Source organism: Arthrobacter sp. NPDC093139 (genome assembly GCF_044754165.1).
Classification (GTDB): Bacteria; Actinomycetota; Actinomycetes; order Actinomycetales; family Micrococcaceae; genus Arthrobacter.
The window spans coordinates 224,075-336,744 of sequence record NZ_JBIVOO010000002.1; the positions used below are offsets into that span (position 1 = coordinate 224,075).

Annotated in this window: 106 protein-coding genes, 1 pseudogene and 1 riboswitch (2 of these 108 running past the window's edge); of the genes and pseudogenes, 63 read left to right on the forward strand and 44 right to left on the reverse strand. The window is 66.3% G+C overall.

The features are described 5' to 3' along the window. Positions 1 to 723: the 3' portion of an SDR family NAD(P)-dependent oxidoreductase gene (locus ACIP90_RS04155; protein ID WP_400577209.1), read on the forward strand. 33 nt of this gene lie to the left of the window's left edge; 723 of the gene's 756 nt are visible here — the last part of the coding sequence; its start codon lies beyond the left edge, outside the window; its stop codon occupies positions 721 to 723. A 96-nt stretch (positions 724 to 819) separates the two neighbouring features. On the opposite strand, the gene ACIP90_RS04160 is transcribed toward ACIP90_RS04155, so the two are convergent. Together ACIP90_RS04160 and ACIP90_RS04165 are read right to left on the reverse strand one after the other, a co-directional pair. Further along, positions 820 to 1,824: a hypothetical protein gene (locus ACIP90_RS04160; RefSeq protein ID WP_400577211.1), complete on the reverse strand. Its 1,005-nt coding sequence runs from the start codon at positions 1,822 to 1,824 to the stop codon at positions 820 to 822. After that, positions 1,821 to 2,432, reverse strand: coding sequence for an RNA polymerase sigma factor (locus ACIP90_RS04165; protein ID WP_400577212.1), 612 nt, complete (start codon positions 2,430 to 2,432; stop codon positions 1,821 to 1,823). The genes ACIP90_RS04160 and ACIP90_RS04165 overlap by 4 nt, the downstream gene beginning before the upstream one ends. A 270-nt stretch (positions 2,433 to 2,702) precedes the next feature. On the opposite strand from ACIP90_RS04165, the gene ACIP90_RS04170 reads away from it, so the two are divergent. The 3 genes from ACIP90_RS04170 to ACIP90_RS04180 all read left to right on the forward strand — a co-directional run bounded on the left by ACIP90_RS04170 (position 2,703) and on the right by ACIP90_RS04180 (position 5,037). Continuing rightward, positions 2,703 to 3,470, forward strand: a complete 768-nt coding sequence (locus ACIP90_RS04170) for a hypothetical protein (RefSeq protein ID WP_400577213.1) — start codon at positions 2,703 to 2,705, stop codon at positions 3,468 to 3,470. Between the two features lie 187 nt (positions 3,471 to 3,657). Continuing rightward, the gene (locus ACIP90_RS04175; RefSeq protein WP_400577214.1) at positions 3,658 to 3,933 is read left to right on the forward strand and encodes a VOC family protein; all 276 of its coding nucleotides are present in this window, start codon (positions 3,658 to 3,660) and stop codon (positions 3,931 to 3,933) included. A 150-nt stretch (positions 3,934 to 4,083) separates the two neighbouring features. Further along, complete coding sequence (locus ACIP90_RS04180) at positions 4,084 to 5,037, forward strand: GGDEF domain-containing protein (protein ID WP_400577215.1); 954 nt, start codon at positions 4,084 to 4,086, stop codon at positions 5,035 to 5,037. A 73-nt stretch (positions 5,038 to 5,110) separates the two neighbouring features. Here ACIP90_RS04180 and ACIP90_RS04185 read toward each other — a convergent pair whose 3' ends face one another. Beyond that, a complete protein-coding gene (locus ACIP90_RS04185; protein WP_400577216.1) occupies positions 5,111 to 5,908 on the reverse strand; it encodes an NlpC/P60 family protein in 798 nt (265 codons plus the stop codon). A gap of 3 nt (positions 5,909 to 5,911) precedes the next feature. Then, positions 5,912 to 6,109, reverse strand: a riboswitch (cyclic di-AMP (ydaO/yuaA leader). Positions 6,110 to 6,250: 141 nt separating this feature from the next. Further along, positions 6,251 to 7,357: a GTP pyrophosphokinase family protein gene (locus tag ACIP90_RS04190; protein ID WP_400577217.1), complete on the reverse strand. Its 1,107-nt coding sequence runs from the start codon at positions 7,355 to 7,357 to the stop codon at positions 6,251 to 6,253. A 222-nt stretch (positions 7,358 to 7,579) separates the two neighbouring features. Between ACIP90_RS04190 and ACIP90_RS04195 the strand changes: the two genes are divergently transcribed. Next, positions 7,580 to 8,410, forward strand: coding sequence for an alpha/beta hydrolase (locus tag ACIP90_RS04195; RefSeq protein WP_400577702.1), 831 nt, complete (start codon positions 7,580 to 7,582; stop codon positions 8,408 to 8,410). Here ACIP90_RS04195 and ACIP90_RS04200 read toward each other — a convergent pair. Next, on the reverse strand, positions 8,407 to 9,864 hold the full coding sequence (locus ACIP90_RS04200; RefSeq protein WP_400577218.1) for an insulinase family protein: 1,458 nt from the start codon (positions 9,862 to 9,864) through the stop codon (positions 8,407 to 8,409). The genes ACIP90_RS04195 and ACIP90_RS04200 overlap by 4 nt on opposite strands. Before the next feature lie 304 nt (positions 9,865 to 10,168). On the opposite strand from ACIP90_RS04200, the gene ACIP90_RS04205 reads away from it, so the two are divergent. The 5 genes from ACIP90_RS04205 (at position 10,169) to ACIP90_RS04225 (ending at position 14,544) form a co-directional block, all read left to right on the forward strand. Beyond that, entirely contained in the window at positions 10,169 to 11,257 is a 1,089-nt protein-coding gene (locus tag ACIP90_RS04205) for a ferredoxin reductase (RefSeq protein WP_400577704.1), read from the forward strand. Positions 11,258 to 11,270: 13 nt separating this feature from the next. Next, positions 11,271 to 12,452, forward strand: a complete 1,182-nt coding sequence (locus ACIP90_RS04210; RefSeq protein ID WP_400577220.1) for a fatty acid desaturase family protein — start codon at positions 11,271 to 11,273, stop codon at positions 12,450 to 12,452. A 116-nt stretch (positions 12,453 to 12,568) separates the two neighbouring features. Next, on the forward strand, positions 12,569 to 13,546 hold the full coding sequence (locus tag ACIP90_RS04215; protein WP_400577221.1) for a carbohydrate kinase: 978 nt from the start codon (positions 12,569 to 12,571) through the stop codon (positions 13,544 to 13,546). A 9-nt stretch (positions 13,547 to 13,555) separates the two neighbouring features. Then, positions 13,556 to 14,086 carry a YbhB/YbcL family Raf kinase inhibitor-like protein gene (locus ACIP90_RS04220; RefSeq protein WP_400577222.1) on the forward strand — a complete coding sequence of 177 codons (531 nt, stop codon included), beginning with the start codon at positions 13,556 to 13,558 and terminating at the stop codon, positions 14,084 to 14,086. Between the two features lie 134 nt (positions 14,087 to 14,220). Then, the gene (locus ACIP90_RS04225; protein ID WP_400577224.1) at positions 14,221 to 14,544 is read left to right on the forward strand and encodes a PepSY domain-containing protein; all 324 of its coding nucleotides are present in this window, start codon (positions 14,221 to 14,223) and stop codon (positions 14,542 to 14,544) included. Positions 14,545 to 14,554: 10 nt separating this feature from the next. On the opposite strand, the gene nagA is transcribed toward ACIP90_RS04225, so the two are convergent. The 4 genes from nagA to ACIP90_RS04245 form a co-directional block, all read right to left on the reverse strand. Then, positions 14,555 to 15,721, reverse strand: a complete 1,167-nt coding sequence (gene nagA / locus ACIP90_RS04230; RefSeq protein WP_400577225.1) for an N-acetylglucosamine-6-phosphate deacetylase — start codon at positions 15,719 to 15,721, stop codon at positions 14,555 to 14,557. After that, positions 15,718 to 16,818, reverse strand: a complete 1,101-nt coding sequence (locus tag ACIP90_RS04235; protein WP_400577227.1) for an SIS domain-containing protein — start codon at positions 16,816 to 16,818, stop codon at positions 15,718 to 15,720. The genes nagA and ACIP90_RS04235 overlap by 4 nt, the downstream gene beginning before the upstream one ends. 82 nt (positions 16,819 to 16,900) lie before the next feature. Beyond that, on the reverse strand, positions 16,901 to 17,902 hold the full coding sequence (locus tag ACIP90_RS04240) for an N-acetylglucosamine kinase (RefSeq protein ID WP_400577229.1): 1,002 nt from the start codon (positions 17,900 to 17,902) through the stop codon (positions 16,901 to 16,903). A gap of 29 nt (positions 17,903 to 17,931) precedes the next feature. Continuing rightward, positions 17,932 to 19,410 (reverse strand): sugar porter family MFS transporter, encoded by a 1,479-nt coding sequence (locus tag ACIP90_RS04245; RefSeq protein ID WP_400577230.1) that lies wholly within the window; start codon positions 19,408 to 19,410, stop codon positions 17,932 to 17,934. Between the two features lie 54 nt (positions 19,411 to 19,464). Here ACIP90_RS04245 and ACIP90_RS04250 point away from each other — a divergent pair, with 54 nt between their 5' ends. Continuing rightward, positions 19,465 to 20,178 carry a GntR family transcriptional regulator gene (locus ACIP90_RS04250; protein WP_400577232.1) on the forward strand — a complete coding sequence of 238 codons (714 nt, stop codon included), beginning with the start codon at positions 19,465 to 19,467 and terminating at the stop codon, positions 20,176 to 20,178. Positions 20,179 to 20,274: 96 nt separating this feature from the next. Here the strand turns inward: ACIP90_RS04250 and ACIP90_RS04255 are convergent. Further along, positions 20,275 to 21,586, reverse strand: a pseudogene (locus ACIP90_RS04255) (DUF222 domain-containing protein). Positions 21,587 to 22,088: 502 nt separating this feature from the next. On the opposite strand from ACIP90_RS04255, the gene ACIP90_RS04260 reads away from it, so the two are divergent. The 7 genes from ACIP90_RS04260 (at position 22,089) to ACIP90_RS04290 (ending at position 29,511) form a co-directional block, all read left to right on the forward strand. Beyond that, the gene (locus tag ACIP90_RS04260; RefSeq protein ID WP_400577234.1) at positions 22,089 to 22,763 is read left to right on the forward strand and encodes a haloacid dehalogenase type II; all 675 of its coding nucleotides are present in this window, start codon (positions 22,089 to 22,091) and stop codon (positions 22,761 to 22,763) included. A 54-nt stretch (positions 22,764 to 22,817) separates the two neighbouring features. Further along, complete coding sequence (gene solA / locus ACIP90_RS04265; RefSeq protein ID WP_400577236.1) at positions 22,818 to 23,966, forward strand: N-methyl-L-tryptophan oxidase; 1,149 nt, start codon at positions 22,818 to 22,820, stop codon at positions 23,964 to 23,966. 28 nt (positions 23,967 to 23,994) lie between these two features. Then, positions 23,995 to 25,143: a phosphotransferase gene (locus tag ACIP90_RS04270; protein ID WP_400577238.1), complete on the forward strand. Its 1,149-nt coding sequence runs from the start codon at positions 23,995 to 23,997 to the stop codon at positions 25,141 to 25,143. After that, positions 25,140 to 26,501 carry an aspartate aminotransferase family protein gene (locus ACIP90_RS04275; protein ID WP_400577240.1) on the forward strand — a complete coding sequence of 454 codons (1,362 nt, stop codon included), beginning with the start codon at positions 25,140 to 25,142 and terminating at the stop codon, positions 26,499 to 26,501. Before ACIP90_RS04270 ends, ACIP90_RS04275 begins: the two co-directional genes overlap by 4 nt. 175 nt (positions 26,502 to 26,676) lie before the next feature. Next, on the forward strand, positions 26,677 to 27,603 hold the full coding sequence (locus ACIP90_RS04280; RefSeq protein WP_400577241.1) for an ABC transporter substrate-binding protein: 927 nt from the start codon (positions 26,677 to 26,679) through the stop codon (positions 27,601 to 27,603). Positions 27,604 to 27,753: 150 nt separating this feature from the next. Further along, positions 27,754 to 28,905, forward strand: coding sequence for an ROK family protein (locus tag ACIP90_RS04285; RefSeq protein ID WP_400577243.1), 1,152 nt, complete (start codon positions 27,754 to 27,756; stop codon positions 28,903 to 28,905). A gap of 168 nt (positions 28,906 to 29,073) precedes the next feature. Continuing rightward, positions 29,074 to 29,511: a hypothetical protein gene (locus tag ACIP90_RS04290; RefSeq protein WP_400577245.1), complete on the forward strand. Its 438-nt coding sequence runs from the start codon at positions 29,074 to 29,076 to the stop codon at positions 29,509 to 29,511. 67 nt (positions 29,512 to 29,578) lie between these two features. Here ACIP90_RS04290 and ACIP90_RS04295 read toward each other — a convergent pair whose 3' ends face one another. The 6 genes from ACIP90_RS04295 to ACIP90_RS04320 form a co-directional block, all read right to left on the reverse strand. After that, complete coding sequence (locus ACIP90_RS04295; protein WP_400577247.1) at positions 29,579 to 30,742, reverse strand: ABC transporter substrate-binding protein; 1,164 nt, start codon at positions 30,740 to 30,742, stop codon at positions 29,579 to 29,581. Between the two features lie 146 nt (positions 30,743 to 30,888). Then, the gene (locus ACIP90_RS04300; protein ID WP_400577249.1) at positions 30,889 to 31,503 is read right to left on the reverse strand and encodes a DUF6919 domain-containing protein; all 615 of its coding nucleotides are present in this window, start codon (positions 31,501 to 31,503) and stop codon (positions 30,889 to 30,891) included. 308 nt (positions 31,504 to 31,811) lie between these two features. Next, the gene (locus ACIP90_RS04305; protein ID WP_400577251.1) at positions 31,812 to 33,320 is read right to left on the reverse strand and encodes an MFS transporter; all 1,509 of its coding nucleotides are present in this window, start codon (positions 33,318 to 33,320) and stop codon (positions 31,812 to 31,814) included. A gap of 75 nt (positions 33,321 to 33,395) precedes the next feature. Beyond that, on the reverse strand, positions 33,396 to 34,982 hold the full coding sequence (locus tag ACIP90_RS04310) for an FG-GAP-like repeat-containing protein (protein ID WP_400577253.1): 1,587 nt from the start codon (positions 34,980 to 34,982) through the stop codon (positions 33,396 to 33,398). Positions 34,983 to 35,187: 205 nt separating this feature from the next. Continuing rightward, entirely contained in the window at positions 35,188 to 36,258 is a 1,071-nt protein-coding gene (locus tag ACIP90_RS04315) for an LCP family protein (protein ID WP_400577255.1), read from the reverse strand. Between the two features lie 201 nt (positions 36,259 to 36,459). Next, a complete protein-coding gene (locus ACIP90_RS04320; protein ID WP_400577257.1) occupies positions 36,460 to 37,503 on the reverse strand; it encodes an NAD(P)-dependent alcohol dehydrogenase in 1,044 nt (347 codons plus the stop codon). Positions 37,504 to 37,695: 192 nt separating this feature from the next. Between ACIP90_RS04320 and ACIP90_RS04325 the strand changes: the two genes are divergently transcribed. Then, entirely contained in the window at positions 37,696 to 38,514 is an 819-nt protein-coding gene (locus ACIP90_RS04325; protein ID WP_400577259.1) for an HAD family hydrolase, read from the forward strand. A 9-nt stretch (positions 38,515 to 38,523) separates the two neighbouring features. Next, the gene (locus ACIP90_RS04330) at positions 38,524 to 39,330 is read left to right on the forward strand and encodes a glycerophosphodiester phosphodiesterase family protein (RefSeq protein ID WP_400577261.1); all 807 of its coding nucleotides are present in this window, start codon (positions 38,524 to 38,526) and stop codon (positions 39,328 to 39,330) included. Positions 39,331 to 39,368: 38 nt separating this feature from the next. Here ACIP90_RS04330 and ACIP90_RS04335 read toward each other — a convergent pair whose 3' ends face one another. Beyond that, positions 39,369 to 39,827, reverse strand: coding sequence for a hypothetical protein (locus tag ACIP90_RS04335; protein ID WP_400577263.1), 459 nt, complete (start codon positions 39,825 to 39,827; stop codon positions 39,369 to 39,371). A 179-nt stretch (positions 39,828 to 40,006) separates the two neighbouring features. Here ACIP90_RS04335 and ACIP90_RS04340 point away from each other — a divergent pair, with 179 nt between their 5' ends. Continuing rightward, positions 40,007 to 40,231: a DUF6480 family protein gene (locus ACIP90_RS04340; protein ID WP_400577265.1), complete on the forward strand. Its 225-nt coding sequence runs from the start codon at positions 40,007 to 40,009 to the stop codon at positions 40,229 to 40,231. A gap of 76 nt (positions 40,232 to 40,307) precedes the next feature. After that, the gene (locus tag ACIP90_RS04345) at positions 40,308 to 42,137 is read left to right on the forward strand and encodes a thiamine pyrophosphate-requiring protein (protein ID WP_400577267.1); all 1,830 of its coding nucleotides are present in this window, start codon (positions 40,308 to 40,310) and stop codon (positions 42,135 to 42,137) included. Between the two features lie 48 nt (positions 42,138 to 42,185). On the opposite strand, the gene ACIP90_RS04350 is transcribed toward ACIP90_RS04345, so the two are convergent. Further along, on the reverse strand, positions 42,186 to 42,776 hold the full coding sequence (locus tag ACIP90_RS04350; RefSeq protein WP_400577269.1) for a dihydrofolate reductase family protein: 591 nt from the start codon (positions 42,774 to 42,776) through the stop codon (positions 42,186 to 42,188). A gap of 124 nt (positions 42,777 to 42,900) precedes the next feature. Between ACIP90_RS04350 and ACIP90_RS04355 the strand changes: the two genes are divergently transcribed. After that, positions 42,901 to 44,025 (forward strand): glycerate kinase, encoded by a 1,125-nt coding sequence (locus ACIP90_RS04355; protein WP_400577271.1) that lies wholly within the window; start codon positions 42,901 to 42,903, stop codon positions 44,023 to 44,025. Positions 44,026 to 44,072: 47 nt separating this feature from the next. Here the strand turns inward: ACIP90_RS04355 and ACIP90_RS04360 are convergent, their stop codons facing one another. Then, complete coding sequence (locus ACIP90_RS04360; RefSeq protein ID WP_400577273.1) at positions 44,073 to 44,570, reverse strand: DUF6328 family protein; 498 nt, start codon at positions 44,568 to 44,570, stop codon at positions 44,073 to 44,075. Positions 44,571 to 44,746: 176 nt separating this feature from the next. Between ACIP90_RS04360 and ACIP90_RS04365 the strand changes: the two genes are divergently transcribed. Further along, positions 44,747 to 45,646 carry an SDR family oxidoreductase gene (locus ACIP90_RS04365; protein ID WP_400577275.1) on the forward strand — a complete coding sequence of 300 codons (900 nt, stop codon included), beginning with the start codon at positions 44,747 to 44,749 and terminating at the stop codon, positions 45,644 to 45,646. A gap of 96 nt (positions 45,647 to 45,742) precedes the next feature. After that, the gene (locus ACIP90_RS04370; RefSeq protein WP_400577276.1) at positions 45,743 to 46,282 is read left to right on the forward strand and encodes a hypothetical protein; all 540 of its coding nucleotides are present in this window, start codon (positions 45,743 to 45,745) and stop codon (positions 46,280 to 46,282) included. Positions 46,283 to 46,445: 163 nt separating this feature from the next. Here ACIP90_RS04370 and ACIP90_RS04375 read toward each other — a convergent pair whose 3' ends face one another. Continuing rightward, entirely contained in the window at positions 46,446 to 47,810 is a 1,365-nt protein-coding gene (locus ACIP90_RS04375; RefSeq protein WP_400577278.1) for a uracil-xanthine permease family protein, read from the reverse strand. Between the two features lie 255 nt (positions 47,811 to 48,065). Between ACIP90_RS04375 and ACIP90_RS04380 the strand changes: the two genes are divergently transcribed. Beyond that, a complete protein-coding gene (locus ACIP90_RS04380) occupies positions 48,066 to 48,671 on the forward strand; it encodes a malonic semialdehyde reductase (protein ID WP_400577280.1) in 606 nt (201 codons plus the stop codon). Positions 48,672 to 48,896: 225 nt separating this feature from the next. Here the strand turns inward: ACIP90_RS04380 and pgm are convergent, their stop codons facing one another. Further along, positions 48,897 to 50,546, reverse strand: coding sequence for a phosphoglucomutase (alpha-D-glucose-1,6-bisphosphate-dependent) (gene pgm, locus ACIP90_RS04385; RefSeq protein ID WP_400577282.1), 1,650 nt, complete (start codon positions 50,544 to 50,546; stop codon positions 48,897 to 48,899). 181 nt (positions 50,547 to 50,727) lie between these two features. On the opposite strand from pgm, the gene ACIP90_RS04390 reads away from it, so the two are divergent. Beyond that, positions 50,728 to 51,198: a DUF4190 domain-containing protein gene (locus tag ACIP90_RS04390; RefSeq protein WP_400577284.1), complete on the forward strand. Its 471-nt coding sequence runs from the start codon at positions 50,728 to 50,730 to the stop codon at positions 51,196 to 51,198. A 5-nt stretch (positions 51,199 to 51,203) separates the two neighbouring features. Here ACIP90_RS04390 and ACIP90_RS04395 read toward each other — a convergent pair whose 3' ends face one another. After that, positions 51,204 to 52,115 carry a glutaminase gene (locus ACIP90_RS04395; protein WP_400577286.1) on the reverse strand — a complete coding sequence of 304 codons (912 nt, stop codon included), beginning with the start codon at positions 52,113 to 52,115 and terminating at the stop codon, positions 51,204 to 51,206. A 134-nt stretch (positions 52,116 to 52,249) separates the two neighbouring features. Then, entirely contained in the window at positions 52,250 to 53,881 is a 1,632-nt protein-coding gene (locus ACIP90_RS04400) for a PucR family transcriptional regulator (RefSeq protein ID WP_400577288.1), read from the reverse strand. A gap of 554 nt (positions 53,882 to 54,435) precedes the next feature. Between ACIP90_RS04400 and ACIP90_RS04405 the strand changes: the two genes are divergently transcribed. Continuing rightward, the gene (locus tag ACIP90_RS04405) at positions 54,436 to 57,237 is read left to right on the forward strand and encodes an aminotransferase class I/II-fold pyridoxal phosphate-dependent enzyme (protein WP_400577290.1); all 2,802 of its coding nucleotides are present in this window, start codon (positions 54,436 to 54,438) and stop codon (positions 57,235 to 57,237) included. Positions 57,238 to 57,242: 5 nt separating this feature from the next. Here ACIP90_RS04405 and ACIP90_RS04410 read toward each other — a convergent pair whose 3' ends face one another. Continuing rightward, positions 57,243 to 58,097 carry an aminoglycoside phosphotransferase family protein gene (locus ACIP90_RS04410; protein ID WP_400577292.1) on the reverse strand — a complete coding sequence of 285 codons (855 nt, stop codon included), beginning with the start codon at positions 58,095 to 58,097 and terminating at the stop codon, positions 57,243 to 57,245. A gap of 43 nt (positions 58,098 to 58,140) precedes the next feature. Next, positions 58,141 to 59,580, reverse strand: coding sequence for an amidase (locus tag ACIP90_RS04415; protein WP_400577294.1), 1,440 nt, complete (start codon positions 59,578 to 59,580; stop codon positions 58,141 to 58,143). Between the two features lie 226 nt (positions 59,581 to 59,806). On the opposite strand from ACIP90_RS04415, the gene ACIP90_RS04420 reads away from it, so the two are divergent. Continuing rightward, the gene (locus tag ACIP90_RS04420) at positions 59,807 to 60,463 is read left to right on the forward strand and encodes a hypothetical protein (RefSeq protein WP_400577296.1); all 657 of its coding nucleotides are present in this window, start codon (positions 59,807 to 59,809) and stop codon (positions 60,461 to 60,463) included. Between the two features lie 76 nt (positions 60,464 to 60,539). On the opposite strand, the gene ACIP90_RS04425 is transcribed toward ACIP90_RS04420, so the two are convergent. Beyond that, a complete protein-coding gene (locus tag ACIP90_RS04425; RefSeq protein ID WP_400577297.1) occupies positions 60,540 to 60,914 on the reverse strand; it encodes a hypothetical protein in 375 nt (124 codons plus the stop codon). 598 nt (positions 60,915 to 61,512) lie between these two features. Here ACIP90_RS04425 and ACIP90_RS04430 point away from each other — a divergent pair. From ACIP90_RS04430 to ACIP90_RS04440, 3 genes are all read left to right on the forward strand, one after another. Continuing rightward, positions 61,513 to 61,839, forward strand: coding sequence for a rhodanese-like domain-containing protein (locus ACIP90_RS04430; protein WP_400577299.1), 327 nt, complete (start codon positions 61,513 to 61,515; stop codon positions 61,837 to 61,839). A gap of 91 nt (positions 61,840 to 61,930) precedes the next feature. After that, positions 61,931 to 62,911 (forward strand): prephenate dehydratase, encoded by a 981-nt coding sequence (gene pheA / locus ACIP90_RS04435; RefSeq protein WP_400577301.1) that lies wholly within the window; start codon positions 61,931 to 61,933, stop codon positions 62,909 to 62,911. A gap of 93 nt (positions 62,912 to 63,004) precedes the next feature. Then, positions 63,005 to 63,223, forward strand: a complete 219-nt coding sequence (locus tag ACIP90_RS04440) for a hypothetical protein (RefSeq protein WP_400577303.1) — start codon at positions 63,005 to 63,007, stop codon at positions 63,221 to 63,223. Here the strand turns inward: ACIP90_RS04440 and ACIP90_RS04445 are convergent. Next, positions 63,220 to 64,299, reverse strand: coding sequence for a diacylglycerol/lipid kinase family protein (locus tag ACIP90_RS04445; RefSeq protein ID WP_400577304.1), 1,080 nt, complete (start codon positions 64,297 to 64,299; stop codon positions 63,220 to 63,222). The genes ACIP90_RS04440 and ACIP90_RS04445 overlap by 4 nt on opposite strands. Before the next feature lie 66 nt (positions 64,300 to 64,365). Here ACIP90_RS04445 and serS point away from each other — a divergent pair, with 66 nt between their 5' ends. Then, positions 64,366 to 65,646, forward strand: a complete 1,281-nt coding sequence (gene serS, locus ACIP90_RS04450) for a serine--tRNA ligase (RefSeq protein ID WP_400577305.1) — start codon at positions 64,366 to 64,368, stop codon at positions 65,644 to 65,646. Between the two features lie 148 nt (positions 65,647 to 65,794). Then, positions 65,795 to 66,658 carry an HAD family hydrolase gene (locus ACIP90_RS04455; RefSeq protein WP_400577307.1) on the forward strand — a complete coding sequence of 288 codons (864 nt, stop codon included), beginning with the start codon at positions 65,795 to 65,797 and terminating at the stop codon, positions 66,656 to 66,658. A gap of 33 nt (positions 66,659 to 66,691) precedes the next feature. Here ACIP90_RS04455 and ACIP90_RS04460 read toward each other — a convergent pair whose 3' ends face one another. Both ACIP90_RS04460 and ACIP90_RS04465 read right to left on the reverse strand, forming a co-directional pair. Further along, a complete protein-coding gene (locus tag ACIP90_RS04460; RefSeq protein WP_400577309.1) occupies positions 66,692 to 67,291 on the reverse strand; it encodes a hypothetical protein in 600 nt (199 codons plus the stop codon). Positions 67,292 to 67,494: 203 nt separating this feature from the next. Next, positions 67,495 to 67,983: an inorganic diphosphatase gene (locus ACIP90_RS04465; RefSeq protein WP_076799190.1), complete on the reverse strand. Its 489-nt coding sequence runs from the start codon at positions 67,981 to 67,983 to the stop codon at positions 67,495 to 67,497. A 153-nt stretch (positions 67,984 to 68,136) separates the two neighbouring features. Between ACIP90_RS04465 and dacB the strand changes: the two genes are divergently transcribed. The 4 genes from dacB (at position 68,137) to hpt (ending at position 72,712) form a co-directional block, all read left to right on the forward strand. Then, entirely contained in the window at positions 68,137 to 69,657 is a 1,521-nt protein-coding gene (dacB, locus tag ACIP90_RS04470; protein ID WP_400577312.1) for a D-alanyl-D-alanine carboxypeptidase/D-alanyl-D-alanine-endopeptidase, read from the forward strand. Between the two features lie 106 nt (positions 69,658 to 69,763). Then, positions 69,764 to 70,909 carry a zinc-dependent metalloprotease gene (locus ACIP90_RS04475; RefSeq protein ID WP_400577314.1) on the forward strand — a complete coding sequence of 382 codons (1,146 nt, stop codon included), beginning with the start codon at positions 69,764 to 69,766 and terminating at the stop codon, positions 70,907 to 70,909. Between the two features lie 158 nt (positions 70,910 to 71,067). Continuing rightward, a complete protein-coding gene (gene tilS / locus ACIP90_RS04480) occupies positions 71,068 to 72,117 on the forward strand; it encodes a tRNA lysidine(34) synthetase TilS (RefSeq protein ID WP_400577316.1) in 1,050 nt (349 codons plus the stop codon). A gap of 43 nt (positions 72,118 to 72,160) precedes the next feature. Next, positions 72,161 to 72,712, forward strand: coding sequence for a hypoxanthine phosphoribosyltransferase (gene hpt, locus ACIP90_RS04485; RefSeq protein WP_205655128.1), 552 nt, complete (start codon positions 72,161 to 72,163; stop codon positions 72,710 to 72,712). A 184-nt stretch (positions 72,713 to 72,896) separates the two neighbouring features. On the opposite strand, the gene ACIP90_RS04490 is transcribed toward hpt, so the two are convergent. The 3 genes from ACIP90_RS04490 to ACIP90_RS04500 are packed head-to-tail and all read right to left on the reverse strand — an operon-like array spanning position 72,897 to position 73,856. Then, positions 72,897 to 73,142 carry an endonuclease domain-containing protein gene (locus ACIP90_RS04490; RefSeq protein WP_400577318.1) on the reverse strand — a complete coding sequence of 82 codons (246 nt, stop codon included), beginning with the start codon at positions 73,140 to 73,142 and terminating at the stop codon, positions 72,897 to 72,899. After that, the gene (locus ACIP90_RS04495) at positions 73,132 to 73,389 is read right to left on the reverse strand and encodes a hypothetical protein (RefSeq protein ID WP_400577320.1); all 258 of its coding nucleotides are present in this window, start codon (positions 73,387 to 73,389) and stop codon (positions 73,132 to 73,134) included. Before ACIP90_RS04495 ends, ACIP90_RS04490 begins: the two co-directional genes overlap by 11 nt. Further along, positions 73,377 to 73,856 (reverse strand): type IV toxin-antitoxin system AbiEi family antitoxin domain-containing protein, encoded by a 480-nt coding sequence (locus ACIP90_RS04500; protein WP_400577321.1) that lies wholly within the window; start codon positions 73,854 to 73,856, stop codon positions 73,377 to 73,379. Before ACIP90_RS04500 ends, ACIP90_RS04495 begins: the two co-directional genes overlap by 13 nt. 260 nt (positions 73,857 to 74,116) lie before the next feature. Here ACIP90_RS04500 and ftsH point away from each other — a divergent pair, with 260 nt between their 5' ends. From ftsH to ACIP90_RS04555, 11 genes are all read left to right on the forward strand, one after another. Then, positions 74,117 to 76,183 carry an ATP-dependent zinc metalloprotease FtsH gene (ftsH, locus tag ACIP90_RS04505; RefSeq protein WP_400577323.1) on the forward strand — a complete coding sequence of 689 codons (2,067 nt, stop codon included), beginning with the start codon at positions 74,117 to 74,119 and terminating at the stop codon, positions 76,181 to 76,183. 10 nt (positions 76,184 to 76,193) lie between these two features. Beyond that, a complete protein-coding gene (gene folE / locus ACIP90_RS04510; protein WP_400577325.1) occupies positions 76,194 to 76,835 on the forward strand; it encodes a GTP cyclohydrolase I FolE in 642 nt (213 codons plus the stop codon). A 10-nt stretch (positions 76,836 to 76,845) separates the two neighbouring features. Beyond that, positions 76,846 to 77,766, forward strand: coding sequence for a dihydropteroate synthase (gene folP, locus ACIP90_RS04515; protein WP_400577327.1), 921 nt, complete (start codon positions 76,846 to 76,848; stop codon positions 77,764 to 77,766). 51 nt (positions 77,767 to 77,817) lie between these two features. Continuing rightward, positions 77,818 to 78,177, forward strand: a complete 360-nt coding sequence (gene folB, locus ACIP90_RS04520; protein WP_400577329.1) for a dihydroneopterin aldolase — start codon at positions 77,818 to 77,820, stop codon at positions 78,175 to 78,177. Next, a complete protein-coding gene (gene folK, locus ACIP90_RS04525; RefSeq protein WP_400577330.1) occupies positions 78,174 to 78,728 on the forward strand; it encodes a 2-amino-4-hydroxy-6-hydroxymethyldihydropteridine diphosphokinase in 555 nt (184 codons plus the stop codon). The genes folB and folK overlap by 4 nt, the downstream gene beginning before the upstream one ends. Positions 78,729 to 78,730: 2 nt before the next feature. After that, the gene (locus ACIP90_RS04530; RefSeq protein ID WP_400577332.1) at positions 78,731 to 79,258 is read left to right on the forward strand and encodes a DUF3180 domain-containing protein; all 528 of its coding nucleotides are present in this window, start codon (positions 78,731 to 78,733) and stop codon (positions 79,256 to 79,258) included. After that, complete coding sequence (locus ACIP90_RS04535) at positions 79,239 to 79,751, forward strand: PH domain-containing protein (RefSeq protein ID WP_400577334.1); 513 nt, start codon at positions 79,239 to 79,241, stop codon at positions 79,749 to 79,751. The genes ACIP90_RS04530 and ACIP90_RS04535 overlap by 20 nt, the downstream gene beginning before the upstream one ends. After that, positions 79,748 to 81,328 (forward strand): PH domain-containing protein, encoded by a 1,581-nt coding sequence (locus tag ACIP90_RS04540; protein ID WP_400577336.1) that lies wholly within the window; start codon positions 79,748 to 79,750, stop codon positions 81,326 to 81,328. The genes ACIP90_RS04535 and ACIP90_RS04540 overlap by 4 nt, the downstream gene beginning before the upstream one ends. After that, a complete protein-coding gene (locus ACIP90_RS04545; RefSeq protein WP_400577338.1) occupies positions 81,321 to 82,256 on the forward strand; it encodes a Rossmann-like and DUF2520 domain-containing protein in 936 nt (311 codons plus the stop codon). Before ACIP90_RS04540 ends, ACIP90_RS04545 begins: the two co-directional genes overlap by 8 nt. A gap of 1 nt (position 82,257) precedes the next feature. Further along, complete coding sequence (locus ACIP90_RS04550; RefSeq protein WP_400577340.1) at positions 82,258 to 83,187, forward strand: 4-phosphopantoate--beta-alanine ligase; 930 nt, start codon at positions 82,258 to 82,260, stop codon at positions 83,185 to 83,187. 89 nt (positions 83,188 to 83,276) lie between these two features. Then, the gene (locus ACIP90_RS04555) at positions 83,277 to 84,824 is read left to right on the forward strand and encodes an MDR family MFS transporter (protein WP_400577342.1); all 1,548 of its coding nucleotides are present in this window, start codon (positions 83,277 to 83,279) and stop codon (positions 84,822 to 84,824) included. Positions 84,825 to 84,947: 123 nt separating this feature from the next. Here ACIP90_RS04555 and ACIP90_RS04560 read toward each other — a convergent pair whose 3' ends face one another. Together ACIP90_RS04560 and ACIP90_RS04565 are read right to left on the reverse strand one after the other, a co-directional pair. Then, entirely contained in the window at positions 84,948 to 85,784 is an 837-nt protein-coding gene (locus ACIP90_RS04560; protein WP_400577344.1) for an alpha/beta fold hydrolase, read from the reverse strand. 85 nt (positions 85,785 to 85,869) lie between these two features. After that, positions 85,870 to 86,808, reverse strand: coding sequence for an alpha/beta fold hydrolase (locus ACIP90_RS04565; protein ID WP_400577345.1), 939 nt, complete (start codon positions 86,806 to 86,808; stop codon positions 85,870 to 85,872). 78 nt (positions 86,809 to 86,886) lie between these two features. On the opposite strand from ACIP90_RS04565, the gene lysS reads away from it, so the two are divergent. From lysS to dhaM, 11 genes are all read left to right on the forward strand, one after another. After that, positions 86,887 to 88,425, forward strand: coding sequence for a lysine--tRNA ligase (gene lysS, locus ACIP90_RS04570; protein ID WP_400577347.1), 1,539 nt, complete (start codon positions 86,887 to 86,889; stop codon positions 88,423 to 88,425). Between the two features lie 2 nt (positions 88,426 to 88,427). Further along, on the forward strand, positions 88,428 to 88,715 hold the full coding sequence (locus tag ACIP90_RS04575) for a hypothetical protein (protein ID WP_400577717.1): 288 nt from the start codon (positions 88,428 to 88,430) through the stop codon (positions 88,713 to 88,715). Positions 88,716 to 88,850: 135 nt separating this feature from the next. Next, positions 88,851 to 89,177 carry an Lsr2 family protein gene (locus ACIP90_RS04580; RefSeq protein ID WP_400577348.1) on the forward strand — a complete coding sequence of 109 codons (327 nt, stop codon included), beginning with the start codon at positions 88,851 to 88,853 and terminating at the stop codon, positions 89,175 to 89,177. A gap of 497 nt (positions 89,178 to 89,674) precedes the next feature. After that, a complete protein-coding gene (locus ACIP90_RS04585) occupies positions 89,675 to 92,167 on the forward strand; it encodes an ATP-dependent Clp protease ATP-binding subunit (protein WP_400577350.1) in 2,493 nt (830 codons plus the stop codon). 122 nt (positions 92,168 to 92,289) lie between these two features. After that, the gene (locus ACIP90_RS04590) at positions 92,290 to 92,799 is read left to right on the forward strand and encodes an amino-acid N-acetyltransferase (RefSeq protein ID WP_400577352.1); all 510 of its coding nucleotides are present in this window, start codon (positions 92,290 to 92,292) and stop codon (positions 92,797 to 92,799) included. A 228-nt stretch (positions 92,800 to 93,027) separates the two neighbouring features. Further along, complete coding sequence (gene otnK / locus ACIP90_RS04595; protein ID WP_400577354.1) at positions 93,028 to 94,254, forward strand: 3-oxo-tetronate kinase; 1,227 nt, start codon at positions 93,028 to 93,030, stop codon at positions 94,252 to 94,254. Next, positions 94,251 to 94,901 (forward strand): class II aldolase/adducin family protein, encoded by a 651-nt coding sequence (locus ACIP90_RS04600; RefSeq protein ID WP_400577355.1) that lies wholly within the window; start codon positions 94,251 to 94,253, stop codon positions 94,899 to 94,901. Before otnK ends, ACIP90_RS04600 begins: the two co-directional genes overlap by 4 nt. An 18-nt stretch (positions 94,902 to 94,919) precedes the next feature. Further along, positions 94,920 to 95,756, forward strand: coding sequence for a DeoR/GlpR family DNA-binding transcription regulator (locus tag ACIP90_RS04605; protein ID WP_400577357.1), 837 nt, complete (start codon positions 94,920 to 94,922; stop codon positions 95,754 to 95,756). Between the two features lie 216 nt (positions 95,757 to 95,972). Next, complete coding sequence (dhaK, locus tag ACIP90_RS04610) at positions 95,973 to 96,974, forward strand: dihydroxyacetone kinase subunit DhaK (RefSeq protein ID WP_400577359.1); 1,002 nt, start codon at positions 95,973 to 95,975, stop codon at positions 96,972 to 96,974. Between the two features lies 1 nt (position 96,975). Continuing rightward, positions 96,976 to 97,602, forward strand: a complete 627-nt coding sequence (gene dhaL, locus ACIP90_RS04615) for a dihydroxyacetone kinase subunit DhaL (RefSeq protein WP_400577360.1) — start codon at positions 96,976 to 96,978, stop codon at positions 97,600 to 97,602. Further along, positions 97,599 to 98,372, forward strand: a complete 774-nt coding sequence (dhaM, locus tag ACIP90_RS04620; RefSeq protein ID WP_400577361.1) for a dihydroxyacetone kinase phosphoryl donor subunit DhaM — start codon at positions 97,599 to 97,601, stop codon at positions 98,370 to 98,372. Before dhaL ends, dhaM begins: the two co-directional genes overlap by 4 nt. 38 nt (positions 98,373 to 98,410) lie before the next feature. On the opposite strand, the gene ACIP90_RS04625 is transcribed toward dhaM, so the two are convergent. From ACIP90_RS04625 to ACIP90_RS04640, 4 genes are all read right to left on the reverse strand, one after another. After that, positions 98,411 to 99,889: a DUF222 domain-containing protein gene (locus ACIP90_RS04625; RefSeq protein WP_400577362.1), complete on the reverse strand. Its 1,479-nt coding sequence runs from the start codon at positions 99,887 to 99,889 to the stop codon at positions 98,411 to 98,413. Positions 99,890 to 100,036: 147 nt separating this feature from the next. After that, the gene (locus ACIP90_RS04630) at positions 100,037 to 100,687 is read right to left on the reverse strand and encodes a hypothetical protein (protein WP_400577363.1); all 651 of its coding nucleotides are present in this window, start codon (positions 100,685 to 100,687) and stop codon (positions 100,037 to 100,039) included. 133 nt (positions 100,688 to 100,820) lie between these two features. Beyond that, positions 100,821 to 101,771: an A/G-specific adenine glycosylase gene (locus ACIP90_RS04635; RefSeq protein WP_400577364.1), complete on the reverse strand. Its 951-nt coding sequence runs from the start codon at positions 101,769 to 101,771 to the stop codon at positions 100,821 to 100,823. 75 nt (positions 101,772 to 101,846) lie between these two features. Continuing rightward, positions 101,847 to 102,293: a hypothetical protein gene (locus tag ACIP90_RS04640; RefSeq protein ID WP_400577365.1), complete on the reverse strand. Its 447-nt coding sequence runs from the start codon at positions 102,291 to 102,293 to the stop codon at positions 101,847 to 101,849. Positions 102,294 to 102,746: 453 nt separating this feature from the next. Here ACIP90_RS04640 and ACIP90_RS04645 point away from each other — a divergent pair, with 453 nt between their 5' ends. Beyond that, positions 102,747 to 103,253 carry a hypothetical protein gene (locus ACIP90_RS04645; protein WP_400577366.1) on the forward strand — a complete coding sequence of 169 codons (507 nt, stop codon included), beginning with the start codon at positions 102,747 to 102,749 and terminating at the stop codon, positions 103,251 to 103,253. Here the strand turns inward: ACIP90_RS04645 and disA are convergent. After that, positions 103,250 to 104,326: a DNA integrity scanning diadenylate cyclase DisA gene (gene disA / locus ACIP90_RS04650; protein ID WP_400577367.1), complete on the reverse strand. Its 1,077-nt coding sequence runs from the start codon at positions 104,324 to 104,326 to the stop codon at positions 103,250 to 103,252. The two genes, ACIP90_RS04645 and disA, sit on opposite strands and share 4 nt — an antisense overlap. A 385-nt stretch (positions 104,327 to 104,711) precedes the next feature. Between disA and ACIP90_RS04655 the strand changes: the two genes are divergently transcribed. Further along, positions 104,712 to 106,325: a peptide chain release factor 3 gene (locus tag ACIP90_RS04655; RefSeq protein WP_400577368.1), complete on the forward strand. Its 1,614-nt coding sequence runs from the start codon at positions 104,712 to 104,714 to the stop codon at positions 106,323 to 106,325. Between the two features lie 77 nt (positions 106,326 to 106,402). Further along, positions 106,403 to 107,638, forward strand: a complete 1,236-nt coding sequence (locus ACIP90_RS04660; protein ID WP_400577369.1) for a beta-ketoacyl-[acyl-carrier-protein] synthase family protein — start codon at positions 106,403 to 106,405, stop codon at positions 107,636 to 107,638. A 40-nt stretch (positions 107,639 to 107,678) separates the two neighbouring features. Here the strand turns inward: ACIP90_RS04660 and radA are convergent, their stop codons facing one another. From radA to ACIP90_RS04685, 5 genes are all read right to left on the reverse strand, one after another. After that, positions 107,679 to 109,052: a DNA repair protein RadA gene (gene radA / locus ACIP90_RS04665; RefSeq protein WP_400577370.1), complete on the reverse strand. Its 1,374-nt coding sequence runs from the start codon at positions 109,050 to 109,052 to the stop codon at positions 107,679 to 107,681. Positions 109,053 to 109,109: 57 nt separating this feature from the next. Then, positions 109,110 to 110,234 (reverse strand): FUSC family protein, encoded by a 1,125-nt coding sequence (locus ACIP90_RS04670; RefSeq protein WP_400577371.1) that lies wholly within the window; start codon positions 110,232 to 110,234, stop codon positions 109,110 to 109,112. A gap of 92 nt (positions 110,235 to 110,326) precedes the next feature. Next, entirely contained in the window at positions 110,327 to 110,911 is a 585-nt protein-coding gene (locus ACIP90_RS04675) for a histidine phosphatase family protein (protein ID WP_400577373.1), read from the reverse strand. Positions 110,912 to 111,007: 96 nt separating this feature from the next. Next, positions 111,008 to 112,519, reverse strand: coding sequence for an NAD-dependent succinate-semialdehyde dehydrogenase (locus ACIP90_RS04680; RefSeq protein WP_400577375.1), 1,512 nt, complete (start codon positions 112,517 to 112,519; stop codon positions 111,008 to 111,010). 23 nt (positions 112,520 to 112,542) lie between these two features. Then, positions 112,543 to 112,670: the final stretch of an HpcH/HpaI aldolase/citrate lyase family protein gene (locus ACIP90_RS04685; RefSeq protein WP_400577376.1), read on the reverse strand. The gene runs 676 nt beyond the window's last position; only the last 128 of its 804 coding nucleotides appear in the window; the start codon falls outside the window, past its right edge; its stop codon occupies positions 112,543 to 112,545.

Consider the following 112,670-nt stretch of genomic DNA (forward strand, 5'->3'; position numbering starts at 1 on the left):
ACTGGAGGGTCATCCGGAATTGGCGATGCGATCGTCGGCAGACTTCAGGCCTTGGGAGCTGACGTCGCGGTTTTGGACCGTCATCCAACGAGATCAACGCGGGGCGCCTTCCCTGCGATCTGCGACGTGAGCGATGACGCCTCCGTCCGTGCCGCCGTGGGCTCCGTCCTGGAGCACTTCGGCCGGCTGGACATAGTCGTGAACAATGCGGGCATCGGTGCCCAGGGCACCGTGGCGGACAACGACGACGACGAATGGCACCGCGTGTGGGACGTCAACGTCGTAGGCATGGTGCGTGTCAGCCGAGCGGCGCTTCCGGCGCTGCGGAAGTCGCCCTCGGCCGCCATCGTGAACATGTGCTCGGTTGCCGCGACGGCCGGTCTCCCGCAGCGGGCCCTGTATTCAGCCACAAAAGGTGCAGTTCTGTCGCTGACCAGAGCCATGGCGGCGGACCACCTCCGTGAAGGAATCAGGGTGAACTGCGTCAACCCCGGGACGACTGACACTCCATGGGTCTCCCGCCTGTTGGAGGCGGCCCCAGACCCTGCTGCGGAACGCGCCGCCCTTGAAGCCCGCCAGCCCCATGGCCGACTGGTTTCCGCGGACGAGGTCGCCGGCGCCGTTGCCTACCTCGTCAGCCCCCTCTCCGGATCCACCACGGGCACGTCCATAGCCGTCGACGGCGGCATGCAGGCGGTGCGCCTACGCCAGGCGACTCGGTAACCCCACCCGAAACTGTGGGCACATGGAGCCCTCCGCACAGCTCAACCTAATCCCGGTTTCATTTTCGTGGAGAATCGGGTTAGTCTCTCCGACCTCCTATTCGGGCGCGGAGTCGACGATTCGGTAGTCGATGGCGGTGTGACCGACGACTTCATTGGAGCCGAAACCGAAGGCTGCGTACGTCATGATGGTTCGTTCGCCGATGACCAGCCCGGTATCGGGGTCGATGATCATCTCTGCCCTTTGCCCCGCACGGAGGGGCTCTGTCCGCCCAATGGCTGTGCCGACCTTGCCATCGAAGTTAGCTTGCTCGCTGGCTGTGACCCCGGGAATCATGGCCAGCGCCTTGTAAAGGCCTGCGCGCAGGTCGGCAGGAATGAGTCCCATCCGCAGGATATCGGTAATACGCACGAAGTTGTTCTCATCCCGTGAGGCTGAACCTCCCTGGTACTGGGAGTTGAAGTGGTTGTACAGCGCCTGCCCGTCACGCGGCAGAGCGTCCAGCTCGTGCTCGGTCATCAGGGTCCACGGTCCCCCATAAAAATATCCGTTCTTGGCGCGGATGACCTCTATTCCCATGGGCACCGGGGCGGCGTCGCCCCAGTCCCGCCTGAGCACCCAGTCCTCACCGGGGGTGCCGGGAACGAAAACGTCGATGGTCTGCACGTTCATGCGGTGTGTCATATTTCCCGATTGATCCATTCCGGAAGCACCCCAGTTGGCGTGAGTGTGGACCAGCAGGTACTCGCCCGGCTTTGGCACGGGATCGACGAAGGTCATTGACTGATCCGCAACCTTCCGCAAGACCCCTGCTGCGTGCGCGCTTTGCGCCGTAATGCTAATCTGCCCGACCACCAGTGCCCCGACTGTTGCCGCCGCGGCGCTGAGCAAGACCCGCCGGGTGGGGTGGGGGCGGGCCGGTGGGGCAGGTTTCAGCGCCAGCAGGGAAGACTCGGTCTGGTGGCTGAGGGGGCCGTGGCTGCGCGTTGCCTTCCCGGGCCTGTACCTGCTGGGGTCCTCGGCCCCGGCGAGGGTTGGCAGCTCGACGAGTTGCTTGCGTAGCGCTTCACGCCTGTCTGCCTGGAACTGGGATGTGTTCATGATGTTCTCCGTCCAAGAATTGCCTGTGCGCCAAGGTCTTGTTCATGCACTACTTGGCTGAACAGGCCTCCGAGCCGGGATTTCGCCCGGTGCAGGCGGGACTTCACTGTTCCGTCGGCGATGCCAAGGGCAGCGCCGGCCTCTTTGACTCCCAGGCCCTCAATGACGCACAAGGTGAGCACGTCGCGCTCCGGCGGTCTTAGTTTGGCAAAGGCTTCCCGAAGGGCAGATGACCTGATTCTGGATTCGTCGGCTTCGGCAATGTCGTCGGCGATGTCTGCCGCATCCTGTGGCGGCGGGAGTTGGTTGAGGAAGTGCCTGTAGCGGCGTTGCTGGCGGACGTGGTTGCGGAGGGTGTTGTTCGCGGTGACCAGCAGCCAGGGCAGTATCGAGTCCTTCACCATTCGGACACTGGCCCGCCGGCGCCATGCCTCATAGAAAACCACGGCGGTGATGTCCTCAGCCAAGTGAGGCACGCTCACCACTTTCAGAGCATGACGCCACACCCGGTCATGATGGCGGTCGAAGAGAACGCCGAAGGCGTCACCATCACCGTTGACAACCTGGCTCCACAACACCTCGTCCGAGACATCCGGTTCTTCGCCCATACCTCATAGTGTCCGGCCACCCAGATCGGTTCCATGATCTGACGAGGGAATTTCGGTAACGGGATTTGAGGCCCTGACTACGGCGGCGTGGCTGTCCTCGCGCTGCACCTCCGCATGGTGTAGTTCCTTCGCTGTTGTCCTGCTCGGATGACCGCCCCAGGAAAGCCAGAATCTTACCCTGACTGTAACTCTTGGCCGTCTCCCGGAAACTTACCTATCGAGCGGGACGTCAGCCCGCCGTCGAAATAAGACATTGGGGGAGATGCAGAAATGAACTCGAATCGCGCACGATACTTCACGACGGTCACCATGGCCGGCTTTGCCGCCAGCCTCGTACTTGCCGGATGTGGGCCACAGACAGGAACTGATCCTGCCGCCGGCTCCCCGAACGTGGCGATCAGTGACACGACCGAATCCGCGCCGATGCCAGTCTTCGCGCCGGCTTCCACGGCAGGAGCGGTGGCACGGGCCGCCAGTGCGGTCCCGGCGTTAGTGCTGTCCGCCTCAGCGGCGAAGCCGGCGGCCCCAGCGCTGAAGACCTTCATATTCCCGGATGGACACATCTCGTTCGCCTACCCGGCGACATGGACGGTGCGAACCGTGCTCCCACCTGCCGGCGTCCCCGGCGTTGAAGCGATCGTCGCCGACGGTTCCGGCAACGATCTGCTCTCCTTGGGCAATGGCGGCGCTGCTGGTTGTGTTGGCGGTCCCGTGTCGCGTCGAGTGTTCGATCAAGCGGCGGTTCCGGGAATGACCGCATCGGACGGCAGGGAGCCCGTTTTCGGGTTCGTCGTGGAATCCTATGGCGATGGCGGTGGCGAGGCCTACTTCATGGGGCTGAGCGAGCCCCGATCCCTGGAGGAAGGCGAGGGCGTATCATCCTGGTGCAATCTCGTGCCAACAGGTAATGGCGGTCTGAGCAGCCGTGTTCTTTTCAACGATCCCGGGTTTCCGAACAGGGGCGCAGCCAGAGCCTGGATGGCAACCGACCAATACGCCCAACTCAAGGCGCTGCTGGTAAGTCTGACCTACGCCTAAGAAGACCCGCACCGGCCGGGGGAAGTGACCACGCTATGAGGAGTTCAACCTTCCAGGGAGTCGAGATCATTTTCTCCCGGCCGTGGCGCGGGTCGACCCAACAGCACCATAATTGGGCCATGATTGGTTCCTGGCATGCCACCGTCTTCGACTGCGCGGATCCGGATCCGCTCGCTAATTACTGGGCATGATCCGCGTCCGGGATGATCCTGGCTGGATCACGATTGGTGGTGCCGAGGATCGACCTGCCCTGGCGTTCCAACAAGTGGAGGACTACCGGCCACCGCAGTGGCCGGGGCAGGAAGTTCCACAGCAGGCACACCTCGATGTGCGTGTGAAGGACCTCAACGAGGCAGAGCGGCAGGTACTTGAGATTGGAGCGACGTCCCTCAACCGGGGCACTGATGCGTTCCGCGTCTATTTGGACCCGGCAGGGCATCCATTCTGTCTCGTGCAGTGGTGACAGGAAGATGCTGGGGAGCCAGACCAAGGGTCTATTGGCAACAGGCTGCTGAGTCAGCATCGCGATGTCTTCCGCGCCCTGACTGGTGAACCGTGGGCCGGTGCGATACCGGTGCGATGCTGGTCAGCACAACGGGTGGGGATTCGGGGGTTGGGGAATGGTGCTGGAAATGTCCTGCTGGTCGCCGGGGCAGGGAGCGCCTGGGCCGGTGCCCGTTCGCTGCGGACGCCGAAATTCAACTTCTGGCTTTTCAGCGCCGTTCCCGTCGTGGCTGGCGTGGCTTCTGCCCTCGACAATCCTGGCGAGAACGTCTGGTCCGGGGGCGCCGTTTTTCTCGCGTCGATGTCGCTGATGATTGCCCTCACCGCACGCGAGCTGTGGCGTTTGGAGCCCGGGTACACGCGGGTCCGAATTCCAATGGCCATCGCCGCAGCCGGTGTTTCAGTGTTCTACCTGGGCCGGCTGACCGTCTTTATCGCTGCAGGCCCCGACAGCCCGACGTTCGTGACCTACTTCGGATCCGCCGTGACCACCCTGGTTACCATGGTGCTCCTGGCAGTGGTCTCCTTCAGCATGGCCGGGCTCAGCACGGAGCAGCACACACGGGCGCTGACAACCGTCGCCAGCCAGGACGGGCTCACGGGCTTGCTCAACCGGTCGGCATTCCTGGATATGGCGTCCACACAGCTCCGCCGCGGCCGGGGCAGCAAGAGCGGGGGAGCGCTGATCCTCGCGGATCTGGACCACTTCAAGGCCATCAACGACACCCATGGCCACGCCGCCGGCGACCTGGCGCTTCAGGCCTTCGCCGACGCCTGCCGTGCAACGGTCCGCTCCACGGACCTCGTGGGGAGGTACGGCGGCGAGGAATTCATCGTGTTTGCCCCGGGCGCGAGCCCCTACTCCGCGGAGATCATCGTCAAGGAAATCAGCCGCCGGCTCGCCGAGGGGTCGGTTCCCGACGTACCTAGAATGCCCACCGTCAGCTACGGCATCGCTGCTGTGGACGCGGGGGTGCTGAGCCTTGACGGGCCGATTGCAGCCGCTGACGCCGCGCTCTATGAGGCCAAATCCCTCGGACGGAACCGGGCAGTTCTCGGCTAGCAGAAGAAGCCGGTGCCCCGCTGCCCCCAAGGCAGCGGAACACCGGCTCCGGCGTAAGCAGGCTTCGGCGTTGTCAGGCGCCGGCGCGCACGAAGGTGACGGGGCCGGTGGCAGTCAGCCAGGACAGCGGGTGAACCACGGTCTCGTTGACGCCGTTCATGCCGCCGCTGAGCACCTTGCCGTTGCCCACGAAGATTCCCACGTGGCCGGACTGGACCACCATGTCGCCGGGCTGGGGAGTGGACACGACTTTGCCGTGGTTCATGAACTGCATCGGAGCAAGGTCGCCCACCCGGATGCCGGAGGCGCCGAGTGCCTTTTCCACCATCGCGGTGCAGTCCTGGGTGATGCCCAGCTGGGCGTAGGCGGCCGACACCATCGAGGCATTGATGCCGCCAGCGGCGGCAGCGGGAGCCTTCGCGGGCGCCGGTGAGGACTTCACGGTGATCTTCGGTGCAGAGACCTTCGGGGCGGGCGCAGGCGCGGCAACAGGGGCTGCGGCAGGCGCTGGAGCTGCGGCCCGCTGGGCCGTCGGCTTTTCGACGACGACGGGCTCCTGCACCACGGGGGCAGGGGTGGACTTCACCGCAGGTCGCTCGAAGGCGATCTTGACGCTGGAGCTGGCGCTCAGGGGTGCCTGGACCTGGCTGGCGGCCGTGGACGCCGACGCGGGGGCGGCGTCCTTCTGGGCCGGCGCGTTGGCGGCGTTCGCTGCCATGCTGCCGGTGAAGGCGAGTCCCGATGCCGCGAGGATTACGGTTGCCTGGCGTCCCAGTCCTCCGGCATTAGCCGTGACAGCACGCGATGCGGATACGAACGGATTCGAACGGCCGGCCGCTGCGCGGCGGGCACGGGTAAAGCGTGACGACATGAAGGAGCCTCTCCCGATGCCTGCGAGGTGAGCTGTCGGATTCGGATGGGAGACACCCGGCCGCGCGCCCTGACAAGTTCAGGAACTGCGTGGCTTCACCCCAAGGCCCTTTCGTGCGGGCCAAAATTGGTTTCCCCGTCTCTGCCGTGCATGGTCTGTGAACGGATCCCGGGCAGCGGCAGAGTTAGGCAATCAGCGCGGGAGTGCCTTCCTCGGTGAGGAAGGCACATCTTCCACGGTACGGGAGCCCTTTCCAAAAGTCACATTAAGGTAACGGAGGTGTGTCGCGCGCCGGGTGCTGACTATTCGTGCTGGTAGGGCGGAACCCAGCCCTGCCGACGCCTACTTCTTGGTTTGGCGGTACCGCTCGATCTGTTTCAGCCGCCGCAGGAGGCTGTCGCGCCGCGGGTGCGGGACGGCGTCGGGCTCCTCGGCGGTGAGGTCGATGTGCTTCGTCCCGTACTGCCAGAGGAGGAGGTCATCCAGCAGCCGGTCCGGGCCGGGGGAGTAGCGGTGGTCCAGGGCCTTGCGGACCTCGGTGATCCTGTTGGCGCTGAGCAGTCCGGCGAGCTGGACCGTCTGGTTCAGGCCGTGGGCCGCCATGAGTTCGGCGGCCCATCCCCAGTCGTCATCCACTTTGCGATCCACGTGCGGCAGCAGCGTCCGCCAGACGTCGCGGATGCGGTTGGGTGTGAGCGGGGCGGCGCCTTCACCGTCCATGTCCCAGTAGCCGCGGACCTCCTCGTAGCGCTCGTGCAGGTCCGCGAAGGCGCTCTCCACTGTCTCCAGCATGGCGGCTGTGGCGGTGAACTGGCGGTCGAAATGCGGGGTCCAGGCCCGCGGATCCTCTGCCTTGAAGCGGATGTCGTGTTCTATCTCGCTCCATGCATGCGCGAAGACAGTGCGGATCTGGCATTCGAAGAAGTAGCTTCCGTTGGGCTGCGCATCTGGGTTGAAGACCTTCTGGTACTCCTTGACGGCCTCATTCTGGATGGTCCGCAGAATCAGGTGGCGGCTGGAGTAGCCGTATGTGCCGGACTCGATGGAGCCGATGTCCTTCTCACGGTCTCCGCGGCAGTCGAACAGCTGCCGCTGCCGCTTGATGAGGTTGGCCACCACCGCATTTTCCGCAGGAAGCTTGGTGATGACGCGGACACCCACCATGTCATTGAGGGTGCGGAACGGGTCGGGAAACTTCAGGACGCGGGGGCCGCCAGGTTCCAGGGGCTCCTCGGTTCGGGAGATTTTCTCCCGGAAGGAGTCCACGGTCTTGGTGCGGCCGGTCACGAACAGCGGCGTGACCTCGGTGTCCTTGAGCATGGTCCGCAGCATCTGCAGGACGTCACGGGTGACAAGCTTCAGGGCAGGCCGGACGCGCTCATACAGTTCCACGTTTTCCTGCACGGAGTCGCGCTGACTGATGTCCAGGCGATCCCAGTTGCTTGCCATGGTTCCAAACTATCAAGGGCGTGCGACAGTCGCCGGTGTGACACCCGCCCTGCCACCTCGGCCACTCTCTTCCGCCCGGAGGGAGCCGCGTCCCTGTAGGCTCGGGACATGGCTGATGTGCGCCGTCGGACCCTGCCGTTCTCTGGACTGCTGGGTGCTACGGCAGTGGTGACGCCGGGGGCGCTTGTTGCCTCCTGCCCACCCGGACCCAAGGAGGATGCAGTGAAGCGGCAGAAGTACCAGTACGGCGACCACCCCAGCCAATGGGGCGAGCTCTTCCTGCCGGAAACGCCGCCAGCATCCTCATCACGGAACGGCAAGCGGCCGGCGACCCGAGGCGTCGTGGTGGTCATCCACGGCGGATACTGGCGCTCCCAGTACGGGGCCGAGCTGGGCGAACCGCTGGCAAAGGACCTCGCAGCCCACGGAATGGCGGCCTGGAACCTGGAATACCGGCGGGCAGGCAACGGGGGCGGCTGGCCGCACACCTTCGAGGACGTGCTGGCCGGGATCGACAGGTTGCGCGGAGTCGCTGAAGAGCACGGACTTGACCTTGCCAAGGTGGTGGCGCTGGGCCACTCTGCCGGCGGCCACCTCGCCGTCTGGGCGGCAGGACGGGACCGGCTGGCCGGGCTGGGAACCCCCGATGCTGACCGGCAGGTGGAGAGGAACCTCAACGGCGAGGCGGTACACCTGACAGGCGTGGTCAGCCAGTCCGGGCTGCTGAACCTCGCCCAGGCGGACTGGCTTGACCTCAGCAACGGGGCGGTCAGCAACCTCATGGGCGGTTCGTCCGGGAAATACCCCAAGCGCCACAAGTATGCCGACCCCATGAGTGCGGTTCCGCTGGACGTGCCGATTTATGCGGTGCACGGACTCGAGGACCGCACCGTTCCCATGAGCCAGTCGGAAGCGTACGCCGCAGCAGCCCGGGCCGCCGGGGCGCCGGTCCAGGTGGTCAAGGTTCCGGGCGACCACTTCGCGCTGATTGACCCGAAGGCCTCGTCCTACCGGAAATGCCGCGAGCTCGTGCAGGAGTTGCTCGGTTCCTAGGGGAGGGCTGGCATGAACCGCCGGCCCTCACCTGCCCGGTCCAGGATGGTGTCCATGGCCTGCCGGCCGTTGCTGAACCATTCGGCACGCAGGTCGATCTGCTGCGAATCCGCCCCGATGAGGGATATGAGGCCGTCCGGTAACACCGCGACACCCACGAGGTCATCCCACGTGATGCTGGCCGTGTAGTCGGCGCAGATCGTCACGCCCTTCTCGCCGACGAAGAGCTTGGTTCCGCCGGGGACTCCGGCCAAGACGCCGCGCACGCCGCGCCGGAACTCCTTGCCTCCCAGCCAGTCGACTGCCCGCTCGGTGTCGGACCTGATGCTGTCGTCTTCCGGACGGGTGCCCTCCGGCATCCCAAAGATGGCCGTTTCCTCCAGCAGTTCCAGGGCAGCACGGCAGGATTCCGGAGTGACACCGTGCGCCAGTGCCACCTTGTCCTCGGGGCCGACAGCTGCCCGGCCGAGCAGGTACGATTCGGCGGCAGCTACCGCCACATCCATGGCGGATGACGGATCCTCGAGGTACTCCTGCACTTCCTCCACTTCGGTCGCCAGCTCCCCGGCCGTAGGCCCGTGACGGCGCAGATCGCGGAGGATCTCCAGAAGGCCGAGCCGCACGTCTTCGGCATGCTGATTGGTCGGGTCGGACTCGAAGCACAGCACGCCCCGGCCGTCGTCGTCGAAAAAATGCATGCAGTCGATGTCGTAGATCCAGCCGTGCTCCTGACGCAGGGTGCTGAGTGCGCGCCGGCAGGCGATGCGCGAGAGGGCTCGGACGGCCTCGCGCCGGGCTTCCGTGTCGGCGGGCACTTCCAACGACAGGCCGAGCCGTGGTCCGCTCTGTTGGAACCACAGGGGAAGTGGAACGGGCAGGGGCGCGGCATTGACCGGGCGGCGGGCCGGGCCTGCCGGCAGGGCGAGCCTGAGACCCTCGGGCGGAGGGCCGCTCAAGGCGAGAGCCGCATTCCCGGCCGTGAAATACTTCCCCACGTGCCGCAGGATGTCCTCTGGTTCGAGGGCATTGAGCGCCGGTGGCGGCACATCGGCCAAGCCAAGGGAGGCCAGGCCAAAGCGGTGCCGCAGGTGCTCGGCGGTTGCCGGCGGAACGGTGCTGGAACCCTCGGCGGTAAGGACCTTCTTTTCCACCTCCAGCCGGCCGAAGTCGGGGGCGGTCAGGGAGGAACAGACGGCGCTGAGGAAGGAGGCCACTGACTCCGCCTTGCCGCTGGCCATGAACGAGGTGAAGGCCAGTTCGACTCCGGCGTTGTGGCTTTGCCGGAGGTCCGGGATGGATGACATGGCCAGGTGTTCCACCAGGTGGGTGAGCCCGGCCGACATGAAAGTTTCATCCCGGACGCCGGCGCGGAAGACCAGGTGCGCCGTGAGCGGCGCCGGCCCCTCCACCCAGAACACGGGAACTCCATCAACGTCCGTTCGTTGCAAAGTCATGGGGTAGATAGTAAATCCGCTGCCGGTATCGCCGCGCAGCGGCGCACCGTCCCAGCCCAATGTGCTGCCAAGGTCCCGTAATCAGCGGGAGGTAAGTATACTTACCATTCATAGCCAACGGCGCACGCACAGGCGCCCACCATGGAGGAAATCCCTTGTCTGACCCCACTGCCACACCGTTCCGGTTGCTCCGGCCATCGGCATGCGGGACGCTAGTAGCTGGGGGTTGGGGTAGTTTTGTATATTACGATCACCGGTTTCACTAGGAGATACATATGGGTGAATCCAACAGGTGGTGGACAACATGATTCGGCTCCGTAAATTAGCGCGTGCCGCGACGGTCTTGACCACCCCGTTGGCGCCGGAGGACATTCTCGCGCTTTTTAACCCCGTTTTTTCGGCCCGTCAGCTCCGCGGCGTGGTCACAAAAGTGGTGCCCGAGACGGCGGACTCCGCCACTATCCACTTCCACCCTGGCCGCGGCTGGAAGGCCCACAAAGCCGGGCAGTGGGCACGGATCGGCGTGGAGCTCGATGGCGTGCGACACTGGCGGTCGTATTCGCTGAGCGCGCCGGCAGGGCAGGACCCTGCCATCACCGTCAGCGACATGGGTGCTGTCTCTGGTGCCCTCGTCCGAAACACCAAGCCCGGCGACGTGCTGTTCCTGGCTCCGCCCCAGGGCGACTTTGTCCTGCCGGAGCATCCGCGGCCGCTGCTCATGCTCACCGCGGGGAGCGGCATCACCCCCGTCATGTCGATGATCCGCACGCTGGTGCCGCACCGCCCCGATGCCGACGTCGTGCTTGTCCACTCCGCCCGTACGCCGCAGGACAGCATCTTCCACGAGGAACTGTCCGAGCTCGCGGACCAGTTTCCCAACTTCCGGGTCACCCACTGGTACACCGGCGAACGCGGCCGGCTGGACTTCAGCTCGGCCGCCCTGCTGAATGAGCTCTGCCCGGACTGGCGACAGCGCGCCGCCTACGCCTGCGGACCGGAGGGCTTCCTGGACGAGGCCGAGGCGCTGTGGACAAGAGAGGCCGCTGCCCACAAGAAGGCGGGCCCCTTCGCTGCCGACCCCATCAACCTGATCATCGAGCGCTTCAACACCAGCCTGGTGGGCGGGGAAGGGCACGACGGCGGACTGGTCACCTTTGAGGCCTCGGACCGCGAGGTTGAGGCGGACGGAAACACCCCGCTGCTCGATGTGGGCGAGGACGCGGGAGTCCTGATGCCCAGCGGCTGCCGCATGGGTATCTGCCACAGCTGCCTGACGCCGCTGCGTGCCGGTCACGTCCGTGACCTGCGCACCGGTGAGGTCCACGGGGAGCCGGGCCAACTAATCCAGACGTGTGTCTCGGCAGCCGCCGGGCCCGTTAACCTCGACATCTGAGGAGCAACACAGCATGACAGCAATATCTGACCGCACAGCCGTGGAATCGACGTCGATCAGCGGACCGGCGGCTAAACCCCGTCCGGGTGCCCTGGCCAAATCGGGAAGCCCGCTGGTTCGCCCGCCGGCCGCCGCGCACCTCACCGACGAGCAGGTGGCCGAACTCGGCCGCGAGCTGGACGCCATCAAGGACGAGATCCTCGCCAAGCGCGGCGCCTCCGACGCCGCCTATATCCGGCGTGTCATCAAGATCCAGCGCGGACTGGAAATCTCCGGCCGCGCCGCGCTCCTGATGGGCCGCAACAAGGCCGCCTGGGTCACCGGAACCGCCCTGCTGAGCGCCGCCAAGATCCTCGAAAACATGGAGATTGGCCACAACATCCTGCACGGCCAGTGGGACTGGATGCGTGACCCGGACATCCACTCCACCACCTGGGAATGGGACTTCGTTACCCCGGCCCGGGCGTGGCAGCACACCCACAACGATCTCCACCACCGCTGGACCAACGTGGTGGGCAAGGACAATGACGTCGGATACAACCTCCTCCGCATGGACGAGGAACAGCCCTGGAAGCCGCACAACCTCGGCAACCCGCTGTACAACGCGATCCTGGCACCCATTTTTGAATGGGGAATCGCCATCTACGACCTCGAACTGGCGGAGTACAAGGAGGGGAAGAAGTCCAAGGAAGCCCTGCAGAAGGACCTCAAGGCGCTGGGTAAGAAGGTGGTGACGCAGTTCACCAAGGACTACGCTGCCACTCCTGCCGTGGCCATGCTGACCGGTTCCGGCAAGCAGGCGCTCTACGGAACCCTGACCGCCAACGCCGTGCGCAATGTCTGGGCGCACGCCGTGATCTTCTGCGGCCACTTCCCCGAAGGGGCGGACACCTTCACCGAGCAGATGGTCGAAGGCGAGACCCGCGGTGACTGGTACGTCCGCCAGATGATCGGCTCGGCCAACATCTCCGGCTCCAAGTTCATGCACATCATGACCGGGAACCTCTCACACCAGATCGAGCACCACCTCTTCCCGGACCTGCCCTCCAACCGGTATGCCGAAGTGGCGCCCAAGGTGCGGGAAATCTGTCAGCGCTATGGCCTGCCGTACACCACCGGGCCGCTGCTCAAGCAGGTGGGCTCCTCGTGGGCGAAGGTGTTCAAGCTCGCGCTGCCCGGCAAGGCGAAGTCCTAGCCGCGTCCGAAGTGCAGTTGGAGCAGCGTGCCTGAGCGCACGCTGCTCCAACTGCTCTCCGCGCGGTTCTCCGCAAGGCGGGAGCGCCGGGACGCGTTCTCTGGCAGAGTATGACCATGCTCACAGTTATCGGCGAGGGCCTTGTTGACGTGGTCCAGCGCTCCTCCGGAATCGAAGCCCATGTGGGCGGCAGCCCGCTTAACGTCGCCGTGGGGCTGGCCCGGCTGGGCCATCCCGTCCAGTTCATCGGCCGTTATGGCCGCGACGCCTATGGAGATTCAGTGGCGGCGCACCTGAGGGCCAGCTCGGTCATGGTGCCGCAGGCGCCTGACGGGCTGCCCACCAGCGTGGCCACCGCCCTGGTGGATGACGACGGCGCCGCCACCTACACCTTCGACCTCGCCTGGGTTCTTCCCGGCCTTGTTGACCGCCTGCCGTTCCTGATGCAGGGCACCACGCTGCTGCATACCGGTTCCATCGCCACGATGCTGGCGCCCGGCGCCGCCGACGTGCTGGCCGCCGTCGAACATTCCCACCCATCTGCGACCATCAGCTTTGACCCGAACTGCCGGCCCAGCATCATCAGCGACGTGGACTATGCCCGCAAACAGGCGGAGAAGTTCGTGACCCTTTCGGACATCGTCAAGGCCTCCGACGAGGACCTTGCGTGGCTGTATCCGGGCGTCGATGTCCTCGATTCGGCCCGCCGCTGGCTGTCGCTGGGGGGTTCGCAAGGGCCGGCCATGGTGGTGGTCACGCGCGGCGCCGAGGGTCCCTGGGGCATCACGGCTGCTGGAGAGGCCGAGTTCGCCGCGCCGAAAGTGGAGGTGGCGGACACGGTCGGGGCCGGGGATTCCTTCATGGCGGCGCTGCTCTCCGGCGTCGTGGACCGCGGCCTTGACGGTGCCCAGAATCGCAGGGCCCTGCGCGCGCTGCCCGCAGAGGGCCTCGCCGCGCTCCTCGCACATGCCACCCGCGCGGCCGCCGTCACGGTGTCCCGCGCCGGCGCCAACCCGCCCACCAGGGCCGAACTCAACCGCATCGAAGAAGCGGCAGAAGAAGCAGCAAAGGAAGCAGAAGTCCCCACTATCTGAAAGGCAGCCATGACACCCTCCGGTCCGTTTGCAGACCTGCCGGACGTTGCGTCGTTCGAGCTCACCAGCCGGTCATTCCAAGACGGCGAGACGCTGCAGCCCCCGCAGCGCAGCGGCAAGCTCCATGCCGGCGGTGACGACGCTTCCCCGCAGCTGAGCTGGAGCGGCGCCCCGGCGGGGACCCGAAGCTTTGCCGTCACGGTTTTCGATCCCGACGCCCCGGGCGCCGGAGGGTTCTGGCACTGGGCGGTAATTAACATCCCGGCGGACGTCACCTCGTTGGCCGAGGGCGCAGGAGCCGAGTCCGGCGCGGAGCTCCCGGGAAGCGCGGTGCAGCTGAAGAACGATGCCGGCTTCCGGGGCTACGTGGGGGCCGCCCCTCCGCCGGGCCACGGCCGGCACCGCTACGTCGTGACGGTCTACGCGCTGGATGTCGAGGAGTTGGACACCCGCGCGGGAGCCCGTCCGGCCAGCCTGGGCTCGGAGCTCGCGAAGCACCTGCTCGGTACGGCCACGCTGACCGGAATCTACGAACGCTGAAAACCGCTCTTCGGACGCGCAGGGGACGGGGTTTCCGGGCGCCCCGGCCTGCTCCCTTGGCATCAACTAATTAAGCGTTGCACATGCCAAATATCGGGGGGAGACTGGGAAAAAATGTGAGAGGAGCATTTGTCATGCGCAAGAGAACGTGGGTTATCGGGGCCGCAGTGGCGGGGCTGGCACTCGGCGGCGCAAGCGTTGCAGCCGCATCCGTGAACCCCTTCGACAGCGAGGGAACCGCAGACGGCGGAACGCAGAGCCCGCTGAGCCAGGCTGACCGTGACAAGGCTGTGCAGGCCGCCTTGGCCAAGGTGGGCCAGGGTACGGTGACGGAAGTGGAGCGGGACGAGAACCCAAGCTCCGCCTACGAAGTTGAAGTGCGGCTTGCCGACGGCTCGGACGTCGAGGTAGCGGTCGGTTCGGACTTCAAGGTCCTGAGCCAGAGCCCCGACGACTGACGGGGGCCGCTCACGAGTCGCTGACGGTTGGGCCGGCGCTCACCGGCTCAGCCAGCCATTCTCCGGATTTCATCGTCGCTGCAACTCTCAGATCCTCACCGAGCACGACCAGATCCGCGCTCCGGCCAGGCTCGAGGCGCCCGACGTCCGCCAGCCCCAGCATGTCCGCAGGATTCTGTGTGGCCGCGCGGACCGCGTCAGCCAGTGGGATGCCTGCCTGCCTGACCGCATGCCGAACGGCGGCGTCCAGGGTCAGGACGCTGCCAGCGATGGCGCCGTTGCTGGCCAGCCGCGCCTCGCCGCCGGCGACCCGGACTTCCAGGCCGCCGAGCTGATACGTCCCCTCGGCGGCGCACGCCGCGGCCATTGCATCGGTCACGAAGACGGCCCGCGCAGGGCTCCCCGCGATGAAGCGCACCAGCGACGGATGCAGGTGCACGCCGTCGGCAATCACCTCGGCGAAGATGTCCGGGTCTTCCAGCAGCGCCAGGGCGGGTCCGGGTTCCCGGTGGTGCAGGGGGCGCATGGCGTTGAACACGTGGGTCCCTGCCGTGGCGCCCGCGGCTATTGCCTCGCGGGCCAGGTCATAGCCGGCACCGGTATGGCCGATGGCGGCGACGGCGCCGTAGCTGGTGATCTGCCGGATGGCCGCGAGCCCTCCCTCTAGCTCCGGGGCTATCGTGACCATTTTTACTGCTCCGCGGCCTGCCAGCATCAGCCGGTCGATGCTGGCAGGATCCGGAGTCCGCAACAGATCCTTGGCGTGCGCGCCGCGGTGAAACGGGCTGAGCCAGGGTCCTTCCAGGTGGATCCCTGCCAGCATCCCAGCTTCGACCAGCCCGGCCAAAGCCGCCACCGCGTCCTCAAGCTCTGCCAAAGGCGCTGTTACCAGGCTGGCCATGAGCGTGGTGGTGCCGTGCTCCAGATGCACGCCGGCGATATTTGCGGCAGCCCCGGCCGTGTCGGCATCGTTGAAGCTGAAGCCGCCGCCCCCGTGGACATGGGCGTCGATGAACCCCGGGCACAGCGTCCCCTCGGGAAAGCTGACGTCCGGCACCCGCGGGGCGATCCCGGCGCCCACGGCGCTGACCAGGGAGGACCGGGTCTCCACCCAGCCGGGCTCATGGACAGCGCCGGGCGTGACGACGCGGGCGGCGGAAATGAGCGTCGTACTCACCAGGTTTCCGTGATCTTGCGCAGGCCCCGGGGCGCGTCGGGGTCGCGGTGACGGGCGGCGGCCATGGCGTGGGCCAGCCGCTGCAGGGGCAAGATTTCAAGGATCGGCGCGAGCTGCTCATGGACGTGCGGCAGGGGCACCGTGTGGTTCAGCGGCCGGGCTGCGGCAGGATCGCCCACCAGGCACACGTCCGCCCCGCGTTCCGCCAGGCGCTCCAGCACGGGCTCCAGGGCCCGGCCGCCGGTACCCCGCGACGCGACGGCGATGACGGGCCGGTCCTCGTCAATCATGGCGAAGGGGCCGTGCAGGAGGTCGGCTCCGGAGAAGGCATGGGCCGCCAGGTAGGACGTCTCCATCAGTTTCAAAGCAGCCTCTCGCGCCGTGGGGTAGGAGAAACCGCGCCCGGTGGTGATGATGTGGTTCACGAAGCGGTAGCGGTTCGCAACCTCCAGTATCTCCGGCCGGGCCAGGACATCCTCCGCGTGACGCGGCAGGGCTGACGCGTCCCTGCCGTCACCCCCGGCCCAGGCCTCGATGAGCAGCCACAGCGCGAGCAGCTGGGACGTGTAGCTCTTCGTGGCGGCCACGGCACGTTCCGGTCCCGCCAGGATGTCCACATGGTGCTGGGCGGCCCCGGCCAGCCGCGACGACGGTGCGTTGGTCACCGCAACCGTAACGGCACCGGCCCGGGCGGCGGCCGCGGTGGAGTCCACCAGGTCCGGGGATCCGCCCGACTGGCTGACCGCCAGCCAGAGGACACCGTTCATCCGGGGCTCCGCGCCGTAGACGGTAAGGCTCGACGGCGAGGCCAGCCCGGCGGGCAGCCCCAGCACCGTCTCGATGAGGTACTTCGCGTACAGGGCGGCGTGGTCGCTGGTCCCGCGTGCTGCCAGCAGGACGAAACGGATGTCCGCATCGCGAAGGGCGGCGGCCAGGCGCCGGAGGCCGGCCTGTCCCTGGTCCAGCTGCCGGGCGAGCGCCTCGGGCTGCTCGAGGATTTCGGCGGCCATCAGCGATCCCGGCACCTGGAGCGCGGTGGCAGTGCCGGTGCCGGTGGCGGTGCTTGCCGGGATGGAAGTGTTCAGCGGGGTGGTCATGTGTCTCCTTGGGACGCGGTGCTTTGTGGGTCGGATGGAATGAGCCGGAACCTGGCTCAGGCAACTGGTTGGGGTAACTGGTTTAGGCGGGGAACAGGACGGGCCGCGGAGGGTGGTCCGAAGCAGGCTGGGCGGAGTTGGCCGCGTCCGTGGCCAGTCTCACCGCGCCCCAGGCGGGGGCCCGGTCCAGCACCCGGACGTCCGCCAGCCCGCGTCCTGCCAGCAGCCCGCTGACGCGTTCCGCCAGGGCAGGCTGGTTGACGAGCATCCCGCCCGCCAGCAGGACGGGGGGAGCGGCAGCGCCCGGATCGGTGCCTCCGGGCAGGAGGCCCAGCCGCTCATTGACCGCCGTGGCCAGCGATGCCAGCTGCTGCGCGGCGTCTTCGGCGATCGCGAGACTGACCGCGTCCCCCCGGGCGGCGGAGGCGAACACCGTTCCGGCAAGGCTGGCCCAGTACCTCCGTTCCGGGTTGCGGTAGAAGAGGTCCAGCAGCGCCGGCGGTCCGGAGACGCCTGCACGTACCAGGAGGTCCGCGGACAACGGCCCGGCGGGCTGGCCGCGGTCGTACTCGGCAAGGGCGTTGCGCACGGCGCTGCGGGCGAGGGCGTAACCGCTGCCTTCGTCGCCCAGCAGGTAGCCCCAGCCGCCGGCCCGGGCTTCGCGACCGTCTTCACTGAGCGCCCAGGCCGCGGAGCCGGTGCCGGAGATAAGCACGGTGCCGGCTTCCAGGCCGCCGGCGGCGAGGATGATGCGCGTGTCATGGACCACCTGGATGAGGGAGCCCGGGAAAGTGCGTGAGAGCAGGCCGGCGAGGCGTTTCCGGCTTTCCGGCGTGTCTGCCCCGGCCGCCCCCGCGCATACAGCCTGGATGCCGTGGCCGCCGTCGCGGTTTCCCAGCTGCGCGGCGAGATCGTCCAGGGCGGCGGCCGCCGCCTCTTCGCCGACTGAGGCGATGTTCGCACTGCCCACGGTGCACTCGAAAGCCTGCTGCGCGCCGTGGTCCGTGGTTTGACCCACGGCGTGGGCCGTCAGGATGGCGTGGGTCTTGGAGCCGCCGATGTCAAGGCCGAGTACTCGAACCATGCCAGCGGCACTGCCCGGAACCGGCCCCATTACTTGGCCGCCGGCGTGCTGCCGGCCTGTTCGGGCCAGCGGGCGCCGTTTTCCCAGTAGTGCCGGATTTCTTCAAGGTTCCGTCCCTTGGTTTCCGGTGCCAGGCGGTGCACGAAGATGAAGCCGGCGACGGCGAGGACGCCGAACACCGCGAACGTGCCCGCTCCGCCGAGCCGCTGCAGCATGGTCAGGAAGAACGCCGCGACGATGACGTTGGCCACGAGGTCGGAGGTCAGCATGGCGCTGGCGCCCAGGGAGCGCAGGCGTGCGGGGAATGACTCACCGGCGTACACCCAGACTAGTGCGCCGAAGCCGAAGGTGAAGCCGACCGTGAACAGCAGGACGCCCAGGAATCCGATGACGGTGAGGGCCCCGCCGAAGTCGCGGCCCACCATGAAGACGGCAACGAGGATGATGTTGGCGACGATCATCATGCCGATGCCGCCCAGGAGGATGGGGCGGCGTCCCACCTTGTCCACGAGGGAGAGCGACACGAAGACGGCAACCAGGGCGGCGGCCTGGACCAGGGCGGGCAGCAGGAGCAGTGCGGCGTTGCCGGTGAAGCCCATCGCCTCGAAGATCCGCGGGCTGTAGTAGACCACGGCATTGATGCCGGTGATCTGGATGAAGAACCCGAGGCCCACCACGAAGACGGTTGCCTTCAGGTACGGGGAACGGAGCATTTCGCGCAGGCCTCCGCCGCGTTCCTCGCTGATGGCCCGCTTCATGTCGGCCAGCTCGGCGTCCACATCGGCGTTGGGTTCGATCGAAGCCAGGGTGCGGCGGGCGTCCTCGGTGCGGCCGCGCATCATGTACCAGCGGGCGGTGTCGGGGAGTCGGAGTGTGACGGCGAGGACCAGCACGGCGGGGATGGCGGCCAGGCCCAGCATCAGGCGCCAGTTCTCGGTGGCCGACAGCGCGTACGCGGCCAGGTAGCCGACGATGATGCCGAATACGGTGGCCACCTGGTAGGCGACGAGCAGGGCGCCGCGGACCTTTGGAGGGGCGGATTCGGCCACGAAGACGGGAACCACCACCACCGAAATGCCGATGGTGAGGCCCAGCAGCAGGCGGGCGATGAGCAGCATCGGGACGTCCGCGGCCAGGGCGCTAAGCGCCGCGAAGGCTGCATAGGCGCCGGCGACGCCCACCATGCAGGCCTTGCGGCCGAGGAGGTTTGCGAGCCAGCCTCCCAGAATGGCACCGAGGACTTCACCGACGACGACGGCGGTGGTCACCAGTTCCTGCTCGCTGGTGGAGAGCTGGAACTCCTTGGTGATGAAGAGCAGGGCGCCGGCGATATTCGAAAGATCGTAGCCGTAGATTATGCCGATGGTGGCGGCGGTGCCGCCGACGAGCAGGCCCAGACGGGGCGTCTGGCGTAGGTCTTGCAGGAACGACATCTTTGGGTCCTTGTCTGCCTGTGGTGGGGAGGGTGGTTTCGGATTCCGGCGGGCGCCGGAATTGGTATAAACCAATTTCCACTATTTTGGCGTAGACCAATTTTCCTGTCAATAGCTAATATCGCAGTCATGGAGACCCGTCCCGCCGCGCTGCCGAAGTACTACGTACTCAAGGAGCAGATCCTTGCCCTCATTGAGGACGCGGCTCCCGGTACACTCATCCCCACCGAGCGGGCGCTCGCCGAGCAGTACGCCACGTCCCGCACGACGGTCCGGCAGGCCATCGGGGAACTGGTGTCCGAGGGGCGGCTGGACCGGACCCAGGGGAGGGGCACGTTCGTGGCCCCGCCGAAGGTCACGCACGTCCGCCAGCTCACGTCGTTCTCGGATGATGCCGCGAGCCAGGGCATGACGGCATCCGCCAGGATCCTGGACATCGGTCCGGTCCCCGCCGACCCGGCGATCGCGCGGCGGCTTGGGCTGGCAGCAGGGGCGGAGGTCCACCGCGTCGAACGGATCAGGCTGGTCAACGGCGAGCCGCTCGCCCATGAGACAGCCTTCCTGGCCGGCGACCTGCCGGAACTGGCGCACAACGTGGAGGTCCGCGGGTCCCTGTATGCGGCCCTGGGCGAGGACTACGGCATCCGCATCAGCGAAGTGGAGGACACCGTGGAGACCAAACTTGCAGGCCCCGATGAAGTCCGGTTGCTCGATGTCGAAATGGGCGCCCCGATGCTGCTGGTCCACCGGCAGGGCTTCACACTCGATGGAAAGCCTGTTGAGTGGACCCGCTCAGTCTTCCGGGGCGACAGGTTCCGCTTCGTGGCCAGGATGCACGTCTAGGCCGAGTCTTCCTATGGATGCCGCCAGATCTGGACTGTATGCAGGCACGTCAGTATTCCTGTGGCTGGCCATCGGGGGACGGGTCACTTGACGGTCTCAGGAGGCGCGGGGGAGCCATTCTGAGTGGCTGAATAGCCGCTCTGCCGGGCTGGCTCCGGCGTTCGTTCCGGGGAGTGGGGGTGCTGTGGAGTGGTAGCTGTGGCCGGTGGGCGTCTGGAGTTTGAAGGTGTGGCGGGGGCCGGGCCGTGGGATGGCTTTCCATCCGGGTTTTTCTTTCGTGTGGTTGCAGGCTTCGCAGAGGCCGGCGCCGTTGGCCAGGGTGGTGGTCCCGCCAGTGTGCCAGGGGATGATGTGGTCGTGGTGGCGGATCGGGGCGTCGCAGTACGGGGTGCGGCAGGTGTCGTCGCGGGCCTGGATGAATCGTCGCAGCCCTGCCGGGAAGAGCCGCGCCCGTGAGTCCATGCCGATGAGGTGTCCGGTCCCGGGGGGCGGTGTAGAGGCGGCGGAGCCAGATGTTCAGCTCCGGAGCGTCCGCCTCCTCTCCTGCCTGGATCAGGGTGCGGGCCCAGCCGGCCGGGACGGTACCGTAGCCGGGGAGGCGGGCCGGTTCGCTGTCGGCCTGGAAGAGGGTGCGGTCGGTCATGACGAGCTGGATCTCGACACCGCTGATCCCGCCGGGAGTGCCGGTGGTCCGTTGGACGAGGGTGTCGGCCATGATCTGGCCCCGGGAACGTTCATCCCCATCCGAACGCAACGTGTCGGCCTGGCGGCTGAGTGCCGCGTACACGGCCACGCCCTGGGCCACGGGCAGCAGTGCAGTCAGGTACGTCATGGTGTCCGGGGCCGGGCGCAGGCTCACGCACCGCTCGGCGGCGGCGTGGCTCGCCCGCTGGGTCACCGAGCGCGGATCCCGCCGGTACGCCGCGGCCCGGGCCGCCGCCACGATCGCCCTGTCCCCGGCGCCATCGAAGGTTCCGGTGTCCGCGGCAAGCTCCTCATCGACCGCGCACCGGTCAACCGCGGCCAGACAGACTGTTTCCTTGACGAGCAGTGTGGCGCGCCATTCATTCAGCTGGCCCGTCTCCAGGGCAGCGAGCGTGTGGGGCATTTCGGTCACCAGGGCCTTCGCGAGGCCCAGCAGCCGGGAGCCGCGGGCCGGGGATTCACTGCGGGCGAGGGCGATCTGGGCGGCGACGTCCTGGCCCCGCTCCGCTGCCGGGACCCCGGCCTCGGCCTGGGCGCGGCGTTGGGTGGCATCGAAGGCGACGGCGATCCGGGCCTGCACTCCTGCGACGGTCGATTTCAGTTCCTCAAGTCCGCGCAGTTGGTCGATCAGCCCGGCGCTGTCAGGAGACAGCTGAAGCGATCTGGCCGCGGCGATCAGGTCCTCGACAGCAACACAGGACATCACGGCATTGGGGGCGGCGGCATCCGGAGCGACGGCGCCGGGACGGCGTCGCCTCGCGGCGCCGCTGCCAGCGTCAGCTGGGATTCCTCAATGCCGTCCATAGGCTTAGTGTTCCAGAGGGGTCAGACAAAATAGGGCGCTGACAGCTACAGGCCCCCGATACAGCACCGCTCGTTGCTCCCGACGTCTTAGACGACGCGTCGACCCGTTTTGGAGTCCAGTTGCGTCCGTGGCTTCTGGGCGTTGGGCAGTGTCACGCCGTTGATCGCCGGCTTGCCCTTTTCCCCGCAGGTCGCTCTTTAGGCGTGGATCATGTCCAGGACATTCAGCCGGTCGGCGGCGTTCCAATCTTCCTGAGAACGAATCTCAAAAAGTTGTTGACAATTGAACACCTAAGGATTTAGATTCATAGCGAATCAAAAACTTGGCAGCTCGGTCGAACGGATGCACATGGCGGACAACGACCGGGCCCTCTCCTAACACCACTACGAACGGACGAAAAATGGCAACCACAAACTCCCGGCCGGAGTACATTTCCTTCGATATCTACGGCACACTGATCAACTGGGATACTGATTCCACTACCCGCCGGCTGCTCGCGGGCCGTTTGCCTGAAGAGCAGTGGCCTGCATTCAAGAAGGTGTTCCGCGGGTACCGGTTCGACGAGGTCCTTGGCGACTACAAGCCCTACGAGGAGATCCTTCAGAATTCCTTCGACCGCGTATGCAAGTTCTTTGGCATCGGCCCGACCCCTGGTGCCGGCGCAGAGTTCGCTGACGCTGTACGCAGCTTCGGCGCCCACGATGACGTGCCGGCTCCGCTGAAGCTCATGGGCGACAACTACAAGCTGGTGGCTCTGTCCAACGCCGACGACAGCTTCCTGGAGATCAGCATTCCCAAGCTCGGCGCTAACTTCCACGCCGTGCTGACCGCTGAGCAGGCCCAGGCCTACAAGCCGCGCTACCAGGCCTTCGAGTACATGCTCGATACCCTGAACGCCAAGCCGGAGGACTTCCTGCACATCGCCTCTCACACCCGCTACGACATGCATCCGATGCACGACATGGGCTTCCGCAACCTCTGGGTGCTGGACCGTGGCTATGACCCCATCACAGGGGGCTACGACTACAACGCGGTTAAGTCCCTGGACGAGATCAACAAGCACCTCGGTCTCTAAAGCCGGTTGTTAAGGCGAAGCGTCTTTGAATAAGAAAAGGTGAAGGTGATCTAAATGACCGATGGCCGACTCGCCGTTATCGGATTGGGCAGCATCGGCAGCATGGCGTTGTGGCAGGCATCGCGCCTGTCCGACTCTGTCACCGGGTTCGAAGCCGCGTCTCCCGCCCACGGCCGCAGTGCCGTGGGCGGGGACACCCGCCTGTTCCGCATGATCTACCGCGGCAACCCGGACCTCTACCCGATCCTGGAGCGTTCCCGCAGCCTTTGGGCCGAGCTCGAAGCCGAAACCGGCCAGAACATCCTCATCCGCTGCGGCGGGCTCTCGATTGGCACCAAAGACGGCGCCTACCTCTCGGCCCTGCTGGAAACCACCCGGACCAACGGCGCCGAGCACGAAATCCTCAGCCGCGAGGCCATGGCCGAACGCTACCCGCAGCACAACCTCCGGCAAGACGACATCGCCGTCTATGACCCCAACGCCGGTGCCCTGCGCACCGACCGCGCCGTCACCGCGGCGGTCGCAGCAGCCCAGGCCAACGGGGCAACAATCCACACGAACACCCCCATCGACAGCATCACCGAAACCGCCGACGGCGTCCTCATCACCTCCGGGGAGAAGTCCTGGACGTTCGAGAACGTCATCGTCTCCTCCGGCGGCTGGTCCCAACGGCTCATGCCCGACTACCTGAAGGCGGCAACGCAGACGAAGCGGCTCTTCCTGACCTGGTTCGTCGCGAAAGACGCATCAGAGTTCTCGCCCGAGAGGTTCCCCGTCTTCAGCCGGATATACGAGGACCGCTCCATGTACGGCGCGCCCGCCGTTGATGGGGTGACCGTCAAGGCAACCCTGGACGGGCGCGGCGGACCAACACCGGACCCGAACGCCGTGCCCAGGGAACTGACCCCCGCCGAAATCGCGGAGACCACCGAAACCGTCACCGAGTTCCTCCCCGGCCTCATCCCCAACATCGTCCGCTCCGACACCTTCCCCGACCTCTTCACCAAGGACGGCAACCCCCTCCTTGGCCGGCTCACGGAGAACAGCAGGATCTACTGCGCCACAGGCTTCTCCGGCGGCGGCTTCAAAAACGCCACCGGATTCGGCGAGATCGCCGCGCACGAAGCCCTCGGCAAACGATCCTCCGACGGCCTGGACTTCGTCCGGCCCGAGCGGTTCAGCTCACAACAGCCGGCCTCCTGATTTTTCCTCCAACCACTGAAAGGGTGAGATGAGTCCTTCTTTTGACCCCACCACGCTTCATACCGGCCTGGCGCCGACCACCATGGCGGGCGTCAAGAGTAACTCCGCTTTCATCGACGCCGTCGCATCAGAGAGCGGACTCCTTGTGGAACAGTCTCAGCTCGCCGACTCAGCTGTCCTGGAGCTCCTTGAACAGTCCTACGGCCTGAACGGCGACCTGAGACGCATTCCCACCGAGAAAGACGAGACTTTCCGCCTCCGGGACGGAGGAGAAACCTACCTGGTAAAGGTGTCCCCGCCGGGTGAGGATCCCCTGATAGTCCACCTGCAGACGGCGTGCATGGAGCATCTGGAACTCACCGCCCCAGAACTTCCGGTCCAGCGTCTTGTCAGGAGCCTTGGCGGAGATCCGCAAGTCCTCATCCCGTCACCGCCCGGACCCTTTGACCGGGTGCTTCGGGTGATGCGCTTCATGCCTGGCGAGTTGCTGGCCCATCACGGGGCGTCCGCTGGCCAGCTTCAGTTGGTGGGCTCAAGCCTTGCCCGTCTGGGCGCTGCTTTGCAGGACTTCGACCATCCCCGTGCCGACCGTTTGCTCCTGTGGGACCTGAAGCACTTCCACCGGATGCGGCCGCTTCTTGACTACGTCGATGAGCAGCACAAACGTGCCCTGGCCGAAGACATTTTCGACCGGTTCGACGAGAAGGTAGTTCCGCTGCTGGACACCCTGACCTCCCAGGTAGTCCACGGGGATTTCAGTCCGTTCAATGTCCTGGTCGACCCGGACAGCCCGGACTACGTGACCGGGATTATCGATTTCGGCGACGCCGTGCGGACACCGGTGATCTTCGACCTCAGCGTCACCATGGCCAACCTTCTGGGAACAGACCCGTCCAGCCCCTGGGAACACGCACTGCACGTCATGGACGGCTATTTGAGTATCCGCCCGCTGCCGGTCCAGGAGTTGGAGGCCCTGATCATCTCAGCCCAGGCCCGGCTGCTCCTGCGCGCCCTGATCACGGGGTGGCGGGCAAACCAATTGCCGCAAAGGCGCGATTACCTGCTCTCCCACTCCAAGCCGGACTGGGACCGGCTCGCCGCCACCGCCGCCGCGCCGGCACCACACCTGCCTTCCACCCCTGAACCAGACGCACCAGCCATCAAGGAGACATCATGAGCACCACTCCCCAAACCATCCGCAAGCCCTCCCGGGCCATGATCAATGGCTTTGATCCCAACCGCCTTAGCGAGCTCCCGGATCAGATGCAGAAGAACATCCGACGCCGGGACCAGAGCCTCGGACCCGGCTACCGGCTCTTCTACGACAACCCCCTGGAAATCGTTCGCGGCAAGGGCGTCACGCTGTTTGACCGCGACGGAAATGACTACCTCGACGTTTACAACAACGTCCCCTCCGTCGGCCACGCCCACCCGAAGGTCATCGCGGCCGTCCACGAGCAGATGCAGACCCTGAACACCAACACCCGCTACGTCCAGGAATCCATCCTGGACTACTCCGAGCAGCTCCTGGCCACGTTCCCCGCCGAGCTTGGCCACGTCATGTTCACCTGCACCGGGTCCGAAGCCAACGACCTCGCCATGCGCGTGGCAAAATACGCCACCGGAAACCAAGGCATCATCGTCACCTCCGGCGCCTACCACGGCCTGACAACCGAAGTAGCGTCCTTCTCCCCGTCCCTGGGCATCGGTGTGCCCCTGGGGCCGAACGTGCGCGTCATCGACGCCCCCGACGCCCTGCGATACTCATCAGACCAAGAGTCCCTGCAAGATCACCTGCGGAACCAGGTCCGTGCCGCCATCGCCGACCTGCACCGCCACGGCATCGGAGTGGCGGCCTTCATCGCCGACAGCATCTTCTCCTCCGACGGTGTCTTCGCCGGCCCCACAGGCTTCCTGCGCCCGATCATCGAAGAAGTTCACGCCGCCGGCGGCCTGTACATCGCCGATGAAGTCCAGCCCGGCTTCGGCCGCACCGGCGAGCAATGGTGGGGCTTCCAGCGCCACGGAATCGTCCCGGACATCGTCACCATCGGCAAACCCATGGGCAACGGCATCCCCGTCGCGGCAGCGATCTTCAAGCCCGAACTGCTCGTGGAGTTCGGCAAGAACATCCGCTACTTCAACACCTTCGGCGGGAACTCCGTAGCCATCGCCGCTGCCCAGGCCGTCCTGGACGTGATCCGCGAGGAATCACTCATAGAAAACGCCCGCAAGGTCGGCGAGAAGATCATCACCGGGCTCAAGGACCTCAGCCAGAACCTGGACCAGGTCGCAGAAGTCCGCGGAAGCGGCTTCTTCATCGGCGTCGACCTCGTCACTGACCGATCCACACTCTCACCCAATGGGGAGGCCGCCGCCGGCATAGTGAACGCCCTCCGGGAGGACCGGATTCTCATCTCGGCCTGCGGCGCCCAGGGCAACGTCCTCAAACTCCGCCCGCCAATGCCGTTCTCCACCACCGATGCCGATCGCCTGCTCGAAGGAATGGGCCGGGCCTTCAAGACACTGCGCTAAGACCCAACATCAACCCGGTCGGCCTACAAGCTGACACCAACCGCTTAGGGAGTGCCTTCCACCGTGAAGGCACTCCCCAAAGCGCAGAATGCCCGTTCGGCCCGGGGAGTCGTACTAAACCGCCTCACTCATTCAGCGGATCCAATCCAGCTGAATCCATTCGAAGGGAACCACTATGAAGACCATCAATAAAGTCCAGACGGCGGCCGCCGGGCTTGCTGTCCTGCTGGCCCTTACCGCCTGTGGCGGCCCGGCCACCGGCACCCAGGGCGCGGACATCCCCAAGACGCAGAACACCCGTGACATCTCCGAGGGTGTCCAGCCGGATCCGGCCGCGGTGGCGCTGCTGCCGGAGTCCTACAAGGCCAAGGGTGAACTGACCGTGGCGATGGATTTGAGCTCCCCGCCGATGACGTTCCTGGCCGAGGACAACACCACCCCGATTGGCGTGAACCCGGACCTCGCCCGCCTGGTGGCCAAGAAGCTGGGGCTGAAGCTGAAGTTCGAGAATACGGCGTTTGACACGATCATTCCCGGGATCGACGGCGGCCGCTATGACTTCACCGCCACCACCATGTCTGCCACGCCCGAGCGGCTGAAGGTCCTGGACATGATCAACTACCTCAAGGGCGGCTCGGCCGTTGCGGTACCGCACGGCAACCCGAACAATCTGACCAATGACACGCTCTGTGGCAAGAACATTGGCGTGACCAAGGGCTCCACCCAGCAGCTGAAGCACCTGCCGAACGTCTCGAAGTGGACCTGTGAGGAAAAGGGCAAGCCGGCCATCAACGGCGTGACGCTGCCCAACGTCCAGGAGGCCCTGACGCAGCTGGACTCCAAGCGGATCGACGGCGTCTTCTACGACGCCAGCGGCCTGGCCTGGGCCAACGAGCAGCAGCCCAACCACTTCACCATCCTGGAACCGAGGATGGATACCCGCACCAACACCAACGTCGCCATGGGTGTGAAGAAGGGCTCACCGTTGACGCCGGCCCTGCAGAAGGCCATCCAGTCCGTTCTGGAAACCCCGGAATACAAGGAGTCCCTGGAGTACTGGGGCCTGGCCGAATCAGCCATCACTGAAGCCAAAATCCGCTAGTACCCGTAGGGGCCACATGCTCCCACTCATTGAGATTGCGAGAATCGAAACCAGCTATCAAGCCGCCAGAATCCCTTAACCCCCATATCAACGAAACCGGGACATTCCGTCATGTCCCGGTTTCGGCATCCAGCTCATTAAGGTTGTGCTATGAGTAGCAACCCCACGGTACGTGACTACAACAAGGCCTCGGTCCTTGATGCGGTCCTTTCGGAGGCGCCTTTGACGCGTAACAGGCTGATCGAATTGACGCGTTTGAGCCAGGCGACGGTGTCCCGGAAGGTGGATGAGCTTCGTTTTGACGGTTTCGTCGTCGAGCAGGGGGTCAATGCGGTTCGGCGCCGCGGTCGGCGTTCCACGTATCTGGATGTACCCGGTACGGCGGGGCACATTGTAGGTATCGCCCTCGGGGCGCAAACCACTTGTGTCCTGGTAACGGACCTGAGGGGTCGGGAAGTTAGGCACGTCATTGTTCCCAGCCTCGAGGGCGGCGATGTTGCAACGACTGCCGAGTGGCTCGTGGGCCTGATTGTGGAGACCAGTGGTTCCGCAGAAGGGCCATTGCGTCAAATCGTCGCCGCGTTGCCCGGCCGTGTCCGGAATGTCGCTAAGTGGTCCGGAACATCGGAATCAAGGAAGACGCCCACACATTCTGTTCTTCAGAATTCTCTTGAAGATCGGTTGAAGGCGCCCGTGGTTCTTGAGAGTGACGCCAGTGCGTCCCTGCGGGGGATCCTGAAAGATGATGCGAGCATAGGGAATGCTGTTTTGTTCACGCTTAGTACGGTGCTGAGCTTCGCCAGTTGCACTGATCATGAAATCGCCCAGGGGAGGACCCCCGCGTTCGGTGACCTTGGTGGTGTTCTCTTCTCCGGCGTTGGCAACGAGACCCTCGATGGGCTGCTGAGCATAAAAGGCCTCCTCCAATTCGCCAGAAGCCGGGGACTGGACCTGGAGGCCATCGAAGCGCTCTGGTCCCAGCCGCAGGAAGCGGCGTCACGAGCGGAAGTGGTGGAAGCGTTTACGACGGCGATCGTCAGCGCTGTCGGCGCCGTTGCAGTTACGCTGGACCCGGAGTCCGTGTACTTTGTGGGTCGCTTGAGTCCGCTGGTGGACGAAGTCCTTCCCGAGGCGCGGAGGCGACTGGCGCAAAGCCTTCCCAGCATCCCGGAGATCAGCGTTGTGTCGCAGGTGATCGGACTATCGGTGGCCCGGGGAGCGGCGTACGCCGGACTGGCTCTTGCACAGTCCCGGCTCCGGGAATCGATGCTCGAGGCCCGTCGCGAGGACCAAAGCCTGTAGCAGCTGACATCTGACCCTCTTGAGGTGAATCAGAGGCCCAGACTTTACGCCGTACTGCGGTGCATTAAGCCATATTGCGTCCCGAGTCCGCGCGTGTCCAAAAGCATTGTGGACAGACCGTTCGGGTGGTTGGTTTGGTGCACAGGCATCGACAGAATGGGGACCCTGATGATCACGGCTTTGGCCCAGCGCATCCGCATGCAGTGCAGCAGAGAACTGAGGGTGTTCAGGGACCAGGTATCCGCCTTGGTTTGGCAGGACATCGGAACCGGAGGCCTGGAAGGCGCTGCGACAGCCATGGCCAGCCGGCCCTCCCTGGCTTCGCCCGGGGTCACCGTAGACATCGTGGGTTTTACCGAGTGGCAGCCCGCCGACGGAACGGCTTCGGTGGGCGTCACCGTCGCACTCCGTCCTGGCGCCGGGCGTTCGTTGGCAGGCGTCCATTGGGAAGAGGCCCACGCCTGGGCCTGCGCCGTGGCCGACGGACCGTGGACGCTCGCGGAGTTCATCGGCTCGGAGGAGGCGCCCGGGGGCGTGGTGTTCCACTACCTCCTCAAGGACCCAGTCACCTTCTACCCCCTCGACGAACTTCAGGGCGCGCTGTAGGCACAGGACTAAAAAGGAGATCCGGCGGGAACGTTCCCGCCGGATCTCCTTTTATGCTTCGGTTCCGTCACTCCTTGCCGAGCCCGGCGGCGGAGGTCTTCTGTCCCGTAACACCGTTCAGCGTGGTGAGGTCGAAGATGCCGTTGAGGTCGGCCTGCTTGGTGGTTCCGGCGTCCACGCCGTCCTGCTGGAGCTTCTTGAAGGCTCCGGCCAGCGGGTCCACTGTGAACACGATGTTCTGCAGCGACCGGTCGATGACGTCCTGCTGCAGCGCTTTGCCCGTCGTTTCCTTCAGGGCGGCGTTCAGCTTCGTGGCCTTTTCCGCGGCCGGGGTGTCGTTGAGCCACTGCACGGCCTGGACGTGGCCCTTGAGCAGGGCTTCCACCGTCTGCGGGTGCTCTGCGGCGAACTTCTTGTTCACGATCAGGACGGTGGTGGGGAACTCGCCCGGCTTGCCGGTCTGGGAACCGTCCCACAGGTCCTTCTCATCGACCAGGACCTTGGCCCCGGCCTGGAGCACCAGGCGGGATGCCCACGGCTCGGGCAGCCAGGCGCCGTCGAGCTTTCCGTTCTGGAACAGCTTCAGCGTCTGGGCGTTTTCGGTCGGGTTGATGGCGACGTCCCCGCCGCCGTCGGGAGTGGTCTTGAAGCCCTGCTTGGCGAGCCAGGCGCGCAGCGCCACGTCCTGCGTGCCGCCCAGCTGCGGGGAAGCCAGGGTCTTGCCCTTCAGGTCGGCTGCAGACTTGATTTCCGGCTTCACCACAAGCTGCGCACCGCCCGAGGCAGCGCCCGCGATGATGCTGATCGACTCACCCTTGCTCTTGACGAACGAGTTGATGGCCGGGTTCGGCCCGATGTACGTCGCGTCGATGGCCCCGGCATTCAATGCCTCCACCGCGGCGGGGCCGGCGTTGAAGACCTGCGTGGACAGCTTGGTGCTGCCCAGGCTCTTCGCAATGAAGCCTTCATTGACGCCCACCAGGGCAGGAGCATGCGTGATGTTGCCGAAATAGCCCAGCCTCAGTTCTGCGGCCGGACTGGTGGTGGCAGCGGCAGTGTCCGTTGCCGTGGCGGTGTTGCTGGCTGCCGTGTTCGCCACGGCGGCGCCGGCGCCGAGGAGGGCGAGCACGCCGACGGCGATCCCGATCTGGAGCCGCCGTGGGCGCTTCGGGCTGTTGGTTCCTCCTGCCGTGATGCGGGTGGATCCTGGATTGTCCTGGGAGTTCGACATGGTGTTCCTTCGGTGATGGGAGGGAGCGTTTGGACTGACGTTACGTAGACCCGCCAGCCCAAAACAACGCCCGCTGTAGCGGGGGTTCACCGGAGTTCTTCGGAGTTAATCGAACGTCTCAAAGGGTCACCAAAAGCCGCACTACGTCAAAAACCGGCCGGGACCGACTGCAACGCCTCGAGGATGGCAGGGAGCAGGTGCTGGCTCCGTCCCCACACCGGATCGAGGACTTCGACGTACCAGGAGTCAGCAAGGAGCAGGGCAAGGGTCTCGTTGCTTTCCTCCGCCCAGTCCCGGATCTGGTCCGACTCGATGGGCGTCTCACTGGTCCCCAGCACGGTGACCACCTCGTCGCCGTCGAGCGTCACGGGAACGGACGCACTGCTCATTTCCCCCGGGGCATGGGCGATGGCAACGAACTCCGTCCGCGACGAAAGCTGCAGGAGCCGCCGCGCCGATTCTGCGGAGCAGAATCCCGTCACGTATTCCCGCTGTGCAGTGCCGGTGTCCGCCGCGAGTCCCGGCTGGGATTCCTTCGTGAAGAGCCCGTTGCGATTGATGTCGGCGAGTTGGCCGGCGATGGGCAGGGTTTCGTCGTCAAAGCGTGGGGCAAGGGTTCCCGCCTGGTACTCGCTCTTGCCTTCCAGCCAGCGTGCGGTCAGTTCCCCGGCGGCCGCAAGCGTACTGGCCTGCCGCCACACCTCCCTGTCCACCAAGAGCCGGCCGTAGCTGTCCCGTTCGTCCGTGAAGTGATGATTCATAGTTTCGAGCCTAGGCGCGGCAGGTGCCGGCTGGACAGGCGACGTGACGGATGCGGACGCAGCATGAACCGCCGTGACTCCGTGTCTCTTTCGGTTTAGGGACCCGCACCCGTTGCCTGCTTCTCCGCATGCGAATAGCCTGAGTCTCGGCAGTGTTCTTCAAACCTTGTTGGGGGGAGGCTTGAATCGCCTCATCTCTGGGGACACTTGCCGGAAAAGGCTGGCTCCATGGTCTCAGCACGCCTGGAGCCAGCTTTCGGCATTTTGGCCGGCTTCTTCCCGGGCGCGTGATTCCAGCGGGTTCTGACTCAACCGGAGGACGAGGAGTCCGCGTTCGCGGTTTCCTGCCCGTCGGCAGCTGCCTGGGCGTACGAGGCCGAAACCCGGCGGTAAACGGGGGTCAGGAAGGCCAGCAGCGCGGCCACGATCATGATGATCCCGGCGATCAGGAACACCAGGGCGATCCCGCGGGAGATGCCCTCGCCCAGCAGCGGGGCCAACTGGGCGGCGCCCTCGGCGGACCGCGCGTACGGGATGATCCAGAACTGGGCGATCGGCGCGATGAGGAACGCGGTGATCGGTGCTGCTGCAGACTCGAAGGCCATGGCGAATCCGAACACCCGGCCCTGCCGATGCAGCGGCACCACCTGCTGGATGACGGTCTGCTCGGCGGCCTCCACGACGGGGATCAGGACCAGGTACAGCCAGATGCCGGCGATGTATAGCCATGCCCATTCCCGCACCGTAAACACGGCACCGAGAAAGCCCATCACGATCACTGCGAGAAGCATGCTGCGCAGCGGGTTGGCCCCTAGTCCGAACTTGCCGATGAGTGCACCGCCCACGATGAAGCCGGTGGAGCCGAGCGCGAAGACGGCGCCCCACAGCTCCACGGGGAACATCTCCAGTCCATAGGGGTCCATCAGCGCCATGTAGACGCCGCCGATGAAGTTATTGAACGTGGAGAACAGGATGAGCGCGAACAGTCCGCCGATGGCCAGCACGGCGGCAATGGAACCGCGCAGGTCGAACGCTCCGTGCGCGTCAGTAGCGGCGACCCGTACTTCCTCGGGCATTCGCAGCGTGAGCAGGTGTAGGAAGGCCAGCGCCGTGAGCACCACGGCGACGACGACCGTCCAGCCCATGCCGAGCAGCCCGACCGACAGGCCGGAGAGCACCGAGGTGACAATAAATGCCAGGCCCTGCACCATGCCCACCATCCCGTTGGCGTTGGCCCGCCGGTCCGGTTCGATGAGGATGGTGACTGTGGTGGAAAGGGCAACGTTGCGCATGTTCTCCACCACCGCGCCGACCAGGATGATCAGGGTGAAGAGCCAGAACCACGGCTGCGTCAGGTCCAGGAGCCGGGGGGTTGGTGTGAGCAGGAACATGATCCCGGAGAGCACGAACATCACCAGTGTGAATGCGGCGGCGAAACGCATCACGGCCAGCTTGCGGTAACGGTCCACGAAGGTGCCGAAGCTAATGCTGGAAAGGGCGATCAGCAGCATGTACGCGCCGCCGATCACCCCGGTGGCGATCACGTTGCGTGTCTCCAGGTAGACCCAGAACGTCAGGGCGAACCACAGGTAGCTGGTCGTGATGTTGGCGAGGGCGGTGTTTACGAGGATCCCGGCAAAGGTGCGGGACCGCTCTGCCGGACTGCGCAAGGACGTGTCGACGGCGTCGGGATCCGCCAGGCGCGGGGCCTCGCCGTCCTCGACCTGGGCGGACGTGGCGGCCGCGTCCCCGGAACGGTTCGCGGCGCCGTCGGGAGCTTCAGCGGCCCTGGACGGGGCCGGTTCCTGCTCGGTCATGCGTCCCAGTGTAATGACAACTGATGGGCGGGGTCACGGTCCCCACGCGGGCAGTATTAGATCCTCAGGGCCACATCAGAAAAGCGGCGAGAGCCCGTTCCAGCCGGGACCCACCTGGACCCGCGGGAGGTGGGCGCCGGCACCGTTGCCCGGGTACAGCCACAGCACGCCGGAACTGTCGCGCGCCAGGAGATCGGGCCTGCGGTCGCCGTTGAAGTCGCCAGGGCTCACGACGGCGGTCATGACGTTCCAGCCGCCGCCCACCCTCAGGCGGGGGAGCCAGCCGCCGGTCCCGTTCCCGCGGTAAAGCCACAGCGTTCCGGTGGCGGTTTCCCTCGCAAGAACGTCTGCTGCGCCGTCGCCGTTGAAGTCGCCGGGCCCCACAAGGGCATTGAAGATGTTCCAGCCGGTTCCCGCGCGGACGCGCGGCAGGAATCCGCCGGTGCCGTTCCCCGGGTACAGCCACAGGTGGCCGGTGGCGGTTTCCCGGGCCAGGACGTCCACGCGCTGGTCGCCGTTGAAGTCGCCCGGGCCAACGATGGAGTTCATGATGTTCCAGCCGGAGCCGAGACGCAGGCGCGGCAGGAAGCCACCGGTGCCGTTGCCCCGGTACAGCCACAGGACGCCGGTGGAAGTCTCCCTGGCCAGAACATCCAGCGGACCGTCGCCGTTGAAATCCCCGGGTGTTTCAAGGGCGAAGCCGTTCCAGCCGGTTCCGATCAGGACACCGGGCAGCCTGCCGCCCTGCCCGGTGCCGCGATACATCCACAGCTCACCCCGTGCCGGATACCGGGCCAGGACATCGTTGTTCCAGTCCCCGTTGAAGTCGGCGGTTGCGCCCGAGAGGGTCGACGCCGGAATGGCCAGTGGCGTGAACGCGTAGGGATCGCAGGTGAGGTCGTAGTCCCGGGTGTTGTCGTACCACTGTGAAATATAGACGCGCCCGCCGGAGAAACTGGGCTGGCGGCAGCGGTCCAGCGCCTCGTTCGGGTAGTCCAGCATCCCGGCCGTGGCCCAGACCGGCACACCGGGCAGGCGCCACGAACCGGTAATGTCTGCCCAACCGGAGGTAAACGAGTAAAGGCCGTAGGAGTAGCGGGCATCGCGCAGACCCCGCATCAGGCCCTCGATGACGTACCGGTTTTCACGCTGCTGCACCGCTGAGGCTGTTGGCCAGGGCTGGGCGGGCCGGGGTTCGACGTCGATCCAGACCACACGTGGTGCGAAGCCCGTCTTGACCAGGCTGGCGACGGCGAAGCGTGCCTCGGCGTAGCCCACGTTGGACAGCTGCCCTGCACGGGTGGCGGAAGACCACGGTCCCTGCGTCCGGTAGGTGGCTAGCTGCGCGGCGGTGGGGAAGGCCGCCATGGTGTACGCCTGGGCGGGCTTGCGGTTGTCTCTCGCCCACTTGAGTTGGCTGGCCAGGCACGGGTTCTCGGTGAAGGGGAGCCCTTTCGTCAGGCCGATGATGACGAACTGGGACGAAGCGGGCGGAAGGGGCAGGCCGAAGCCGCCCACCGCCGTCGGGCATTGGGGCCAGGAGATGTCGTGGCCGCGCAACGACACAGCCTGCGCAGGAGGTGCTCCCGGAGCCGCCCCCACGATCAAAGCCAGGAAGACAAGGACCGCGGTCAGGAGGCGCAACGCCCGTGCCGCGGTCACGCCGGCCACCCGCTTCCGGCGGTGGCCACGGGGCAACGGCTGATGATCCGCACGGAGCAAGTCAGCCCCGGGGAAACCAGCTCCGAATGACGAACCTTGCCGTCCATCGCCGCCGCTCCTTTTCCACCATCAGTTTACTTCCGCGGGCGGCGATAAGCTCCGGCCGGAGAAGAAAAGGAGGTGCCGATGCCGGGCCCCGCCCGCCTCAGCGGACGTCCTTCATTGCCCGATCCCTGATGTACTGGCCTACACGGTCACGGGCAAGGTAATTCCGAAGCTGCGCGAGCGCCACGCTGTCCTGGAGCACAATGGACCGCCCGTCGGGAGACGTGCCGACGCCGGCGGTGGGGAGGGAGAAAAACACCGCATCCTGCAGCCGGACATTCCGCAGGCTGTAGGCGAGTCCCGCCATGGCCGACTGGTCAAGGCCGGTGCTGACGGGAACGAGCGACGAGAGGTAGCCGACCGTCTTGCGGAGCGTCACCGGGTTGGTCAGGGTCTTGGGGCTCATGAGTTCGGCGATCAGCGCCTTCAGGAAGGTCTGCTGGTTGCGCACGCGCTGGTAGTCGCCGTCGCTGAAGGCGTAGCGCTCCCGGACGAACTCCAGGGCCTGGGCTCCGTTGAGGGTCTGCACGCCCTGCCTGAAAGTGTGCCGCCCGTCGTGCGTCGAGGTGAAGGGCGTCGTGACGTTGACCTTGACTCCGCCGAGAGCGTCGACCAGTCCCTTGAACTTGCCGAAGTCGATCAGGATCGCGTGGTCGATGCGCTGCCCGAACAGCGCCCCGGCAGTCTGCCGCATGACGGGCACCCCGCCGAAGGCCAGGCCATCGTTGATCTTGGAGTAGCCGTAGCCCGGGATCTCTGCCCAAAGGTCGCGCATGACGGAGATGCCATACACGTTCTTGCGGTTGGCCGAGATGTGGATCAGGAAGAGGGCATCGGCCCGCTGATCCGTGGCCACCCGGCCCGCGGTCGCCTTCGCATTATCCTCGCGCGTATCGCTGCCCATCAGCAGGATGTTGACGGGCCGTCCTTTGAGGCGGTCAACAGGGGGGGCCGGAGGTTTCGGCTTGGCTTTTGGCTTCGGTGCCGGTGCCTTGGTAGTGGTTGGCGTGGGCGTCGCCGACGTCACGGGAGGCGGACCCGGGGCCGTCTCGGGGCTGTTGGCGCTTCCCTGGGACCAAAAGTAGAGCCCTCCGAGCAGCGGAACCAGAAGGCCCAGCGCCACGAGGAAAGCCAGCAATCTAGGTTGCACGCGTCGTTGCGTATCACTCATGGGATAACTATGTGCCTGAAAAGGTCCGAATGAAAATGGAACTCGCCGGGCGACGTCGGGCTTCCTTGGAACCGGAGCTGCGGCGCCGGACCGGACCCGGCGGCGCCGGACCGAACCCGCGCCGCCGGACCGAACCCGCGCCGCCGAAGCCTGTGCCCCGAACCCGGCGCTCCCGACTCCGGCGCGCTCGCCCGACCCCTGCTACCCCAGCGTCGAGGCGTCGATGACGAAGCGGTAGCGGACGTCGGAGGCGAGGACGCGTTCGTAGGCGTCGTTGATCTTCTCCGCCGGAATGACTTCGATCTCCGCGCCGAGCTGGTGCTCGGCGCAGAAATCGAGCATTTCCTGGGTCTCGCGGATGCCGCCGATCGCCGAACCCGCGAAGGACCGGCGGCCCAGGATCAGCGAGAACACGTTCACCGGAAGCGGTTCGGCCGGTGCACCGACATTCACCAATGCTCCGTCGAGGGTCAGCAGCTGCAGGTAGGAGCTGATGTCGATCGGTGCGCTGACCGTGTTGATGATCAGGTCGAAGGTTCCGGCGAGCGTCTCAAACGTTGCGGGGTCGCTGGTGGCGTAGTAACTGCCGGCTCCGAGGCGCAGGCCGTCCTCCTGCTTCTTCAGCGACTGGGAGAGGACAGTGACGTCGGCGCCCATGGCGGAGGCGAGCTTGACGGCCATGTGTCCGAGTCCGCCGAGTCCGACGACGGCGACCTTCTTGCCGGGGCCGGCGCCCCAGTGCCGCAGCGGGGAGTAGGTGGTGATGCCGGCGCAGAGCAGGGGAGCGGCGACGTCGAGCTCGAGGCCGTCCGGGATCCGCACGACGAAGTCCTCGGTGACCACCACGTGGCTGGAGTAGCCGCCCTGGGTGATGGTGCCGTCGCGGTCCACCGCACCGTAAGTGCCGGTCATTCCGTTGAGGCAGTACTGTTCCTCGCCCTTGCGGCAGTTCCCGCAGTCGCGGCAGGAGTTGACCATGCAGCCCACTCCCACACGGTCGCCGATCCTGTGCCGGGTGACCTCGGAGCCGATGTCCGTGACGACGCCGGCGATTTCGTGGCCGGGCGCCAGCGGATACTGCTGCGGTCCCCAGTCGCCCCGGACCGTGTGGATGTCCGAGTGGCAGATGCCGGCGTAGCGGATTTCGATGAGGACGTCGTGCGGGCCGACGTCACGGCGTTCGATGGTGGTGGGGACGAGGTCCCCGGCCGCGGACGGGGCGGCGTAAGCATTGGCGGTATGCATGGATCTCCTGATTAAGGATGGTTCGGTAGGGCGCCCTGCTTCATGGGTGGCCTCCAGGCAATCTGTCGCGGGAGGAGGGCGCATCATCCATACAACAGGAGTTTTTGCAGCTGAGGGAGTCTCTGCTGATACAGGTACTGGCAGAGCCTCCCTCGCGGCATCCGACATTTCCCGCCCACGTAGACTTGCACCATGCGGTTGGTAGCGAGTGACATAGACGGAACGATCCTTGGGCACGACGGGAAAATCAGTGACCGCACCGTCCGCGCGTTCCACGCCTGCCGGGAGGCAGGTGTCGAACTTGTCTTTGTGACCGGCCGCCCGCCGCGGTGGCTGCACCCCCTCGAGGAGCAGCTGGGCCATACGGGCACCGTCATCTGTTCGAACGGCGCCGTCGTGTGGGATCTCGAGGCCGGCCAGCTGGTTTCCGCCCGGACCATGGCCCTCCCGGACCTGTTCGAGGTCCGGCGGATTATCAAGAAATTGCGTCCCACCGCCCTTTTTGCCGCCGAAACCCTCACCGGCTTCCACCTTGAGCCGGGCTTCATCGAGAACGACACGAGCGAACTGCTGTCCGAATACAGCCCTGCCCCGCTCGCCGAGACGCTCGCGGCGGATGACGCCGTCGTCAAATTCCTTGCCATTGTCCGCGAAGGCACCGCGGATGACTTCCTTGCCGCGGTAGCTCCAGCCGTCGGGGATCTCGCCAACGTGACGCATTCGGCGCCTACCGTCGCCATGCTGGAGCTGTCTGTGCCCGGCATCAACAAGGCCGTCACCTTGGCCGAGTATGCCGCCTCGCGGGGAATCGCCGCCGCGGACGTGGTGGCTTTCGGCGACATGCCCAACGACATCGAAATGCTCCGCTGGGCCGGGCACGGGTACGCGATGGCCAGCGGCCATCCGGAAGCCATCCGCGCCGCCGGCCAGCAGGCGCCGCATTTTGACGACGACGGCGTGGCCCAGGTCCTCGAGGAAAAGCTCGCCGAGCTCGGCGTCAGCCTGCCGTAAGGAACGCCCTTGACGCTGCCCTTCTTCTCGGCTCCGGGCGGGGGTGCCGGCAAGCCCGTGGCGATGGCCCACCGCGGCTTTTCGCTCGATGGCCTGGAGAACTCCATGGCAGCGTTCAGAGCCGCCGTCGCACACGGCTACCGCTATCTCGAAACGGACGTGCACACCACCGCCAACGGCGTGGTCCTCCTCTTCCACGACGCCGCCCTTGACCGGATCACGGACCGCGTGGGACGGATCGCCGAGCTGACCGCTGATGAGGTGGCCAGGGCCCGCATCGGGGGGCGGGAAACGGTGCCCACCTTCGACGAACTCGTGGCGGCGTTCCCCGAGACCCGCTTCAATCTGGACGTCAAGGACTGGCATTCCGTCCGGAGCCTCGCGGAAGCCGTCGAACGGCACGCAGTCCACGACCGCGTCCTCATCGCGAGTTTTTCGGACCGACGACGGCGGGCGGTCCTGCGTCTGCTGTCCCGCCGCACCGCGTCGTCCGCCGGGACTGCGGCGAACGCCGCCTTCGTGGCGTTGTCGCCGCTGCTGGCCGTCCCCGGGCTGCGCTTATTGGTGCAGGCGGTACTGGGCCGCGTGCTGCGCGATGTGGACGCCCTGCAGGTGCCGGTCCGGTACCGCGCCATTCCCGTGGTGACGCCCGGCTTCGTCCGCCGGGCGCACTCACTGGGGCTCTACGTGCACGTGTGGACCATCAACGAGCCGGCCGAGATGCACCGGCTCCTGGACCTTGGCGTGGACGGCATCGTTTCCGACCGGGCCGACCTGCTTCGGGACGTCCTGGAGAGCCGGGGCGCCTGGTCCTGACCGGCTTATCCGGCCCCAACCACCTGTGGTCAATACGGCTAACTGCGGCCCAGCCCGGTGGACGGATCCTGGTCGCCTTCGGAGGGGTCGGCACGGAGCTCGTCCGGATCGGGGTCAGGCAGCCCGGCGGAACCGGCGACGTCCCGGGGCACGTCAGAGCCCTCCGCCGCGCCGATGCCCCCTGAATCCTCAGCGCCGGTTCCAGCGCCGCTTTCGCCGGCAGTGGTTCCGGTGGTTCCGGCGGTGCCGGTTCCTCCGCTCGCCTCCGTACCGGGCCCCTGGGGCGTGTAAGTCGTCCGGCCGGATCCGGCACCCGGTGACGCGTCGCCGTCGTCGTCCATCGCATTGGAGCCTTCGCTGATGGAGGAATGGACCTGGATGTCATCGTCCCTGGCGCCCGGTTCCGGCACGTGCGCATCGTCCGTTGGCTTGGACGTTCCCGCCAGATCCTCCATGGCGTTCTCCGCTGCTTTTCCAATGCTGTCGCCGATTCCCATCAGCTTGCTCCTTCAGTCGTCTCCCGGCTCGGGCCGGAGTTCGCGGCATCTGACTGTTCCAGCATTATCAGCATGCTTACAATTAGTCCAGTGTCACCGGGTATCCGGAGGGCCAGGCTCAGAACGTCGAAGTCCGTTGTCATTCACCGACGACCCAAACCACGGAGGATCGCAGAGACATGAGCAGCTACCACCCCGAAAACGACCCCGCCAACCCTGACCGGCCCGGAGCCGCCGACCGCGAACAACCCCGCGAAAACGAACGGGAAGACTCCGCCAGCTCACCCAACCCCGACCCGCTGAACGGCAACATCAGCGGCCTCGAGCCCGGCGGCGGTGTGCCCCCGGGCGAGACGCCGCCTGCCGAGGACCAGATGAGCGGCGACCAGGGCCACGAGGAATAGCGCCCCGGCGCCCGCAGACTGCAGTCGGGGCGGCGACCCGCCCGGCACCCACCGACCGCAAGCAGGGGAGAGTTCAATGGCAGACCGGCTGGTAGCCGATGTAATGGTGGAACGCCTCAAAGTGTGGGGAGTGAACAGGGTCTTCGGCTACAGCGGAGACGGCATCAACGGATTCATGGGGGCCCTTCGCCGGGCCGGGGACAGCGTGCAGTTCATCCAGGCCCGGCATGAGGAGACGGCGGCGTTCATGGCCGTGGGGCATGCCAAGTACACCGGCGGCGTGGGGGTGGTGACATCCACCCAGGGCCCCGGTGCAGTGCATCTCCTGAACGGTCTCTACGACGCGAAGCTGGACGGCGTCCCGGTGGTGGCCATCATTGGCCAGCAGAGCCGCAGCGTGCTGGGGTCGGCGTATATGCAGGAAATAGATCTCCTGACCCTCTTTAAGGATGTGGCCGCGCAGTTTGCCCAGATGGTCAGCGCGCCGGAGCAGCTCCCCATGGTGCTGGACCGCGCCGTCCGGACGGCGCTGGAGACGCGGACCCCGTGCGTGGTCATCGTCCCGCATGACATCCAGAAAGCGCCGGCCCCCGAGCTGGAGCAGGAGCACGGCATCATCGTGACGGCGCCGGAATGGCAGCCGGCGCGGGTGCTTCCCCACGGTGAGGACCTGGCACGGGCTGCCGACGTGCTGAACGCCGGCGGCAGGGTGGCCCTCCTGGTGGGCCAGGGGGCGAAGCATGCACAGGACGAAGTGGTGGCCATCGCGGAAAAGCTGGGCGCGGGAATCACCAGCAGCCTCCTCGGCAAGCCCTTCGTTGATGAAACGCTCCCCTTTGCAGTGGGCACCATGGGGCACCTCGGCTCCACGGCCAGCGCCCACCTCCTGGGTAACTGTGACACCCTGCTGATCGTCGGTTCCAACGATCCCTGGACCGAGTTTTACCCGAAGCCTGGCACCGCCCGGGCGGTGCAGATCGACATCGACGGGCGGAAAGTCGGGAACCGCTACCCCGTGGAGGTGGGCCTCGTGGGGGACGCGGCGGAAACCCTGCGGGAGCTCATGGGACGGCTGGGCGGAGGGACTGTGGGTGACGACGGGCGTGCCGGCGCAGGGCGGGAGGATGCCCGCAAGCAGTGGCGGGCGGACGTGGAGGAGCAGGTCCGCAGCTGGCGTGCGCTGTCGGAGGAGCGTTCCCGGGTGCCGGCCACGCCGGTGAACCCGGAACTCGTGGTCCGCGAGCTCAACGGGAGGCTCCCCGGGAATGCCCAGGTGAGTGTCGACGTCGGCAGTTGCGTCTACTGGTACGCCCGCCAGCTGATCCTCCCGCCGGGCGTGCCGGCGCACCTGTCCGGGACGCTCGCCAGCATGGGGTGCGCCCTTCCCTATGGGATTGCGGCGAAGCTGGCCCGGCCGGACCAGCCGGTGGTGGCGCTCGCCGGCGATGGTGCCATGCAGATGGCGGGCGTGGCTGAGCTCGTGACCGTGGCGCACCGCTGGAGACAGTGGGCCGATCCGCGCTTTGTGGTGTGCGTCTTCAACAACCGCGAGCTTGCAGAGGTCACCTGGGAACAGCGGGAAACGGAATCCGAGCCGCGGTTTGCTGACAGCCAGGAGATCCCGGACTTTCCGTACGCGGGCTATGCAGAACTGCTGGGCCTGACGGGCATCCGGGTGGATGCCCCGGAGCAGTTGGCCGGCGCCTGGGAGCGCGCGTTCGACGCCGACCGGCCGGTAGTAATCGAGGTCCTGACGGATCCTGACATCCCGCTTCTTCCGCCCTTCCCCGCGGGCGCGGAGAAGCTGGACGGCATGCGGTCCGCCCTCGCGGCCGAGGGCCTCTCCGGCGCCGGTGCCGAAGCGCTGCTGAACACGTACGCCGGACAGGAGGAACGGCGCGGCTGAGCCCGTCCAGTGATGGCCGACCAGTGACGTCCAACGATTGTCAGCTTTTCAGCGGATGACCCGGTAGCGCACGTGGGTGACGAGGCGGGTACCGCTCACTTCCGTCGGCTCAAGCTGCAGGTTCCCCACGCCGTCCAGCAGCCGCTCGCCCGCACCCAGGATCATGGGCGCCGTGTGGAGCCGCAGCTCGTCGATCAGCCCCGCCGAGAGGTATTGGCGGGCGGTCTGCGCTCCTCCGGCGATGGCCACGTCCTTGTCGCCGGCAGCCTTCCTCGCCTGTGCCAGCGCCGATTCGATCCCGTCGGCCACGAAGTTGAACGTGGTTCCGCCCTGCATCTCCAGGGGGCTGCGGGGATGATGGGTGAGAACGAATACGGGTGCGTGATAGGGCGGTTCCTCACCCCACCATCCCCGCCAGTCCTCATCCCACGCCCCGGGCCCTGCAAACATGTTCCGACCCATGATGTAGGCGCCGGCCTCGAGGATGCCGTCGATCTCGGCTGCGTTGGACTCGGGTTCTTCGAACATCCATCTGTGCAGGAGCTCTCCTCCCTCGCCCAAGGGGTCCTCCGGGGTCTGGTTCGGGCCGGCGACGAATCCGTCGAGGGAGATGGTCAGATCACATGTGACGCGGCTCATGCGCCCATCATGCCACCCCTCGGCGGTTCGGGTCAGGCCGGGCCGTCCCACCCGCGGCCGCTGCCGCATGCCCACATAACGGAATCGGCAAGCGTGCTCCCGGGGATGCTGGCAGGATGGAGCCATGCGCATCCTCATCGCCCCGGACAAGTTCAAGGGTTCCCTTACCGCTGTTGAAGCCGCCGCCGCCATCGCCGAAGGCGCCCTCCGCGTCTATCCCGACGCCGTGGCCACGCAGTTCCCGGTCGCCGACGGCGGCGAAGGGACCTTGGAAGCCGCGGTTGCCGCCGGCTATGAGGAGCGGCTCAACGCCGTCGTTGGCCCCATCCTGGCGCCGATCGGCGCCGCTTGGGCGTTCCGGAAAGACGCTGCCGGCCGGGCCGCGGCGGTCATCGAGACTGCCCAGGCGTCCGGCCTGGCCCACATGGAGCCGACGCCCGAAAACGCCCTGCGCGCCCACAGCTACGGCTGCGGCCAGCTTATTGCCGCGGCCCTGGACGCCGGCGCCACGGAGATCGTCCTGGGCGTCGGAGGTTCGGCCATGACCGACGGCGGCAGCGGCGCCCTGCGTGCACTGGGCCTCAAACCCCTGGACGCCGCCGGGAACGTGGTGCCGCTCGGCGGGGGAGCGCTGGCGGACGTCGTGGCAGTGGACTCCTCCGGACTGGATCCCCGGCTGGCCGCCGTAAACTTCCGGATCGCCGTCGACGTCAGGAATCCACTGTTCGGCAACACGGGCGCCGCCCATGTCTTCGGCCCGCAGAAGGGCGCCGACGAGGACGCCGTGGAGAAGCTCGACGCCGGCCTGCGCAACTGGGCGTCCGTCCTGCGGGAGGCGACCGGCCGGGACGTCAACGTCCCGGGCGCCGGAGCGGCCGGCGGCTTCCCGGCGTCGTTCCTGGCATTTACCCAGGCCACGCTGGAAGGCGGCTTCGCGCTCGTGGCCGGGCTGACCGGGCTGGCCGGGCAACTCAAGGAAGCCGATCTGGTCATCACCGGCGAAGGGTCCATGGACTCGCAGTCACTCACGGGAAAGGCGCCGATCGCGCTCGCGGACGCCGCCCGGGAGCTCGGCATTCCGGTGATTGTCGTGGCCGGGCGGATCCTCGTCACGCCCGAGGACCTGGCCGCTCACGGCGTGGTGGCCGCGGCGCAGTTGCTGGACGTTGCGCCCAGTACGGAAGAGGCCATTGCGAATGCGGGCAAGTACCTGACCTGGGCCACTACCCAAGTGCTGGAAGGGGCCTGACCCTTTATTGGTTCGGCCTTTCTGGTTCGGGGCCGGGCCGGCGGCATTCAGCCGTTCGACTTCCTGGCCTTCCGGTGCAGGTGCAAGGGGACATAGACCAGGAGGACGATGAGCACGAGCAGCAGGATTGCACCCGCGCTGAGCCCGGCAGCGCGTCCGGCTGTGACGTCAAAAACGAGGGCGGCCGTCCCTACGCTAAGCGCCCCCACACCACTCAGGGCGATCTTGGTGATGTTATCCCCGCTGGTCACCAGGGTTGCCTTGAGCCGCTTACGGAAGAGCCGGCGGTGCACGCTCACCGGAAGCAGGATGAAGGCGGTGGTCAGGGCCGCCAGCGCCACGTTCACCAGGTACAGGTTCCGCTGAAAGTCATCGAGGGTCTCGAAACGGTCCTGGAACGGCAACGTCAGCAGGAAGCCAGCCAAGATCTGCACGCCGGTCTGAAGGACGCGCAGTTCCTGGATCAGCTCCATCCAGTTCCGGTCGAGCTGTTCCTCGCGGGTCTCGTTCCTGCCGCTGCCAGCGGGGGCGTCCGGATCCGTCATGCATCCTCCTCCATCTGGCCTGACGGCTGCTGTGTGCTCCAAACCTAGGCTCTGCGATCCGGGAATTCAACAACTGCTAAGTTTACTGACCATCTTTTGTCAGGCTGTGGACTTGGTCCTCGACACTGCGTTAGGTTCGAAGAGCCGGACCCGGCAAAGCCTTGGAAAGGTGGACTATGAGTGACTCAGAAAAGCAGCCCGACCAGCCTAGGGATCCCCGTGGGACCTACCACGCAGGCCCTTTTCCCCAGCAGGAACAGAAGCAGCCGGGCCTCACGGCCCCGATGGATCCGCACCCCGACCATGGCGAGCTGAGCTACGAGGGCAGTGACAAGCTTCGGGGCAAAGCCGCCCTTATCACGGGCGGCGACTCGGGCATCGGCAAGGCGGTGGCGATTGCTTTCGCCCGCGAGGGCGCGGATGTCGCCATCTCATATCTTCCGGAGGAGGAAGAGGACGCCCGGGATACGGCCGATTGGATCCGCAAGACGGGCCGGCGGGCTCTCCTTCTTGCAGGCGACGGGCGGAGCGAAGAGTTCAGCACGAAGATCGTGGACGATACAGTGGCGGAGTTCGGGCGGCTCGACGTGGTGGTGCTCAACGCCGCCTACCAGAAAAACCGGGACAGCTTCGAGTCCCTGCCCACAGAGGAGTTCGACCGCGTCTTCCAGACCAACCTCTACTCCCTGCTGTGGACGGCGCGCGCTGCCGTGCCGCACCTGACGGCAGGTGCGTCCATCATCACCACGGCCTCCATCCAGGCATTCAACCCGTCACCGGGACTGATCGACTACGCCATGACCAAGGCGGCGCAGGTGGCTTTCACCAAGGCGCTGGCTCAGGAACTGGGACCGAAGGGCATCCGGGTCAACGCCGTGGCGCCAGGCCCCATCTGGACTCCTCTCATTCCTGCCACGGAGTGGCCGGACAAGCTGCCAAATTTCGGCCAGGACACGCCGCTGCAGCGCGCAGGCCAGCCTGCCGAGCTCGCCGCTGCCTATGTCCTGCTGGCGTCCGACGCCGGCTCGTACATCTCCGGGGCGGTGCTTCCCGTTACGGGCGGCAAGGGGCTGTGAGCCCCTGAAAGGACCCGGCGCTCCCAGTAACCCCGCCACTGCGCTTCCAGCCAACAGTATTTCCAGCCAACTGTATTTCCCACCAAGGAGGAACACATGAGCCAGGACAACCAGCACGCAGCCCCTGAAGAGGAAGCCGGAGGTTATGGCACCCCAACCGTGGAGCAGGAAATGGGCGGAAAGCAGTTCGCCCAGCCCCGCGAGGAGGAGGACTTCGACGAAGCGGGCCTGAACCAGGATAGCCCGGAGGGCGAGAGGTTCGACACCGGCACCCCGAACCTCAGCCACTTTGCTGAAGAGGACCAGGACAGCGCAGGAGAACCCGGTGCCGGCCGGTTCGGCGGAACCGACGACCAGCTGCACGCCGAGGGCGACATCAGCAGGGCTGGTTTCGACCCGACGCCGGGGGAGTCCCCACTTCCCCGCGACGCTGATGCTGCGCCGGCTGAGGATGCCGGTACGGCAGTGCCGTCCAGTGAGGCTGAGATCGGCGAGGGCACTGCCGATGAGCAGGATTCGGACCAGTTCTCCTCGGAGCCCGCCCAGGAGGCCTCCGGCCTGCCGGACGGAAGCGGCAATGATTTGCCGCAGGAGAAGTCCCCTAATGACGAGGACGAAACGTTCGACGCCGGATAATCCCGCTCCCCCACGCGGCCGGAGCCACATTTCTGCACCGCTTTAGATCCGGCAAGGCCCTGGCGCCCTTGGAGTTCCGGGGGCGCCGACGCCTACTGGCACTGAAAGTGGTGCAGAAATGCGGCAGGCTGGGCTCATTAACCGGGCCCCAGCCCGCCGGCGCCTATCGCTTCTTGGGTGGGCGCTTGGCCGCGGACTTGATGGCTGCCTTGGCTGCCGGAGGAAGGCCCTGATGTGCTGCCGGCCCTTCGGTTTCCGGCTCGGCTGCGGTGCCCCGGGCCCTGGCGATGGCCTTCATGCCGTGATAGATGGCCAGGGCAGCCGCGGAGCCCAACGCGATGCCGGTGAACTTCAGGTCTCCGACAGTCCACGTGTAATCGGCGATGCCAATAATCAGCGCGACGGCGGCGGTGGTCAGGTTCACGGGGTTGGAGAAGTTGACCTTGTTCTGGACCCAGATCTTCACGCCGAGGATGCCGATCATGCCGTACAGCATGGTGGCGGCGCCGCCCAATACGCCCGGCGGCACCGTGGCGATCAGTTCGCCGAACTTGGGTGAGAAGCTCAGGAGGATGGCGAAGATGCCGGCAACCCAGTACGCGGCCGTGGAATACACCTTCGTGGCGGCCATGACGCCGATGTTTTCCGCATAGGTGGTGGTGCCCGATCCGCCTCCGAAGCCGGCCAGCACTGTGGCGGCGCCGTCAGCAACGAGTGCCCGGCCCGAAACGCCGTCCAGGTTCTGGCCGGTCATCGCGGATACGGACTTCACATGGCCGATGTTTTCCGCCACCAGCACCAGTACGACGGGAACGAAGAGGCCCACCACGCCCAGATGGAATTCGGGCGTCTGGAAATGGGGCAGGCCGACCCAAGCTGCGGCATCCATCTTGGCGTAATTCACCTCGCCCCGGACCATGGCGGCGAGGTAGCCCACCAGTACGCCTACGAGAATACTGAGGCGGCCAATGATCCCCCGGAACAGGACGCTCACCAAGATGATGGTGACGAGGGTGATGAGCGCCGTGACGGGGGCGGCGTCGAAATTGTTCTTGGCCGCGGGCGCGAGGTTGAGGCCGATCAGCGCCACGATTGCGCCGGTGACGATGGGCGGCATGAGCCTGTTGATCCAGCCCGCGCCGAACTTCTGCACGATCGCGCCGATGAGCGCCAGCCCGGCGCCGGCCATCACGACCCCGCCGAGGGCGCCGGGGACGCCGAACTGCTGCTGGGAGGCCATGATGGGCGCGATGAACGCGAAGCTGGAGCCAAGGTAGCTGGGCACCCGGCCCTGGGTGATCACGAGGAACAGGAGCGTGCCGATGCCGGAGAAGAACAGCGTGGTGGCCGGCGGCATCCCCGTGATGATGGGCACCAGGAACGTCGCGCCGAACATGGCCACGACGTGCTGCATGCCCACGCCGATGGTAATTGGCCAGGTGAGCCGTTCTCCGGGGGCAACCACTTCGCCGGGGCGGACAGCTTTGCCGTTGCCGTGCAGCTTCCATTTGGTTCCGAGCATGCTCATTGCCGGGGCCTTTCCGAGGGGTTGCCCGAGGGAGGGGCTGGATCTTCCGGTGCAACAATACCGCGCTGGTGCCCCGGGCGAGTGGGCATGCGCGGTTGAGCCGGGCCGTCGCTGCAGGGGAACGGAGCAGTGTGCCAAAGCTCACGCCCTGTAACGGGCCGTCACGGGAAGAGCATGGTTCCGCCGCCGGTTGCAACCATGGAAAGCAGTACCGCCACGGCCCGGACGGGGCGGCGGCCAATCGAGAGGAAACGAATGACCATCGCCCATGAAGAAGCCGTGATCGATTCCGCAGCCGTGGACGCGATCTTCGCCGAGGCCCGTACGGCCCATGCCTTCACCGGAGAAGTCACTGAGCAGCAGGCCCGCGCCATCTATGAACTGACCAAGTTCGGCCCTACCGCGTTCAACTCCCAGCCGCTGCGGGTCACATACGTGCGCTCGCCCGAGGCCCGCGCCAAGCTCGTGGACGCTCTCTCCAGCGGGAACCGCGCCAAGACGGCCGCCGCCCCGCTCGTTGCCATCCTCAGCTACGACACCTCATGGCAGGAGCAGTGGGAGAACTTCCTGCCCGGCTACAACGCACCCAAAGCCATGTACGACGCCTCCGCGGACCTGGCCGCCGCCACGGGCAACAACAACGCGCACCTGCAGGCGGGCTATTTCATCCTCGCCGTGCGCTCCCTCGGGCTCGCCGCGGGCCCCATGACGGGCGCGGACTTTGCCGCCATCGATAAGGAGTTTTTCCCGGCCGGAGACCAGAAGAGCTTCCTGGTGGTCAACATCGGCCAGCCCGGACCCGACGCGTGGGGCGAGGCCAAGCCGAAGTTCGCCTACGAGGACGTCGTCCGGACCGTCTAGGTCTGATTGGGCAGCGTTAGGTCTCATTGGGCAGCGTTTGACCAGCTAGGAGTCTGGTTGGCCGGACTCTGATGAGCCCGGGCGGATCCGGCCTCGGACGCGCGATTGCCTCCGGCAACATGGGGGACATTCCGGAGGCAATCGGGGCAGTATTTCTGCAGCCGAAGCTGCAAGGCATGCATCCGGGCCTAGTCCAAGTTTAGACCTGTTGCGCCCGGTTAGCTCCTAGGAAATCACGCCGTCCACCAGCGCCTTGGCTTCTGCCTGGACCTGCTTCAGGTGGTCGGCGCCCTTGAAGGACTCGGCGTAGATCTTGTAGACATCCTCGGTCCCGGACGGGCGGGCGGCGAACCAGGCGTTCTCCGTTACCACCTTCAGGCCGCCGATGGCTGCCCCGTTGCCGGGAGCCTCCGTCAGCTTCGCGGTGATCGTCTCGCCGGCCAGTTCGGTGGCTGTGACGTCCGACGGCGACAGCTTGCCAAGCGCCGCCTTCTGCTCGCGCGTGGCGGCGGCGTCGATGCGTGCATAGACCGGATCGCCGAACTGGTCCGTGAGGCCCTTGTACAGCTGCGACGGCGACTTGCCGGTGACCGCGGTGATCTCCGAGGCGAGCAGCGCCAGCAGGATGCCATCCTTGTCGGTGGTCCAGACGCTGCCGTCCATCTTGTTGAACGAGGCGCCGGCGGATTCCTCGCCGCCGAACGCGCCTTCGCCGGACAGCAGCCCAGGAACGAACCACTTGAAGCCGACCGGCACCTCCACGAGCTTGCGGCCGAGGCTTCCGGCGACGCGGTCGATGATGGAGGAGGACACCAGCGTCTTGCCGATGACAGATTCCGGGTTCCAGCCGGTGCGGTGCCGGTACAGGTAGTCGATAGCGACAGCGAGGTAGTGGTTCGGGTTCATCAGCCCGCCATCCGGCGTGACAATGCCGTGGCGGTCAGCGTCGGCGTCGTTTCCGGTCGCGACGTCGTAGTTGGCGCCATCAGACATCCGGTTGATGAGCGACGCCATGGCGGACGGCGAGGAGCAGTCCATGCGGATCTTCTCGTCCCAGTCCAGGGTCATGAACGCCCACTGCGGATCCACGGTCGGGTTGACCACGGTGAGGTTCAGGTGGTGGCGCTCGCCGATCTCACCCCAGTAGTCGACGGACGCGCCGCCCATGGGATCGGCGCCGATCCGGACGCCCGCCTCGCGGATGGCATTCAGGTCAAGCACGGAGGGGAGATCGTCCACATAGCTGCTGAGGTAGTCGAACTTGCCCGTGGTCTCGGCTTCGAGGGCTTCCGCCACCGGGATCCGCTTCACGCCGCGGAGGCCGTTTTCCAAAAGTTCATTGGCGCGGTTGGCGATCCAGCCGGTGGCGTCCGTGTCTGCGGGTCCACCGTGCGGCGGGTTGTACTTGAAGCCGCCGTCGGCGGGAGGGTTGTGGCTGGGCGTGACCACGATGCCGTCAGCCTGCGGGGCGCCGGCCGGGGCATTGCGGTTATAGGTCAGGATGGCGTGGCTGAGGGCGGGGGTGGGGGTGTAGCCGTGGCGGGCGTCGATGAGGACTTTCACGCCATTGGCGGCCAGGACCTCGAGGGCGGAGTTCTGCGCCGGTTCACTGAGTCCGTGCGTGTCTTTGGCCAGGAACAGCGGCCCAGTGATGCCCTGCCCTGCCCGGTATTCCACGATCGCCTGCGTGATGGCCACGATATGCGCCTCATTGAAGGACGCCTTCAGGCTGGACCCGCGGTGTCCGGACGTTCCGAACGCCACACGCTGTCCAGGATCGGTCAGGTCGGGTTTGACGTCATAGTACGCATCCAGAAGAGCGGTCAGGTCAACAAGGTCTTGGGGTTGGGCAACTGTGCCCGCGCGGCTAGCCATGGCACCAGCATGCCAGACGACGGCGGGGGCGGAACACGGCACGTCCGAAATGCGGTCCCTATGACGCTGAAATGTCGAAAACAATGCGTACCAGGCGGTTTTAGGATAAATAAACTCCCGGGGTTTAGAAGCCGTTGGTCGGCTGTAATGTTTTGTTTAGGACATTGCAGAGGGGATTCCCATGACAGAACCGCGCCATAACGGAACGGACGGCGATCCAACACCGAGCGGTTACCAGCCGCCGTCGTACATTCCACCGCAGGGTTCGGATATCCCCGGACCGCCGCAGTACACGCACTATGGCCGGCAGGGCCAGGAATATGGACAGCAGTACTACCCGCAATACGGCCAGCAGTACGCCGGTCCTTATGGCCAGCCGTACTACGGGATGCCGGCGGAGCCGAAGACGCTGAGCATCGCCAGCCTGTGCTGCGGCATCGCCGTGTTCGTGGGCTTCGGCTTTATCGTCCTGCCGCAGGTTGCAGCCGTCATCCTGGGGCACATGGCCGTTCGGCGTGAACCCTCCGGCCGCGGGCTCGCCATTGCCGGCCTGGTGATGGGGTACATCGGCCTGGCCCTCACGGTGCTGGCCATCATTGGGCTGGCGCTGCTGTTCAGCGTCGCGGCCAGCAGTTCCTACACCAACGCCTGAGGCCGCTAGAAGATAGACCAGCCGGTGCGGGTGGTGAACTCGTCCAGGGCGGCGACTCCTGCCACGGAATTCCCTGAGCGGCCCAGCCCAGGGCTCCAGACACAGATGGTGCAGTTGTTGGGCACAACCGCGATGATTCCACCGCCCACCCCGCTCTTGCCCGGAAGACCCACCCGGTAGGCGAATTCGCCGGCTGCATCGTAGGTGCCGCACGTAAGCATCACGGCATTGATGCGCTTGGTCTGGGCCGGGGAGAGCACCGCGCTGCCATCGGCTGCCAGTCCGTTGCGGGCGAGGAAGCTGCTGGCCACGGCCAGATCAGCGCAGCTCATGGCGAGGGAACACTGGCTGACGTACGCGTCGAGGACGTCTTCCACCGGATTGTCCAGGTTGCCGCAACTGGCCAGGAAGTGCGCCAGCGACGCGTTCCTGTTGTTGTTCCTGGCCTCGGACTCGGCCACTACCGCATCGATGCCGATGGAACCGTTGCCGCTTTCGGTCCGGAGCAGATCGCGGACAGCCGTATGGGGGTTGTCGGCGATGCTCAGGAGCCTGTCGGTGACCACGAGCGCTCCGGCGTTGATGAACGGATTGCGCGGTATGCCGTCTTCATGCTCCAGCTGGACCAGCGAGTTGAACGGATTGCCGGACGGCTCCCGGAAGACCCGCTTCCAGATCCTGTCGCCGTCCCCGGCGAGCACCAGCGCGAGGGCAAACACCTTCGAGATGCTTTGGATCGAGAACGGCACGTCCGAGTCACCTGACGAAAACACCTCGCCGTCACCGGTAGCCACCGAAATTCCGAACTGGCCGGCGCTCACCGCTCCGAGTTCGGGGATATAGCCGGCCACCTCGCCTTGGCCAATGTGGGGTGTGACCGAGCCGGCGATGTCGTCAAGGAGGCTTTGGATGTCCATGGCGGAGGGTTCTCTTCTTCTGTTTCAGGGCACGGCAATGGTGCCGGCCGTTGGCGAATGGTGCTGGTGCTTGGCTGGATGGCGGCGCTTGGCCAGATGCTTGCGTTTCAGGCAGTTGCAGGTGTTTCGGGCCGTCAAGGGATATAGGGCTGCTGCCGCTGCTGGGTTTCCGTCCACAACCGGATTTGGAGATGGGCGAGCAGCCGCTGGCCTGGATCCTGAAGGTCAACTCCGGCGACCTCGCAGGAGCGGCGGAGCCGGTAATGGACGGTGTTCCGGTGAATCAGCAGCTGTTCAGCACACCGGTTCACGTCGCCGAAGGACTCCAGGTAGGCCAGCAGGGTGACGGCGAATTCCGGGTACCGTTCACACAGCAGGGCTATCCCCTTGTGCCGGAGACGGTCGTTGGAGCCGATAAGCTCCAGCAACTCGTTGACCAGGACGGTGGTTTCCACCTCGCTGAATGCGGCAACCCTCATCGAGGGTGTGGCTTCAAGGACCTTCAGGACATTGCGGACATGCTCGAGCGAGGTGTGCAGGCGGTCCAGCCGGTCTACCACCGGCCCGATGGCCGCCTGGACTTCCAGGTCCAGGTGGGCCTCCGCGTCCCTGACGATGACGTTGACCAGCCGGCTGATCGCCGCGGGTGACTTTATGGGGTCGAGGTCGGGCAGGATGATCGCTGTTTCGAGTCCCAATGCGCCCACTATGGCGCCGGGCCGGTAAGCAGCGGCGTGAATCGAGATGAGGTTTGCCAGTTCTCCCCGCTGCAGCTGCATGCCGGGGGCACCCTGGTTGGCACCGCCTGACGACACCAGGACCAGGGCCGCGGGCCGGGCGGGATCGAGCCCGGCCGACTGTGCCTGCGAATGGATCTGGGCGGTGCCGCTCAAAAGGCTTGAAACGCGGTCCCGGCGCATGGACTGCGACTGTTCGTTGCGGTGCCGCACCAGCTCGATCGCAGCATGCCGGGCGGAGCCTATGAGGATCCGGTCCGTGTTCGGCGCCAGGCGTTCGGTTCCTTCCTGAAGCCAGATGTAGCCCAGAACCCTTCTGCCGGCATGGATGGCCATGGCAACGCGCTCGCGGAGGCCCTCGTCCGGGTTTGCCGGGATGTGAATCGGACCCTCGCCGGCCTGCAGGTGCTTGTAGACACCGGACTCCTTGAGCAGCTTTTGGTATCGCTCCGGGCCGCGCCTCGCCAGGATGGACAGCCTGCGCAGTTCGTCCACGTCGTTGGATGCGGGGGAGTAGGCCAGGACCCTGTTCGCGGGATCTTCGATGACAACGTGGCCGTGAGTCAGCGTTGCGGTTGTCTGCGCTATGCCGAACAGGTCGCGCTGGATGAGCGTTGACGCGTCCTCCGAAGGGAGCGATTCCCTGATCCGGTCGATCGCAATGCTTTCAATCTGGTCCCACCGCGCCGACCTCGAAATCGCAATGAGGCCGATTCCGGTCGGACGAAGGAGTTCCTGGACAGCATCAAGATCAGATTCCGCGCCCTTGACGGCAATCGCCACCGGGTTGTCCCGGATTAGCTCCCGGATTTTCGGCAGGGCAGCACGCCCTCGGGCACCGATGAGCAGGACCAGCGCCCCGGGCCGGACAGAGTCCTGGTCCTCGGCATCCAGGATGACGGTTTCGCTGACTCTTTCGTTGGTGGACGACGGCGCTATCAGCAACTGGCCGTTGTCCACGCCGATGTCTTCAAGAATGTCGCTGAGCGTGACACTGGCGGCGCCTCCGTCGAGTTCCTCAGATTTCACGCAGCGTTCAGGCCCTTCTTCATTGAAGTTGTCATGGCGGATGCCACAGCCATGAACAATACTCGTCCCTGGCTCCGGCAAAGTTGGCGCCGGGCACAATTCTGAATTCGTGAATTTGTCAGGGCAGCCAAGCTAAATTTATCGCCCGGGATCTAGAGTTGGATACCGTCGCCCCGGCGCAGCGCCGCGCTGGTATCGGCAGGAACACTTCCCCATCATTCACCGTCATTTCATTGCTGGCCTCGCTGCAAAGGGCCGGCAAAACAGGAGTCAAAGGAGACCCCCAGTGACAGCCTCGCCTCCGGAGTCGCCGGAAATGCTTTAGGACAGCGTTCGACCCCCTCAGCCGGCGGACCGGCCGTCCGTTGGCCTCTCAGAAACCGGCAGGTGGGTGCTGGCATCCTTCCTGGTCCTCATTCCACTGCTGTGCCTCGGCTGGTACTCGTCGCGCCGGCGGATACGTCAGGCAGCCCCGGCGGCTCCAAGCCTGCAGAAGACGCCCTAGGGATTCCCCTAACAGACCCATCGCCACATCACCCGCACTACGAGAAAGCATGAGAACTCAAGATATGAACAACGACGGCGCCTCCCTGGCATCCGGTGTCGGACCTGAAATTGGTACGCCGAGCCGGGCCTGGCGCGTACGGGCTGATGCCTGGGAATTCCTCGGGTATGCCATGAAGCAGCTTGCGGCGGCGGCACCGCCGCCTGGGAAGCAAAGCGGGCTGAAAAGCCAGGTCCGCCGGGCCCTTGGGCTGCTTGGCTCCATCGAGAAGTTTTGGGCCTTGCCCGGGACGGAGACCATGGGGCGCCTGCGCAGCTGCATCGACGCTGAAGCGTACGGCGAGGCCCTGAAGCTGGTGGAAGCAGTCAAGCAGGCCCGCTGCCGCACCCGGACGGGACCGGAACAGTCCAGGCAGGGGCAGGAACACCACGCCCATGCCGACAGCGCGGCACAGGAATCCTCCGCAGTGCCGGATGAGCGGCCACGGTTTGAGGTGCTGGTGGTGGATGACATCACGGAGCTGGACGCGGAGACGCTTAAGAAAGGCATGCTGGAGCAGCGCCGGCCGGCGGACGCCTTCAGCTATGACGTCAACGTGGTGCCTTCCTTTGAGGATGCCTTGGTGGCAGTCCTCATCAACCCGGACATCCAGGCCTGCGTTCTCCGGCCAGGGTTTGGGATCAGGGCTGACGGGCCGCTGGGATCTGACCTGAAAACGTTCCTTGGCCGGTACGTCGACGACGGACTGGAGGGGTTGCGTCCGATCGACCGGATCCTCCGGCTCGCCGGGAGCATCGCCGAACTGCGGCCGGAGCTGGACATCTACCTGGTGGCCGGTGTCGGCATCGAAGGCCTGGCCGGATCACTGACGCGCCCGTTCGCGAGGATCTTCAGGCGTGAGGACCGCCTGGACCTTCATCTTTCCCTGCTGGCCGGAGTCACCCAGCGCTTCGACACGCCCTTTTTCACCGCCCTCCAGGAGTACAGCCAGCGTCCGGCCAGTGTGTTCCACGCGCTCCCCATCTCCCGTGGCGGGTCCGTCGGCAGCTCGCCCTGGACCAAGGACATGGTGGACTTCTACGGACTGAACCTGCTGCTGGCCGAAACCTCGGCCACCTCCGGCGGGCTCGATTCGCTGCTGGACCCCCACGGTTCCATCAAGGATGCCCAGGCGCTCGCTGCCAGGGCGTTCGGGGCGGAAAAGACGTTCTTTGTCACCAACGGGACGTCCACGGCCAACAAGATCGTCCACCAGTCGATCGTGGCACCGGGTGATGTGGTCCTGGTGGACCGCAACTGCCACAAGTCCCACCACTACGCCCTCATGCTCTCCGGCGCCCAGGTGGCCTACCTCGACGCGTACCCCCTGGACCAGCACTCCTTTTACGGGGCAGTCCCGCTGGCCAGCATCAAGAAGATGCTCCTTGACTACCGGCGGGCCGGGCGCCTGGACGACGTCAAGATGATCACCCTGACCAACTGCACCTTCGACGGAATCGTCTACGACCCCGAACGGGTCATGGAGGAGTGCCTGGCCATCAAACCGGACCTGGTGTTCCTCTGGGATGAAGCGTGGTTCGCGTTCGCCGGGTTCCACCCGGTGTACCGGCGCCGGACGGCGATGGCGGCCGCGCGGAAGCTTGAAGCCCGGTTCCGGGACCCCGACTTTGTGCTGCGGCACGCCGAGCAGGCCGAAGCACTCAGGGATCCGGAAACCGGTGAGTTGGCCGACGACGAGGTGTGGCTGCGGACGCGGCTCATCCCGGATCCGGCGCGCGCCCGCCTGCGCGTCTATGCCACGCAGTCGACGCACAAGACCCTCACGTCCCTGCGGCAGGGCTCCATGGTCCATGCATTCGACCAGGACTTCGAGCATCTTAACGAAGAGGCATTCCGTGAGTCGTACATGACCCACACCTCCACGTCGCCGAACTACCAGATCCTGGCCTCGCTGGACATCGGGCGGCGCCAGGTGGAGCTGGAAGGGTTCGGCCTGGTGCAGAAACAGGCGGACCTCGCGGTCAGCATTGCCCAGGCCGTGGCGCGGAACCCCTTGCTGAAGAAGTACTTCCGAGTCCTCGGCTCCCGGGAGCTCATCCCGGCCGCGTACAGGGAAACGGACTGCTCCATGCCGCTGAGCCAGGGCCTGTCTGTGCTTGACGAGGCGTGGCGGAGGGACGAATTTGTGGTCGATCCCAGCCGGCTGACACTCAACATCGCGCTGACGGGAATCGACGGCGACACGTTCAAGCACGATCACCTGATGGACAAATACGGGATCCAGGTCAACAAAACCTCACGCAACAGCGTACTTTTCATGACCAACATCGGGACGTCCCGCAGCGCCGTGGCCTATCTGGTGGAGGTGCTGGTCAAGCTCGCCGAGTCCTTCGACGCCGAACAGAGGACGCTCGGGCCGCGGGGGCGGAGTGCCCGGGATGCCCGGGTGCGCGCACTGAGCAGCGCGCCGCCGGCGCTGCCGGACTTCAGCAGGTTCGCCCGCCGCTTCCGAAACGACGAGCTGACGCCGGACGGCAACCTTCGGGCCGCGTACTTCGAGACGTACAAGCCGGGGGCAACCGAATACGTTGGCCCGGATGAGCTGGCGCGCATGGTCGCCTCCGGTACGGAAGTGGTGTCTGCCGGCTTCGTCACGCCGTACCCGCCGGGTTTCCCCATCTTGGTGCCGGGCCAGGTGATTACCGCCAACGCGCTGGCATTCATGGCCGCCCTCGATACCCGGGAGGTCCACGGCTACGACGCCGATCTCGGGTACAGGGTGTTCAGCAACACGCTGGCGCCAGCCGCGGATCCGGGCAACGACGCCGCGCTGGTGACCAGGCCGGCTTGAACCCGTCAGTCTGTCAGGGCCCGGATGAGGCGGCTGCCGTTGGCCTCAAGCCAGGCCCGCCGGCGTTCGATCCGGCCACCTGCGCCTTCGGCCCACATCCGTGCCCAGCCGCCGCCGAGGTTTCGGGCGCGGTGCTCCATGCGGTGATACGAAAGGAGGGTGGCATGCGCGCCGAACTCCGGCAGCCGCCGTCGTTCTTCTTCCGTCCAGCCGTAGGCGTCGGCGAAAACGCGCAGCCGCCTAAACGGGTCCAGGGTCTCCCACCCCGGCCACGAGTCGCCCGGGTGACGGAGCGGCACCCAGTGCATGGCCGTGTTGAAGGAGTCCTTGAACCCGGTGGCGGGGCCGGCGAGATCAAAGTCGACGAGCCCCACCGCCAGGCCTCTGCGGACCACGACATTCTGTGGGGTCACATCCAGATGGCAGACCAGCCCGTCCTGCTCTTCATGGGCCACGGGCAGGGGACGCGGCGGAAACGGGTGGGCGGCAGGGACGAAGCCAGCTGAAACGGCGTGCAGCCGGCGCACCAAACGGGCCACGGAGACCAGCAGATCCTCCGACTGCACCCAATGTTCAGGCATGGCGCCGGCGCAGTCACCCGGCAGGAAAGTAAGGACGTCCCGACCGGACGGGTCACGGCCCAGGAACCTAGGAGAGCCTTCGAAACCGGCATCCTCCAGCCAATCCAGATAGTCAGCCACCGCGTAGCTTTGCGGCTGGTGAGGCCGGCGGACCGTTCCTCCCACCCGCAGCACACCTTCGGTGACATCTCCCGCCGGCAAAAGTTCGACGTCGGATGCCTCGCCGGACGAGGGGACGTACAGGCGCTGCTCGACCGGGAGGCGTGGGGCTGGGATCATCCGGCCAGCGTACGCCTGACGGTCTCTGCGCGGCGAGGCAGGGCTAGTACCCGAGCTGCGCCGCAACCTGCAGGAGCAGCGCCTCGGATCCCATCGGGCCGATCAGCTGAATGCCCATGGGAAGTCCGCCACCGGTGCCCGTCCAGTGCACCGGGATGCTGACGGCAGGCAGGCCGCAGACGTTCACCATGGATGACCAGGGAGCGAACTCGCACTGCTTCCGGTAGTCACCATCGGCGTCTCCCGCCCATTCCGACACGGGCCAATGGCCGTCGCCGTGGGCCGAACCCGTGAACCAGCCCACCGGCCGTGGCGTCTGGGCGAGTGATGGCGTCAGGATCAGGTCCCAGGCCGCGTACTGCGTCATGGTGTCCCGCTGGAACTGGCGCAGGAAGGCCAGCGATTCATTCAGTTTTGCGGGACTCCGCTGCTGTGCCCGGCGCCGGAACGTGCGCGTCAGCGGGGTCAGCAACGCCTCGCGCTGCGGTGGTATCCGCGCCGCTCCGACGCCGGCGGTCCACGCGGTGGTGAAGGCATCGGGATAGCGGTTGTCGTAGCGGATGCTCGTTTCGACGACGTCGTGACCGGCCTCCGTTAGGAGCCGGACGCCGACGGCCAGCGCGTCGAGCGCTTCAGGCTCCGGTGTGAACGGAAAGATCCCGGACCACGGGCTGTCCAGGCTCAGGCCGATCCGCAGTCGCCCCCGTGGGGCGTCCGTGACGGCGTCAAGGAACCCGGAGCCAACGGGTCCCCCGGTTCCCACTCTGCCGTTAACATCCGGGGTCAGCGCATCGAGCAGGAGCGCCGCATCCGCGGCGGTGCGGGCCAGCGGTCCGGCGACCACCAGCCCTGCCGGATCGCTGCTGCTCTCCCCGGCAGGAACCAGGCCGCGTCCGGGTTTGAGCCCCAGCAGCCCGCAGGCGGCAGCGGGAATCCGCACGGAGCCTCCGCCGTCGGATCCCGGCGCGAACGGCAGGAGTCCTGCTGCCACGGCCGCGGCGCTGCCGCCGGATGAGCCGCCCGAGCCGCGGCTTAGGGCGTGCGGATTGCGCGACGGCGGGGCGATGCGGTTCTCGCTGTAGGCCGTAAGCCCGAACTCCGGGACCTGGGTCTTGCCGAGCGAGGTGGTTCCGGAGGCCTTCAGGGCTGCCGCGAGGGCGCCGTCCACCGGGGCAGGACGCCGGTCCAGGGCGGCGCTGCCGTGTGTGGTGACCACTCCTGCCACGTCCGTCAGGTCCTTATAGGCAACCGGAACGCCGTGGAGTACGGGAAGGTCTTCGACAGGAAGCCGTGCGTGCCTCTCGTCGGCAGCAGCAGATTCGGCCATGGCCATATCCGCAGTGACTGTGATGAAGGCGCCCAGCCGGGGATTGACGGCCTCGATCCGTCGCAGGAAGTGGTCCGCGGCCTCCCGCGCCGAGAGGTCACCGGACCGCAGCGCGTCCCTGAGGCGGACGGCGGAGAGGCAGTGGATCTCAGTCAAGGGCGCTCGCTTCGTGCATGGTCTGTAACTCTTACCCGGTTGCTCTGTCAGTGGCTGGCAGTCTAGTGCCGTAACCGGGCTGGGGTGTGACTCACCCATGGTATTGCCTCCGAATTGAGCTTTCCGGAGTGCGCTTTCCTGGATCTGTCCGCCCTAGCCCGGCCCGGCATCGTATCTGTCCACAGGAATCTGGTGTCGGTCGAGGGGGCTGCCGTAACATGCGGGCATGACGTCCGCAGGGTTCGCGCGCTGGGGCGGCCTCGCCGCAACTGGCTTCGCTGCCGCGGCTATTGTCGGCCTCGCTCTCTGGTTCACCGGGGCGGAGATGCCCGAAGCCCACCACTCCGCGGCGGATCTGGCCGAACGGGTAGTGAGCATCGATCGCGCCATCGCGGGAGCCTGGGTCCTCATTCTTGCAATGGTCATCCTCACCGGATTTTCCTGGTGGCTGATGGCCCGGTATGGACACCGCTCGGCGTTGGTCGCCGTCGGCGCAGGGGAGCTGGCGCTGGGTGCCGCGATCCATCTCGTGGAGAACCTGCTCGTGATCGGTCTCTACGACGGCATTATCCGGCCGATGGCCGCTTCGGGCGGGTCGGACAGTGCCGCCGGCGACGCACTCTGGGCGGTGGCCTCGTCCTCGTCGGTTCTGGCCTTCGGTGTGTTGGGGCTCAGCGCGATTATGGCAGGAATGGGATTCCTGCGCGACTTAGGCGCACCACCGTGGTTCGGCTATTGGGGCGTGTTCACCGGCGTGCTCGGCATCGCTGCCGCATCGTCCGGGATCTTCGCTGGCCTGAGCTTTCTGGCCGGACCATATAACCTGAGCATGCTCGCTTGGCTCATCGTGCTTGGCCTTCGGGCGTTGCGCAGCCCAGCCTGATCAAACGGACTTCTCCTACCGCACACCGACCGGCAGGACGTGATCGACTGGATAGCCTCCAAGACCGGAAACGAGTTCACTCGTCAAGAGCATCGGGAAGCAGTTCGTACTCCTTGCCTGTCCAGCCGCGACCTGGGACCAGGAGCTGCCACACAGTCGGGTGGTTCAGGGTCCAGAGGATGTCAGTCGCCCTTGTGACGTCGAGCGACGCGGCAAGTGATCCGCTGACATGAAGTTGCTCGACGACGGCACGCTGCACCTCAAGGAGTTTCGTCTCGATGCCTGTCCAGAGATCGGCGATCTCGGAGTCGGCGGATGCGGCGGCGCGGATCATCTCCAACAAGGCCCCGGAACGCGTCTTGACGAGGCGTGACTGTGCCGCGACCAAGCGGAGCTTGCGTTCAGGATCGGGCTCCTTGACCACGGCGCGGTACAACTCCTGCTCCAGCACGGGGAGCTTCGATTCCTCGCCGCCGAGGCGAGCGTCCCACAGAGTGCGTACCTGAGCGGCCTTGGTCTCGAAGTAGACGTAGATCGTCTTCAGGGAGGGTCGAGCTTCAGGTTCGTGACTATGACATGTGGAGGAACGCGTTCGAAAAGGACGCCGGGGGGGCGGGAACGCTCCGGAGCGCGCCGTTACCGGATCTTCCCCCTGTAGACAACGAGCACGAGGTGATGCTGCATCTCGACTTCGATTCGGCGACGGACGCTGGCGCATTCCTCGACACACTTCGCACGAAGGTCTGGCCGTCCCAAGAGAGGGCTCCTGCCAAGGTGGGCGAGCCCAAGACTCATATCCTGGATTTGGTCGATTCCAGGGAGTACTGACGCCCGATCACAGTTGCAGGCCCTGACTCCTCGGGCGCCAGCCCAGGAACCTTCCCTTTAGTAGGCTCAGGAGCGTTGCTGACGACCATATCCGGGCCGCCTGCGGGACGCCCGAGCTGCCGAGTGGCATCCAAGAAGCCTAACGTGCCGCCCAAGGGGCGCGGCCCGGCCCGCTGGCGATACGCTGGTGCTGAGAGCTTGCGGCCAAGGAGAGGACTTCCATGAGCGACTACGAAACTGTCACCGTCAACGACGTTCCAGCGGACGCAGCCATACTGGACGTGCGTGAAGACTACGAGTGGGCGGCCGGGCACGCTGAGGGCGCCGTGCACATCCCCTTGGATCAGCTGCCCGGCCGACTCGATGACCTGGACCCTGACGAGGATCTCTACGTCATCTGCCGCACGGGCGGACGGTCCTTCCGCGCTGCCCAGTGGCTGGTGGGCCAAGGCTACTCGGCCGTCAATGTGGCCGGAGGCATGGACCAGTGGCTCGAGTCCGGCAAGCCGCTGGTCTCGGACAACGGCCTCAAGCCCGTGGTGCTCTGATCTTTACTGACGCCGTGATTCCCTGGTGCCCGGACATCTCCGGCCCTGCGGTTACCCATGCCTTTTCATTCATAACCTAGAAGGAATACTGATGCCCGCCCCACGCCCCACCTACACCTTCCTTGGCCCAGAGGGCACATTCACGGAGGCGGCGCTGATGCAGGTACCGGGCGCGGCCACAGCCATCCGCATACCGTCCTCCAACGTCAACGCGGCGCTGGACAAGGTGCGCGACGGTTCGGCCGACGCTGCCATGGTCCCGATTGAAAATTCGGTCGAAGGCGGGGTCACGGCCACGCTTGACGCCATCGCCACCGGCCAGGAACTCCGGATCATCCGCGAGGCGCTGGTCCCCATCAGCTTCGTGTTGGTGGCCCGCCCGGGCGTCGACATCACGCAGATCCGGCGGGTCTCCACCCACGGCCATGCCTGGGCCCAGTGCCGCCTGTGGGTCGACGCCAATATTCACGGTGCCGAATATATTCCTGCCTCCTCCACCGCCGCAGCGGCGATGGAACTGCTGGAGGACGACGCTCACTACGATGCAGCGATTTGCGCCCCGATCGTCGCGGCGGAACAGCCCGGGCTCCGGGTGCTGGCCGAGAACATCGGTGACAATCCTGGGGCAGTCACCCGCTTTGTCCTCGTCAGCCGCCCCGGCGTCCTGCCGGCCAGGACCGGAGCCGACAAGACCACCGTGGTTGTGCCGCTGCCCGAAGACCGCCCCGGCGCGCTCATGGAGATCCTCGACCAGTTCGCCACCCGCGGCGTGAACCTCAGCCGGATCGAATCCCGCCCCACGGGCCAGTACCTTGGCCACTATTTCTTCAGCATCGACGCCGATGGCCACGTCGCGGACGCCCGTGTGGCGGACGCCCTCGCCGGGCTGCACCGAATCAGCCCGGCCACGCGGTTCCTGGGATCGTACGGACGGGCAGACGAACAAAGCCCGGTGGTGGAACCGCACACGTCCGACGAAGCATTCCGTGCGGCGCATGCTTGGGTCGGAGAAATTCTGGCTGCGGAAACTCTTGGGTCAGAAATGGCCGCGAATGCTTCGCCCACAGCGTAGACAAATGCCGCTGGCGGTACTTCCCTGCCCCTAGGACTGTGCGTATGCTTGCCTGATCAACAGGGGGGGTGGCCCAAACGAAGGGAGCGGGTCATGTCAGATAACGCCAGGACCGACAACGACGGCCAGGGAATGATCGTCAATCCCAAACCGACCGCGGAAAACCAGGACTGGGACGGAGACGACGCGGACCGGGCCGACCGCCTGCGCTTCGAAGAGGAGCAGGCCATGATCCGCGAGCAGTCCGAGGCCCGTGCCGCAGCCAAAGCCGCAGAGGCCGCCAAGCAAACTGGTACCGCCAAGTCCGTCTAGGCCACGCCACCCGCGCCGAAGCCGGGCAGTGCCCTGACCCTGATGAGCAGTGATCTGGGATCTACCTGAACCGTGACCTTAGTGGCTTCCCCTGTGATGTCGCCGTCCAGCTGGGTGGGCATGGGCTCCGGGCACTTGATGACCACCCTGCCGGAACGGTACACACTCATCACGGGCAGGTGCCGCTTGTGCTTGAACAGGATCTTGGCGTACATCGCCAGCCACCCCACGGCGCTCCGCGGGCTCATGACCACAACGTCAAGCATCCCGTCGTCGATCATGGCCTGGGGAATCAGGTCAATGCCGCCCGGGACGAGTCCGCAGTTGGCAAACAGCACACTGCGGATCTTGCGTGACTGTTCGGGCTGGCCGTCCAGGGAGATCGACACTTTCTTCCTGCGCCCCTGCAGATGACGTACTCCCGCCTCGGTGTAGGCGAGCCAGCCCACCGCGCGTTTGAGGCCGTCGTTCGTATCGCCCACCACCTCCGCGTCCATGCCGATGCCCGCGATCACCAGGAACGCATGTTTCGATGTGCGGCCGGTCTGGGCGTTCTCGATCGCCATCCGTGCCGTATCGATGTAGCGCTGGTGGCCGAAGAGCGCCGTCTGGATGTTGCCCCGGAGGTCATAGACATCCAGGTCCACGTTGCGTGCCAGCAGGTTCCCCGTTCCGAGGGGAATCAGACCCATTGCGACGTTGGTGTGGGCCAGGGACTCGGCCACCACGCGCACTGTGCCGTCGCCGCCGCCCACGAGAATGACGTCGGCCCCGTATTCCAGCGCCGCCCGGACCTGTGAGTGGCCGGGGTCCTCCGCCGTCGTCTCAAAGAACCGCGGGGCCTCCCATCCGGCCGTGAGGCAGGCGTGCTGGATGCCGGCGCGGGCCTCGGCGGCTTTCGCCTTGATGGGGTTCAAAACCACCGCAACCCGCTGGCGTTCCAGGCCATGGGCGTGTGGATCCTCCCGTACCGCGCTCCGCGCGTGCAGCGCCTTGAGGCTGCGCACACCCCACCAGCTGGAGACGGCGAATGCCAGGGCTCCAACGATCAGGACGTACAGAAACAGGTCGCTCATGGTGCTTCAACACTATCCCGCCGGACCTCGCCGCGGCCTGCCCTCCGCATTCGATACTCTTGTGTGGTGATCGACGTAAAAGACCTCAGCGAAAATCCGGACAAGTACCGCTCCAGCCAGCGTGCCCGTGGGGCTGACGAAACCGTGGTGGACGCGATCATCGATGCGGACGCAGCCCGCCGCTCGGCCTTGATCCGTTTCGAAAACCTCCGTGCGGAACAGAATGTGTTCGGCAAGAAGGTGGCCCAGGCCAAGGGCGAGGAAAAGCAGGCGCTGCTCGCTGAGGTCAGGGAGCTCGCCGGTGCCGTCAAGGCCGCCTCCGCGGAAGCGGACGCCGCGCAGGCCAAGCAGGAAGAACTGCTGCGCACCATCCCCAACCTCATCGAGGACGGCGTGCCAGCGGGCGGCGAGGACGACTACGTGGTGGTCAAGAGCGTCGGCACCCCGCGCGAGTTCCCCGACTTCGAGCCGCGGGACCACCTGGAAATCGGTGAGCTGATCGGCGCCATCGACATGGAGCGCGGCGCCAAGGTCTCCGGTGCACGGTTCTACTTCCTCCGCGGCGTCGGCGCCCGGCTGGAAATGGCCCTGCTGCAGATGGCAATGGACCAGGCCATCGAGGCCGGCTTCATCCCCATGATCACCCCCACGCTGGTGCGCCCCGAGACCATGCAGGGCACGGGCTTCGACGTAAAGCACGACGCCGAGATCTACCGTCTCGCCGAAGACGATCTGTACCTTGTGGGTACCTCGGAGGTGCCCCTGGCGGGGTACCACGCTGACGAGATCCTGGACCTCACGGCAGGGCCCATCCGTTTCGCCGGCCAGAGCTCCTGCTACCGCCGCGAGGCCGGATCGCACGGCAAGGACACCCGCGGCATCATCCGAGTGCACCAGTTCAACAAGGTGGAGATGTTCATCTACACCACCGTTGAAGAGGCCGCCGCGGAACACGAGCGACTGCTCGCCTGGGAAGAGGAAATGCTGGCCAAGTGCGAGCTGCCGTACCGCGTGATAGACACCGCAGCCGGCGACCTCGGCATGTCCGCTGCCCGCAAGTTCGACTGCGAAGCCTGGGTCCCGACGCAGGGCGCCTACCGCGAGCTCACCTCCACCTCCAACTGCACCACGTTCCAGGCCCGCCGCCTGAACATCCGTGAACGCGTCCTGAATGAGGACGGCGCACCGAAGGGCACGCGGCCGGTGGCCACGCTCAACGGCACCCTGGCGACCACCCGCTGGATTGTCGCCATTCTGGAACACCACCAGAACCCGGACGGCTCGGTGAACGTGCCCGCGGCGCTGCAGAAGTACCTCGGCGGACTCCAGGTCCTGCCCGTCCTGTAGCCCGGACACGCCTGCAGCGGGGAGTGGCATGTGGCACTTGGGTAAACACTCACACTGGGGACGAGCCTGTGAATATTTACCCGGTGTTCATGCGCGCTGTGGCCTGAGTCCTAGCAGGGTGTCAGGGGCGTCTGGTCTACTAATAGGCATGACTACACTGACTGAATCCTCAGCCGCTGGCACCGAAGACCAGCGAGAAACCGAAGACCAGCGGGAAACCGCACAGAAGCTCATGATTGCCCTGGATGTGGACGGCACCCTCGTGGACCACGACGGCCACATGTCCGCCCCCGTGCGTGAGGCCGCCCAGGCCGTGGTGGCGGCAGGCCACGAGGTCATGATCGCCACCGGACGTTCGCTCAACGCCACCCTGCCGGTGATTGAGCAGATCGGCATGGACCGTGGCTACGCCGTCTGCTGCAACGGCGGCGTCACCCTGCGCCTGCACCCAGAGCTGCCGGACGGCTACGAAATTATCCACAAGGCCACGTTCGATCCCGGCCCCGCCCTCCGCGCTCTCCGCAAGCGCCTTCCCACGGCCAAGTACGCACTGGAGGACGCAGACGGCAACTTCCTGTCGACGGAACGCTTCCAGGACGCGAGCTTCGGCGTCGAGGCCATCGGCGTCGACTTCCAGACCATGCTTGAAGCCACTGCCGTCCGTGTCGTGGTGTTCAGCACGGAGAACACCCCCGAGGAATTCAACGAGGCCATCCAGCACGTCGGCCTCGCCGGCGTCACCTATTCGGTGGGCTGGACCGCCTGGCTGGACATCGCCGCGGCGGGTGTCACCAAGGCCAGCGCCCTTGAGAACCTTCGCAGCAGGCTCGGCATGGAGCCGTCCAGCACGGTGGCCATCGGCGACGGCCGCAATGATATTGAGATGCTCACCTGGGCGGGCCGCGGCGTGGCGATGGGCCAGGCTCCGGAAGAGGTGGTCGCCGTCGCAGACGAGGTCACCAAGTCCGTGTACGACGACGGCGCGGCGCTCGTTCTGCGCAGCCTGCTGTAACGCCGGGGTGCTGTGGCGCCTGCGCGAGAACCGTTAGCGCGCTTCGAGTATGAGGGAGAGCAGCCGGGCCGCGGCGGGCCGGGCGGCGTGCTCCTCGTTCCACTGGGAGCGCGCCACGGCCTTGCTGACGGCCTGGGATGTGATGCCGAGTTCCGCAGCCACCGCCTTTTGCTGGCCGCGAACACCGGGGGTCAGCAGGTCCAGGACCCGCCATTCGGCCTCGCTCCTGTCACGGACAATGTGGCCCAGGATGCGGAGCACTGACTCGGCTTCCGCGGCAAGATCCACCAGCGGCCCCTCGACGGCCACAGGAATCCGGTCCTTGCTGTTGTGGAGTCGGTCCACTGCGCGGCGCGCGTAGACCAGCCCGTGCCCGGAGGCGTCCTTGATCTGGTTGGGCAGCGGCTCATTCACTGGCCCTACGCCGATTCCCACGTACCAGCTGCCGCACCGCAGTGCGATCATGGCGGCTTCCACCGTCTGATGCGGGCAGTCCAGGATGCCCTGTACCTCGTCCTCCACGGAGCGGTCGAAGTCCAGGCGCGCCGGGATATGCCGGAGGTCCTTGAGGAGGTGCGGGACCCGGTCGCCGTCGCGCCGGCTGTCTGTTTGGTTGATAGTCAGCGTGAACATGGTGGACATCAGACTACCCGGTGGTAGCTCGGAGGCAAGTGCCGGAAAACGCGATGGGGAGGGTGAGGTTCAACGAACCGCACCCTCCCCACCGCCGCCCTAACCTCGCTGCGCTCGGCCAGGGAACCCGGGCGGCGTGGCCCCCCTATTCGCGCTGCGCTTGGCCGGGGAACCCGGGCGGCGTGGGCCCTTGCCCGGGCGCGTCAGTGTGCCGCGGGGACGTAACGCTTGATGGAAGCTTCGAGCTCAGCCTCGGCTGCTGCGCGGTCGGCCCAGCCCTCGGCCTTGACCCACTTGCCGGGCTCCAGGTCCTTGTAGCGGGTGAAGAAGTGCTCGATTTCCTTGATCAGGAACTCGTTGACATCGCTGACTTCCTGGATGTGGTCGAACCGGGGATCGGCCGGAACGCAGAGGACCTTGGCGTCCCCGCCGCCGTCATCAGTCATGTTGAAGACGCCGATGGGACGGGCTTCAACGATGACGCCCGGGAGCAGGTCGAAGTCCTGCAGGAGCACCAGTGCGTCCAGCGGATCGCCGTCTTCGCCGAGGGTGTTCTCGAAGAAACCGTAGTGCGTGGGGTACTGCATGGACGTGAAGAGGACGCGGTCCAGGCGGACTCGGCCGGTCTCGTGGTCGACTTCGTACTTGACGCGCGATCCCTTGGGGATCTCGATGGTCACGTCATGCTTCATGGAATGGCTCCTCGACAATTGCTGGGTGTTCGCGGCACACAGACGTTCAACAAAATAGGACAGTCATCGCCGCCGACTACTATTGAGGATATAGCGAGAGTCCCAGGTTTCAGGAACTAATGGGGTAATTTCAGAACTTTGAGGACCAACAGCATGAGGGGCACCACGGGCACGGCAACGGGCCGCGAAAGACTTATCGGGCAGTTCCGTGCACTGTTCCATGTGCTGGTGCGGGCTTGGCCCAGCCTGCTTCTCACTGTCCTTCTTGCCGCCCTGGCCCTTCCTGCCGGCATGCTGATTGCCTCAGGCCTGAGCGGTGCGGCCCAGTCCGCGCCGGGGCCGTCGCAGACCCCTGGATGGCAGCTCGAGCCGGAGTGGCTGTCAGTTCCCCAGGGCATCGGCCCGTTGAGCACTACGGCTCCCGTCCCGGTGCCTGCCGAGGTGGCCGCCAGGCTGGACCCGGTCCTCAGGACCGACGGGGGAGGCAGCTTTACGGGGGTCGTCCAGGACGCCGCCACCGGCAAGGTGCTGTTCGACCGGGACGGAATGGCCAACAGGGTCCCTGCCTCGAATATGAAGCTGCTGACGGCCGTCGCGGCGCTGCGGGCGATCGGGCCGGATTCGCGTTTCGCCACCAAAGCCATCGCGGGGCCCGCATCCGGGCCGGCAGGCGGCGCGTCACGGACCGTTGTGCTGGTGGGCGGCGGGGACGTCCTCCTCGGCGCCGGCGAGTCCGCCGAGGACAAGGTTCTGGGCCATGCCGGGCTTGCCACGCTTGCCAAACTGACCGCCGAGTCGCTGCGCAAGGAGGGCTTCGCCGGGCCGGTGCAGGTGCTCGTGGACGACTCCCTGTTCACGGGACCTTCCCTTAACCCGGCGTGGAACCCGGATGATGTCGCCGCCGGGGAGGCGGCGCCGCTCTTCCCGCTGGCGCTGAACTCGGCGCGCTTCGACCCCGCCGTCACCACCGGGCCCCGCCCGCAGGACGCCGCCATCCTTGCGGGGGAGACGTTCGCTTCCCAACTCAAAGCGGCAGGTGCCGCCGCGGGCCTCAAGGTGGGCGCCGGCGTCGGACGCCTGGAAGGGAAGCCGGCCGCGGACGCCGCGGTGCTGGGCCAGGTGGAGTCGGCAACTGTCAGCCAGCAGGTGGACCTCATGCTGCGGGACTCGGACAACTACCTCGCCGAAACTTTGGGGCGGATGGCCGCGGTGGCTGCCGGGGAGCCCGGAAGCAACGAGGGCGCTACGGCTGCCGTGATGCGGCAACTCACGGACCTCGGCATCCCCACGAGCGGCATGACGGTGGCGGATGTCTCCGGTTTGGCCCTCGCCAATCAGGTTTCCGCCCGCCAGTTTGCTGAAGTGGTGCGTGCCATCACCTCCGGGCCGGACACCCGGCTGCGTGCCGCCCTGGGAGGCTTCCCCGTGGCGGGCCTCACTGGGACGCTGGGTGACAGGTACGTCGACGATTCCAGCGCCGAGGGCGCGGGGCTGGTCCGCGCCAAAACCGGAACCCTGAATACCGTCATTGCGCTGAGCGGGTATGTGGTGGATGCAGACGGAAGGCTGCTGGTGTTCTCCTTCATCGGCAACGATCTGACACCGGGTGCGGCGGGCAACAAGCCCGCGCTGGACGCCTCGGCCACTGTGCTCGCGGCCTGCGGCTGCAGCTAGGCTTCGCTGCTGACGGTGAACAGCCGCTTTCAGGGGTGCCCGCTTGCTGTTCGCCGCTCGGCGAACTTAAGGCGCGGAGCCGAAAGCGTATGGTGTGATGGAGCGTATGGAGCCAACAGCAGGCAAGACACCGACCGAAGGCGAGACCTCAGCCCAGACCTCCGCCGACTCCCTGATTAACTGGGAGCTGGCCGCGTCCGCCGCCGCCCGGCTGACTCCGCCTGGCCCTTCCCTCAGCGCCCAAGAGATCGGCGAAGCCGTTGACCAGCTGCGCGGGGCTGCTGATGCGTCCGTTGCGCACGTGCACCACATCACCGGCCTGGATGCTGCCAGGGATCTCAGGGATTCCTCCGTCCTCGTCGTTGACCGGGCCTCCTGGGCCAAGGCAAACACCCAAAGCTTCGCCGTCATGCTCAAGCCCGCCATGGAGCGGATGCTGGAGAACCGCAAGGGCACCATTAGCCCCGGTGCCGCCAGCGTCAGCGGGGCCATCACCGGTAGCCAGCTCGGCGCGGTGCTGGCGTTCCTTTCCAGCAAGGTCCTGGGCCAGTACGATCCCTTCGCCGCGCTTGCCGAAGGCTCCACCGCGCCGTCGGGCGGCCGGCTGCTGCTCGTAGCGCCTAACATCATTTCCGTGGAGCGGGAGCTCAATGTGACGCCGGAGGATTTCCGGCTCTGGGTCTGCCTGCATGAACAGACGCACCGTGTGCAGTTTGCCGCGGCGCCCTGGCTGCGGCACCACATGCTCAACGAAATCGACAACCTCAGCAGCCATCTCCTCGGCAATGTCGACTCGCTGATGGAGCGGGCGTCCGCAGCAGCCCGGTCCCTGAGGGACCGTACGGTGTCCGGTGACACCACCCCCGGCAGGGGCGCGATCCTCGATCTCCTGCAGAAACCCGAGGAAAAGGCTGCGCTGTCCCACCTCACGGCCGTGATGAGCCTGCTGGAAGGGCACGCCAACGTGGTGATGGACGAGGTGGATGCCAGCATCGTCCCGTCCGTGAAGACGATCCGGCAGCGCTTCAACGAACGCGGGAAGGACCGCGGCGTCATCGAGAAGTTCATCCGCAACCTGCTGGGACTGGATGCCAAGATGCGCCAGTACAGCGACGGCGCCAAGTTCGTCCGTGCCGTGGTGGAAGTCGCCGGGATGGACGGCTTCAACCGCGTCTGGGACGCCGCCGGCAACCTCCCCACCGAAGCGGAAATCCACGACGCCAAAATCTGGCTCGACAGGATGGGGCTCTAATTTCCGTGCAGTGTGTTTCGGGCGTACCGGCCCCCGGCGGAGAGCCATCCAGAAGCGAGGCGCGCAGAAGCGGCGAGGCACTGCGAAGCGGCGAGCCACTGCGAAGCGGTCGACGGCGGCCCGGACGCCTGGCGCCGGTCGTCGGCACCGCGCGGAAAATGTTGCAGGACGCGCTGGCCAGGGCAGGCTATCCGGAGCGGGTGCTCGTGGCCTGCAGCGGCGGGCCTGATTCGCTGGCGCTGGCTGCCGTGGCTGCCTACTTCGCGCGCCGCGGCCATGTGGACGGCCACGCCGTGGCGGTGGGCGCCGTGGTGGTGGACCACCAGCTGCAGCCAGGCTCCGCGGACGTGGCGGCCCGTACTGCCGAAACGCTCAAGGAACTCGGCCTCAATCCGGTACTCGTGCGCGCGGTGGACGTTGCGGCGAGCGGATTCGGGCCGGAGGCGGCAGCCCGGGATGCGAGGCACGCGGCACTGGAAGCGGCGGCGGCGGAATGGGAGGCGGACGCGGTTCTTCTCGGGCACACGCTCGATGACCAGGCCGAGCAGGTTCTGCTGGGTCTGGCCCGCGGCTCCGGGACCAGATCCCTGGCCGGCATGAGGCCGGCACGGGGAAAACTACTGCGGCCCTTCCTCGGACTGAGGAGGGCAGACACGCTGGAAATCTGCCGGGCCGAGGAACTCGATCCGTGGCACGACCCCACCAATGACGACCCTTCCTTCGCACGCTCGCGGACCCGGGTGGAGGTCATGCCCCTGCTCGAGGAAAAACTCGGCCCCGGAGTCGCGGAGTCCCTTGCCCGGACCGCGGCCATCCTCCAACTCGACGCGGACTACCTGCAGGAGGTGGCGGACAGCGCTTTCGCTACGCTCGCGGAGCGTTCCGGGCGGGACATTAGTCTGCCCGAGGAAGCCCTGAACGGACTGCCCCCGGCCATCAGGTTCCGGGTGATCGCAAAGGCGGCGGCCGACGTCGGCGGTCAACAGCCGAGCTACCAGCGGCTGCTCGCTGCCGAGGCCCTGCTGCGGCGGAAGGGCTCGGCGGGCCCGGTGGAATTGCCCGGCGGAGTGAGCGTGTACCGCCTTTCGCTGGCGCAGCTGCTGGAAGAAGCCCCGAGCGGGCCGGCCACAGGAGGGGCTGGGGTTCCCCGAGGGGGCGCCCGCTGTGGGAAGCTAGTATTCCGGCCTCACAAACCGATCCGTTCATAGCCGCACCCGCATCCCGGCACCCGCATCTACACAGGAGCATTTGGTGGATTCATCCGACGTCCAGGCAGACCTCAAGCACGTTCTCTACACCAAAGAACAGATCCAACAGCGCATCACTGAACTCGCGGCGGAGATCGACAAGGACTATGAAGGCCGCGAACTCCTCATCGTCGGCGTACTGAAGGGCGCGGTCATGGTTATGGCCGACCTCGCGCGTGCCCTTCACAGCCACGTGTCCATGGACTGGATGGCCGTTTCCTCGTACGGCTCCGGCACACAGTCCTCCGGCGTGGTCCGCATCCTCAAGGACCTCGACACCGACCTCATGGGCAAGGACGTGCTCATCGTCGAGGACATCATCGATTCCGGTCTCACGCTCTCCTGGCTCAAGACCAACCTGGAGTCCCGCGGCACCGCCTCCGTCGAAGTCTGCACGGCATTCCGCAAGCCGACCGCCGCGAAAGTGGAGATCGACGTCAAGTACGTCGGCTACGACATCCCCAACGAGTTCGTGGTGGGCTACGGCCTGGACTACGCCGAAAAGTACCGCAACCTGGACTTCGTGGGCACCCTGGCGCCGCACGTCTACGAGTAACGTCTGCAGCCCGCCGGGGCTTTGCATTTCTGCACCGCTTTCGGTGGCTGCGCCGCCGTCGGGCCCCCTCAATGGGGATCCGGCGGCGGCGCGACTGCCTTAAGGCCGCCCAAAGAGGAGCAGAAATGCCGACGCGGGCAGGCCTCTGGGCGGTGCGAGACGGGTGGTGCGCGGCGGTGCGGCGTTAGCGGATTGTCCGCGGGGGAGTGGCGAGAGTCAGCCTGATCTGTTCCAGCATCTGCTCCGGCCGGTGCAGCACGTCCTCGTAAAGGTACCGCAGCACCCGGTAGCCCGCGGCCGCGCCAACATTGTTCCGCCGGATGTCCTTCTTGAACTGGGCCTTGTTGAAGTGGAAACCCACGCCGTCAATCTCAACAATCAGGCAACCGTTGACCAGGAAGTCCACATAACCAATGCCCTCAAGGAGCACCTGCGTCCGGACCTCGAATCCGTGCCGTCGAAATGAGGACACGGGCCACCGATTCCAGCAGTGAATCCGCTCCACGCTCCCCAAGATTGAGCACCCGCGCCCGGCCGTTCCGGGCACCTGGCAGTAGCCTGCGCAGGAAATCAGGGTCCGTCTCGCCGCGGTTGTAGGCACATTCGACCATGACCAGTGCTTCCAGTTCCGGCATGCACTGCAGCGCGTGGACCAGGACATCCTTCAAAGGAAGCACCGGAGGAAGCAGCGTGGAGACATTTCCGGTGAATCGGTGGGGCACGACGTTGGATGGCAGGCGCCGGTGGCTGGCCGCCAGGTGCGGGCGGTCCGGATCCCGCAGCTTCCAGAGCGATAGTGCCCCGCTGCCGACACGCAGGTGACGGCTGCATTGGCTTCGTATGCGCGCAGGTAGTCATCTTTGGTTCTGGGCGAGCGGTAGACCCCGTGCCGTGGCTTCAGCACCAACCCTGAATTCACGGCCTGGCCGATCTGGCTCCGGGTGAAGCCGGCTCTTCGGAGCTGCGCGAGCCTGGCCACTTCGCCCTGACGGGTGAGGAAATCCGAAGGCTGCATGGCGTCCAGCGTGCCCGGCCGCACGACCGACCGGAACATTGAAGCCAAGCTATGTGGAGAACCGTGGGCCGGGCCAAACATGCGTGGGGTGGCCCACGGCGGCAGCCCCGGTGCACATTTCTGCACCATTTTGGCCCACAGGCGAGCGGCTGGACCCAGTTATTCCGCGGGGGCAGGATCCGGCGCGGCGCTAAAGTGGTGCAAAAATGAGAGGCCAGGCCAGTTTCGCCGCCGCATGCGCCCGGAGACTACGCCCATAGGGAACTTTTGCCGCACACCGTGCGTGAATTAGTCCGGCGGTGTAATGCTAGAAGCTGAAGCAGCACCACACGCGCGCAGACCACGCGCCGTGCAGCACTACCAGGAGGGACGGGGCCAGCCCCGAACAGATGAAAGCTAAGAGTTTCTTCAAGGGCCCGGGCATCTGGATTATTGTTGTGGTCGGCATGCTCCTGCTGGCCTTTGCAACGTTGGCTCCGGGCGGTGCTACGCGGATCGACACCCAGCCGGGCCTCGAGCTGCTGGCCGAGAGCGGCAAGGTCGAACAGGCGAAGATCTTCGACGGCGAGAACCGCGTGGATCTGGTCCTGAAGGACAACCTGGTCATCGACGGGCAGGACAAGGGCAAAAACGTCCAGTTCTTCTTCGTCAACGACCGTGGGCCGGACGTGGTCAAAGCCGTCACCAATTCCAATCCCTCCAAGGGCTACACGGACCAGCCGGTAGAGAGCAACTGGCTCTCCGGGCTGTTCTCCCTGCTGATCCCCGTGCTGCTGCTCGGTGTCCTGTTCTGGTTCCTGCTCTCGCGCATGCAGGGCGGCGGTTCCAAGGTTATGCAGTTCGGCAAGTCCAAGGCCAAGATGGTCAACAAGGACATGCCGCAGGTGACCTTCGCGGACGTTGCCGGCGCCGATGAAGCTGTTGAAGAGCTGCAGGAAATCAAGGAATTCCTGGCCGAGCCGGGCAAGTTCCAGGCTGTGGGTGCCAAGATCCCCAAGGGTGTGCTGCTGTACGGTCCTCCGGGCACCGGCAAGACCCTGCTGGCCCGCGCCGTCGCAGGCGAGGCCGGTGTGCCGTTCTTCTCGATCTCGGGTTCGGACTTCGTTGAGATGTTCGTTGGTGTGGGCGCCTCCCGTGTCCGCGACCTCTTCGAACAGGCCAAGTCCAACTCGCCGGCCATCATATTCGTCGACGAGATCGACGCCGTCGGCCGCCACCGCGGTGCGGGAATCGGCGGAGGCAACGACGAACGCGAGCAGACCCTCAATCAGCTGCTCGTTGAAATGGACGGCTTCGACGTCAAGACCAACGTCATCCTGATCGCCGCCACCAACCGTCCCGACGTCCTGGATCCCGCGCTGCTTCGCCCCGGACGCTTTGACCGGCAGATTTCCGTCGAAGCCCCGGACCTCGTGGGCCGCGACCAGATCCTCCAGGTGCATGCCAAGGGCAAGCCGATCGCCCAGGGCGTGGACCTCAAGGCGGTGGCCAAAAAGACACCGGGCTACACCGGCGCAGACCTCGCCAACGTGCTGAACGAGGCCGCGCTGCTGACCGCCCGCTCCAACGCGAACCTGATCGATGACCGCGCCCTGGACGAGGCCATTGACCGTGTGATGGCCGGCCCGCAGAAGCGCAGCCGCGTCATGAAGGAACACGAGCGCAAGATCACGGCCTATCACGAAGGCGGCCACGCCCTGGTGGCGGCGGCGCTGCGCAACTCGGCGCCGGTCACCAAGATCACCATCCTGCCCCGCGGCCGCGCCCTGGGCTACACCATGGTGGTCCCGGAAAACGACAAGTACTCCGTCACCCGCAACGAGCTCCTCGACCAGATGGCGTACGCCATGGGCGGCCGCGTCGCCGAAGAGATCGTCTTCCACGATCCATCCACCGGCGCCTCGAACGACATCGAGAAGGCCACGGCCACGGCCCGCCAGATGGTTACGCAGTACGGCATGAGCGAACGTGTCGGCGCGGTGCGCCTGGGACAGGGCGGCGGTGAGCCGTTCCTCGGCCGCGACGCCAGCCACGAGCGCAACTACTCCGACCAGATTGCCTACATCGTCGATGAGGAGGTCCGCCGCCTGATCGACCAGGCGCACGACGAGGCCTACGCGATTCTTACCGAGAACCGCGAAGTCCTGGACCGTCTGGCCCTGGAACTGCTGGAGCGCGAAACCCTGAACCAGGCCGAGATCGCCGACGTCTTCCGCGACATCCGCAAGCGCGACTTCCGCGAAGTGTGGCTGTCCAAGGAGACCCGGCCGGTCCAGACCGCAGGCCCCGTGGAGTCGCGGCAGGAACGTGCCGAACGTGAGGCCCAGGAGGAAGCAAAGGAGGCACGGCTGGAGGAGCCGCTCGACGCCCTGCCGCCGCATCCGCAGGGTGTCCCCGAGGATGCCACCTTCCAGGGCGGAGTCACGGAAGCGGGCCCGGACGGCCATCGCGGCTAAGCTCTTTGCTGTGACTCACTTCGACGACGACGACTTTGCCGCCTCCGCCGACCACTCGGCGGCGGGCGGATCTGGCAAGCACCACCACAAGGTGGACAGGCCACGGATTGAAGCGGCCGTGCGGGAAATCCTGCTGGCCATCGGGGAGGACCCGGACCGCGGGGGCCTGCAGGACACGCCCAAACGTGTCGCCAAGGCCTACGCCGAGGTCTTTGCCGGCCTGCACCAGGACCCGGCAACCGTCCTGTCCACCACCTTCGACCTCGAACACGAGGAGCTGGTGCTGGTCAAGGACATTCCGTTCTACTCCACCTGCGAGCATCACTTGGTGCCGTTCCACGGCATGGCGCACGTGGGTTACATCCCGTCACATGACGGCAAGGTCACGGGGCTGAGCAAGCTGGCACGGCTGGTGGACATCTACGCCCGCCGGCCCCAGGTACAGGAACGGCTCACCACGGAGATCGTCGAGGCGCTGGTCACATATCTCAAGCCGCGCGGAGCCATCGTGGTGGTGGAATGCGAACACATGTGCATGTCCATGCGCGGCATCCGCAAGCCCGGGGCCAAAACCGTCACAAGCGCGGTCCGCGGGCAACTTCATGACCCGGCCACCCGTGCCGAAGCCATGAGCCTCATACTCGGAAGGTAAACAACAGACTATGGATTCCCTAGCTGCAGCACCTGGAACCGGACCCGCAACATCCCCGCTGCCCGTTCTGCGCAAACCGCGGCCGGCTGCCAAATTTGAAGACCTGCCCACCGGCCGCTCACTGGTCATGGCCATCCTGAATGTCACTCCGGATTCCTTCAGCGACGGCGGCAAGCACGCGACGGCGGACAGCGCCATCGCCGCCGGCCTCCGGATGTTTTACGCCGGAGCGGACATCATCGACGTCGGGGGCGAGTCCACCCGGCCGGGCGCAGAAGACGTCAGCCCCGAAGAGGAACAGCGCCGTGTGCTGCCCGTCGTCGCGGCGCTGGTCAAGGCCGGAGCCCTGGTCAGCATCGACACCACCCACGCCTCCACCGCGGAAGCTGCCCTTGAGGTGGGAGCCGCGATCATCAACGACGTCTCCGGCCTGACCCTCGAGCCGGGAATGGCCGAACTCGTGGCGCGGACCAAAGTGCCGTACGTCCTGACGCACCGCCGCGGCGACGCGAAGACCATGTCCTCCCTGACCGACTATCAGGACGTCGCGAATGACGTCGTCGCGGAGCTCAGGGGCGTACGGGACAAGCTCTACGCCGCAGGCGTGCAGCCGGAGCAGATCATCATCGATCCGGGCATCGGCTTCTCCAAGACGGACGAGCAGAACTGGGAGCTCCTGAGGAACCTCGACAGGCTCGAGGCGATGGGCCACAAGGTCCTCATCGGGGTCTCGCGCAAGCGCTTTCTCGGCACCCTGCTGACAGTGGCAGGCAAGGCCGCGCTCCCAGAGGAGCGTGACGCCGCCACCGCCGCGATCACCGCGATCACCGCGGCCCGTGGCGCCTGGGCTGTGCGGGTGCACGACGTCGGCCCCAGCCTGGACGCTGTCAAGGTGGCCGCCCGCCTGGGCGCACCGAATCCCGGCCACTGATCAGGAAGACTGGGCAGGAAGACTGAGCAGGAAAGGCTGAGCTGGAAAACGATGGACAGGATCTCACTGCGTGGTGTCACGGCCACCGGCTATCACGGCGTGTTCGACTTTGAGCGCCGCGAAGGACAGCCGTTTGTGGTTGACGCCGTGCTGCACCTGGACTTCGGCCAGGCTGCAGCATCGGATGACGTCAGGGATACCGCCCACTATGGGGAAGTGGCAGGGCGGATCAAAGAGTGGATCACCGGTGAGCCCCTGAACCTGATCGAAGCCCTGGCCGTGAGAATGGCGGAGGGCCTGCTCAAGGAATTCAACATTCAGGCCGTGGAAATCACGGTGCACAAGCCGCAGGCGCCCATCGAGGTTCCTTTCGGCGACGTCGCCGTGAGCGTCTACCGGGAGCGCACATGAACACGGCGCCCACCAGCGGCCGGTACACGCGGGCGGTCCTCGCCCTGGGCAGCAACCTGGGGGCGCGCAACGACACGCTGTCCGGGGCCGTGGCTGACCTCGTGGACCGGCCGGAGGTGCGGCTCCTCGCCGTCTCACCTGTCGTGCAGACCAAGGCAGTGGGCGGTCCGGAAGGCCAGCCTGATTTCCTCAACATGGTGATTTCCGTGGAAACCTCCCTGGAACCCCTCGACCTTTTGAGGCACTGCCAGTCCGTGGAAAACAAGCACCACCGGGTCCGGGAGGTGCGGTGGGGGCCGCGGACCCTTGACGTGGACATCATCGTCTACGGGGATCTGGAAAGCTCGGACCCCGAACTGACCCTGCCGCACCCGCGCGCGGCGGAACGGGCCTTCGTGCTCTACCCCTGGTCTCTCATCGAGCCAACGGCAATCCTGAACGGGGAACGGATCGGTGCCCTGGCAGCCCGGGCTGCCGACTTCGCCGACCTCACCCCGTTTGACGGCTTTGGCGACTTCAACGGAATTCCCACAGCGGGGGCGGTGGAATAGCAGTGAAGCCCATGAACCCGCTGCTGCTGGGGGCGGTCGGCCTGGCTCTGGCCATAGCCGGCTGGTCGGCAGCTGTCCTGAGCGGCCGGTATGGACTGGCCACGCCGGTGCTGCCGCCTACCGGGCTGGTGACCATGGGCGTGATCGTGGCCCTCACCCTGGTGCTGGGCATCCGCGTGCTCCGCTGGCGGAACGGCAAGAAGAAGAAGCTGCTCAACCCGATCCTGGCCGCCTGGACCCTGGTCCTCGCGCAGGCCTGTGCCTACACCGGGGCCATGCTGCTCGGCTGGCACGCGGGGATCTTCGTTGAGCTGCTGCAGATCTGGAGCCTGCGGAACGGCCAGCAGCTCACGTGGCTCGCGCTCGGTATGGCCGGCGGCGGGCTGGTCATGATCGTGGTGGGGATCGTCGTCGAACGCTTTTGCAGGATTCCGCCGGAAGACGGCGATGCCGAGGGTAACGGACTCCCGGGCCGGCCACGTCCTGGCAAGGCCAAGGGGGAAGGCGAATATGCCTACCGCGGCGATTGATCCGCCCGGGGTTTCCTGGCTGCGCGTTTCGCCCAAATATGTCACGGTCCGCCTGGTGGAATGGGCGGTGGGCAACCTGATCACGGTCGCCGTTCTGAGCCTGCCCCTTGCCTTCGTGCTGCTGGGCTGGTGGAGCTGGCCACCGCTGTGGTTCGCCATCGCGGTGCCGGCGTTCGTCCTTGTCCTCGCGCTGTGGCGCCTGGTCCTGATCCCGCGGCAGGTGCGCGCCATCGGCTACGCAGAGCGCGACGACGACCTGCTGATACGCGGCGGCATTTTCTTCCAGCGCGTCATGGTGGTCCCCTACGGCCGTATGCAGTACGTGGACATCAGCGTGGGCCCGATCGAACGGAGCCTGGGGCTGTGCACGCTGAAGCTCCACACGGCATCCGCCGGGACCAACGCCACGATCCCGGGCCTGCCCGCCGATGAGGGCGCGCGCCTGCGGGAACAGCTTTCGGCGCGCGGCGAAGCCAGGCTGGCCGGGCTGTGACCGCCGCCGGGCACCCTTCAGGAACGCCCGACGGCGAGTGGCTCCGGGTGCATCCGGCGTCACCTTTTGTGCGCGGCTGGGTGGCGCTTGCTGCCATCGGGTATTTCTTCGGGCGGGAGTCGTTCGAGCGGATGCTGCAGGGTGAGTCCCTGGTTGACGACCGGATAGCCGGCCGCACCCAGTGGCTCCTCGCCGGCGGTGCCATCATGCTGCTGCTGGCGGTTGCCGGGTTCATCCTGTCCTGGTACTTCACCCGATACCAGGTGGCCGAAGGCTATGTCCGGGTCAACACGGGCTTCCTGTTCAAGCAGCAGCGCCAGGCACGCCTGGACCGCGTCCAGGCGATCGACATCGTGCAGCCGCTCCTGGCGAGGATTTTCGGGCTTGCAGAACTGAAGTTCGAGGTGGCGGACGCGAGCGAATCCGCGGTGCGGCTGGCCTATCTCCGGCTGGATGACGCCCGTCAGCTGCGCGCCACCATCCTGGCACGCGCCTCGGGCGTGCAGCTGGAGCCAGGGCAGACCGAAGCAACCGCACCGGAGGCGCCGGAACACCAGGTGCTGCGCGTCCCGCCGTCGCGCCTTGTCGGATCCCTGCTGCTGAGCGAGCAAAGTGTCTTCATCATCCTCGGCGGCTTGGTGTCCGTCGTGCTGTCCGCGGTCACCGAAAACCGGGGATTCTTCCTCTACCTGATTCCTGCGGCGCTGGGCCTGTTCGCCGCCTACTGGGGATCGTTCCACAAGGGATACAACTTCACGGCGGCCATCTCCCCGGACGGCATCCGGCTGCGCTACGGCCTGCTGGACACCCAGGCGCAGACCCTGCCGCCGGGCCGGATCCAGGCGCTGAGGGTGGTGCAGCCGCCGCTGTGGCGAATCTTCGGCTGGTACCGGATGCAGGTTAATGTGGCCGGGTACGGTCTCGTCGGAAACAACGGCGAGGGGGGATCGCGGACCACGCTGCTGCCTGTCGGGGGCATCGGCGACGTGCTGAACATGCTGGCAATCGTCCTGCCGGACCCGGGAACCGCCGACCCCGTAGGGGTTTTCCGGGGCGGGCTGGACGGCCTGGATTCTGCCGGAGGTTTTGTCACCACGCCGCGCCGCGCCCGTTTCCTTGCCCCGCTGGGGTGGCGGCGGAACGGCTTCACCGCCACGGACACCGCCCTGCTGATGCGGTCTGGCCGCTGGTGGCGGCAGCTTGTGGTGGTGCCGCACCAGCGCACACAGTCGATGGCGTTGCACCAGGGGCCGGTGGCGCGCAGGTTCGGAGTCGCCGATCTTGTGCTGCACACCACCGCCGGCCCCGTGACACCGCGCGTGATCCAGGCCGGCGTGGACGAGGCACGGGAGCTCTTCGACCAGCAGGCCGCCCGCGCCCGGGCCGCGCGCCGGCGCCAGACCAGCGAGCAGTGGCTGGCACAGGTGGCCCCGCTGGCTGGACAGGTGCCGCTGGTTGGGCCTCCTCACCAGCCCCCTAAGCACGCAAGCTCGCCCAGGGAACCCGGCTGGCGTGGCCCCACCGAAACAGATCCGGCTCCCCACCAGCCCCAACAGGAAGGCCAGCAACGTGGCTAAGCCCGGACGCCTTGGCGTTGGAATCATTGGCGCCGGCAAGGTAGGCGCAGTGCTGGGAGCCGCGCTGCGCGCGGCCGAACACGCCGTCGTCGGGGTTTCCGCGGTGTCAGAAGCAAGCCGGGAACGGGCCGAGACGCTGCTCCCCGGCGTTCCCGTCCTGGAGGTGCAGGACATTGTGGAGCGCTCGGAGCTGGTTGTCCTGGCCGTGCCGGATGACGCCTTGGGCGGGCTCGTGGAGGGGCTGGCGAAGCTCGGCGCGTGGCAGCCCGGGCAGCTCGTCGCCCACACGTCAGGCCGCTTCGGCGTCGGCGTCCTGCATCCGGTCCGTGCGGCCGGTGCCGTGCCGTTGGCCCTGCACCCGGCCATGACGTTCACCGGCATGAGCCTTGACCTGACACGCCTCCTGGACTGCACGTTCGGCGTCACGGCGGACGCGGCCATGCTGCCCATCGCCCAGGCATTGGTGGTGGAGATGGGGGCGGAGCCGGTGGTGATTGCCGAGGCCGACCGGCTCATCTACCACGCCGCGCTGGCGCACGGCTCGAACCATCTGGTCACTCTGGTGGCACAGGCATCGCAGCTGCTCCGCGAGGTGGGCGTGGACACCCCGGAACGCATGCTCGGACCGTTGCTGAGGGCTACGCTGGAGAATGCACTCGCCTCCGGCGAGTCGGCGCTGACCGGGCCCGTGGCGCGGGGAGATACTGGGACCGTCGCGGCGCATGCGCGTGCGCTCGGCGAGCACGACGGCGGTGCCGGCGGCGACATCCTCGCGGCGTACCTGGCGATGGCGCAGGCAACGGCGCGGCGGGCTGAGAACAGGGGGCTGCTGAAGCCGGATCAGCTGGACGGTATCCGAGAAGCCCTCACGGCCACGGCTGACGACGAACCAGACGAAAACGGCCCCGGGGCCAAGGGAGGACACTGACATGGCAATCCGACTCGTTACGACGGCAGCTTCCCTGCGAGCCCAAAGTCGCCTGCTTCTGACCCAAAAGGAGGGCTCATCCCTGGGGCTCGTTCCCACCATGGGGGCCCTGCACGAGGGCCACGCGCGGCTGGCCCGCACCGCCGTCCAACAGAACGACGTGGTGGTGGCCTCCATCTTTGTGAACCCGCTCCAGTTCGGCGACGCGGCAGACCTCGACCGCTATCCCCGCACCCTGCAGGATGATCTGGCGCTGCTTGAGGCGCAGGGGGTCGATCTGGTTTTCGCCCCCTCGCTGGAGGAAATGTACCCGGACGGGCAGCCGACGGTCCGCATCGCATCCGGCCGCCTCGGGGAAAAGTGGGAGGGAGCGTCCCGACCGGGGCATTTCGACGGCGCCCTCACCGCGGTGGCGAAACTCCTGCACCTGGGGATGCCCGCCACCGGGCTGCCCGGGGCGAACGCCTTCGTCACCGGGTCCGGGGGAGGCCTGCCCGCCTACCGTGCCTACTTCGGGCAGAAGGACGCCCAGCAGTTGGCACTGGTCACGCAGATGGTCGCGGACCTGAACTTTCCGGTGGAGGTCGTAGGGGTTCCCACGGTCCGGTCATCGGACGGGCTGGCGCTGTCCAGCCGCAACCGCTTTCTGTCTGCCGAGGAGCGCGACGCTGCGCTGGTCCTGTCGCGGGCGCTGCGGCTCCTCGAGGAGCGGGCCACCGCCCGCAAGCCACTGGAGGTCGAGTCTGCCCGGGCCCTGATCGAGTCCCAGCCCCTGGTGGAGCTGGACTACTTTGACGTGGTGGATCCCCGGACCCTGGAACCGCTGGCCGAGAACTGCCGGGAGACCCCGTTCCGCGGTGAGGCGCTGGCCATTGTCGCGGCCAAGGTCGGTCCGGTGCGGCTCATCGACAACCTCCCGCTGAGTTCCTAGAGCGGGAATGTCCCGGGGCACTAGACTGTTGGAGTCTGCAGCGGCACTGCCCGCCGGCAATCCTTCCAAAACTCCCTGAGGGTCTCTCCATGTCTAATGAAGTCACGTCAAATACCCATGGCGAGCCCGGGCGCGAGCCTGCCGGCGCCGGAACAGCTACCCAGCAGGCGGATTCCCCAGGGCTGAAGCCAGCCCCCACGCCGGATGCCCACAAACTGCCGCCCGTCGCCGACAAAATGTCACGCGAGTCCGTAACGGTCATCGTCACGCTGCTCGTGGCCACCTTCGTGGTTATCCTCAACGAAACCATCATGAACGTTGCCCTGCAGCGGCTCATGGTGGACCTCCGGGTGGATGCCCCCACGGTGCAGTGGCTGTCCACGGGCTTCATGCTCACCATGGCCGTGGTGATTCCGACGACAGGCTTCATTCTGCAGCGGCTCTCTACCCGTGCCGTATTTTTGCTGGCCATGGGGCTGTTCTCCGGCGGAACCGCATTGGCGGCGCTGGCACCGGGCTTCGGAATCCTCCTGCTGGCCAGGGTCATCCAGGCAGGCGGAACCGCGATCATGCTGCCCCTGCTGATGACAACCATCCTCACCCTTGTTCCGCTGGCCCGCCGCGGCGCCGTCATGGGCAACGTCAGCATCGCCATCTCCGTGGCACCGGCCATGGGCCCCACGGTTTCCGGCCTGATCCTCCAGCACTTCTCGTGGCGCTTCATGTTCGTCTTCGTCCTGCCGATCGCGCTGGCAGCCTTGGCGATCGGTGCCCGCTACCTGACGAATGTAGGCGAGAGCGAAAAGTCCAGGCTCGACTTCCTGTCCGTGGTGCTGACCGTCCCCGCATTCGGCGGGCTCGTGTATGGTCTCAGCCAGATTGGCGGAGGCCACGGCGCCGGCGGCGGCCCCAGCACGGGTGCACTCGTTGCCCTGGCCCTCGGCGTCGCCGGACTCGTGGCGTTCGTGCTGCGCCAGCTGCGGCTGCAGAAGGGCCAGGCGCCGCTGCTGGACCTGAGAGCCTTCAACTTCCGGATGTTCACGGTGTCGGTGCTGCTGATGGTGGTGGCCATGATTGCCCTCTTTGGCGCCGTGATCCTGCTGCCGCTGTACCTGCAGGAGATCCGCGGCCTGAAATCCCTCGAAACCGGCCTCGCGCTGCTGCCCGGCGGACTTGCCATGGGCCTGCTCGGCCCGGTGATCGGCCGCCTGTTCGACAAGGTGGGTCCGCTTCCCCTCACCGTGACGGGTTCGTCCCTGATGGTTCTGGCGCTGTGGCAGTTCTCGATGCTCGACGCCGGTACAGCGGTGTGGTGGATCGTCACCCTGCACGTCGGGCTGAGTCTGGGGCTCGCGCTGCTGTTCACCCCCGCATTCACGACGGGACTGAACCCGCTTCCGCCACACCTGTACTCCCACGGTTCGGCCATCATGAGCACGCTGCAGCAGGTCGCAGGTGCTGCGGGCACGGCGCTGCTGGTGTCCATCTACGCAGTGGTCGCGGCAGGCTCGGGAGTCGTCGCGGGAATGAGCGCCGCATTCCTGACGGCGACAGTCATAGCCGTTGCCGCCATCGTCCTTTCCGCCATGATGCGAAAGACCGCAGGCGCTGAAGCAGCCCCCGCCCCAACCCACTAAGCACGAACTGGCAGGTAATGCCCTGTTTTTCCCTTTTTGAGGGCGTTATGTGCCTGTTCGCGCCGGGGGAAGTGCGCAACGGCGGGACTTGGTTTGGGGGGACTTGGTTTGGGGGGACCAGGCTCAGCCGGCGAAGAACTCGCTCAGCTCGGTGATGAGTTTTTCCGGGGCGCGGTTGACGCCGTCGTGGCCGGAGCCGGGGAGGATGGTGTAGCTCGAGCCGGACAGGACGTCGTGGATCTGGCCGCAGGCCACCCCGAAGTACGCCGGACTCTTCTCACCCACGATGATGAGCGTCTCCAGCGGCAGCTGAAGGAACGGCTCGGCAGGCATGTCGGCCGCAATGATCGCCTTGATCTCGCGGACCCCGGTGCGCATCATCTCGCGCTGCTGCTTGCCCATCGTGGTGCCCGCCGTGAGCTTGTTCGCCAAGGTCAGCATGGAGAGCGGCATCCGTGAGGAGAAGGGACCGCCGGCCTCAAGTCCCCGCTGCAGCACCGCGAGGGCCCGGTCGTCGTCTCCCGCCGCCGTCGCACGTTCGTATTCTGTGGTCCAGTCGGCCTTGACGCTGTGGTTCACGGACACCGCAGGGTCATAGACCGCGAGGCGTTCCACCGGGAGCGTCCGGGCGGCGTGAAGAGCCACGGCCCCGCCGAAGCTGTGGCCGAAGACGTCGGTGCTGGACGTGTGCTTCATGACGGCGTCGAGGTCGCGGATGTCCACGTCCAGGGTGTAATCGCCCGGCTGCTCCGAGGACGCCCCGCGGCCACGGCGGTTAAAGGTGTGGACCGGGCGGCCCAGTTCCGCACTGAGCCGCTGGGCGAAGCGGGTGTAGTCGGCGGCCGTGACCATGGAGGAGATGACGACCACGACGCCGGAGCCGGCCGAGGCGAGTTCCTCGCCCGTGCTGAACAGCTCAAGTTTGCCGCCGTCGGGTGTGCTGATGATCTCGCGCGTCATGCTCCGAGCCTATCGGAGGCGGCGGTCCTCTGACAGCTGGACCGTGTCCGGAGGTACTGCTGGATGCACGCTCACGGGCGGGTGCCTACCGGCTCCGGCGCCGCCTGCCCAAGGACTGGATGCTGCGGTCCGTGCCGTTCAGGAAGCGTGCCATTCGGACGGCCAGGCGCTTCCCGGGGCGGATGGGGCCTTCGTGCAGCTGCCCCGGCACCACGGCGAACTCGATGGCTGGAACGGCCGCGGCCAGCTGCCGGCCGGTATCGGCGAAATATCCCGGGCTCCAGCCGCCGGTGAGCATGAGCGTGGGGGTGGTCAGCTCCGTGAAGTCATTGATCTCCGCGTTGGCGTCGAGCACGGCGCGCATTTCGGCGACGGCGGTGGGCAGGAGCTGCCGCATCTCCGCACCGAGGTTGGTCCGGGCAGACAGGATGCTCAGCATCCGCAGCGCCCCCAATGGCAGGTAGGACACCGGTCCCGCGGTGGCGAGTCCCTGCACCAGATGCGCCCAGGCGTGGTTGAGCTGGCCCTCGGTGACGGCCTGCTCCAGCTCCGGACGCCACCGGTGGTCCAGGTTGCCGGAAAGGGACACCGCGGCGTCGTACGTCACGAGCCGCCGGATGGGCATGCTGCGGGCTGCCTGCAGCGCCACGAAGCCGCCGTAGCTGTGGGCCACCACATCCTCGGACCCGGTGGCCCGCATGACGGCGGCAAGGTCGCTAATCTCGGTGGCCGCCGAGTAGCCGTCCGGCTGCGGCGGGGATCCTGCCCGCCCGCGGCGGTTGTAGCAGTGCACCGGGCGGCTGAGCAGGAGGCTGAGCTTGCGGGCGAACGGCCGGTACAGTGCGTCTGTCACCAGGGTGCCGTGAATGACGACGACGCCGGGCGCCTCCGCCGCGGGCGGGCCGCCTTTGGCGGGAATGCCGTCGGCAGTGCCGCCGTCCACGGGGGTTGGCCGCGCGGGCCGGAAGGAGTGCAGCTCCAGCCGGCCGCCGCCGTCGGCCGTTTCAACTGTCCAGGTCTCCACAGCCAGAGTCTATGCCCCGCTTCATCGGGAAGGTTCTGTCCGGTCGAAACGCCGGAGGGCGAACTCCCGGTAAACTTGATGTTTGTGACTTCCCAAAACACCCCCGCCCCAAAGAATGCCCCAGAGCCGCTCGACGCCAGCGAGCAGATGCGCATCCGGATGGAAAAGCGCGCCAAGCTGATCGAGCGCGGTACCGAGGCGTATCCGGTGGGTGTAGAGCGGACGCATTCGCTGAGCGAAATCCGCGAAAAGTATGCACACCTGGAAGCCGACGACACCACCGGCGACGTCGTAGGCGTGACCGGCCGCGTGGTCTTCGTCCGGAACACCGGCAAGTTGTGCTTCGCCACGCTGCAGGAAGGCGGCGTCGACGGCAAGGGCACGCGGCTGCAGGCCATGCTCAGCCTGGCCAACGTCGGCGAAGAGGCGCTCGCGGACTGGAAGGCCCTCGTTGACCTCGGCGATCATGTGTTCATCAAGGGCGAGGTCATCTCGTCCCGCCGCGGAGAGCTTTCCGTGATGGCGGAGTCCTGGTCCATGGCGTCCAAGGCGCTGCGCCCGCTGCCGGTGCTGCACGCCGAGCTGAACGAGGAGACCCGGGTCCGCCAGCGCTATGTGGACCTGATGGTGCGCGATGAGGCCCGCGAGATGGTCTACACCCGTGCCGCGATCACCCGCTCGATCCGCGAGAGCCTCCACCGCCACAGCTACGTGGAGGTGGAGACCCCCATCCTGCAGCTCGTTCACGGCGGCGCCCTGGCCCGCCCGTTCGAGACGCACATGAATGCCTTCGACCAGAAGATGACCCTGCGCATCGCCACCGAGCTGTACCTCAAGCGCGCGGTGGTTGGCGGCATCGACCGCGTGTACGACATGGGCCGCGTTTTCCGCAACGAGGGCGTGGACTCCACCCACAGCCCCGAATTCACCACCCTCGAGTGCTACGAGGCCTGGGCGGACCAGTTCGTCATGGCCGACCGGATCAAGGAGATCATCCTGGATGCCGCCGACGCGGTGGGTGCGGGCCGGATCCTGCAGACCGAGGCCGGCGAGATCAACCTCGACGGCGACTGGGCCTGGGTGTCCGTATACCCCGGCCTGTCCGAGGCCGTGGGGCAGGAGATCACCCCGGAGACGCCGCTGGAGGAGCTGCGCGCCGTGGCGGAGAAGCACGAGGTCAAGGTGGACCCCAAGTGGGGCGCCGAGAAGCTCGCCGTGGAACTCTTCGGCGAGATCGTGGAGCCCACGCTGCTGAACCCCACATTTGTCTACGACTACCCGCCGTCGGCCCAGCCGCTGGCCCGCCCGCACCGTGAGGACGGCCGGCTGATCGAGGCCTGGGACCTCATCATCGGCGGCATGGAGCGCGGCACCGCATTCTCCGAACTTATCGACCCCGTCATCCAGCGCGAACGCCTCACCGAACAGTCCCGGCATGCAGCGGCAGGCGACGTTGAAGCGATGCAGCTGGACGAGGACTTCCTGCGTGCCCTTGAGTACGGTGCGCCTCCCATGGGCGGCATCGGCCTGGGCATCGACCGCCTCGTGATGCTCTTCACCGGCGCGGGTATCCGGGAGACCATCCTGTTCCCGCTGCTGAAGCCGGAGGGCCACTGACCGTGGAGTACGTAGCCGTACTTCTGCCTTCCCTGGTGGTGGGCCTGCTCTTCTGGTTCGCCATGAAGTCGATCTTCAACGCTGACAAGGCCGAGCGCCAGGCCGAGGCAGAGGCGCAGGCAGAAGCCGATGCGCGCTCTGCTGCCGGTACGCGCTCCGCCCAGGCTGCTGAGCAGGCCGTCAAGCAGGATAAACCGCGCCCAGGGGCCGTGTCGGATTCACAGCAGGGCAACCTGCAGGCATTTCCGCCGGCAGATACTTCGGGACCTTCGGCCGAATCGGACAAATAGCCGCAGCCATTTCTTCTCCGGCGTCCCCAAGGAACCAATGCGTGTTTTGACGCGTTGCCTTAATCGGGGAGATACTTTAGGTGGAAACATCCTGCTTATCTGATCACACGTCCCTTTCCAAAAGAGAGAATTTTGATGGCACAGAAAGTAAATATCGTCCTCGTGGACGATCTGGATGGGGGATCGGCGGACGAAACCGTCCGTTTTGGGCTCGATGGCGTCAGTTATGAAATTGACTTGTCGTCGGCCAATGCTTCAGAACTGCGCTCTGCACTGGAACGCTTTGTATCCGCCGGTCGCAAGACGTCCGGCGGCCGCCCCTCCCGTACCAGGGCAGGCGGCGGACGGAGCCAGGACTCTGCGCAGATACGCCAATGGGCCCGGGACCACGGCTACACGGTTAATAGCCGGGGTCGCATCCAGGCTGAAATCCAGGAAGCGTACCAAAAGGCAAATGCCTAGATTTCTGCGGCTCTGAGTATTAATGGGCGGCGCCCCCGGTGTAATCCGGGGGCGCCGCCCTTTAACCACGCAATCCATCCGCCGGGACCTTTATTGCGCTCGATGCCTTTGAGGCAGATTTTTTCCGGCCCAGGAAACTCCTAACCCCCACGAATCTCATTGTCCCCATGATTCTCCTGAGAAGCAGGAATCGGACCCCGGGGCCGAACTTTCCGGCGGAAGCATCAGGAAAGGGCCTATTGAGCCTGATCCCCGTAGGTCAGCAGCGATCAATTGTGTAATGGCCTGGAAAATCCTGTCCGCGGCAGGTGCGATTGATGGACTCCGGTGCCCGGCGCCGGGCCGAAACCGGGAGTTCCGGCCCGCCGGGAGCTGCTTCCAGCGGGTGGATTGTGGCTCTGCGCAACCGTCGCGGTTTCCCCTGTGGCGAACAAGCTCCCCAAGTCGTACCTCCCCCACGTAGCATCAAAGTACGTCGTAGCTAGGAGTGTGGCGAAATGTTTGAGCGATTTACGGACCGTGCCCGTCGCGTAGTTGTGCTTGCCCAAGAAGAGGCACGCATGCTGAACCACAATTACATTGGTACCGAACACATCCTTTTGGGTCTGATCCACGAGGGTGAGGGCGTTGCCGCCAAAGCTCTTGAGTCCTTGAGCATTTCGCTCGACGGCGTCCGCGAGCAGGTGCAGGAGATCATCGGCCAGGGCCAGCAGGCTCCCTCGGGCCATATCCCCTTCACCCCGCGTGCAAAGAAGGTGCTGGAGCTTTCGCTGCGTGAGGCCCTGCAGCTTGGCCACAACTACATCGGCACGGAGCACATCCTGCTGGGACTCATCCGCGAGGGTGAGGGCGTTGCGGCCCAGGTGCTCGTGAAGCTCGGCGCCGACCTCAACCGGGTCCGCCAGCAGGTCATCCAGCTGCTGTCGGGATACCAGGGCAAAGAGACCACCGGTGCCGGCGTCGGCCAGGGCCAGGCCGAGGGCACTCCCGCTGGCTCCGTCGTCCTGGACCAGTTCGGCCGGAACCTCACGCAGGCCGCCCGCGAGAACAAGCTGGACCCCGTCATCGGCCGCGAGCAGGAAATGGAACGCGTCATGCAGGTCCTTTCCCGCCGCACCAAGAACAACCCCGTGCTGATCGGCGAGCCCGGCGTCGGCAAGACGGCCGTCGTCGAAGGCCTTGCCCAGGCGATCGTCCGCGGCGACGTTCCCGAAACCATCAAGGATAAGCAGCTGTACACGCTGGACCTCGGGTCCCTCGTGGCCGGCTCCCGTTACCGCGGTGACTTCGAAGAGCGCCTGAAGAAGGTGCTCAAGGAGATCCGCACCCGCGGGGACATCATCCTCTTCATCGACGAGATCCACACCCTCGTGGGTGCCGGTGCCGCCGAAGGCGCCATCGATGCGGCCTCGATCCTGAAGCCCATGCTGGCCCGCGGCGAGCTGCAGACCATCGGCGCCACCACGCTGGATGAGTACCGCAAGCACATCGAGAAGGACGCCGCGCTGGAGCGCCGCTTCCAGCCGATCCAGGTCAAGGAGCCCTCCGTCGCCCACGCGATCGAGATCCTTAAGGGCCTGCGTGACCGCTACGAGGCGCACCACCGCGTCACCATCACCGACGGCGCCCTCGCCTCGGCAGCCAATCTCTCCGAACGCTACATTTCGGACCGCTTCCTGCCGGACAAGGCGATCGACCTCATCGACGAAGCCGGCGCCCGCCTCCGCATCCGCCGCATGACCGCTCCGCCGGAGCTCAAGGAGATGGACGAGCGGATCTCCGAGCTGAAGATGGAGAAGGAGTCCGCGATTGACGCGCAGGACTTCGAAGGTGCAGCCGCGCTGCGTGATAAGGAGCAGAAGCTCATCACTGAGCGCTCGGAGAAGGAACGCCACTGGAAGACCGGCGGGATGGATGACATCTCCGAAGTTGACGAGGATCTGATTGCCGAAGTCCTCGCGAACTCCACGGGCATCCCGGTATTCAAGCTGACCGAGGAAGAGTCCTCGCGCCTGCTGAAGATGGAGGACGAGCTGCACAAACGGGTTGTCGGACAGGACGAGGCCATCAGGGCACTGTCCCAGGCCATCCGCCGCACCCGTGCGGGGCTGAAGGACCCGAAGCGCCCCGGCGGTTCGTTCATCTTCGCCGGCCCCACCGGCGTCGGCAAGACCGAGCTCGCCAAGGCCCTGGCCGAATTCCTGTTCGGTGAAGAGGACGCCCTCATCACGCTGGACATGTCCGAGTACTCCGAGAAGCACACGGTATCGCGGCTCTTCGGTGCCCCTCCGGGCTATGTCGGCTACGAAGAAGGCGGGCAGCTGACCGAGAAGGTTCGCCGCCGTCCCTTCTCCGTGGTTCTGTTCGACGAAGTGGAGAAGGCCCACGCGGACCTCTTCAACTCGCTGCTGCAGATCCTGGAAGACGGACGCCTGACCGACTCCCAGGGCCGGGTGGTGGACTTCAAGAACACCGTCATCATCATGACGACGAACCTTGGTACCCGGGACATCTCCAAGAGTGTCGCCACGGGCTTCCAGTCCGGCACGGACACCCAGACCGGGTACAACCGGATGCGTGCCCGGGTCACGGAGGAGCTCAAGCAGCACTTCCGGCCCGAGTTCCTGAATCGTGTTGACGACGTCGTGGTGTTCCCGCAGCTGACGCAGGACGAGATCATCGAGATCGTGGACATGTTCGTGACGCGCCTGGAGAAGCGTCTCAAGGACAAGGACATGGGCATCGAGCTGACCAAGGAGGCCAAGGTTCTCCTGGCCACCCGTGGTTACGATCCCGCCATGGGTGCCCGGCCGCTGCGCCGCACTATTCAGCGCGAGATCGAGGACCAGCTCTCCGAGAAGATCCTGTTCGGCGAGCTGCACCCCGGCGACATCGTGGTGGTCGACGTGGACGGCGAAGGAGACGACGCCAAGTTCACGTTCGCCGGCAACGCCAAGCCGCGGATCCCGGAGATCGCTCCGACCGCCTAGGCCCCAGCCGCACTCCAGAAGCCCCGCCCGCGCCCGAAAGGGAGCAGGCGGGGCTTCGGCGTGTACGGGCACGGTGATGGTGCCTGCGGGGGCGTCCCATGCCTCCACCGTAAGATGGGGCTGTGACTGACTCCTTCACCATCCGCCCCGCCCGCACCAGTGATGTGGCCTCCATCAAGAGACTCGTGGCGCCCCTGGCCGAGCAGCGGATCCTGATGGCCAAGGAGACGGTGGCCTATTACGAAAGCCTCCAGGAATTCCGCATTGCAGAGTCGGACAGCGGCGAAGTCATCGGCTGCGGCGCCCTGCACGTCATGTGGGAAGACCTCGCGGAGGTCCGCACGCTCGCCGCCTCCGACGACTGGCGTGGCAGGGGAGTGGGCCACGCCCTGGTGGAAAGCCTCCTCGAGGAAGCCTCAGCCATCGGCGTCTCGCGCGTGTTCTGCCTGACGTTCGAGGTGGACTTCTTCAAGCGGCACGGCTTCGAGGTGATGGCCGATCAGTCGGCACTGGATCCGCAGGTCTACTCGGAACTGCTGCGTTCCCATGACGAAGGCGTGGCCGAGTTCCTGGACCTGGCCCGGGTCAAGCCGAACACGCTCGGCAACACGCGGATGATCAAGATCCTGTAGGCAGCGACTGTCCCGCAGCAATGCGGCGCTGGTTGCTGCAGGCCCGGGCTGCCCCCTTGGGGGCAGCCCGGGCTTTCCTATGCGCAGCATCGCTTACCCAAGCGGCGGTTGGAGCCCGTTGTGTTGGGCTCCGGCGATATCATCTAGAATCGTATAACTTCTTATCAAATTTTCACATATAGTGTTTCTATTGGTGTATGTGCCGGGAGGCGCAGGAAAGGAGTGCCCGTGCTGGGAGCAATAGCCGATGACTTCACCGGGGCAACCGACCTCGCAACGATGCTGCGCCGCTCAGGCCACCGGGTGGCTGTGGTGATTGAAGACGGCCACCTCGAAGACCGCACGGACCTCGACGCCATCGTTGTCGCACTGAAAACGAGGACCACGGCGCCGGAGTCAGCTGCTGCCGACTCATTGCATGCGCTTGAACGGCTGCGGGCCTGGGGGGCTACCCGCTTCTACGTGAAGTACTGCTCGACGTTTGACTCGACGGATCGCGGCAACATCGGCCCCGTCCTGGATGCCGTTACCGACGCAGTAGGCGCCCGACGGTGTGTGATTGTGCCCTCTCTTCCGGCGAATGGCCGGACCGTGTACCGCGGGCATCTCTTCGTCGGCGGTGAACTCCTGGAAAATTCATCAATGAGCAGGCACCCGCTGACCCCTATGACGCAGTCCCGCATCGCGTCACTGCTGCGCCCGCAGACGCCGCACAGCGTCAGCGAAATCGCATACGAAACCGTGCGTGCCGGCGCCCCCGCGCTGCTTTCCGCACTTCAAGATTCCTCCGCCCGCTACATCGTGATAGACGCCATCGACGACGACGATCTCGCCGTGATTGCCGCCGCGACCGCCAACGACGTGGTCGTCTCCGGCGGCTCCGGGCTTGCGCTCGGAATGACCGCTGCCGGCATTACTAAGAACGGGTGGACTTCGCCCGGAATTTCGGGCCGCGTAGTCCTGTGCGGCAGCGCGTCCGCGGCGACGCGCGGCCAGATCGCCCATGCGGCGAGGAGCCAGCCTGTCCGGCAGATCGACCTGCAGGCGGCCGCCCGCCGCCCGGAGGAAGAGGCAGCTGCCCTGGCGCGCTGGGTCTCGGGCCAACCTTCGGGTTCCATCCCCGTGGTTTGCGCAGTGCGTGAGCCGGGCGACGTCCGGCAGTCCGTCGAAGGGGTGGATACCGCTCCGCTTGTCGAGCACGTGCTGTCCGCCGTCGCCCGCCAGCTTGTCGATGCCGGCTCGGTCTCCGCGCTGATCGTGGCCGGCGGCGAAAGCAGCGGGGCTGTGGTCCGCGGGCTTGGCATCCAGACCCTGCACATCGGGCCGGAACTTGCCCCAGGCGTTTGCTGGGCTGATGCTGCCACCGCATCCGGGAAGCGCATTGCCGTGGCGCTCAAGAGCGGCAACTTCGGGCGCGAGGATCTCTTTACGGCTGGTTGGGACGTCCTCGCATGAGCGCCGAGGAGGCACTCATTGCGGCCGGCGTGCGCATTGTTGACGCGGGGCTTAGTCCTGGCAGCAGCGGGAACCTGAGCATCCGCGACGCTGACCGCATTCTGATCACGGCGAGCGGGACCTCCCTGGGCCGCCTCACGGCTGGCGACATCTCCGTAATTGACCTTGACGGCACCCATGTTGGCGGCATCCGGCCGTCCAAGGAGTGGCCGCTTCACGTCGCCTTCTACCGCCGCGACGAGGCGCACCGCGCCGTTGTGCACCTCCACTCACCGTATGCGGTGGCGTGGTCGTGTCTGGAGCCCTGGGCAGAGCACAGTGCAATCCCGCCATTGACGCCGTACTTCGTGATGCGGGTCGGCCAGACTCCGCTGATGCCCTACCGCCACCCCGGCGATAGCAGCCTTGGGACCGACCTGCTCGCCTCGCCCTGGAAGCTGCGGGCTGCGCTGATGGCCAACCACGGCTCAGTTGTCGCGGGCAAAGACTTGGACGACGCCGTGGACCGCGCCGTGGAACTCGAGGAAGCGTGCCGCATCGCCCTTCTGACGGCGACGACGAAACGCCGCATACTGGACGAGGCGCAGGTCTGCGAGCTTGCGGCCGAATGGGGCAGCCCATGGGGCGAGCTGGCAGACGTAAACTGACGCCGAGGAGTAACAGCAATGGCGCGCACAACTTCACTGATCCCTGAACAGCGCAGGCAGGAGATCCTTCGGCACCTGCGGCGTGAACAGGTCCTCAGCTATCGGCAGCTCACCGAGCTGATTGGTGTGAGCCACATGACTGCCCGCCGCGACGTAGCGCTTCTGGCAGAACAGGGCCGTGTCATCGCCACCCCTGGCGGTGCGTCACTTGTGACGCGGCAGCTCGTCGAACCGCTGCGTGCACAGAAGTCGGTGATCGACCTGCCCCAGAAGACAGCGATCGCGAAGGCAGCCGCGGCCATGGTCTCGGACTCGATGACCATCTACCTCGACGCCGGGACAACCGTTCAGGCCATGCGGCCGTTCCTCCAGGAGAGGGAGGGCCTCACGGTCGTCACCAATGACCTCAAGACCGTGCAGGCCTTCCTCGATCATCCGAGCACGGACCTCATCTGCATCGGGGGCCGCGTCGACTCCGACAACCAATCAACGATCGGGCGGCTTGCGGCCCTCACACTGCAGGAACTGTCCCTGGACATTGCTTTCCTATCCTGCAGTTCTTGGGACGGCCGGCATGGAATAACGACGCCGGTGGAGGCGAAGATCGAAGCCAAACGGGCAGCGCACGGGGCTGCAACCTCCACAGTGCTGATGGCCTCCAGCGGCAAGTACGGCAGCTTTGCGAAATACCGCGTGCTGCGCCTGCAGGAGCTCGACGTGATTATCACCGACGACGGATTCGCTGTGGACGACCTCAAGGAACTCCCGGCCGATGGAACAGAAGTCATCCGTGCCGCCGGCGACGCAGTCGCCGGCAATCCCGCTCCGGACCCCGAGATGCTCCCGGGGAAATAGCCGGGTTCCCTTCCAACTCTTCCTTTTTGTACACTTGCTGGATAAAATGTTTGGCGAGCGGAAGGGACAGTTTTTGGGGGCTGGCCCTTCCGCCGCTATCGGCGCAACCGGGGACCTGCGGCGGCAACTACCGCCAGGCGTGAGCCGGTAGTAGGGTCAAAGCACATCCTGATCGATGTCCAAGACGAAGCACCGAGAGCCCCCAGGAGCCCGGCCGTGAAAAAGCTCATCAATGACCCGCGCGCTGTAGTGGACGAATCAGTGGAGGGGTTTGGGCTTGCCCATGCTGACCTTGTGACCGTTCATCCAGACCCGAAGTATGTGACCCGGCGGGATGCTCCCGTCGCGGGAAAGGTAGGCCTCGTCTCCGGCGGCGGGAGCGGGCATGAACCGCTTCATGCGGGTTTTGTCGGGCTGGGAATGCTCGATGCCGCCGTGCCCGGCGCCGTCTTCACCTCGCCGACGCCCGATCAGATCATCCCGGCCACGCTCGCGGTCAACTCGGGCGCAGGGGTGGTCCATATCGTGAAGAACTACACCGGTGACGTCCTGAACTTTGAGATCGCAGCCGAGATGGCCCAGGCGGAAGGAGTTGACGTCCGTACTGTGCTGGTCAACGACGACGTCGCTGTCGAGGATTCCCTCTATACGGCCGGCCGCAGGGGAGTGGGCGGCACGGTGCTGGTCGAGAAGATCGCCGGCGCCGCTGCCGAGCGGGGTGATGACCTTGACGCGGTTGCCGCCGTCGGGAACCGGGTGAACCAGAACGTCCGGACCATGGGTGTGGCCCTCTCGGCCTGCACTGTGCCGCACGCCGGATCGCCTAGTTTCGACCTTGAGGACAATGAAATGGAGATCGGCATCGGTATCCATGGTGAACCCGGCAGGCACCGGATTGCCATGGAGGCCGCGGATGCCATCACCGACCGCCTGCTGGAACCGATTCTGGGCGACCTCGGCGTCGCCTCCGGGGACAAGGTGCTCCTGTTCGTCAACGGCATGGGCGGCACACCGCTGAGCGAGCTCTACATCGTGTACCGCCGGGCAGCCCAGGTTCTCACTGACAGGGGCGCCCAGGTGGAGCGTTCGCTCGTGGGTGACTACATCACCTCGCTCGAAATGCAGGGCTGCTCCATTTCGGTCCTCCGGCTGGACGACGAACTCACCGCTCTGTGGGATGCGCCCGTCCACACCGCTGCCCTGCGATGGGGGGTATGACGTGGGGCTCGACGTCACCTGGGCCGTCAAATGGCTGACGCTGTCCGCGCAGGCCATGGCTGAGCACCGCGTGGAGCTCATTGAACTGGACAGGGCAATCGGGGATTCCGACCACGGAGAGAACATGGACCGGGGCTTCCAGGCAGTCCTGGACAAATTGGCCGAGTCCCCGCCGGACACCCCTGGGGCTGCGCTCAAGCTGACCGCCATGGCACTGATGTCCAAAGTGGGCGGTGCCGCCGGCCCCCTTTACGGCACGGCGTTCCTGCGGGCGGCGACGGCACTCGGCGATGCGGCCTACATCGATGCCCCGACGCTGGCGGCGGCGCTGGCAGCCGCGCGGGACGGCATCGTCGCCCGGGGGAAGGCCGAGTCCGGCGACAAGACCATGGTGGATGCCTGGACCCCGGCCGTCGAGGCGGCCCTGGCGGCAGCAGCCGACGGCGACACGCTGTCCGTCCTGATCGCGGCGGCAGAGGCAGCCGAGGCGGGGGCCGTGGCCACGGATCCGCTCGTGGCCCGCAAAGGACGTGCAAGCTATCTCGGCGAGAGAAGCGCCGGGCACCGTGACCCCGGAGCGGCGTCCAGCGCCCTGATCCTCCGGGCGGCGGCCGGAGCCGCGGCGTGACGGTGCGGCTCGTTGTGGTTTCCCACAGTGACAAGATCGCCGAGGGAGCCGTGGAACTTGCGGCCCAGATGGCGCCGGACGTGATGATGCTGCCGGCCGGCGGCACGTCGGACGGACGCATCGGCACCAGCCTGGAGAAGGTAATGGCCGCACTCGAGGCGGCGTCCGGAGGCGATGGCGTCGTGGTGCTTACCGATCTTGGATCCGCAGTGATGACGGCCGAATCGGCCCTGGAATTTGCCGATGATGCCGCCACGGTTCTCCTGGCGGATGCACCGGTAGTGGAGGGCCTGGTCGCGGCGGCCGTGGCGGCCCAAGGCGGCGCCAGCGTGCACGCTGTCCGGCGGGCGGCCGAGGCGGCCCGCGGCTACCCGGCCGCCGGCCCGACGGAGGAGCACGGCCCGAAGGAGGAGCACGCCCAGGCCGGAGCGCACCCTGCCGGCCCCGGGCTGCCGGATGCTGCCGTCCCGGGACAGGGTGCTGGCATTCTTACTGCCGACGGCCACCCGGGGCCGGACGCGACCGGCGACTTCGAACTCATCAACCTGGCGGGAATGCATGCCCGGCCGGCAGCCAAGATCGCCGGAGGCCTGGCTGGAATGGACGTTGAGGTCACGGTAAACGGTGTGGACGGGGCCTCGATGACCGGCCTTATGACCCTCGGAGCAGGCAAGGGCGCGGTCCTGCATGTCGAGGCGTCCGGTCCGGATGCCGAACGCGCGGTCGAATACGTGGGCGATCTCGTCAGGTCAGGGTTTGGGGAACCCTGACAGCCAGCTGGGGCGCGTCTGATTATTGGCGCGCCTTCCTACGCGGCGGCGGATGGTGCCCAGTGTGGTGGTTCTGGCCAGTCGTGCGGCCCCTGGAGGTATTGGCCGGACTGTGGGTTTGGCCAGTGTGGTGGTTCCCAGGTTTGTTGTTCGCTGGGGTAGTGGCGTCCGGTGGGTGAGATCCAGCCAGGTGGTGTGTCGCGGGTGGCGTGGGCGGGTCGCCAGGGTGTGGTGTGTTTGAGGCGGTGGTGTTTGGGGCAGGGCTGGGCAAGGTTGGTGATGCCGGTGCCGCCTCCGTCGGACCAGGCCAGCAGGTGGTCCGCGTCATTGTCCAGGGAGTGGTTGTTGCAGCCGGGGAAGGGGCAGCGTCCGTCCCGGAGCCGCAGCCATTGGCGCATGGCTTTGGGGATCCGGTAGCTGGTGCGTCCGATCTGCAGCGGCGCCCCGTCACGCGGATCGGTCAGCACCCGCAGAAACGACGTAGCGCCCTCGCTGACGAGTCGGCGGGCCATGCTGGCGGGGATGGGCCCGTACCCGTCCAGCACCGCCGGCTCCTCAGTCTGGCCGAGCAACGAGAACACCGGGACGGTGACGAGGACTTGGGCTGCGGGGGACGGTACAGCACCGGCTGGTACAGCACGGGCCGGTGCTGATCCTGCGGGTACCGCGCCGGTCCCGTGAGTTGTGGTGAGGTGAGCTGTGCTGAGCAGCCAGGCAGCGGTGACGTCGGCGCGCAGCTGCGTCAGGGTCCGGGTTTCCTCGGGGCCCTGCAGGGCGCGGGCCGCGGCCGTGGTGCGGTTCCAGATGCCGGTGGCCTGGTCCGCGGGCAGGTAGGCGGAGAGCCAGGCCATGCCGTCCCGGTCCGGGAGGTACTCCAGCCGGCGGTCCCGGGCGCTCCGGCGGTGGCGTGCCTCGATGCTTACCGGGTGGTGCCGCTCGCGCCAGGCACGTGTCTTGGCTCGGAACCTTGCCGGCACCAGGTCCCCGGCCGGGCAGCCCCGGGCAGCGCCGGGAGCGTCCGGGTCCAAGAAGTGCGCCTCCAACGCCGCGGCTGCCGCCGGGTCCAGCCCTGAGGTCTCATCACACAGCACCCGGGCGTGCTGCCAGGACACCGTTCCCGCCTCCAGCGCGGCCAGCGTCAACGGCAGGTCAGTGCTGAGCGTGGCAGCTTCGGCCAGGAACCGTGCCGCCGCACCTTCACTGACGGTCAGGGCGCATGCAACCTCGGCAACCACAGACATCTGCTGCGCAACCTCATCGCCCGGGTTCCCGGCCGGGGGTGCCACCGCCGTGGCAGTGGTGGCATATCCGGCCGCGAGGTGCACTTTCAGGGCGGCCAGGCGGGCTTCCAACCTGGACAGCGCAGTCAGTCCGTCCAGGCAGGCATCCGCGTGGTCACGAAGAGGATCAGCACCGATCGCGGCCGGGCCGCCCGTCCCGCGCCGGACACAAACAGCCACGTCAGAGACGGAGACTTCCATGGCCTCCAACGCCTCCACAATCGCCCTGCCATCCATACCCCCAGCATGAGGGCAGGGTCTGACAAAAACGCCGCCACCCACAGCCGATACGACCAACGCGGATCGGATCCACCATGCGCTGCTATGCAGGAGACCCGGGCAAGTACAGCCAGACCGCCGCATCAACGTGCCGGGACAGTACGGCTAACGGTCTTGGCGGAGCCCGGCCTCATCCAGCACCACGGAAGCGGAGATAAACCGCCCGCAGGGCTCGCCGAACGGGTAGTCGCCCCTCGGAGTGAAGCGCAGCGAGCGCACGGGCAGCGGACTTCCATCGATGGAGGTTCCCGAGGCCGTGACGTCCATCGGTGACTCCGTCAGGGTATCCAGCATGAGCATTGCCCGCTTGGTCCCGTCCGGCGATGCCGTGGCTGAGCACACGCGGTCGGGTCCGTGGCCGCCGGATCCCGGGATGCCGGGCGCAGGAACACTTTGCTTTGGGATGCCGGGCTCTGGAACGCCTTGCCCGGGGACGGCCGGCTCTGGAACGCCTTGCCCCGGGTCGACTTGTCCTGGAACGTCGGACTTCGGAAAGCCGGGCTTCGGGACGTAGGGCTCACAGCCCTGGTCCACGGAAATGTTGCCCGGCACCAGCTCCAGGTCAGCTTCCCTGCATACTCCGTCCTGGCATGCCTTGAGGTGGAGGGCCTTCACTGCCGGGGCGTAGCTGGCCGCCACCGTCACCGAAACCCCTGACGCCTGGGCAATCGCCGGGCACGCCACCTCGAACACGTGGCATCCGGAGAGAAGTACCGTCGTCGCAATTGTGGCTAAAAGTACCCCTGGCTTGCCCATAATTCAGGGTAGTTCCGGGGCCGTGCAGGCGGTCCTCCCCGGCCGAAAGTGGTGCAGACATCGTTATGGCCAGCAGTCAGTGACTCCCGAAATGTGACCGTTTCCCGGCAATTCGGCTGCCGGGAAAGGCCCTCTATCCGGGCAGCCGATACCCGCCCTGATGCAGCTCTGCCAGGCCGTCCTCCAGCAGCCCGGCCAGTGCCCGTTCGAGCTGTTCCGGCGCCGGGTTCAGCCTGTGCAGGGAGGCGAGCGGGATCCCCATTCCCGCCGGCTCGAAGCCGAGGTCGGCGGGTGCCCGCTGCAGCATCTCGGCGGGCACAGGGGTGTCTGCCAGCCGCAGGACGGCCATCACGGCTCCGCGGACCTGCCGGTCCGTGCCGTGCCAGGCCTGCCCCTTCGGCGTGTACGACGGCGGCGGCCCGCCGGCAGCCCGCCACGCACACTTTTCACGCACCGGGCAGGCAGAACAGTGTGGCGCCCGCGCCGTGCAGACCAAGGCGCCCAGCTCCATGACCGAAGCGTTCCAACGGACGGAAGTTCCGGCGTCGTCCGGCAACAGCTTTGCCGCAAGACGCATCTCGGCGGCCGTCAGGGCCGGCGACGGGAGTGCCGTTCCTGAAAAGAGGCGGGCGTGCACGCGCCTGATGTTGGTGTCCACCACCGTCTCGCGCCGGCCAAAGGCAAAGGCAGCGACGGCGGCAGCCGTGTAGCTGCCCACACCAGGAAGGGCGAGCAGGTCGGCGTAATCGGCCGGTACTTTCCCGCCGTGGTCCTGCCCGATGACTGCGGCTGCGGCGTGGAGCCGAAGTGCGCGGCGGGGATAACCGAGGCGGCCCCAGGAACGCACGGCTTCCCCGGCCGGTTCTCGGGCAAGATCCGCAGGCTCAGGCCAGCGGCGGAGCCATTCTTCCCAGACGGGCAGAACCCGCACCACCGGTGTCTGTTGGAGCATGATTTCGCTGACGAGGACGCCCCAGGGTGAGCAGTCCGGAAGGCGCCACGGCAGGTCACGGGCTTCGGCCGCGAACCAGCCCAGCACGGACTCGTGGATCTCGCTCAGCTCCGGGCTGGCGACGGCGGGCACGGCGGAGTCATCGGTTGTGGTTTTGATGCCAACACTTTAGTTGAAATCCCGGCCGGGTAAATCCGGCCGCCGCGGTCAGCTGGCTTCTTGTTGAATGTCCGGGCCGGTTTCCACCCGCGGGCGGAGGCGTTTCACGTGCCCGTGGACAGTTTCGCCGCCGCGGCCGTTCGGAGCCGGTACGGCGAGGGCAACCACGAAGCTGGCCCCTTCCGGATCCACGGACCGGATGGTCAGGCTCCGCGTTCCTTCGGGGATCGACGGTGCGAAGAACTGCAGCTGCCGGGACCCTACCGTGGCAACTTCGTCCAGCTTGTACTCGGTGCCGAAATGGTCATGGACGACGATGTCCGGTGTTTTCGGCTCGGTTCCGTTGGTTGACGCCAAATGCAGGTTCACCACGAGGCCTGTGTTCCAGATTTCCACTGCCAGCACCGTGAATGCCGCTCCCTGGCTCTGATGCTGTCCAAACGTCAGGGGCAGTACGACGCGTTCAAGGTGGCCGCCAGACACATGATCTACCATCTGTGGTCCTCTCCTACTCGACCCCGATAAGTGGTAACCGGGATTCAATTTTAGTAAGCCAAGCTGATAGTTGTCACTGAAAATTGGGCAACGAATTGGACATGGTTAATCCATGGTCGGCGTGGTGGTGCAGGGGAACACAAGCCATTCCATAGCCTAGGAAACAACGCAAACACAATGGGGAACGAAGCAGTGAAAACACCGTCAGGAAAACCGCCTTCAGGTAAGACGCAAGCTGGTAAAACACCACCAGGTAAGACACAGTCTGGTAGCACACAGCCAGGTAAGAAGCCGGCCGGCAGGAACGCATCCAAGGGCTCGGGCCATCCCAGCTCAGGCCATCAGGCTGCTGCCGCCCGCAGGCCGAGCGCCGCCGTCTACCGCCGCCGTCGGCAGTTTGCCGGGGGAGCGCTGCTGCTGGTTGTGGGCCTGACGGCCGGCGGCATTGCCACGGTGTCTGGCGCGCTGAACCCCTCGAGCGAGCAGGCTTCCTCCACCGGAACGGCCGGCTCGCCCGGCCCCAGCGGCCAGCCTTCGCCCTCGGCCACTCCCTCCGCAACGGCGTCGGCCTCGCCCACGTGCGACCAGAAACTCGTGACCGTCACGGCGGGCACGAACAAGGCCGCCTACGGTCCGGATGAGAAGCCGGTGCTCACGCTCAAAGTGGCCAACGGCGGGAAGCTCCCGTGCAAGGTGAACATCGGAACCTCGCAGATGGAGTTCCTGGTCACGAGCGGTTCGGACCGGGTTTTCTCGTCCAAGGACTGCCAGGCCGAGAGCGACGACCTCGTCAGGACGATCGCCCCCGGCGAGAGCGAAACGGCCAACTTTCCCTGGCCCCGCAACCGATCCGTGCAGGGCTGCGAGGAGATCCCAGACGGGGTAGGCGCGGGTTACTACGTGTTCATCGCCAAACTCGGCCCCAGAGTGAGCCCGCCGGCCGTCTTCCAGCTGGGCTAGAGGAAGCGGTCCAGCAGGCTGGCCTCGGCCATCCGGCTGAGGCCTTCGCGGACTGTGCGGGCCCGCTGGTCGCCGATGCCGTCAACGGTCATGAGGTCGTCGATGGTGGCGGCCATCAGATGCTGCAGCCCTCCGAAGTGGTCCACGAGCCGGTCCGCCACGGCCTTGGGCACAGCCTTGAGCCCGGACAGAAGGCGGTAGCCACGCGGCTGCACCACGGCGTCCAGGGTTTCCACGCCGCCTGCGAAGCCGATGATTCCGGCGATCTTGCTGAGGTCGATCAGTTCGGTGGGGCCGAGGCTGAGGAGCGCGTTGACGGCGCCGTCGATGTCCTCGGGAGAGGCATTGGGCCCGGCATAGTCGCGGATGATGATGTCGCTGCCGGGGCCCCGGCCTACCGTGAGCTCGTCCAGCTGCAGGGACAGAAGCCGGCCGTCCTCGCCCAGTTCCAGCACGTATTGGGAGATTTCTTCGGAAATACGGCGCACCATCTCCTGCCGCTGCAGGGTGACGGCCACATCCCGGACGGTGACCATGGCCTCGATTTCCAGCGCCGACAGCGAGCTGGTGACCTGGTCCAGCCGGGAACGGTAGCGTTCCAGCGTTGCGAGGGCCTGGTTGGCGCGGGCCAGCACCTTCTCCGAGCCCTCGAGCACGTGCCGCAGCCCATTCACGTAGAGCGCGATGATCTGCATGGACTGGCTCACGGAGATCACCGGGACGCCGGTCTGGATGGCCACGCGCTCCGCGGTCCGGTGCCGGGTGCCGGATTCCTGGGTTTCGATGCTCGGGTCCGGCACCAGCTGGACGGCGGCGCGGAGGATGTTGCCGGCGTCCTTGTCGCAGATGATGGCACCGTCCATTTTGGCCAGCTCGCGCAGCCTCGTGGGGGAGAAGTCGATGCCGATGTCGAAGCCGCCCGAACAGATCGAGTCGATGGTCCGATCCGAACCCAGGACGATCAGTGCGCCAGTGCGGCCACGGAGAATGCGTTCCAGCCCGTCCCGCAGGGCGGTTCCCGGGGCCACCCTCCCCAAAGTCGCTTTCAGCGATTCTTCAGGGCTGCGAGGCATTAGACATTCCCTTCAAAGGAGCAGGCGGGGCCTGCAGGTATGCCGGTTTTCAGGAGTCCGCCGGCAGGATCAAAAGTACTCGGTTTCCCGCAGGCACCATCCTAGACGTACATTACCCCAAGAACCGCAGGGGCAAGCCTCAAAGTGGCCTGTTTGAGACCTGCGGGAAGGGCTTCGGGAACGCGTCCGACGGCGGCCGGCAAGTCCCCATTTTCGGCCCGCCTTCCTTCCGGCTTCCGCCCCTGCGATAAACTTGAACCCTTGGCTTGCGCGCCCAGCTGCCGCCCGCCTTCCAGACTCCAGAGCTCTGTTCCCAGGAATCCGGTTCAAAAGTTTTCCATTTCCACACCCAGGGTCCTCCGCGGATCCCAGCGAAAGTAGCCCCGTGTCCCAAGAAGTCCTCAGCCCCGCCCGGGTCCACGAGATTCACAAGCAGGCGTCCCGGCGCCGGACGTTCGCTGTCATCTCCCACCCTGACGCCGGCAAGTCCACCCTGACCGAGGCCCTGGCCCTGCATGCCAAGGTGATTGGCACCGCCGGCGCGTCCAGCGGCAAGTCCAACCGCAAGGAGACGGTCTCGGACTGGATGCAGATGGAGAAGGACCGCGGCATCTCCATCAGTTCCGCCGCGCTCCAGTTCTCCTACCGGGACACCGTGATTAACCTGCTGGACACCCCCGGCCACGCCGACTTCTCGGAGGACACCTACCGTGTGCTGGCCGCCGTCGACTGCGCCGTCATGCTCGTGGACGCCGCCAAGGGCCTGGAAACCCAGACCATGAAGCTCTTCGAGGTCTGCAAGCAGCGGAACCTGCCCATCATCACGGTCATCAACAAGTGGGACCGTCCGGGCCTGGACGCACTGGCGCTGATGGATGAAATCACCGAACGCACCGGCCTGCAGCCCATGCCGCTGACCTGGGCCGTGGGAATCTCCGGCGACTTCCGCGGGGTGTGGGACTTGCGGAATGACCGGTTCGCACGATTCCAGCGCAACAACGCCGGTGCCAACATCGCGCTGACCGAGTACTTCACTCCGGAGGAAGCGGCGGAGAGCCAGGGCAGCAACTGGACAGACGCCGTCGACGAAGCCGGACTCGTCATCGAATCCAACCTTGAATTCAATGTGGACAGCTTCCACGCAGGCAAGGCCACGCCCATCCTTTTCAGCTCCGCCGCGCTGAACTTCGGCGTGAAGGAACTCCTTGACGCCCTCGTAGACTTCGCTCCGCCAGCCGCACCCCGGCCCGATATAGAGGGCAGTCCGCGCCCGGTCGAGTCGCCGTTTTCCGGTTTCGTGTTCAAGGTCCAGGCAGGCATGAACAAGGCGCACCGGGACCACGTGGCCTTCATCCGGGTCTGTTCTGGTGTGTTCGAGCGCGGCATGGTGGTCACCCAGACCCGCACCGGCAAGTCCTTTGCCACGAAGTACGCCCAGCAGGTGTTCGGCCGCGAACGCGAGGTCATTGATGAGGCCTTCCCGGGCGACGTGGTGGGCCTGGTGAACGCCTCCTCGCTGCGCGTGGGCGACAGCCTCTTCCTCGAGGAGCCGGTGGAGTTCCCGGCCATTCCCCTGTTCGCGCCCGAGCATTTCCAGGTGGCCCGCTCGAAGGACCCCAGCCGCTTCAAGCAGTTCCGCCGCGGCATCGAGCAGCTCGAGCACGAGGGCGTCATCCAGGTGCTGCGCTCCGACGTCCGCGGCGACCAGGCGCCGGTGCTTGCCGCCGTCGGCCCCATGCAGTTTGAGGTGGTGGAGGACCGCATGGCGCACGACTTTAGCGCACCGATGCGCCTCGAGCGCCTGCCGTACTCCATGGCACGGATTTCGACGGCGGATGCCATGCCGGCTCTGGCCAATGTGATCGGCGCCGAGGTGCTGCTGCGGTCCGACGGCGAGTATCTCGCCCTGTTCAACGACGTGTGGGCGCTGCGCCGCATTGAGAAGAACCATCCTGACCTCACGCTTGTGCCGATCGGAACGCACAACCCCGCCAAATAGCGGCGGCAATCCGCAAGCGGTTCCGCTCTGAATACCCACGGGACTCAGTTCCAGTTCCAGGAAGCAAGGTGTGTGTCATGTCTGCAGTTTCTCCCAGGGCCGTTTCTCCCAAGGCCGTGGTTACCGGCATGGGCACGCTCAACCCGCTCGGGTCCACGGTGGACGAAACCTGGACGGCGATGCTGGCCGGGACGTCCGGCATCGCGGCGCTCGAGGAGGACTGGGCGCAGCGGCTTCCGGTACGCATCGCAGGCCGGGTCACGGCTGACCTGGGTGCGCTGCTGAGCACCCGCGAGCTCAAGCGGATGGACCGCTGCGGGCAGCTCGCGCTCGTCGCCGCCCGGGAGGCGTGGGCGCAGGCCGGAACGCCCGACGTCGACCCCGAACGGCTCGCCGTGGTCATCGGCTCCGGCTACGGGGGACTGGACACCACCCTCGCCCAGACCCGGGAGCTGGACAGCAATGGCCCGCGGAAGGTCTCGCCGCATACTCTGACGCGCCTCATGGTCAACGGCCCGTCCGCGTGGGTCTCCATCGACCTTGGCGCCCGCGGCGGAGCACGCACGCCGGTCAGCGCCTGCGCGTCCGGCGCCGAAGCGATTGCGCAGGGGGCCGAGATGATCCGGTCCGGAGCGGCCGACGTCGTTATTGCAGGCGGGGTGGACGCGTGCATCAACGACCTCATCATCAGCGGCTTCGCGCAGATCCGTGCCCTTTCCACGCGCAACGACGATCCGCAGGGAGCGTCCCGTCCCTTCGACCGGGAGCGCGACGGTTTCGTTCTCGCGGAGGGGGCCGCAATCCTGGTGCTCGAGAGCGAGGAGCATGCGAGGGCCCGCGGGGCCGGGACCCTCGGTGCGGTGGCGGGGGCTGCTGTGACCTCGGATGCCAGCGACATCGTGGCGGCAGACCCGGATATGCAGCGCCGCGTCATGGAGAAGGCGCTCGCCTCCGCCGGCCTCAGCGGCGCAGACATCGACTTCGTTCATGCCCACGCCACCTCCACGCCGGTGGGCGACAGACTCGAGGCGCAGGCCATCAAAGCCGTGACCGGAGTCGGAGTGCCCGTGACCTCCACCAAGTCACTCACCGGACACCTGCTCGGCGGCGCTGGCGCGCTTGGCGCGATCGCCGCGCTTCAGGCCCTCAGGACGGGCGACCTGCCCGGAACGTACAATATCGGCAGCCTGGACCCCGAGGTAGACCTCAACGTCCTCACCGAAACCGTGCACGGCAGCACCGCGACGGCGGGACTCGTCAACGCGTTCGGTTTCGGCGGGCACAGCGTGGCGCTGGTGGTTACCCGCTCCTAAGAGCTCTCCCCAGGGAAGCTGGCGCCCTGATCAGCAGGCCTTAACTGATCAAGAGGCTCAGCGCCTCGGCAAGGTGGCCGACCTCCCGCACCGAGAAACCCGTGGGAATGGGCCCAGGGCCGTTGTGGCTGGCCGGGACCACTGCGTGCGTGAAGCCCAGCCGGTGTGCCTCCTGGATGCGCTGGTTGATGCCCGGCACCGGCCGCACCTCGCCGGCCAGCCCCACTTCGCCGAAAGCGATCAGCCTCTGCGGCAGCGGCTTCTTAGCCTTGGCCGACGCTACCGCGAGGGCAACAGCAAGATCCGTGGCGGGCTCGCTGAGCTTCACGCCGCCCACGGTGGCCACGTAGGAATCGTCTTTGTGCAGCAGGCAGCCTGCGCGCTGCTGCAGCACTGCCAGCAGCATGGCCACGCGGGAGCTGTCCAGGCCGCTTGTTGCCCGCCGGGGCTGCGAATTCGGGCTTTCCGCCAGCAGCGACTGCACCTCGGCGAGCAGCGGCCGCCGCCCTTCCATGGTGACAGTGATGCAGGTGCCCGACACGGGATCCTTGGTGCGCGTGACGAAGAGCCCGCTCGGATCGGCCAGGCCCAGGATGCCGTCCTCGTTGAGGTCGAAACAGCCCACATCGTCCGTGGGCCCGTAGCGGTTCTTGACCGCCCGGAGCAGCCGGAGCCGTGAATGGCGCTCACCTTCGAACTGGCACACGACGTCCACGAGGTGCTCCAGCAGGCGCGGGCCGGCAATGGAGCCGTCCTTTGTCACGTGACCCACCAGCAGGGTGGTCATGTTGCGGCGTTTGGCGGCAGCAATGATCGAGGCCGCCACTTCGCGCACTTGGGAGACGCCGCCGGAACTTCCCTCCACGTCGGCGCTGCTCAGCGTCTGCACGGAGTCGACAACAAGCAGCTTCGGTTCCACCTTCTCCACCTGGCCCAGCGCCTGGCCGAGGTCGGTCTCTGCGGAGAGGTAGAGGGTGTCCGCGATGGCGTCGATCCGCTCGGCGCGCAGCTTTACCTGGGCCGCGGATTCCTCGCCGGTGACGTACAGGACGCTTTGGCCTGTGCGGGCGAATTTGGCGGCGACGTCCAGCAACAGGGTGGATTTGCCGACGCCGGGTTCCCCGGCCAGCAGGATGACGGCGCCGGGCACCACCCCGCCGCCCAGAACGCGGTCCAGTTCGTCCACACCCGTGGGAAGGAAAGCCGCCGTGGTGGCGTCCACCTCGGCGATGGGGCGGGCGGGTTCCAGAACTGAGGTGGCCGCCGTCGTGCGCGCTACAGCGGCGCCGGTTTCCTCAACGGTGCCCCAGGCCTGGCACTCACCGCAGCGCCCCACCCATTTGACCGTGGTCCAGCCGCATTCCGCGCACTTATAGCCCGGCGCCTTTGTGGCCCGGGAAGTCTTTGTAGCCATTGCTCCACACTATCCGGCGGATATGACATTCCAGTTCGGGGCTACTCTCCGGTTCCGCTATAGCGGCGGAAGGATGTCGCGGGCCTCGCGGGAATCGATGCCGGTGGCTTCGAGCAGGTCCACCATCAGCGGGCGGAAAAGCATGACAACGGTCTCGCCCTCAAGGCGCTCCACCTGCAGCTTCCGCGGATGCAGCCGGCCGGCGATGGCGCTCAGGTCCGCCCGCGCCGTCCGCAGGTGGGTGCGGCGGACGCCGTCGTTCACTTCCGCCAGCCCGAGCGAGAGCTCATCGATGGCGGCAGCCGTTTCCTGCAGGACCTCGGCAATGTTTTCGATGGCTTCGTCGGACAGGGCGGCGTGATTGATGGCGCTGGTCAGCCGGCGTGCGAAGACGCGGCTGTTGCGCAGCGCGAGGTCGATAAAGTCCAGTGATTGCTCCAGCCGGTCCAGTTCGTCCCGGTGCCTGCGGTAGGCCGGCGCCAGGGTCGCCACCTCGCCCGATGCCCGGAGGGACTGCCGCATCCCATCCACGAGCGGCTGGCAGTTCCGGCCCCGCACCAACGCATGCCACGCCTGGGTGGAATCGCTTTCAATCAGTGCCGAGGAACATTCACGGAGCACTTCGGCCAGCTCGTGCAGCAGCTTCCGGACGTCCTTTCGAGGTTCACGCCGCGGATCCTTGGGCATCAGGACGGTGACCAGCAGCGCGAAGATCCCGCCGACCACCGCATCGATGCTGCGGGTGAACGGCCCGCCGGGCGGTGCCGGCAGCAGCACCACGAGGAGTGACTGCAGCCCCAACTGGGTGGTGAAAATGGTGCCGCTGTCCAGGAAGCGGGCCAGCAGGATGGAAAACAGAAGCACGACGGCGGCCTGCCAAATTCCGGCGCCCAGCCAGTGGAGCAGCAGGTCACCCACGGCAATGCCGATGGTGCAGCCGAGCCCCACTTCGATCACCCGCCGCAGACGCGGATCACGCGAAAACCCCAGCGCAATCAGGGATGAGGTCGCGGCGAACAGGGGACCGGAGTGCCCCAGGACGTATTCCGCGAACGCGTAGGCGCCCACCGCGCAGACCGTCATCTGGATGGCCGGGAGCAATGAATTGCGGCTCCGCACTATGCCTGTGCGGATCCTTCCGCGCAGGAACCGTCTGCTTGCGGAGAGTCCTGTCTGGGCCATGGCTTCAGTCTATTGCCCGAGCTTCAGGGATTTTCCAGCGGGGCGGCACTGTGGGACCGGGGGAACCGCTGACTGTCCCGGGACAGTTCAGGTCAGCCCTGGACGGCAGCGAGCACCGGCTCGCCGTTGAAGTATTCGAGCTCCCAGCCGTCAATGGCGTGGTGGTGGGCCAGGTTGAGCACCGCGTTGTGGATGCTTCCCAACGTGCGGCCGGTGGCGCGGTTGAGGGCCACGCGCAGGAGCGTGCCGTGGGCGACGACCAGGACTCGGCGTCCGCGGAACTCCTCGGCGAGTGCCTCCAGCGCGGCCAACCCGCGGCAGGCCGCCTCGTCAGCGGTCTCCGCCCCTCGGAAACCGCCGGGGATGCGCAGGGCGTCCAGCTCAGGGCCGTCCTGCATGCCCTCCGCGGGCCCGAAGCTGCGCTCCACGAGCTCCGGCATTCGCCGGGCCACGGTGAGTCCCAGCCCGGCGGCAATCAGGTCGGCGGTTTCCGCGGCACGGCTCAGCGGCGAGGACACGATCGCGTCCCACTCGTAGCCGGACAGGGCGGCGACGGCGTCGCGTGCCTGGCCGCGGCCGACGTCGTTGAGTGGAATGTCGGTGCATCCCTGCAGCCGGCGCTGTGCATTCCAGTCTGTCTGGCCGTGGCGGACAAGGGCGAACGTCGTAAGGGTCATGCAGTCCATTCTGCCCCAGCTGCGGAGGCAACCGCTCCGGCCGGAGCCGCTCCGCGGGCACGTGCTGCCCCCGAAAAGGCCACAGTCAGCCCCCGGTTAGGCCCTGCCGGCCCAAGGGTCGGCGATGCCGAGGTATTGGGTGGTGGTGTATTCGGCGATGCCTTCGGAGCCGCCTTCGCGGCCGAGTCCGGATTGTTTGACGCCGCCGAAGGGGGCTGCGGCGTTGGAGATGACGCCGGCGTTGAACCCGACCATGCCGAATTCGATCTGTTCGGCCACGCGCAGGAGCCGGTTGAAGTCGCGGCTGTAGAGGTAGGAGGCGAGACCGTATTCGGTGGCGTTGGCGAGCCGGATGGCGTCCTCCTCGGTGGTGAAGGTGGTGACCGGGGCGACGGGGCCGAAGATTTCCTGGCGCAGGATCTCGGCGTCGTTCGGGACGTCGCCCAGCACGGTCGGCTGGTAGAAGTAGCCGGGTCCGTCCACGGGGGCACCTCCCGTGACGGCGGTCGCCCCTGCGTCGACGGCGGCGCGCACCAGGGCGTGGACGTTGTCGCGGGCTCCGGCCTCGATGAGCGGGCCGACCTGGGTGGTGGGGTCGGTGCCGCGGCCGGTGGTCAGGGCGCCCATGGCGGCGGCGAACTTCTGCGTGAATTCTGCGGCGACGGTTTCCTGGACGAGGAAGCGGTTGGCGGCGGTGCAGGCTTCGCCCATGTTCCGCATTTTGGCGGCCATGGCCCCTTCGACGGCGGCATCCAGGTCGGCGTCCTCGAAGACGATGAATGGGGCGTTGCCGCCGAGTTCCATCGAGGTGCGCAGGACGTTCTCGGCCGCGTCGGCCATGAGTCGCTTGCCCACTGGGGTGGAACCGGTGAAGGAGACCTTCCGCAGCCGGGAGTCCTTCAGGAGCGGACCGGAGATGCCGGAGGCGCTCGAGGAGGCGACGACGTTGAGGACGCCGGCCGGGAGTCCGGCTTCCAGCATGGTCTGCGCGAAGTACTGGGCAGTCAGCGGCGTGAGTTTGGCGGGTTTGAGGACCATGGTGCAGCCGGCGGCGACGGCGGGTGCGACCTTGCGGGTGGCCATGGCCAGGGGGAAGTTCCAGGGCGTGATGAGCAGGCAGGGTCCGACGGGTTTGTGCTGGACGAGGATCTTGTTTTTGCCCTCGGGAGTGGTGAGGTAGCGGCCGTAGTCGCGGACGGTTTCTTCGGAGAACCAGCGCAGGAACTCGGCGCCGTAGGTGACCTCGCCGCGGGCTTCGGCCAGCGGTTTGCCCATTTCCAGGGTCATCAGCAGCGCGAAGTCCTCGGCGCGTTCGGTGACCAGGTCGAAGGCCCGGCGCAGGATCTCTGCCCGCACCCGGGGTGCGGTGCGCGCCCAGGACGCCTGGGCTGCGTCTGCCGCGTCGAGCGCGGCGATAGCGTCGTCACTGGTGGCCGAGGCGAGGGTGGCGAGTACCTCCCCGGTGGCGGGGTCGTGGACGTCGAACGTGCCGCCGTCGGACGCGTCCCGCCACTCACCATTGATCAGCAGGCCGGTGGGAACGGAGGCGAGGAGAGACGCCTCACGCTCCGGCGAGACGGCAGGGGGCAGCGCAGAAGTAACTGTCATGGAAAGTCCTAAGAAGTTAAAGGTCAGTAGCTGGCGGGGGTGTCGCCGTTGTCCTTGGGGATGTACTGGGCGGCGAGGGCTTCGGAGCCCCTCGCCAGGAGGGCGACGTCGGCCCCCACGAGGATGAAGTTCGCCCCGTTATCCAAATAGT

What these genes read in the sequence shown, in the direction of transcription:
- ACIP90_RS04555 (WP_400577342.1), top strand. Translation starts at nt 83,277, where the DNA reads ATGTCTAATGAAGTCACGTCAAATACCCATGGCGAGCCCGGGCGCGAG.
- ACIP90_RS04185 (WP_400577216.1), bottom strand. Translation starts at nt 5,908, where the DNA reads ATGTCGTCACGCTTTACCCGTGCCCGCCGCGCAGCGGCCGGCCGTTCG.
- ACIP90_RS04190 (WP_400577217.1), bottom strand. Translation starts at nt 7,357, where the DNA reads ATGGCAAGCAACTGGGATCGCCTGGACATCAGTCAGCGCGACTCCGTG.
- ACIP90_RS04210 (WP_400577220.1), top strand. Translation starts at nt 11,271, where the DNA reads ATGACAGCAATATCTGACCGCACAGCCGTGGAATCGACGTCGATCAGC.
- ACIP90_RS04500 (WP_400577321.1), bottom strand. Translation starts at nt 73,856, where the DNA reads ATGGTGCAGAAATGTGCACCGGGGCTGCCGCCGTGGGCCACCCCACGC.
- dacB (WP_400577312.1), top strand. Translation starts at nt 68,137, where the DNA reads ATGAGGGGCACCACGGGCACGGCAACGGGCCGCGAAAGACTTATCGGG.
- ACIP90_RS04275 (WP_400577240.1), top strand. Translation starts at nt 25,140, where the DNA reads ATGAGCACCACTCCCCAAACCATCCGCAAGCCCTCCCGGGCCATGATC.
- ACIP90_RS04270 (WP_400577238.1), top strand. Translation starts at nt 23,995, where the DNA reads ATGAGTCCTTCTTTTGACCCCACCACGCTTCATACCGGCCTGGCGCCG.
- pgm (WP_400577282.1), bottom strand. Translation starts at nt 50,546, where the DNA reads ATGGCTAGCCGCGCGGGCACAGTTGCCCAACCCCAAGACCTTGTTGAC.
- ACIP90_RS04440 (WP_400577303.1), top strand. Translation starts at nt 63,005, where the DNA reads ATGTCAGATAACGCCAGGACCGACAACGACGGCCAGGGAATGATCGTC.
- ACIP90_RS04350 (WP_400577269.1), bottom strand. Translation starts at nt 42,776, where the DNA reads ATGAGCCGCGTCACATGTGATCTGACCATCTCCCTCGACGGATTCGTC.
- ACIP90_RS04160 (WP_400577211.1), bottom strand. Translation starts at nt 1,824, where the DNA reads ATGAACACATCCCAGTTCCAGGCAGACAGGCGTGAAGCGCTACGCAAG.
- ACIP90_RS04660 (WP_400577369.1), top strand. Translation starts at nt 106,403, where the DNA reads ATGTCTGCAGTTTCTCCCAGGGCCGTTTCTCCCAAGGCCGTGGTTACC.
- radA (WP_400577370.1), bottom strand. Translation starts at nt 109,052, where the DNA reads ATGGCTACAAAGACTTCCCGGGCCACAAAGGCGCCGGGCTATAAGTGC.
- ACIP90_RS04250 (WP_400577232.1), top strand. Translation starts at nt 19,465, where the DNA reads ATGGAGACCCGTCCCGCCGCGCTGCCGAAGTACTACGTACTCAAGGAG.
- pheA (WP_400577301.1), top strand. Translation starts at nt 61,931, where the DNA reads ATGCCCGCCCCACGCCCCACCTACACCTTCCTTGGCCCAGAGGGCACA.
- ACIP90_RS04430 (WP_400577299.1), top strand. Translation starts at nt 61,513, where the DNA reads ATGAGCGACTACGAAACTGTCACCGTCAACGACGTTCCAGCGGACGCA.
- ACIP90_RS04215 (WP_400577221.1), top strand. Translation starts at nt 12,569, where the DNA reads ATGCTCACAGTTATCGGCGAGGGCCTTGTTGACGTGGTCCAGCGCTCC.
- ACIP90_RS04175 (WP_400577214.1), top strand. Translation starts at nt 3,658, where the DNA reads ATGATCCGCGTCCGGGATGATCCTGGCTGGATCACGATTGGTGGTGCC.
- folK (WP_400577330.1), top strand. Translation starts at nt 78,174, where the DNA reads ATGAACACGGCGCCCACCAGCGGCCGGTACACGCGGGCGGTCCTCGCC.
- ACIP90_RS04405 (WP_400577290.1), top strand. Translation starts at nt 54,436, where the DNA reads ATGAGAACTCAAGATATGAACAACGACGGCGCCTCCCTGGCATCCGGT.
- ACIP90_RS04475 (WP_400577314.1), top strand. Translation starts at nt 69,764, where the DNA reads ATGGAGCCAACAGCAGGCAAGACACCGACCGAAGGCGAGACCTCAGCC.
- lysS (WP_400577347.1), top strand. Translation starts at nt 86,887, where the DNA reads ATGTTTGTGACTTCCCAAAACACCCCCGCCCCAAAGAATGCCCCAGAG.
- ACIP90_RS04465 (WP_076799190.1), bottom strand. Translation starts at nt 67,983, where the DNA reads ATGAAGCATGACGTGACCATCGAGATCCCCAAGGGATCGCGCGTCAAG.
- ACIP90_RS04630 (WP_400577363.1), bottom strand. Translation starts at nt 100,687, where the DNA reads ATGGGCAAGCCAGGGGTACTTTTAGCCACAATTGCGACGACGGTACTT.
- ACIP90_RS04600 (WP_400577355.1), top strand. Translation starts at nt 94,251, where the DNA reads ATGAGCGCCGAGGAGGCACTCATTGCGGCCGGCGTGCGCATTGTTGAC.
- ACIP90_RS04375 (WP_400577278.1), bottom strand. Translation starts at nt 47,810, where the DNA reads ATGAGCATGCTCGGAACCAAATGGAAGCTGCACGGCAACGGCAAAGCT.
- ACIP90_RS04320 (WP_400577257.1), bottom strand. Translation starts at nt 37,503, where the DNA reads ATGCATACCGCCAATGCTTACGCCGCCCCGTCCGCGGCCGGGGACCTC.
- ACIP90_RS04340 (WP_400577265.1), top strand. Translation starts at nt 40,007, where the DNA reads ATGAGCAGCTACCACCCCGAAAACGACCCCGCCAACCCTGACCGGCCC.
- ACIP90_RS04680 (WP_400577375.1), bottom strand. Translation starts at nt 112,519, where the DNA reads ATGACAGTTACTTCTGCGCTGCCCCCTGCCGTCTCGCCGGAGCGTGAG.
- ACIP90_RS04280 (WP_400577241.1), top strand. Translation starts at nt 26,677, where the DNA reads ATGAAGACCATCAATAAAGTCCAGACGGCGGCCGCCGGGCTTGCTGTC.
- ACIP90_RS04460 (WP_400577309.1), bottom strand. Translation starts at nt 67,291, where the DNA reads ATGTTCACGCTGACTATCAACCAAACAGACAGCCGGCGCGACGGCGAC.
- ACIP90_RS04535 (WP_400577334.1), top strand. Translation starts at nt 79,239, where the DNA reads ATGCCTACCGCGGCGATTGATCCGCCCGGGGTTTCCTGGCTGCGCGTT.
- ACIP90_RS04345 (WP_400577267.1), top strand. Translation starts at nt 40,308, where the DNA reads ATGGCAGACCGGCTGGTAGCCGATGTAATGGTGGAACGCCTCAAAGTG.
- ACIP90_RS04165 (WP_400577212.1), bottom strand. Translation starts at nt 2,432, where the DNA reads ATGGGCGAAGAACCGGATGTCTCGGACGAGGTGTTGTGGAGCCAGGTT.
- ACIP90_RS04390 (WP_400577284.1), top strand. Translation starts at nt 50,728, where the DNA reads ATGACAGAACCGCGCCATAACGGAACGGACGGCGATCCAACACCGAGC.
- ACIP90_RS04260 (WP_400577234.1), top strand. Translation starts at nt 22,089, where the DNA reads ATGGCAACCACAAACTCCCGGCCGGAGTACATTTCCTTCGATATCTAC.
- ACIP90_RS04560 (WP_400577344.1), bottom strand. Translation starts at nt 85,784, where the DNA reads ATGACGCGCGAGATCATCAGCACACCCGACGGCGGCAAACTTGAGCTG.
- ACIP90_RS04205 (WP_400577704.1), top strand. Translation starts at nt 10,169, where the DNA reads ATGATTCGGCTCCGTAAATTAGCGCGTGCCGCGACGGTCTTGACCACC.
- ACIP90_RS04225 (WP_400577224.1), top strand. Translation starts at nt 14,221, where the DNA reads ATGCGCAAGAGAACGTGGGTTATCGGGGCCGCAGTGGCGGGGCTGGCA.
- ACIP90_RS04325 (WP_400577259.1), top strand. Translation starts at nt 37,696, where the DNA reads ATGCGGTTGGTAGCGAGTGACATAGACGGAACGATCCTTGGGCACGAC.
- ACIP90_RS04365 (WP_400577275.1), top strand. Translation starts at nt 44,747, where the DNA reads ATGAGTGACTCAGAAAAGCAGCCCGACCAGCCTAGGGATCCCCGTGGG.
- ACIP90_RS04355 (WP_400577271.1), top strand. Translation starts at nt 42,901, where the DNA reads ATGCGCATCCTCATCGCCCCGGACAAGTTCAAGGGTTCCCTTACCGCT.
- ACIP90_RS04300 (WP_400577249.1), bottom strand. Translation starts at nt 31,503, where the DNA reads ATGAATCATCACTTCACGGACGAACGGGACAGCTACGGCCGGCTCTTG.
- ACIP90_RS04585 (WP_400577350.1), top strand. Translation starts at nt 89,675, where the DNA reads ATGTTTGAGCGATTTACGGACCGTGCCCGTCGCGTAGTTGTGCTTGCC.
- ACIP90_RS04605 (WP_400577357.1), top strand. Translation starts at nt 94,920, where the DNA reads ATGGCGCGCACAACTTCACTGATCCCTGAACAGCGCAGGCAGGAGATC.
- ACIP90_RS04455 (WP_400577307.1), top strand. Translation starts at nt 65,795, where the DNA reads ATGACTACACTGACTGAATCCTCAGCCGCTGGCACCGAAGACCAGCGA.
- ACIP90_RS04625 (WP_400577362.1), bottom strand. Translation starts at nt 99,889, where the DNA reads ATGGATGGCAGGGCGATTGTGGAGGCGTTGGAGGCCATGGAAGTCTCC.
- ACIP90_RS04445 (WP_400577304.1), bottom strand. Translation starts at nt 64,299, where the DNA reads ATGAGCGACCTGTTTCTGTACGTCCTGATCGTTGGAGCCCTGGCATTC.
- ACIP90_RS04395 (WP_400577286.1), bottom strand. Translation starts at nt 52,115, where the DNA reads ATGGACATCCAAAGCCTCCTTGACGACATCGCCGGCTCGGTCACACCC.
- folP (WP_400577327.1), top strand. Translation starts at nt 76,846, where the DNA reads ATGGATTCCCTAGCTGCAGCACCTGGAACCGGACCCGCAACATCCCCG.
- ACIP90_RS04675 (WP_400577373.1), bottom strand. Translation starts at nt 110,911, where the DNA reads ATGACCCTTACGACGTTCGCCCTTGTCCGCCACGGCCAGACAGACTGG.
- ACIP90_RS04235 (WP_400577227.1), bottom strand. Translation starts at nt 16,818, where the DNA reads ATGACCACCCCGCTGAACACTTCCATCCCGGCAAGCACCGCCACCGGC.
- ftsH (WP_400577323.1), top strand. Translation starts at nt 74,117, where the DNA reads ATGAAAGCTAAGAGTTTCTTCAAGGGCCCGGGCATCTGGATTATTGTT.
- ACIP90_RS04285 (WP_400577243.1), top strand. Translation starts at nt 27,754, where the DNA reads ATGAGTAGCAACCCCACGGTACGTGACTACAACAAGGCCTCGGTCCTT.
- ACIP90_RS04315 (WP_400577255.1), bottom strand. Translation starts at nt 36,258, where the DNA reads ATGAGTGATACGCAACGACGCGTGCAACCTAGATTGCTGGCTTTCCTC.
- ACIP90_RS04220 (WP_400577222.1), top strand. Translation starts at nt 13,556, where the DNA reads ATGACACCCTCCGGTCCGTTTGCAGACCTGCCGGACGTTGCGTCGTTC.
- ACIP90_RS04170 (WP_400577213.1), top strand. Translation starts at nt 2,703, where the DNA reads ATGAACTCGAATCGCGCACGATACTTCACGACGGTCACCATGGCCGGC.
- ACIP90_RS04200 (WP_400577218.1), bottom strand. Translation starts at nt 9,864, where the DNA reads ATGACTTTGCAACGAACGGACGTTGATGGAGTTCCCGTGTTCTGGGTG.
- ACIP90_RS04640 (WP_400577365.1), bottom strand. Translation starts at nt 102,293, where the DNA reads ATGGTAGATCATGTGTCTGGCGGCCACCTTGAACGCGTCGTACTGCCC.
- ACIP90_RS04580 (WP_400577348.1), top strand. Translation starts at nt 88,851, where the DNA reads ATGGCACAGAAAGTAAATATCGTCCTCGTGGACGATCTGGATGGGGGA.
- ACIP90_RS04410 (WP_400577292.1), bottom strand. Translation starts at nt 58,097, where the DNA reads ATGATCCCAGCCCCACGCCTCCCGGTCGAGCAGCGCCTGTACGTCCCC.
- disA (WP_400577367.1), bottom strand. Translation starts at nt 104,326, where the DNA reads ATGCCTCGCAGCCCTGAAGAATCGCTGAAAGCGACTTTGGGGAGGGTG.
- ACIP90_RS04240 (WP_400577229.1), bottom strand. Translation starts at nt 17,902, where the DNA reads ATGGTTCGAGTACTCGGCCTTGACATCGGCGGCTCCAAGACCCACGCC.
- ACIP90_RS04335 (WP_400577263.1), bottom strand. Translation starts at nt 39,827, where the DNA reads ATGGGAATCGGCGACAGCATTGGAAAAGCAGCGGAGAACGCCATGGAG.
- ACIP90_RS04290 (WP_400577245.1), top strand. Translation starts at nt 29,074, where the DNA reads ATGATCACGGCTTTGGCCCAGCGCATCCGCATGCAGTGCAGCAGAGAA.
- ACIP90_RS04670 (WP_400577371.1), bottom strand. Translation starts at nt 110,234, where the DNA reads ATGGCCCAGACAGGACTCTCCGCAAGCAGACGGTTCCTGCGCGGAAGG.
- ACIP90_RS04370 (WP_400577276.1), top strand. Translation starts at nt 45,743, where the DNA reads ATGAGCCAGGACAACCAGCACGCAGCCCCTGAAGAGGAAGCCGGAGGT.
- ACIP90_RS04295 (WP_400577247.1), bottom strand. Translation starts at nt 30,742, where the DNA reads ATGTCGAACTCCCAGGACAATCCAGGATCCACCCGCATCACGGCAGGA.
- tilS (WP_400577316.1), top strand. Translation starts at nt 71,068, where the DNA reads ATGTTGCAGGACGCGCTGGCCAGGGCAGGCTATCCGGAGCGGGTGCTC.
- ACIP90_RS04380 (WP_400577280.1), top strand. Translation starts at nt 48,066, where the DNA reads ATGACCATCGCCCATGAAGAAGCCGTGATCGATTCCGCAGCCGTGGAC.
- ACIP90_RS04305 (WP_400577251.1), bottom strand. Translation starts at nt 33,320, where the DNA reads ATGACCGAGCAGGAACCGGCCCCGTCCAGGGCCGCTGAAGCTCCCGAC.
- folB (WP_400577329.1), top strand. Translation starts at nt 77,818, where the DNA reads ATGGACAGGATCTCACTGCGTGGTGTCACGGCCACCGGCTATCACGGC.
- ACIP90_RS04550 (WP_400577340.1), top strand. Translation starts at nt 82,258, where the DNA reads ATGGCAATCCGACTCGTTACGACGGCAGCTTCCCTGCGAGCCCAAAGT.
- ACIP90_RS04360 (WP_400577273.1), bottom strand. Translation starts at nt 44,570, where the DNA reads ATGACGGATCCGGACGCCCCCGCTGGCAGCGGCAGGAACGAGACCCGC.
- solA (WP_400577236.1), top strand. Translation starts at nt 22,818, where the DNA reads ATGACCGATGGCCGACTCGCCGTTATCGGATTGGGCAGCATCGGCAGC.
- ACIP90_RS04420 (WP_400577296.1), top strand. Translation starts at nt 59,807, where the DNA reads ATGACGTCCGCAGGGTTCGCGCGCTGGGGCGGCCTCGCCGCAACTGGC.